This is a genomic window from Caballeronia zhejiangensis (assembly GCF_022879815.1).
In the GTDB taxonomy this organism is placed as follows: Bacteria; Pseudomonadota; Gammaproteobacteria; order Burkholderiales; family Burkholderiaceae; genus Caballeronia; species Caballeronia zhejiangensis.
This window is the reverse complement of record NZ_CP084283.1, coordinates 2,317,726-2,429,055: the sequence shown is the minus strand read 5'-3', so window position 1 is coordinate 2,429,055 and position 111,330 is coordinate 2,317,726. Positions and strand designations below refer to the sequence as shown.

General features: G+C 63.2%; 106 protein-coding genes, 1 tRNA gene, 6 pseudogenes and 1 riboswitch (1 of these 114 only partly in view). Of the genes and pseudogenes, 55 read left to right on the top strand and 58 right to left on the bottom strand.

The genetic code is table 11. The features are described 5' to 3' along the window. Window positions 1-5: 5 nt before the first annotated feature. From LDZ23_RS11605 to LDZ23_RS11590, 4 genes are all read left to right on the top strand, one after another. A complete protein-coding gene (locus tag LDZ23_RS11605; protein WP_404989936.1) occupies window positions 6-515 on the top strand; it encodes an LPS-assembly lipoprotein LptE in 510 nt (169 codons plus the stop codon). Between the two features lie 22 nt (window positions 516-537). Beyond that, window positions 538-1,629: a DNA polymerase III subunit delta gene (gene holA, locus LDZ23_RS11600; RefSeq protein WP_008342853.1), complete on the top strand. Its 1,092-nt coding sequence runs from the start codon at window positions 538-540 to the stop codon at window positions 1,627-1,629. An 88-nt stretch (window positions 1,630-1,717) separates the two neighbouring features. Continuing rightward, on the top strand, window positions 1,718-2,989 hold the full coding sequence (locus LDZ23_RS11595) for a glutamate-5-semialdehyde dehydrogenase (RefSeq protein WP_175982778.1): 1,272 nt from the start codon (window positions 1,718-1,720) through the stop codon (window positions 2,987-2,989). A gap of 12 nt (window positions 2,990-3,001) precedes the next feature. Continuing rightward, entirely contained in the window at window positions 3,002-3,418 is a 417-nt protein-coding gene (locus tag LDZ23_RS11590; RefSeq protein ID WP_008342849.1) for a CopD family protein, read from the top strand. Here LDZ23_RS11590 and LDZ23_RS11585 read toward each other — a convergent pair. Then, window positions 3,405-3,650 (bottom strand): hypothetical protein, encoded by a 246-nt coding sequence (locus LDZ23_RS11585; RefSeq protein WP_244807619.1) that lies wholly within the window; start codon window positions 3,648-3,650, stop codon window positions 3,405-3,407. The genes LDZ23_RS11590 and LDZ23_RS11585 overlap by 14 nt on opposite strands. A 438-nt stretch (window positions 3,651-4,088) precedes the next feature. After that, entirely contained in the window at window positions 4,089-4,928 is an 840-nt protein-coding gene (locus LDZ23_RS11580) for a MurR/RpiR family transcriptional regulator (protein WP_034471506.1), read from the bottom strand. A gap of 298 nt (window positions 4,929-5,226) precedes the next feature. On the opposite strand from LDZ23_RS11580, the gene edd reads away from it, so the two are divergent. The 7 genes and pseudogenes from edd (at window position 5,227) to LDZ23_RS11545 (ending at window position 13,892) form a co-directional block, all read left to right on the top strand. Next, window positions 5,227-7,179: a phosphogluconate dehydratase gene (edd, locus tag LDZ23_RS11575; protein ID WP_244807618.1), complete on the top strand. Its 1,953-nt coding sequence runs from the start codon at window positions 5,227-5,229 to the stop codon at window positions 7,177-7,179. Window positions 7,180-7,270: 91 nt separating this feature from the next. Further along, entirely contained in the window at window positions 7,271-7,903 is a 633-nt protein-coding gene (gene eda / locus LDZ23_RS11570; RefSeq protein WP_008342842.1) for a bifunctional 4-hydroxy-2-oxoglutarate aldolase/2-dehydro-3-deoxy-phosphogluconate aldolase, read from the top strand. A 471-nt stretch (window positions 7,904-8,374) separates the two neighbouring features. Beyond that, entirely contained in the window at window positions 8,375-9,535 is a 1,161-nt protein-coding gene (locus LDZ23_RS11565) for a DUF2827 domain-containing protein (protein ID WP_342346272.1), read from the top strand. Next, window positions 9,532-10,683, top strand: coding sequence for a DUF2827 domain-containing protein (locus LDZ23_RS11560; protein ID WP_008342838.1), 1,152 nt, complete (start codon window positions 9,532-9,534; stop codon window positions 10,681-10,683). Before LDZ23_RS11565 ends, LDZ23_RS11560 begins: the two co-directional genes overlap by 4 nt. Next, window positions 10,680-11,579: pseudogene (locus LDZ23_RS11555) on the top strand (DUF2827 family protein). Before LDZ23_RS11560 ends, LDZ23_RS11555 begins: the two are co-directional and overlap by 4 nt. A 440-nt stretch (window positions 11,580-12,019) precedes the next feature. Next, window positions 12,020-13,384, top strand: a complete 1,365-nt coding sequence (locus tag LDZ23_RS11550; protein ID WP_008342836.1) for a GntP family permease — start codon at window positions 12,020-12,022, stop codon at window positions 13,382-13,384. 10 nt (window positions 13,385-13,394) lie between these two features. After that, window positions 13,395-13,892 (top strand): gluconokinase, encoded by a 498-nt coding sequence (locus tag LDZ23_RS11545; RefSeq protein WP_008342835.1) that lies wholly within the window; start codon window positions 13,395-13,397, stop codon window positions 13,890-13,892. A gap of 60 nt (window positions 13,893-13,952) precedes the next feature. Here LDZ23_RS11545 and LDZ23_RS11540 read toward each other — a convergent pair. From LDZ23_RS11540 to LDZ23_RS11525, 4 genes are all read right to left on the bottom strand, one after another. Further along, window positions 13,953-15,316 (bottom strand): IS3 family transposase gene (locus tag LDZ23_RS11540; protein ID WP_409017632.1). Its coding sequence is split into 2 segments (ribosomal slippage): window positions 13,953-14,845 and window positions 14,845-15,316, totalling 1,365 coding nucleotides; the frame shifts between segments, so codons are not numbered across the junction. Window positions 15,317-15,394: 78 nt separating this feature from the next. Further along, window positions 15,395-16,783, bottom strand: coding sequence for an adenylosuccinate lyase (gene purB / locus LDZ23_RS11535; RefSeq protein WP_008342833.1), 1,389 nt, complete (start codon window positions 16,781-16,783; stop codon window positions 15,395-15,397). 76 nt (window positions 16,784-16,859) lie between these two features. Then, the gene (murU, locus tag LDZ23_RS11530; protein ID WP_244807616.1) at window positions 16,860-17,561 is read right to left on the bottom strand and encodes an N-acetylmuramate alpha-1-phosphate uridylyltransferase MurU; all 702 of its coding nucleotides are present in this window, start codon (window positions 17,559-17,561) and stop codon (window positions 16,860-16,862) included. 6 nt (window positions 17,562-17,567) lie between these two features. Further along, window positions 17,568-18,593, bottom strand: a complete 1,026-nt coding sequence (locus LDZ23_RS11525) for an aminoglycoside phosphotransferase family protein (protein WP_244807615.1) — start codon at window positions 18,591-18,593, stop codon at window positions 17,568-17,570. Between the two features lie 227 nt (window positions 18,594-18,820). Between LDZ23_RS11525 and LDZ23_RS11520 the strand changes: the two genes are divergently transcribed. The 4 genes from LDZ23_RS11520 (at window position 18,821) to rsmA (ending at window position 24,506) form a co-directional block, all read left to right on the top strand. Next, the gene (locus LDZ23_RS11520; RefSeq protein WP_244807614.1) at window positions 18,821-21,211 is read left to right on the top strand and encodes an LPS-assembly protein LptD; all 2,391 of its coding nucleotides are present in this window, start codon (window positions 18,821-18,823) and stop codon (window positions 21,209-21,211) included. 132 nt (window positions 21,212-21,343) lie between these two features. Beyond that, window positions 21,344-22,687, top strand: a complete 1,344-nt coding sequence (locus LDZ23_RS11515) for a peptidylprolyl isomerase (protein WP_008342825.1) — start codon at window positions 21,344-21,346, stop codon at window positions 22,685-22,687. Between the two features lie 4 nt (window positions 22,688-22,691). Next, entirely contained in the window at window positions 22,692-23,663 is a 972-nt protein-coding gene (gene pdxA / locus LDZ23_RS11510; protein WP_244807613.1) for a 4-hydroxythreonine-4-phosphate dehydrogenase PdxA, read from the top strand. Between the two features lie 27 nt (window positions 23,664-23,690). Then, complete coding sequence (gene rsmA / locus LDZ23_RS11505; protein WP_008342822.1) at window positions 23,691-24,506, top strand: 16S rRNA (adenine(1518)-N(6)/adenine(1519)-N(6))-dimethyltransferase RsmA; 816 nt, start codon at window positions 23,691-23,693, stop codon at window positions 24,504-24,506. On the opposite strand, the gene LDZ23_RS11500 is transcribed toward rsmA, so the two are convergent. Next, on the bottom strand, window positions 24,488-24,742 hold the full coding sequence (locus LDZ23_RS11500) for a hypothetical protein (RefSeq protein WP_175980481.1): 255 nt from the start codon (window positions 24,740-24,742) through the stop codon (window positions 24,488-24,490). The two genes, rsmA and LDZ23_RS11500, sit on opposite strands and share 19 nt — an antisense overlap. 150 nt (window positions 24,743-24,892) lie before the next feature. On the opposite strand from LDZ23_RS11500, the gene LDZ23_RS11495 reads away from it, so the two are divergent. Both LDZ23_RS11495 and LDZ23_RS11490 read left to right on the top strand, forming a co-directional pair. Continuing rightward, entirely contained in the window at window positions 24,893-26,149 is a 1,257-nt protein-coding gene (locus LDZ23_RS11495) for a metallophosphoesterase family protein (RefSeq protein WP_244807612.1), read from the top strand. A 3-nt stretch (window positions 26,150-26,152) separates the two neighbouring features. Further along, window positions 26,153-29,602: an ATP-binding protein gene (locus LDZ23_RS11490; protein WP_244807611.1), complete on the top strand. Its 3,450-nt coding sequence runs from the start codon at window positions 26,153-26,155 to the stop codon at window positions 29,600-29,602. A 4-nt stretch (window positions 29,603-29,606) separates the two neighbouring features. Here the strand turns inward: LDZ23_RS11490 and LDZ23_RS11485 are convergent, their stop codons facing one another. Continuing rightward, complete coding sequence (locus LDZ23_RS11485; RefSeq protein ID WP_008342813.1) at window positions 29,607-30,671, bottom strand: helix-turn-helix transcriptional regulator; 1,065 nt, start codon at window positions 30,669-30,671, stop codon at window positions 29,607-29,609. A gap of 176 nt (window positions 30,672-30,847) precedes the next feature. On the opposite strand from LDZ23_RS11485, the gene LDZ23_RS11480 reads away from it, so the two are divergent. Beyond that, window positions 30,848-31,441 carry a hypothetical protein gene (locus tag LDZ23_RS11480; protein ID WP_244807610.1) on the top strand — a complete coding sequence of 198 codons (594 nt, stop codon included), beginning with the start codon at window positions 30,848-30,850 and terminating at the stop codon, window positions 31,439-31,441. 65 nt (window positions 31,442-31,506) lie between these two features. On the opposite strand, the gene LDZ23_RS11475 is transcribed toward LDZ23_RS11480, so the two are convergent. The 9 genes from LDZ23_RS11475 to ydfG form a co-directional block, all read right to left on the bottom strand. After that, a tRNA-Lys gene (locus tag LDZ23_RS11475) sits at window positions 31,507-31,582 on the bottom strand. 145 nt (window positions 31,583-31,727) lie between these two features. Continuing rightward, entirely contained in the window at window positions 31,728-32,477 is a 750-nt protein-coding gene (gene ybgF / locus LDZ23_RS11470; RefSeq protein WP_008342809.1) for a tol-pal system protein YbgF, read from the bottom strand. A 36-nt stretch (window positions 32,478-32,513) separates the two neighbouring features. Further along, a complete protein-coding gene (gene pal / locus LDZ23_RS11465; protein WP_008342807.1) occupies window positions 32,514-33,020 on the bottom strand; it encodes a peptidoglycan-associated lipoprotein Pal in 507 nt (168 codons plus the stop codon). 55 nt (window positions 33,021-33,075) lie between these two features. After that, on the bottom strand, window positions 33,076-34,368 hold the full coding sequence (gene tolB, locus LDZ23_RS11460) for a Tol-Pal system beta propeller repeat protein TolB (protein WP_008342805.1): 1,293 nt from the start codon (window positions 34,366-34,368) through the stop codon (window positions 33,076-33,078). 126 nt (window positions 34,369-34,494) lie between these two features. Further along, window positions 34,495-35,604 (bottom strand): cell envelope integrity protein TolA, encoded by a 1,110-nt coding sequence (gene tolA / locus LDZ23_RS11455; protein ID WP_244807609.1) that lies wholly within the window; start codon window positions 35,602-35,604, stop codon window positions 34,495-34,497. Further along, complete coding sequence (tolR, locus tag LDZ23_RS11450; protein WP_008342802.1) at window positions 35,601-36,044, bottom strand: protein TolR; 444 nt, start codon at window positions 36,042-36,044, stop codon at window positions 35,601-35,603. The genes tolA and tolR overlap by 4 nt, the downstream gene beginning before the upstream one ends. Before the next feature lie 15 nt (window positions 36,045-36,059). After that, window positions 36,060-36,737 (bottom strand): protein TolQ, encoded by a 678-nt coding sequence (gene tolQ, locus LDZ23_RS11445; protein ID WP_008342801.1) that lies wholly within the window; start codon window positions 36,735-36,737, stop codon window positions 36,060-36,062. A gap of 159 nt (window positions 36,738-36,896) precedes the next feature. Next, entirely contained in the window at window positions 36,897-37,358 is a 462-nt protein-coding gene (gene ybgC, locus LDZ23_RS11440) for a tol-pal system-associated acyl-CoA thioesterase (RefSeq protein WP_175980474.1), read from the bottom strand. A 127-nt stretch (window positions 37,359-37,485) separates the two neighbouring features. Next, window positions 37,486-38,232, bottom strand: coding sequence for a bifunctional NADP-dependent 3-hydroxy acid dehydrogenase/3-hydroxypropionate dehydrogenase YdfG (gene ydfG, locus LDZ23_RS11435; protein ID WP_008342797.1), 747 nt, complete (start codon window positions 38,230-38,232; stop codon window positions 37,486-37,488). 206 nt (window positions 38,233-38,438) lie between these two features. Next, window positions 38,439-38,537, top strand: a riboswitch (ZMP/ZTP riboswitch). 166 nt (window positions 38,538-38,703) lie between these two features. Between ydfG and glyA the strand changes: the two genes are divergently transcribed. Together glyA and nrdR are read left to right on the top strand one after the other, a co-directional pair. Continuing rightward, window positions 38,704-39,951, top strand: a complete 1,248-nt coding sequence (gene glyA / locus LDZ23_RS11430) for a serine hydroxymethyltransferase (RefSeq protein WP_034471530.1) — start codon at window positions 38,704-38,706, stop codon at window positions 39,949-39,951. 18 nt (window positions 39,952-39,969) lie between these two features. After that, entirely contained in the window at window positions 39,970-40,452 is a 483-nt protein-coding gene (gene nrdR, locus LDZ23_RS11425; RefSeq protein WP_008342795.1) for a transcriptional regulator NrdR, read from the top strand. 383 nt (window positions 40,453-40,835) lie between these two features. On the opposite strand, the gene LDZ23_RS11420 is transcribed toward nrdR, so the two are convergent. Further along, window positions 40,836-41,966, bottom strand: coding sequence for an IS110 family RNA-guided transposase (locus LDZ23_RS11420; RefSeq protein ID WP_244807608.1), 1,131 nt, complete (start codon window positions 41,964-41,966; stop codon window positions 40,836-40,838). A 188-nt stretch (window positions 41,967-42,154) separates the two neighbouring features. On the opposite strand from LDZ23_RS11420, the gene LDZ23_RS11415 reads away from it, so the two are divergent. The 5 genes from LDZ23_RS11415 (at window position 42,155) to LDZ23_RS11395 (ending at window position 44,794) form a co-directional block, all read left to right on the top strand. Continuing rightward, complete coding sequence (locus LDZ23_RS11415; protein WP_244807607.1) at window positions 42,155-42,703, top strand: GspH/FimT family pseudopilin; 549 nt, start codon at window positions 42,155-42,157, stop codon at window positions 42,701-42,703. A gap of 108 nt (window positions 42,704-42,811) precedes the next feature. Continuing rightward, a complete protein-coding gene (locus tag LDZ23_RS11410; RefSeq protein WP_008342791.1) occupies window positions 42,812-43,072 on the top strand; it encodes a hypothetical protein in 261 nt (86 codons plus the stop codon). After that, window positions 43,069-43,857, top strand: coding sequence for a PilW family protein (locus LDZ23_RS11405; RefSeq protein ID WP_244807606.1), 789 nt, complete (start codon window positions 43,069-43,071; stop codon window positions 43,855-43,857). Before LDZ23_RS11410 ends, LDZ23_RS11405 begins: the two co-directional genes overlap by 4 nt. Beyond that, window positions 43,854-44,333 (top strand): pilus assembly PilX family protein, encoded by a 480-nt coding sequence (locus tag LDZ23_RS11400; protein ID WP_244807605.1) that lies wholly within the window; start codon window positions 43,854-43,856, stop codon window positions 44,331-44,333. Before LDZ23_RS11405 ends, LDZ23_RS11400 begins: the two co-directional genes overlap by 4 nt. A gap of 8 nt (window positions 44,334-44,341) precedes the next feature. Then, a complete protein-coding gene (locus LDZ23_RS11395; protein ID WP_244807604.1) occupies window positions 44,342-44,794 on the top strand; it encodes a type IV pilin protein in 453 nt (150 codons plus the stop codon). Between the two features lie 8 nt (window positions 44,795-44,802). Here the strand turns inward: LDZ23_RS11395 and LDZ23_RS11390 are convergent, their stop codons facing one another. The 4 genes from LDZ23_RS11390 to LDZ23_RS11375 all read right to left on the bottom strand — a co-directional run bounded on the left by LDZ23_RS11390 (window position 44,803) and on the right by LDZ23_RS11375 (window position 47,683). Continuing rightward, entirely contained in the window at window positions 44,803-45,309 is a 507-nt protein-coding gene (locus LDZ23_RS11390; protein ID WP_008342783.1) for a DUF3318 domain-containing protein, read from the bottom strand. Between the two features lie 21 nt (window positions 45,310-45,330). After that, a complete protein-coding gene (locus tag LDZ23_RS11385) occupies window positions 45,331-45,711 on the bottom strand; it encodes a phage holin family protein (RefSeq protein ID WP_244807603.1) in 381 nt (126 codons plus the stop codon). Window positions 45,712-45,893: 182 nt separating this feature from the next. Beyond that, the gene (locus tag LDZ23_RS11380) at window positions 45,894-46,196 is read right to left on the bottom strand and encodes an ElaB/YgaM/YqjD family protein (RefSeq protein WP_008342781.1); all 303 of its coding nucleotides are present in this window, start codon (window positions 46,194-46,196) and stop codon (window positions 45,894-45,896) included. A gap of 296 nt (window positions 46,197-46,492) precedes the next feature. Next, window positions 46,493-47,683, bottom strand: coding sequence for an acyl-CoA dehydrogenase (locus LDZ23_RS11375; RefSeq protein ID WP_008342779.1), 1,191 nt, complete (start codon window positions 47,681-47,683; stop codon window positions 46,493-46,495). A 134-nt stretch (window positions 47,684-47,817) separates the two neighbouring features. Here LDZ23_RS11375 and LDZ23_RS11370 point away from each other — a divergent pair, with 134 nt between their 5' ends. Beyond that, window positions 47,818-48,606 carry an IclR family transcriptional regulator gene (locus tag LDZ23_RS11370; RefSeq protein WP_244807602.1) on the top strand — a complete coding sequence of 263 codons (789 nt, stop codon included), beginning with the start codon at window positions 47,818-47,820 and terminating at the stop codon, window positions 48,604-48,606. A gap of 4 nt (window positions 48,607-48,610) precedes the next feature. On the opposite strand, the gene kynA is transcribed toward LDZ23_RS11370, so the two are convergent. From kynA to kynB, 3 genes are read right to left on the bottom strand one after another with little or no spacing between them, the layout of a single operon-like run. Continuing rightward, window positions 48,611-49,486 (bottom strand): tryptophan 2,3-dioxygenase, encoded by an 876-nt coding sequence (gene kynA / locus LDZ23_RS11365; RefSeq protein WP_175980471.1) that lies wholly within the window; start codon window positions 49,484-49,486, stop codon window positions 48,611-48,613. A gap of 13 nt (window positions 49,487-49,499) precedes the next feature. Further along, entirely contained in the window at window positions 49,500-50,750 is a 1,251-nt protein-coding gene (gene kynU, locus LDZ23_RS11360; protein WP_244807601.1) for a kynureninase, read from the bottom strand. 26 nt (window positions 50,751-50,776) lie between these two features. Beyond that, on the bottom strand, window positions 50,777-51,403 hold the full coding sequence (gene kynB / locus LDZ23_RS11355; protein ID WP_244807600.1) for an arylformamidase: 627 nt from the start codon (window positions 51,401-51,403) through the stop codon (window positions 50,777-50,779). 133 nt (window positions 51,404-51,536) lie between these two features. On the opposite strand from kynB, the gene LDZ23_RS11350 reads away from it, so the two are divergent. After that, a complete protein-coding gene (locus tag LDZ23_RS11350; protein ID WP_008342772.1) occupies window positions 51,537-52,040 on the top strand; it encodes an Lrp/AsnC family transcriptional regulator in 504 nt (167 codons plus the stop codon). A 1-nt stretch (window position 52,041) separates the two neighbouring features. On the opposite strand, the gene LDZ23_RS11345 is transcribed toward LDZ23_RS11350, so the two are convergent. Continuing rightward, window positions 52,042-52,554, bottom strand: coding sequence for a flavin reductase family protein (locus LDZ23_RS11345; protein WP_244807599.1), 513 nt, complete (start codon window positions 52,552-52,554; stop codon window positions 52,042-52,044). Between the two features lie 323 nt (window positions 52,555-52,877). Here LDZ23_RS11345 and msrA point away from each other — a divergent pair, with 323 nt between their 5' ends. Further along, a complete protein-coding gene (gene msrA, locus LDZ23_RS11340; protein ID WP_008342768.1) occupies window positions 52,878-53,426 on the top strand; it encodes a peptide-methionine (S)-S-oxide reductase MsrA in 549 nt (182 codons plus the stop codon). Between the two features lie 14 nt (window positions 53,427-53,440). Here msrA and LDZ23_RS11335 read toward each other — a convergent pair whose 3' ends face one another. Then, window positions 53,441-54,550 carry a DUF72 domain-containing protein gene (locus LDZ23_RS11335; protein ID WP_244807598.1) on the bottom strand — a complete coding sequence of 370 codons (1,110 nt, stop codon included), beginning with the start codon at window positions 54,548-54,550 and terminating at the stop codon, window positions 53,441-53,443. Between the two features lie 127 nt (window positions 54,551-54,677). Between LDZ23_RS11335 and LDZ23_RS11330 the strand changes: the two genes are divergently transcribed. Next, on the top strand, window positions 54,678-55,109 hold the full coding sequence (locus tag LDZ23_RS11330) for a DUF29 domain-containing protein (protein WP_244807597.1): 432 nt from the start codon (window positions 54,678-54,680) through the stop codon (window positions 55,107-55,109). A gap of 60 nt (window positions 55,110-55,169) precedes the next feature. On the opposite strand, the gene LDZ23_RS11325 is transcribed toward LDZ23_RS11330, so the two are convergent. Continuing rightward, a complete protein-coding gene (locus tag LDZ23_RS11325) occupies window positions 55,170-56,384 on the bottom strand; it encodes a class I SAM-dependent methyltransferase (protein ID WP_008342762.1) in 1,215 nt (404 codons plus the stop codon). Window positions 56,385-56,485: 101 nt separating this feature from the next. Then, a complete protein-coding gene (pdxH, locus tag LDZ23_RS11320; RefSeq protein WP_034471562.1) occupies window positions 56,486-57,127 on the bottom strand; it encodes a pyridoxamine 5'-phosphate oxidase in 642 nt (213 codons plus the stop codon). Window positions 57,128-57,414: 287 nt separating this feature from the next. Between pdxH and LDZ23_RS11315 the strand changes: the two genes are divergently transcribed. After that, window positions 57,415-58,260: a tRNA threonylcarbamoyladenosine dehydratase gene (locus LDZ23_RS11315; RefSeq protein ID WP_175980466.1), complete on the top strand. Its 846-nt coding sequence runs from the start codon at window positions 57,415-57,417 to the stop codon at window positions 58,258-58,260. A 64-nt stretch (window positions 58,261-58,324) separates the two neighbouring features. Here LDZ23_RS11315 and trxA read toward each other — a convergent pair whose 3' ends face one another. After that, window positions 58,325-59,173 (bottom strand): thioredoxin, encoded by an 849-nt coding sequence (trxA, locus tag LDZ23_RS11310; RefSeq protein ID WP_244807596.1) that lies wholly within the window; start codon window positions 59,171-59,173, stop codon window positions 58,325-58,327. 66 nt (window positions 59,174-59,239) lie between these two features. Then, window positions 59,240-60,139: a pirin family protein gene (locus LDZ23_RS11305; RefSeq protein WP_244807595.1), complete on the bottom strand. Its 900-nt coding sequence runs from the start codon at window positions 60,137-60,139 to the stop codon at window positions 59,240-59,242. A gap of 179 nt (window positions 60,140-60,318) precedes the next feature. Here LDZ23_RS11305 and LDZ23_RS11300 point away from each other — a divergent pair, with 179 nt between their 5' ends. Together LDZ23_RS11300 and LDZ23_RS11295 are read left to right on the top strand one after the other, a co-directional pair. Continuing rightward, window positions 60,319-60,585: a hypothetical protein gene (locus tag LDZ23_RS11300; protein ID WP_175980463.1), complete on the top strand. Its 267-nt coding sequence runs from the start codon at window positions 60,319-60,321 to the stop codon at window positions 60,583-60,585. Window positions 60,586-60,749: 164 nt separating this feature from the next. Continuing rightward, the gene (locus LDZ23_RS11295; RefSeq protein WP_244807594.1) at window positions 60,750-61,628 is read left to right on the top strand and encodes an EamA family transporter; all 879 of its coding nucleotides are present in this window, start codon (window positions 60,750-60,752) and stop codon (window positions 61,626-61,628) included. 19 nt (window positions 61,629-61,647) lie between these two features. On the opposite strand, the gene LDZ23_RS11290 is transcribed toward LDZ23_RS11295, so the two are convergent. Together LDZ23_RS11290 and tsaE are read right to left on the bottom strand one after the other, a co-directional pair. Then, entirely contained in the window at window positions 61,648-63,150 is a 1,503-nt protein-coding gene (locus LDZ23_RS11290) for an N-acetylmuramoyl-L-alanine amidase (RefSeq protein WP_175980461.1), read from the bottom strand. Continuing rightward, the gene (gene tsaE, locus LDZ23_RS11285; protein ID WP_244807593.1) at window positions 63,132-63,704 is read right to left on the bottom strand and encodes a tRNA (adenosine(37)-N6)-threonylcarbamoyltransferase complex ATPase subunit type 1 TsaE; all 573 of its coding nucleotides are present in this window, start codon (window positions 63,702-63,704) and stop codon (window positions 63,132-63,134) included. The genes LDZ23_RS11290 and tsaE overlap by 19 nt, the downstream gene beginning before the upstream one ends. Window positions 63,705-63,722: 18 nt before the next feature. Here tsaE and queG point away from each other — a divergent pair, with 18 nt between their 5' ends. The 5 genes from queG (at window position 63,723) to plsY (ending at window position 67,615) form a co-directional block, all read left to right on the top strand. Then, window positions 63,723-64,964, top strand: a complete 1,242-nt coding sequence (gene queG / locus LDZ23_RS11280) for a tRNA epoxyqueuosine(34) reductase QueG (protein ID WP_244807592.1) — start codon at window positions 63,723-63,725, stop codon at window positions 64,962-64,964. Continuing rightward, a complete protein-coding gene (locus LDZ23_RS11275; RefSeq protein ID WP_244807591.1) occupies window positions 64,961-65,437 on the top strand; it encodes a methylated-DNA--[protein]-cysteine S-methyltransferase in 477 nt (158 codons plus the stop codon). The genes queG and LDZ23_RS11275 overlap by 4 nt, the downstream gene beginning before the upstream one ends. Beyond that, window positions 65,434-66,363, top strand: a complete 930-nt coding sequence (xerD, locus tag LDZ23_RS11270) for a site-specific tyrosine recombinase XerD (protein WP_008342745.1) — start codon at window positions 65,434-65,436, stop codon at window positions 66,361-66,363. The genes LDZ23_RS11275 and xerD overlap by 4 nt, the downstream gene beginning before the upstream one ends. Before the next feature lie 97 nt (window positions 66,364-66,460). Further along, on the top strand, window positions 66,461-66,952 hold the full coding sequence (gene ybaK, locus LDZ23_RS11265) for a Cys-tRNA(Pro) deacylase (RefSeq protein ID WP_008342744.1): 492 nt from the start codon (window positions 66,461-66,463) through the stop codon (window positions 66,950-66,952). Between the two features lie 36 nt (window positions 66,953-66,988). Next, complete coding sequence (gene plsY, locus LDZ23_RS11260; RefSeq protein ID WP_008342743.1) at window positions 66,989-67,615, top strand: glycerol-3-phosphate 1-O-acyltransferase PlsY; 627 nt, start codon at window positions 66,989-66,991, stop codon at window positions 67,613-67,615. Between the two features lie 61 nt (window positions 67,616-67,676). Here plsY and LDZ23_RS11255 read toward each other — a convergent pair whose 3' ends face one another. Next, complete coding sequence (locus LDZ23_RS11255; protein ID WP_008342740.1) at window positions 67,677-68,162, bottom strand: YajQ family cyclic di-GMP-binding protein; 486 nt, start codon at window positions 68,160-68,162, stop codon at window positions 67,677-67,679. Between the two features lie 103 nt (window positions 68,163-68,265). On the opposite strand from LDZ23_RS11255, the gene murB reads away from it, so the two are divergent. Beyond that, window positions 68,266-69,282: a UDP-N-acetylmuramate dehydrogenase gene (gene murB / locus LDZ23_RS11250; protein ID WP_244807590.1), complete on the top strand. Its 1,017-nt coding sequence runs from the start codon at window positions 68,266-68,268 to the stop codon at window positions 69,280-69,282. A 55-nt stretch (window positions 69,283-69,337) separates the two neighbouring features. Here the strand turns inward: murB and LDZ23_RS11245 are convergent, their stop codons facing one another. After that, the gene (locus LDZ23_RS11245) at window positions 69,338-70,567 is read right to left on the bottom strand and encodes an argininosuccinate synthase (protein WP_008342738.1); all 1,230 of its coding nucleotides are present in this window, start codon (window positions 70,565-70,567) and stop codon (window positions 69,338-69,340) included. Between the two features lie 163 nt (window positions 70,568-70,730). Further along, window positions 70,731-71,660: an ornithine carbamoyltransferase gene (gene argF, locus LDZ23_RS11240; RefSeq protein ID WP_244807589.1), complete on the bottom strand. Its 930-nt coding sequence runs from the start codon at window positions 71,658-71,660 to the stop codon at window positions 70,731-70,733. Window positions 71,661-72,177: 517 nt separating this feature from the next. Here argF and LDZ23_RS11235 point away from each other — a divergent pair. After that, a complete protein-coding gene (locus LDZ23_RS11235) occupies window positions 72,178-72,516 on the top strand; it encodes a DUF3579 domain-containing protein (protein ID WP_008342735.1) in 339 nt (112 codons plus the stop codon). Between the two features lie 163 nt (window positions 72,517-72,679). On the opposite strand, the gene rpsT is transcribed toward LDZ23_RS11235, so the two are convergent. Then, window positions 72,680-72,958, bottom strand: a complete 279-nt coding sequence (gene rpsT / locus LDZ23_RS11230; RefSeq protein ID WP_008342733.1) for a 30S ribosomal protein S20 — start codon at window positions 72,956-72,958, stop codon at window positions 72,680-72,682. A gap of 369 nt (window positions 72,959-73,327) precedes the next feature. On the opposite strand from rpsT, the gene murJ reads away from it, so the two are divergent. Next, window positions 73,328-74,878 (top strand): murein biosynthesis integral membrane protein MurJ, encoded by a 1,551-nt coding sequence (murJ, locus tag LDZ23_RS11225; RefSeq protein WP_249798771.1) that lies wholly within the window; start codon window positions 73,328-73,330, stop codon window positions 74,876-74,878. Next, entirely contained in the window at window positions 74,878-75,720 is an 843-nt protein-coding gene (locus LDZ23_RS11220; protein WP_008342728.1) for a SirB1 family protein, read from the top strand. Before murJ ends, LDZ23_RS11220 begins: the two co-directional genes overlap by 1 nt. 27 nt (window positions 75,721-75,747) lie before the next feature. Here LDZ23_RS11220 and LDZ23_RS11215 read toward each other — a convergent pair whose 3' ends face one another. The 5 genes from LDZ23_RS11215 to lpxK all read right to left on the bottom strand — a co-directional run bounded on the left by LDZ23_RS11215 (window position 75,748) and on the right by lpxK (window position 79,674). Continuing rightward, a complete protein-coding gene (locus tag LDZ23_RS11215) occupies window positions 75,748-76,506 on the bottom strand; it encodes a 3-hydroxyacyl-CoA dehydrogenase (RefSeq protein ID WP_008342727.1) in 759 nt (252 codons plus the stop codon). A gap of 200 nt (window positions 76,507-76,706) precedes the next feature. Next, the gene (adk, locus tag LDZ23_RS11210) at window positions 76,707-77,372 is read right to left on the bottom strand and encodes an adenylate kinase (protein ID WP_008342724.1); all 666 of its coding nucleotides are present in this window, start codon (window positions 77,370-77,372) and stop codon (window positions 76,707-76,709) included. Between the two features lie 296 nt (window positions 77,373-77,668). After that, window positions 77,669-78,460, bottom strand: coding sequence for a 3-deoxy-manno-octulosonate cytidylyltransferase (gene kdsB / locus LDZ23_RS11205; protein ID WP_244807588.1), 792 nt, complete (start codon window positions 78,458-78,460; stop codon window positions 77,669-77,671). Between the two features lie 10 nt (window positions 78,461-78,470). Beyond that, on the bottom strand, window positions 78,471-78,677 hold the full coding sequence (locus LDZ23_RS11200; RefSeq protein WP_008342720.1) for a Trm112 family protein: 207 nt from the start codon (window positions 78,675-78,677) through the stop codon (window positions 78,471-78,473). Next, window positions 78,658-79,674: a tetraacyldisaccharide 4'-kinase gene (gene lpxK, locus LDZ23_RS11195; RefSeq protein ID WP_008342717.1), complete on the bottom strand. Its 1,017-nt coding sequence runs from the start codon at window positions 79,672-79,674 to the stop codon at window positions 78,658-78,660. Before lpxK ends, LDZ23_RS11200 begins: the two co-directional genes overlap by 20 nt. A 494-nt stretch (window positions 79,675-80,168) precedes the next feature. Here lpxK and xseA point away from each other — a divergent pair, with 494 nt between their 5' ends. The 4 genes from xseA to LDZ23_RS11175 all read left to right on the top strand — a co-directional run bounded on the left by xseA (window position 80,169) and on the right by LDZ23_RS11175 (window position 83,907). Continuing rightward, complete coding sequence (gene xseA / locus LDZ23_RS11190) at window positions 80,169-81,536, top strand: exodeoxyribonuclease VII large subunit (protein WP_034471594.1); 1,368 nt, start codon at window positions 80,169-80,171, stop codon at window positions 81,534-81,536. A gap of 209 nt (window positions 81,537-81,745) precedes the next feature. Next, entirely contained in the window at window positions 81,746-82,327 is a 582-nt protein-coding gene (gene sodB, locus LDZ23_RS11185; protein ID WP_008342714.1) for a superoxide dismutase [Fe], read from the top strand. Window positions 82,328-82,544: 217 nt separating this feature from the next. Beyond that, complete coding sequence (locus tag LDZ23_RS11180) at window positions 82,545-83,675, top strand: acyltransferase family protein (protein WP_008342712.1); 1,131 nt, start codon at window positions 82,545-82,547, stop codon at window positions 83,673-83,675. Between the two features lie 79 nt (window positions 83,676-83,754). After that, window positions 83,755-83,907, top strand: a complete 153-nt coding sequence (locus LDZ23_RS11175; RefSeq protein ID WP_033537310.1) for a hypothetical protein — start codon at window positions 83,755-83,757, stop codon at window positions 83,905-83,907. 1 nt (window position 83,908) lies between these two features. Here LDZ23_RS11175 and LDZ23_RS11170 read toward each other — a convergent pair whose 3' ends face one another. The 4 genes from LDZ23_RS11170 to LDZ23_RS11155 all read right to left on the bottom strand — a co-directional run bounded on the left by LDZ23_RS11170 (window position 83,909) and on the right by LDZ23_RS11155 (window position 89,035). After that, complete coding sequence (locus LDZ23_RS11170) at window positions 83,909-85,180, bottom strand: EAL domain-containing protein (RefSeq protein ID WP_244807587.1); 1,272 nt, start codon at window positions 85,178-85,180, stop codon at window positions 83,909-83,911. A gap of 227 nt (window positions 85,181-85,407) precedes the next feature. Then, window positions 85,408-86,841 carry a multidrug transporter subunit MdtD gene (gene mdtD, locus LDZ23_RS11165; protein ID WP_033537300.1) on the bottom strand — a complete coding sequence of 478 codons (1,434 nt, stop codon included), beginning with the start codon at window positions 86,839-86,841 and terminating at the stop codon, window positions 85,408-85,410. Between the two features lie 8 nt (window positions 86,842-86,849). Next, the gene (locus LDZ23_RS11160; RefSeq protein WP_008342704.1) at window positions 86,850-87,596 is read right to left on the bottom strand and encodes a GntR family transcriptional regulator; all 747 of its coding nucleotides are present in this window, start codon (window positions 87,594-87,596) and stop codon (window positions 86,850-86,852) included. Between the two features lie 224 nt (window positions 87,597-87,820). Further along, complete coding sequence (locus LDZ23_RS11155) at window positions 87,821-89,035, bottom strand: MFS transporter (protein WP_008342702.1); 1,215 nt, start codon at window positions 89,033-89,035, stop codon at window positions 87,821-87,823. 335 nt (window positions 89,036-89,370) lie between these two features. On the opposite strand from LDZ23_RS11155, the gene xdhA reads away from it, so the two are divergent. The 3 genes from xdhA to xdhC are packed head-to-tail and all read left to right on the top strand — an operon-like array spanning window position 89,371 to window position 93,779. Further along, entirely contained in the window at window positions 89,371-90,894 is a 1,524-nt protein-coding gene (gene xdhA, locus LDZ23_RS11150; protein WP_008342701.1) for a xanthine dehydrogenase small subunit, read from the top strand. Between the two features lie 18 nt (window positions 90,895-90,912). Next, the gene (gene xdhB / locus LDZ23_RS11145; RefSeq protein ID WP_244807586.1) at window positions 90,913-93,276 is read left to right on the top strand and encodes a xanthine dehydrogenase molybdopterin binding subunit; all 2,364 of its coding nucleotides are present in this window, start codon (window positions 90,913-90,915) and stop codon (window positions 93,274-93,276) included. Then, window positions 93,273-93,779 carry a xanthine dehydrogenase accessory protein XdhC gene (xdhC, locus tag LDZ23_RS11140; protein ID WP_008342699.1) on the top strand — a complete coding sequence of 169 codons (507 nt, stop codon included), beginning with the start codon at window positions 93,273-93,275 and terminating at the stop codon, window positions 93,777-93,779. Before xdhB ends, xdhC begins: the two co-directional genes overlap by 4 nt. 14 nt (window positions 93,780-93,793) lie before the next feature. Here xdhC and LDZ23_RS11135 read toward each other — a convergent pair whose 3' ends face one another. The 4 genes from LDZ23_RS11135 to LDZ23_RS11120 form a co-directional block, all read right to left on the bottom strand. After that, window positions 93,794-94,807: an AraC family transcriptional regulator gene (locus LDZ23_RS11135; RefSeq protein WP_244807585.1), complete on the bottom strand. Its 1,014-nt coding sequence runs from the start codon at window positions 94,805-94,807 to the stop codon at window positions 93,794-93,796. Continuing rightward, window positions 94,773-95,759: a LysR family transcriptional regulator gene (locus LDZ23_RS11130; protein WP_244807584.1), complete on the bottom strand. Its 987-nt coding sequence runs from the start codon at window positions 95,757-95,759 to the stop codon at window positions 94,773-94,775. The genes LDZ23_RS11135 and LDZ23_RS11130 overlap by 35 nt, the downstream gene beginning before the upstream one ends. Window positions 95,760-95,892: 133 nt before the next feature. After that, the gene (locus LDZ23_RS11125; RefSeq protein ID WP_244807583.1) at window positions 95,893-96,552 is read right to left on the bottom strand and encodes a 2-hydroxychromene-2-carboxylate isomerase; all 660 of its coding nucleotides are present in this window, start codon (window positions 96,550-96,552) and stop codon (window positions 95,893-95,895) included. 147 nt (window positions 96,553-96,699) lie between these two features. Beyond that, window positions 96,700-98,175 carry a TAXI family TRAP transporter solute-binding subunit gene (locus LDZ23_RS11120; protein WP_244807582.1) on the bottom strand — a complete coding sequence of 492 codons (1,476 nt, stop codon included), beginning with the start codon at window positions 98,173-98,175 and terminating at the stop codon, window positions 96,700-96,702. A 627-nt stretch (window positions 98,176-98,802) separates the two neighbouring features. Here LDZ23_RS11120 and LDZ23_RS11115 point away from each other — a divergent pair. Then, entirely contained in the window at window positions 98,803-99,174 is a 372-nt protein-coding gene (locus LDZ23_RS11115) for a BON domain-containing protein (RefSeq protein ID WP_244807581.1), read from the top strand. A gap of 225 nt (window positions 99,175-99,399) precedes the next feature. Then, window positions 99,400-101,544 (top strand): D-(-)-3-hydroxybutyrate oligomer hydrolase, encoded by a 2,145-nt coding sequence (locus LDZ23_RS11110; RefSeq protein WP_244807580.1) that lies wholly within the window; start codon window positions 99,400-99,402, stop codon window positions 101,542-101,544. Window positions 101,545-101,548: 4 nt separating this feature from the next. On the opposite strand, the gene LDZ23_RS11105 is transcribed toward LDZ23_RS11110, so the two are convergent. Next, window positions 101,549-102,307: a DUF2242 domain-containing protein gene (locus LDZ23_RS11105; protein ID WP_008342688.1), complete on the bottom strand. Its 759-nt coding sequence runs from the start codon at window positions 102,305-102,307 to the stop codon at window positions 101,549-101,551. A gap of 174 nt (window positions 102,308-102,481) precedes the next feature. Next, complete coding sequence (locus LDZ23_RS11100; RefSeq protein ID WP_244807579.1) at window positions 102,482-102,832, bottom strand: DUF4148 domain-containing protein; 351 nt, start codon at window positions 102,830-102,832, stop codon at window positions 102,482-102,484. A gap of 61 nt (window positions 102,833-102,893) precedes the next feature. Between LDZ23_RS11100 and LDZ23_RS11095 the strand changes: the two are divergent. Next, window positions 102,894-103,415, top strand: a pseudogene (locus tag LDZ23_RS11095) (FAD-dependent oxidoreductase); the annotation flags it as partial. Here the strand turns inward: LDZ23_RS11095 and LDZ23_RS34985 are convergent. Together LDZ23_RS34985 and LDZ23_RS11085 are read right to left on the bottom strand one after the other, a co-directional pair. After that, window positions 103,310-103,543: a DUF736 family protein gene (locus LDZ23_RS34985; RefSeq protein WP_244808138.1), complete on the bottom strand. Its 234-nt coding sequence runs from the start codon at window positions 103,541-103,543 to the stop codon at window positions 103,310-103,312. The pseudogene LDZ23_RS11095 and the gene LDZ23_RS34985 sit on opposite strands and share 106 nt — an antisense overlap. Before the next feature lie 146 nt (window positions 103,544-103,689). Continuing rightward, the gene (locus tag LDZ23_RS11085) at window positions 103,690-105,069 is read right to left on the bottom strand and encodes an IS4 family transposase (protein ID WP_244807578.1); all 1,380 of its coding nucleotides are present in this window, start codon (window positions 105,067-105,069) and stop codon (window positions 103,690-103,692) included. A gap of 146 nt (window positions 105,070-105,215) precedes the next feature. Between LDZ23_RS11085 and LDZ23_RS11080 the strand changes: the two genes are divergently transcribed. Beyond that, window positions 105,216-106,079 (top strand): class I SAM-dependent methyltransferase, encoded by an 864-nt coding sequence (locus tag LDZ23_RS11080; protein ID WP_244808137.1) that lies wholly within the window; start codon window positions 105,216-105,218, stop codon window positions 106,077-106,079. 351 nt (window positions 106,080-106,430) lie between these two features. On the opposite strand, the gene LDZ23_RS11075 is transcribed toward LDZ23_RS11080, so the two are convergent. After that, a complete protein-coding gene (locus LDZ23_RS11075; RefSeq protein ID WP_425306886.1) occupies window positions 106,431-106,733 on the bottom strand; it encodes a Cd(II)/Pb(II)-responsive transcriptional regulator in 303 nt (100 codons plus the stop codon). A gap of 144 nt (window positions 106,734-106,877) precedes the next feature. Between LDZ23_RS11075 and LDZ23_RS11070 the strand changes: the two genes are divergently transcribed. Beyond that, window positions 106,878-107,561 (top strand): cation efflux transmembrane domain-containing protein, encoded by a 684-nt coding sequence (locus LDZ23_RS11070; RefSeq protein WP_244807577.1) that lies wholly within the window; start codon window positions 106,878-106,880, stop codon window positions 107,559-107,561. 490 nt (window positions 107,562-108,051) lie between these two features. Here LDZ23_RS11070 and LDZ23_RS11065 read toward each other — a convergent pair. Then, a pseudogene (locus LDZ23_RS11065) lies at window positions 108,052-109,059 on the bottom strand (IS91 family transposase); the annotation flags it as partial. A 165-nt stretch (window positions 109,060-109,224) separates the two neighbouring features. Here LDZ23_RS11065 and LDZ23_RS11060 point away from each other — a divergent pair. Both LDZ23_RS11060 and LDZ23_RS34980 read left to right on the top strand, forming a co-directional pair. Continuing rightward, a pseudogene (locus tag LDZ23_RS11060) lies at window positions 109,225-110,094 on the top strand (IS110 family RNA-guided transposase); the annotation flags it as partial. 233 nt (window positions 110,095-110,327) lie between these two features. Further along, on the top strand, window positions 110,328-110,858 hold the full coding sequence (locus LDZ23_RS34980; protein ID WP_250524004.1) for a tyrosine-type recombinase/integrase: 531 nt from the start codon (window positions 110,328-110,330) through the stop codon (window positions 110,856-110,858). Window positions 110,859-111,038: 180 nt separating this feature from the next. Here the strand turns inward: LDZ23_RS34980 and LDZ23_RS11055 are convergent. Both LDZ23_RS11055 and LDZ23_RS11050 read right to left on the bottom strand, forming a co-directional pair. Continuing rightward, a pseudogene (locus tag LDZ23_RS11055) lies at window positions 111,039-111,229 on the bottom strand (transposase zinc-binding domain-containing protein); the annotation flags it as partial. An 8-nt stretch (window positions 111,230-111,237) separates the two neighbouring features. Continuing rightward, window positions 111,238-111,330 (bottom strand): annotated as a pseudogene (locus tag LDZ23_RS11050) (tyrosine-type recombinase/integrase) (it continues 782 nt past the right edge of the window).

Here is a 111,330-nt window from a genome sequence, read left to right as displayed (position 1 = left end):
CGGCGATGCTGTCCGCGTGCGGCTTCCAGCTTCGCGGCCAGCAGGACTACGCGTTCAAGCGGCTCGCGATCACCGGCGGCACGCCGCAGATGGTCGCGCGCCTCGAGCGCATGGTTCAGGGCGGCAGCGACACCGTGATCGTCAAACCGTTCGAGAAGCCGGACGCGACGCTCAATCTGAACGAAGGCCAGGGCATGCGCACGCTGAGCCTGAACGCGCAGGGCGTGATCCAGGAATACGAGCTCGTCTTCTCGCTGAACTACACACTGCTCGGCGCCGACGGCACGTTACTGATTCCGCCGAGCACCATCGCGCTGAATCGCTCGATGACATACAGCGATCAATACACGCTCGCGAAATCGCAGGAAGCGACGCTGCTCTACAACGACATGCGCAACGACGCCGTCGATCAGCTGACGCGCCGTCTCGCGACCGTGCGTTCGCTGCACCCGGCGCCGGGCGAGCAGACACCGGGCGTCGCGCCGCGCGCGCCGCTGCCGGTGCCGCCGCTTTGATCGGCCGGGTTCGCTTGGCATCATGCAACTGAAGCTCGACGCGCTCGAAGCGCATCTCGCCAAAGGCCTGAAAGGGCTGTACGTCGTCTACGGCGACGAGCATCTGCTTGCGCAGGAAGCGTGCGACCGCATTCGGGCAACGGCGCGCGCGGCGGGCTTCACGGATCGCACTGTGTTCACGGTCGAGCGTGGATTCGACTGGAGCGCGCTCATCGGCGCAACGCAGTCGATGTCGCTGTTCGGCGACCGTCAACTGATCGAACTGCGCATTCCGACTGGCAAGCCCGGCAAGGAAGGCGCCGAAGCGCTGAAGACGCTCGCCGATGCCGATAACCCGGACGTCGTGACACTCGTTACGCTGCCGCGTCTCGACGGCGCGACGCAGAAATCCGGCTGGTTCACGGCGTTGCTGGGCGCGGGCGTCGCGTTGAAGGTCGATCCGATCGAGCGCGCGCAGTTGCCCATGTGGGTCGGCCAGCGCCTCGCGCAGCAAGGCCAGCGTGTCGCGCCGGGCGAGGAAGGGCGGCGCGCGCTGTCGTTCATCGCGGAACGCGTGGAAGGCAATCTGCTCGCCGCGCATCAGGAAATCCAGAAGCTCGGGCTGCTGTATCCCGAGGGCGTGCTCACGTTCGAGCAGATTCACGACGCGGTGCTGAACGTCGCGCGCTACGACGTGTTCAAACTCAACGAAGCGATGCTGACGGGCGATGTCGGCCGTCTCGCGCGCATGCTCGATGGCCTCAAAGGCGAAGGCGAGGCGGCAGTGCTCGTGCTGTGGGCGCTCGTCGAGGAAGTTCGCACGCTGCTGCGCATCAAGCGCGGCGTCGCATCGGGCAAGCCGCTCGCGACGCTCATGCGCGAGAACCGCGTCTGGGGTCCGCGCGAACGGCTGATCGGCCCGGCGCTCTCGCGCGTGACGGACGAGGCGCTGGAAAAGGCGCTGTCGCTGGCGGCGCGGCTGGATCGGCAGGTGAAGGGACTGTCGGGCAGCACGGGCAAGCGCGGCAGCGAGCCGCCGCCGGATCCGTGGGCCGGCATGTTCGAATTGGCGATGGCCGTCGCGCACGGCGGCAAGACGGCGCAGCCCGCGCCAGCGCCACGACCGCGTCGCTAGAACGCTTCCGTCACGCGCTGTTGCAATCTGTGCAACAGCTTAGAATGAACTTTTCGACGCGCGCAGCGCCGACGCAACGAGACCCACGATGAACATCGATCAATACATGACCGACCTCGGCCGCCGCGCCCGCAAGGCGTCGCGCGCGATGGCGCGGGCGTCGACGGCGGCGAAGAACGCGGCGCTCATCAAGGTGGCCGACGCCATCGAGCGCGAGCGCGAAGCGCTCAAGGAAGCGAATGCGCGCGATCTCGCCCGCGCGCGCGAAAAGGGTCACGACGCGGCGTTCATCGACCGCCTGACGCTTTCGGACAAGGCGCTGAACACGATGGTCGAAGGCTTGCGTCAGGTCGCCGGGCTGGCCGATCCGATCGGCGAGATCAGCGGGCTCAAGTTCCGTCCGAGCGGCATTCAGGTCGGGCAGATGCGCGTGCCGCTCGGCGTGATCGGCATCATCTATGAATCGCGGCCCAACGTGACCATCGACGCCGCCGCGCTCTGTCTCAAATCCGGCAACGCGACCATTCTGCGCGGTGGCTCCGAGGCGCTCGAATGCAACACGGCGCTCGCGAAGCTGATCGGCGTCGGGCTCGAAGCGGCGGGCTTGCCGCAGGACGCGGTGCAGGTCGTCGAGACGGCGGATCGCGCGGCGGTCGGCAAGCTCATCACGATGACCGAATTCGTCGACGTTATCGTGCCGCGCGGCGGCAAAAGCCTGATCGCGCGCCTGATGGAAGAAGCGCGCGTGCCGATGATCAAGCATCTCGACGGCATCTGCCACGTCTACGTCGACGATCGCGCCGATCTCGCGAAAGCAGCGGCCATTTGCGACAACGCGAAGACGCATCGTTACGGCACCTGCAACACGATGGAAACGCTGCTCGTCGCGCGCGGCATCGCGAACGAGGCGCTGCCGCAACTCGCGCGCGCGTTCCAGGCGAAGGACGTCGAGTTGCGCGTCGATGGGCAAGCGCGCGCCGTGCTCGAAGCGGCGCAGGTCGGCTCGCTCGTCGACGCGACCGAAGAAGACTGGAGCACGGAATATCTGGCGCCGGTGCTGGCGATCAAGGTCGTCGGCGATCTCGACGAGGCGATCGAGCACATCAACACGTACGGCTCGCACCACACGGACGCCATCGTCACCGAAGACCACGACCGCGCGATGCGCTTCCTGCGCGAAGTCGATTCGGCGAGCGTGATGGTCAACGCATCGACGCGTTTCGCGGACGGCTTCGAATTCGGTCTGGGCGCGGAAATCGGCATCTCGAACGACAAGCTGCATGCGCGCGGACCGGTCGGTCTCGAAGGGCTCACGTCGCTCAAATATGTCGTGCTGGGGCGCGGCGAAGTCCGTCAATAAAAATCAGAACCGATGCTCTGGATCAAATCGCTGCATATCGTGCTCGTCGCTTCATGGTTCGCGGGGCTGTTCTATCTGCCGCGCATCTTCGTGAACCTTGCGATGGAGAAAGACCCCGCGGCCACCGCGCGCCTGCTGCTCATGGCGCGCAAGCTCTTTCGCTTCATGACGTTCATCGCCGTGCCCGCGCTCGCGTGCGGGCTGTGGCTGTGGCTCGTCGTGGGCATCGGCGCGGGGCAGGGCTGGCTGCACGCTAAGCTGACGATCGTCGTCCTGCTGATCGCCTATCACGCATATTGCGGGCGCTTGCTGCACACATTTCAGCGCGGCGAAAACAAGCGTTCGGACAAGTGGTATCGGATGTATAACGAGCTGCCGGTGCTCGGGCTGCTCGGCGCGACGCTGCTCGTCGTGATCAAGCCGTTCTGACGCGTTCCTGCTTCACCAGATCGAGGACCATTTCCCCGAACACTTCGGGACGGCTCTCGAAGAAACGCTGGACCACATTCTTCTCGAGCATGTAGCGGCGCAGCGATTCGCGTTCTTCGTGATTGTTCGCGAGCCTGACCGCCGCTTCGATATATTCCTCGACCGTGTCCGCGACCAGCCAGCCGGGCATGTACGCGCGCATGAACATAGCGCCGTCGATGCGCTCGAACACTTCCCTTCCTGATACCGATATTAATCTCTGCGGTTGGCTTCTTCGCCGGATAGTCGACTGGCTCCATCGCGGGCGACGGCCGATGGGGCTGGCCATCTTTCGGAAGTTTCAATAGCTTTTCGCTGAAACATGCCAGATCGCCGACGTAATCGGCGGGAGCCGCATGTTCGACACGTTGATCGCCAGCAACGACATGCCCACGCTCCGCATGTGGAGACGTCGGGGTGTATCGATCATGTCAGCGTGGAAGACCGCAGGTAATGATTGCATGCGCACAGCGGCGCGAGCGCTTCGTCCGGCTTTCCGCCATAAACACAGATTTCAAAGCGCTCGACAGTAAAGGAACAGTCCACGTTCCATGGTCCTGCAAGACATCGGGTTGGTGGGAGAATAGGCGATCCATCGCCCTTCATTCGACGTCGAAGCGAACTTCGCCGTCTACGCACCCACACGCCGCCCTTCGAGCACGTCCTTCGCTTCCGCGAGCTTTTCCGCCAGCGCGGGTCCGCGCGCCAGGGCAAGACCGACTGCCAAAATGTCGCCGATCGCGAGATGTGAAACGCGCGATGTCATCGGCGAAAATATGTCGGTATCTTCATCGACGTTTGCGAACAATCCGACTGTGGCGAGACGCGCGAGCGGCGAATTGCCGTGCGTGATCGCAATGACCTTCGCTCCGCCATTCAGCGCCGATCTGCACGCGTCGAGAATGTCCCGCGTGCGTCCCGTATTCGATATCGCGACGACTACATCGCCCGCACCAAGAAGCGCCGCCGAAGTGGTGTACGTGTGCGGGTCCGAGTATGCGACAGATGGCACGCCCAACCGAAAAAATTTGTGCTGCATGTCGAGCGCGGCGATGCCCGAGCCGCCCGCGCCGTAGAACTCGATGCGCCGTGCTTCCGCGAGCATCGCGATCGCGGCCGCGACACTGTCCGACGACAGGCTGTTGCGCACCGCGATCAATGCGCCGATGGTCCGGTCGAGCACCTTCGCCGCGACGCCGGCGGCCGGTTCATCTGTGCGGACGTCGCGATACACGGTAGGAACATCCGCTGCTACCCCTTGCGCCAAGCGAATCTTGAACTCGCGAAATCCCGAAAAGCCGAGCGCCTGACAGAAACGCGCAATCGTCGGCTGGCTGACGCCCGCGCGCGCGGCGAATTCGGTCATCGAAAGGTCGAGCACCTCGCGCGGCGCTTCCAGCACGTACTCAGCCAGCTTGCGCTCGGACGGACGCAGTTGCGCGCGCATCGCTTCGACTTGGGACAGCAACATCGGAATTCTCGCCTATTCTGAAAATTGCTACGGACTATAACGGATGATCAGTTTTGTACAAATACTACATAAGCCGCATGCGGAATCTTAGGGAAATCCCGTAAACGTCCGCGGGATAAGTGTCTTATTCATTTGACTGCTTGTCGTTTTGGCCAGGTTTTCGATTGTCATCGTGTAGTTTTTCTCCTAAACTCGCGAGACACGGCACCATCACAAGACAACGATCCAAACGCCGTCCCTCGCAATGTTCAACCCAATCTCAACGGCAGGCAGCCGGGAGTGAGACGAAGGAGCTTCGATGGTTTCCCCGCATCCGCAACTCAAGAACGTCACCGATCGCATCATCGAACGCAGCAAACCGACGCGCGCAGCCTATCTCGCGCGCATCGACGCGGCGCACGGCCTGTTCCCGGCGCGCGGTGCGCTGTCCTGCGCCAATCTCGCGCACGGCTTCGCCGGCCTCGAGGGCCAAGAAAAGTTCGCGATCAAGGCGGTGCGCGAGCCGAACATCGGTATCGTGTCGTCTTATAACGAGATGCTCTCCGCGCACGCGCCGTACAAGAGCTTTCCGGACATCATCAAGCAGGCGGCGCGCGCGCATGGCGGCATCGCGCAATTCGCGGGCGGCGTGCCGGCTATGTGCGACGGCATCACGCAAGGCAACGCGGGCATGGAGCTGTCGCTGTTCTCGCGGGAAGTCATCGCGATGAGCACGGCCGTCGCGCTGACGCACAACATGTTCGACGCGGCGCTGTGCCTTGGCGTGTGCGACAAGATCGTGCCCGGACTCGCGATCGGCGCGCTGCAGTTCGGCCATCTGCCGACCATTTTCGTCCCAGCCGGCCCGATGACGAGCGGCCTCACCAACGACGAAAAAGCCAAGGTGCGCCAGGAATTCGCGACCGGCAAGTGCGATCGCGGCGCGCTGCTCGAAGCCGAAGCGGCGGCGTATCACGGTCACGGCACCTGCACATTCTACGGCACCGCCAACAGCAACCAGATGCTGATGGAAGTGATGGGCCTGCATCTGCCGAGCGCGGCGTTCGTGCATCCGCATACGGAACTGCGCGACGCGCTCACCGCCGAGGCCGCGCGCCGCGTGCTCGATATCACGCTCGAACGCGGCAACTACACGCCGATCGGTCATGTCGTCGATGAAAAGGCGATCGTGAACGGCATCGTTGCGCTGCTCGCGACGGGCGGTTCGACCAATCACACGCTGCATCTCGTGGCGATCGCGCGGGCGGCGGGCATCGTGATCGACTGGAACGATTTCGACGAGCTGTCGCAGGTCGTACCGCTGCTCGCGAAGATCTACCCGAATGGCAAGGCCGACGTGAATCACTTCCACGCAGCAGGCGGCGTCGCGTTCCTCGTGCGCAATCTGCTCGAAGGCGGGCTGCTGCATGAGGACGTGCAGACGGTCGTCGGCAAAGGGCTGTCGCATTACACCAAGGAGCCGAAGCTCATCGACGGCAAACTGCAATGGGTCGACGGCGTGGCGGAGAGCCACGACACGAAGGTGCTGCGCGCGATCGGCGAGCCGTTCCAGCCGGACGGCGGACTGCGGCTGATGCAGGGCAAGCTCGGGCGCGGCGTCATCAAGATATCGGCGGTGGCGCCGGAGCATCGCGTGGTGAAGGCGCCGGCCATCGTCTTCAATTCGCAGGAAGAAGTGCAGGAAGCGTTCGACAAGGGCGAACTGAAGCGCAATTTCGTCGCCGTCGTGCGTTTCCAGGGCGCGCGCGCGAACGGCATGCCGGAGTTGCATCGATTGACGCCGCTTCTGGGCGTATTGCAGGATCAGGGCTTTCACGTCGCGCTAGTGACCGATGGACGCATGTCGGGCGCATCGGGCAAGGTCCCGGCGGTCATTCACGTATCGCCGGAAGCGCTGCTGCAAGGTCCGCTCGGCAAGGTCCGCACCGGAGATATGCTCGTGATCGACGCACCCGCGGGCGTGCTCGACATCGAAATCGATGCGAACGAGTGGGCATCACGCGAAGTCGAGGCTCCGCTGCATCAAGCGGAGAACGAAGCGGGCTTCGGCCGCGAGTTGTTCGGCGTGTTCCGCAGCGCGGCGTTGCCGGCGGAGCAGGGCGCGTCGGTCTTCGGCGCGTTGATCGGCGCGGCAGCAAGCCACGACGGACACGCCCATGCGACGGCCGCCGCGCCCGAACGAAACGCGCTTCGCGACAATGCGCGGGCGGCGGCGTCGGCGTTGAACAAGGCGCACGCCACGAATCACTGAACGGAACAACGAAGGGCGTATCGCCCGGGACCTGAGAGAAACCCGCGGACAGACCCCAATGGCGCCGCTCAAAAACCAGGAGTCGTATCAAATGAAAACGGTAAGCGAAATCGTGCGTCTGGGACCGGTGATCCCGGTTCTGGCTTTCGAAACGATCGAGCAAGGCGAGCACGTGTCGCGTGCGCTGCATGCGGGCGGCGTGAAGGTGCTGGAAATCACGCTGCGCACGCCGGCGGGCATCGGTGCGATCGAGCGCGCGAGCCAACTGGCAGACGATATCGTCGTCGGCGTGGGCACCATCACGAAGCCGGAGCATTGCGCGCAGGCGAAGAAGGCGGGCGCGCAGTTCGGCGTGTCGCCCGGTCTCACGAAGGACATGCACAAGGCCGCGCAGGACGCCGGATTGCCGCTCCTGCCGGGCGTGATGACGCCAAGCGATATCATCACGGCGATGGAACTCGGCTATGAAATCGTCAAGTTCTTTCCGGCGCAACAGGCGGGCGGCATTCCGATGCTTCAGGCGTTCTACGGACCGTTCCCGAACCTGAAATTCTGTCCGACGGGCGGCATCACGGCAGAAACCGCGTCGAGCTTCCTGGCGCAGCCGAATGTGGTGTGCGTCGGTGGGTCGTGGCTCACGCCGAAGGCCGCGCTCGCCGCGCAGAATTGGGAGGAAGTCACGCGCCTCGCGCGGGCGGCGAGCGAATTGGCGCCGCATAAGTAAATTGCTGCACTAATCGAAAACGCGTCGCGGCCGTGCGAGCGGCCGGGCGCGTTTTGTTTTTTCGCCTTTCGGTCAGGGCAATTCGCGCCCGACGATGCTCCTCTTCAGACATGCTTTCGCGTGCGCCGTCAGTCGAGCACGCGAACATCAAGCTTTTTCGTCAAGCGATTCGATCAATATTTGAATCGTATAAATCCAAATTTCGAAACGCATTGTGTTTAAGACGTTTTGCGCATTTTAAGACTCGCATAGGACTTGTCTCATTAATCCCTGGTTCACTGGGAATTCTAGAGATTTTTCTATATATTTAGCTTTCAGAAGTTCCCGATGTATTTAACCGCGGGAGCGAATCAGGACGGTTCGGCGCATGCTGCACCATGCCTCCGTACTTCCGCGCGATGCTGCTCGCACCAACGCTGATCCCGCCGCATCAGCGTTCAACAGTGTGCCGGCCGAAACGATGCCAATCCGATGACCATCCGAGTCGGAATATCAGTCGTCACACATCAAGGCCAAAGCATCTGGCAAAACGGCCTGGGCCAGAACGTGATCTTCTTGTCGGAAGCGCTTCAAAAGCTTACGTTCATCGCGAGTGTTTCGCTCATCGACGTGGGCGACCAGAACGCATTGCCGCCGCAGGTGGACGCCGCGTCGAAAGGCCTGCGCATCATGCGGACGCATGATGCGACCGACGCCGTCGACGTCATCTTCGAAATGGGCGGCGCGCTCGACACCGAATGGCTCGATCTCATGCGCGCGCGTGGCAAGAAAGTCGCGTACTACTGCTGCGGCCAGCCGTACGTCGGGCTCGTCGAAGCGCCGGTGTTCGACAAACCCGTGCACGTCATGCGCGCGGACCGTTACGACCAGGTCTGGCTGATGTTGAAGGATCGTGCTTTCGTCCCGATGATGCGTATGCTGCATCGCTGTCCCGTTCATATCATTCCGTTCATCTGGCATCCGCAGTTCATCGAGAGCCGTATCGTCGAAGTCGAGGAGCACGGTCTGCGCTTCGGCTACGAGCGCCGCGCGGACAAGTCGGCCCAACCGGCCATCCAGCCGCAAGGTTTCCGGGTCGCAATCTTCGAGCCGAATATTTCGGTGGTGAAAACGTCGAGCATTCCAATGCTCGTCTGCGAAGAGGCGTATCGCGCGGATCGTTCGAGCGTGTCCGCCATGCATGTGCTCAATTCCATGCACATGAAAGATCACCCGACGCTCATGTACATGGCCAACTCGCTCGACATTGTAAAAGCCTCGAAGGCGACGTTCCATGGCCGTAACGATATCGCTGGTTTCATGGCGCAATACGCCGATGCAGTCGTGTCGCATCAGTGGGGCAACGATCAGAATTACCTGTACCTGGATGTGCTTTATGGCGGCTATCCCCTCGTCCACAATTCGCCGTGGCTGAAGGACGCCGGTTACTACTATCCGGGTTTCGACGCGCAAGAGGGCGGACGTCAGTTGCTGCGCGCGTTCCGTGAGCATGACGACAATCTCAATGCATATCGCGCAGATGCACAGCGCGTCATCGACGCGGTCAGTCCTTTCAATCAAGCCAACCTGGATGCGTTCGCAGAACGGTTGATCATCCTTTGTGCGGGAAGCAAGCTCGAGGTAGGCGTATGAACATGCAAAGCAAATCCCGCATGCCGGAGCGGATCACCGTCGGCGTTTCCATTTTTATCCGCAAGGGCGAGCAGTCGCTGTGGGAAAACGGCATCTTCCAGAACTGCCTTTATCTCGTGATGTTGCTCATGCGCTCGCCGCGCGTGAAATCGACTTATCTCGTGACGGGCGGCGGCGACGGCGGCCCCGAAGACGCAAAGCGCTTCCTGTCTGATTCACCCGTGCCGCTCATCGACATGGAAACGGCCATGTCGAAACTCGACGTCATGATCGAAATGAGCGCGCAGCTCAGCAAGGAATGGGCGATCAAGTTCCGCGAGAAGGGCGGCAAGGTCATCACGATGCGTGTCGGTAACGACTATGTCATCGATATCGAACGCATGGTCTTCAATCTCCAGCACGCGCTGCTGATTTCGGGCGCGCCTTACGACGAAGTCTGGACGCTGCCCGAATACGAAGTCAGTTGCAAACCGTATTTCGAAACGCTCTTCCGCGCGCCGGTGAAGCTGATGCCACACCTGTGGAGCCCGGTCGTACTCGAACGTGAAGCGGCAAAGCTGCCCAACGGTCAGAAGTTCGGTTATCAGCCGGGGCGCCGCCGTTGGCGCGTGGGCATTTTCGAGCCGAACGTCTGCATGGTGAAAACGAGCTATATCCCAATGCTCGCCTGCGACGCGGCGCATCGCGAGAATCCGGACATGCTCGAACGCGTGTGGGCCTTCAACACGTTCAAGCTGAAGGATCACGCGGCGTTCGTCGGCTTTGCGCATAGCCTCGATTACGTGAGACACGGGCTTGGCAACTTCGAGGGACGCTTCCCCTTCGCGCATATCGTGCCGGCCTCCGTCGATGCGGTCGTGAGCCATCAGTGGGAAAACCCGCAGAACTACGTTTATTACGAAGCGCTCTACGGCGGCTATCCGCTGATTCACAACTCGCATCTTATCGGCGAGTGCGGCTATCGCTATCACGAATTTGATTGCGAAGAGGGTGGCCGCGCGTTGCTTCGCGCCTTCGCCGAGCACGATGCCAATCTCGAAAGCTATCGCGCGACCGCGAAGAAGTTCCTTCACACGCTCGACCCGGAAAACGAAGACAACGTGCGGATCTACACGCGGGCGATCGAGGCCGTGTACGCGAAGGCGTGAGTTCGGGATTCAAGCATCTGCCGCGAGGCAACGGCGTTAACGGGAATGAAGAAGTTGCGAACTGGCATACGATCGGCCTGTTTCACGAGGCCGAAACGTTGTGGAACAACGGTATCAAGCAGAACGCGGTGTTTCTCGCGGAAGCACTCAAGAACTGTCCGAACGTCGAGAGCGTCGTGCTCCTCAACACGACGCATGTGGCGAACACGAACCAATTGCCCTGGGATCTCGAGCGCTGGCTCACCGTCACATTCGATGATGCGAAGGACAAGGTCGATGTGTTGATCGAGCTTGGTGGCCAGATCGACGCGAACGCGACGGCTTATCTGAAGGAGCGGTGCGCGCGCCTCATCTCTTATTGTTGCGGTTTCGAATGCGTCCAAGCGATGGAGTCGATTCTGTTCAAAAGACCGACTTTCGGCGACAACCTTTTCGTCGATCAACGCTACGACGACATCTGAATTCCGCAAGTTGCGAACATCAGCGCGCCGTACTTTGAAGTCATGCGTCGTCAAACCGCGCGGATGGTGCAATTCATCTGGAGCCCCATTTTCCTGAAGGCGCGTACCGCTTCGTCTCCGCATTCCGGGCGAGCATCAGCCGCACGCGGGCCGCGTCGGCTGAGCGTGATGGAGCCGAATATCTGTCTTTATCCGGCGATGATCGCGGAATTGGCTTATCGCGAACGGCCTGACGACATTCAATTGCTTCAGGTGACCAACGCGCAGCATCTGGCCACGCAGTGCCGCGAATTCATTGCGCTGAAGAACCAGCTGGACATCGTGCGGAATCACAAGGCGGTGTTTCTCGGACGCTTCGACACCTCGACGTATCTTGCCAAGCATACCGATATCGTCGTGTCGCAGCATTGGGAAAATCCGCTGAATTACTTTTAACCGGGGGGGTGCTGAGTCGCCGAGATGCCATGGCGCGAGGCAAGAAGAGTTCTGGCGGCGCGGTATGCAACCTGGCAGACGGTCAGGGCGCCACGTTAGCGGCTTACCGGCAAGAAGCTAACGATCCGGACGACATGTCCGTGTGGCGGGACGCCGTCCGGATTGCAAGGATCGCCAAGTAATCGTGGTTCCGCGCCGACAATCCGCAGCTCAGGCCAAGCGGAAGCCGCGCGCGCCAATTGGATGTCCGGTGGGAAGCGGGGCCGCGTTTCGCACGCGCGCGCTTCTCGCTGCCATTTCTCGGCCGACTTCCTCGCTTACAAGTAAAATTCCGTTGCCCAGCGCCGTGTTTGCGCTTGCCGGATGTTGCCGCGTGTGCAGTGCAACGACGGCAAACGCATACATAGCGCAGAAAACCTCAACAAAATCAAGGAGGCGTTATGCCAGCCGTCCACGGGAGCATGCTACTGCTCTACGCGGTGATCGCGATCGCGGTTCTGATCCTGATGATCGCCCGCTATAAGGTTTACCCGTTCCTCGTTCTCATGATCGTGTCCGTATTGCTTGCCCTCGCGGTCGGCATGCCGATGGACAAAATCGTGAAGTCGTTCGAAACCGGCAACGGAAATACGCTCGGTCACATTGCTGTCGTCGTCGGCCTTGGCACGATGCTCGGCAAGATGATGGCCGAATCGGGCGGAGCCGAGCGCATCGCCAATACGCTGATTAATCTCTTCGGTGAGAAGAACATTCACTGGGCGATGATGGTCGTCGCGATCATCGTCGGCTTGCCGGTGTTCTTCGAAGTGGGCTTCGTGCTGCTGATTCCCATTGCGTTCAACGTCGCGAAGCGCACCGGCAAGTCGCTGCTGTTGATCGGTCTGCCGATGGTGGCGGGTCTCTCGGTCGTGCACGGTCTGATTCCGCCGCACCCGGCTGCGTTGCTCGCGGTGCAGGCGTATCACGCCGATATCGGAAAGACAATCGCCTACGGTCTGATCGTCGGCGTGCCGACTGCAATCGTCGCCGGTCCGCTGTTCGCGCTGTTGATCCACAAATACATCAAGCTGCCCGACGCCAACGCGCTCGCCGACCAGTTCACCCAGAAGCACGGCGATACCGAGAAGAAGCGCGATTTGCCGAGCTTCGGCATCACGTTGTTCACCATTCTGCTGCCAGTCATTCTGATGTTGATCGGGAGCTGGGCCGATCTGGTTTTCACGCCGAAAACGCTGCCGAACGATTTGCTGCGTTTCATCGGCCAGTCGGATATGGCGCTGTTGATCGCCGTGCTGGTCAGCTTCTGGACGTTCGGCGCGAAGCAGGGCTTCAACCGTGAGCAGATTCAGAAGTTCTGCGGCGAGTGCCTAGCGCCGATCGCGGGCATTACGCTGATCGTCGGCGCTGGCGGCGGCTTCGGCCAGGTTCTGCGCGATAGCGGCATTTCGCAGCAGATCGTCGCGACCGCGTCGTCGGCGAGCCTGTCGCCGCTGTTGCTTGGCTGGTTCGTCGCCGCGCTCATCCGTCTGGCGACAGGCTCGGCCACGGTCGCGATGACCACCGCCTGCGGCATCGTTGCGCCGATCGCCGCCGCGGCGGGCGGTCACACGAGCCCGGAACTGCTGGTGCTTGCCACCGGCTCCGGCTCGCTGATCTTCTCGCATGTGAACGACGGCGGCTTCTGGTTGATCAAAGAGTATTTCGGGATGACGGTCGGTCAGACGTTCAAGACGTGGTCGTTGCTCGAAACGATCATCTCTCTGATGGGCCTGGGCTTGACCTTCGTGCTCGCGATGTTCGTGTAAGGAGACTTCGATGATTTTGATCGCAATGGGCGTGTCGGGTGCCGGCAAGTCCCTCATCGGCGAGATGCTGGCGGAGCGGCTGCACTGCACTTTCACCGACGGCGACGCGTTCCACAGCGCCGCGAACAAGGAGAAGATGCACAAGGGCATCCCGCTGACCGACGAGGATCGCTGGCCGTGGCTCAAGACCATTCGTGCCGCGATCGAGGAAAAGCAACGTGCGGGCGAGACGGCGGTATTTACGTGCTCGTCGCTGAAACGCTCGTATCGCGACATCCTGCGCGACGGCGATCGCGACGTGTGCTTCATCTATCTGCACGGCACGATGGATGTGCTTCGCGAGCGTCTCGGTTCGCGCACCGGACACTTCTTCGATCCGTCGCTGTTGCAGAGCCAACTGGACACACTGGAAGAACCCGGCGAGGACGAGGCGATTACGGAAAGCATCGAGCTCACGCCCGAGCAGATCGTCGACAACGTGCTCGAGAAGTTGAAGACGCGCAAATGACGCGCCAATGAAAAAAGCCCCGGAATTTGAACTGACCCCGCAAAGTTGGACAGTTTTGGGCTAGGCCGCTAAGGGCTGAGTTCTGTACATCACAGGACTCAGCCCTTTCAGCTTCAGCTTGATGCGGTGGTGATTGTAGTAGTGAATGTAGCGTCTGATTCCGGCCTGAAGGGCTTCGATGCTCTCGAAGCGGTTGGGGTAGAAGAACTCCGACTTCAAAGTGCCGAAGAAGCTTTCCATGGTGGCGTTGTCGTGGCAGTTGCCCTTGCGCGACATGCTTTGCGTCAGGGCTCGTTGCGAGAGCAACGCCTGGTAAGCGCCCATCTGATAGTGCCAGCCTTGATCCGAGTGGACCAAGGGGCGATCATCGACTTCCAGCCTTCTGAACGCCTTTTTGATCATGTTGGCGACCATTGCGAATGCCGGACGAGTGGCCGTCTCGTAGGCGATGATCTCGCCGTTATACAGATCCAGCACCGGCGATAGATAAAGCTTTCGCTCGCCCACCCGGAATTCAGTGATATCGGTGACCCACTTCTGGTTCGGCCCCGCGGCATCGAACTGTCTTTGCAGCACGTTCGGCGCAACCCGTCCCACCGTCCCGCGGAAGGCTTGAAACTTCTTCGGGCGCACCAGCGACTTCAGTTTCATGAGGTGCATCAACCGCTGGACGGTCTTGTGATTCACAACAGTGCCCAAATGCCGGACTGCGTGAGTAATGCGTCGATAGCCATAACGCCCTTTGTGCTGCTCGAACACAGAACGAATACGCGCCTTGAGCTGCGCGTGTTTGTCCGCCTTGCGTGAAGCCTTGCATTGGTAGTAGAACGTGCTGCGCGCCAGGCCGGCCACTTTCAGCAGGCCGTCGAGCGCAAACTCATGCCTCAACCCGGCCACTACTTGCGCTTTTTGCGCTGCGCTGTAGGGCTTTCCGAGCGGATCAAGGCATCGAGTTTTTTTAGGTACGCATTCTCCATGCGCAGATAGTTCAGCTCCTTCAGGAGCTCTTCCTTCGTGCGGGCCTCGTCGGATTTGGACGAAACCGCTGGCGCAGATGACTTGGGTTGCTTCACGGAGCGTCCTCGGGGGCGCGGCTCAAGGGCCTGCATACCTCCCGAATCATACCGGCGCTTCCAGACATTAATCGCGCTCGGATTGCGGATATCGAAGATCGCGGCCGTCTCTCGGCACGACAGGGCCTTGGTGTGCATGAACTGCAGCACCTTCAGTTTGAATGGGCCGTCGTAGAAACTGTACTTCTTCTTAAACGCCGCCTCGCCATGCGCCCGCCACGCCGCCACCCATTTACGCACCGTGCCCTGGCCCACGCCATGTTGACGCCCCACCTCTCCGTAACCACCGCGCTCGCCTGATAAATAGTCTTGAACGACTCTGCTCTTGAGTCGTGCGCTGTACTTGCTCATGAAAAAACACCCCAAATCGTTGAACGGGTGTCCAACTTTTGGGGTGCAGTTCAAATTCCGGGGCTTTTGCCTTTTTGCCTAGCTGATCCGCTTCGCCAGCTCCACCGCCTTGCCGATATACGAGCCGGGTGTCATCTCAAGGAGCAGCTTCTTCGCGTCGGCCGGAATCGCCAGCCCGCCGATGAACGTCTGCAGCGCCTCGCGCGTGATGCCCTTGCCGCGCGTCAGTTCCTTCAATTGCTCATACGGGTTCTCGATGCCGTAGCGGCGCATCACCGTCTGCACCGGCTCGGCGAGCACTTCCCACGTATTGTCGAGATCTTCGTTCAGACGCGCCGCGTTCACTTCGAGCTTGTCGAGGCCACGGATCAGCGCGTCGTAAGCGAGCAGCGAGTACCCGAAGGCGACGCCGATATTGCGCAGCACCGTCGAATCGGTCAGATCGCGCTGCCAGCGCGAGACCGGCAGCTTGTCCGCGAGATGGCGCAGCGTCGCGTTCGCGAGGCCGAGATTGCCCTCCGAGTTCTCGAAGTCGATCGGATTGACCTTGTGCGGCATCGTCGACGAGCCGATTTCACCGGCCTTCGTCTTCTGCTTGAAATAGCCGAGCGAAATGTAGCCCCACACATCGCGATCGAGGTCGAGCAGAATCGTGTTCGCGCGCGCGACGGCGTCGAACAGTTCGGCCATGTAATCGTGCGGCTCGATCTGGATCGTGTACGGATTGAACGTGAGCTTCAGCCGATTTTCGACGACATCTTTCGAGAACGCTTCCCAGTCGAAGTCCGGATACGCCGACAGATGCGCGTTGAAGTTGCCGACCGCGCCGTTCATCTTGCCGAGCAGTTCGACCTTCTCGATACGCGTGATCGCGCGCGCAAGACGCGCCGCGACATTGGCGATTTCCTTGCCGAGCGTCGTTGGGCTGGCGGGCTGACCGTGCGTGCGCGAAAGCATGGGCTGCTCTGCGTGCATGTGCGCGAGCTTCACGAGACGTTCATGCACCGAGCGCAGCGCGGGCAAAATCACGCGTTCGCGCGCGCCGGCCAGCATCAGACCGTGCGATGTGTTGTTGATGTCTTCCGACGTGCACGCGAAGTGGATGAATTCGCTTGCGCGCTCCAGTTCCGGCTGACCCTTGACCGACTCCTTGAGCCAGTATTCGACGGCCTTCACGTCGTGATTCGTCACGCGTTCGATGTCCTTGATGCGCGCCGCATCGTGCGCGGTGAAGCGCTCGGCGAGGCCCAGCAGGAACTGTTCGGAAGCGTCGGAGAAGCGCGGCACTTCGGCCAAACCCGCGCGCGACAACGCGATCAGCCAGTGAATCTCAACCGTCACGCGATGGCGCATGAACGCGGCTTCGGAAAGCCAGTCGCGCAGGGCTTCGGTCTTGGCGGCATAGCGGCCGTCGAGCGGCGAGAGCGCGGTGAGCGCAAAGAGGGTATCGGGACGGGTATCGGACATGATTGCTTGTCGCAATGGAAGGAAAAGACGCGAGAACCGCGCATTTTACCATCGGATGCGTCCCAATCTCCGAAGCTCACCCCGCCCGCAGTTCCTCGTCGAGTGCGCGGAGCTGCGCGGGCGTGCCGACGTTTTCCCATCGGCCTTCGTAGAGCTCGCCGCTCGCGCGCCCGGCCGCGATGGTTTCGCGATAGTAAGGCGTGAGTGCGCGGCGCGTGCCGGGTGCGAGATCGTCGAACATGCGCGTGTCGTACAGACCGATGTTGCCGAACGTAAAGCGCGGCTCGCCTTCCAGCGCGAGCGTGCCGTCGTTCAGCGCGAAGTCGCCCTTCGGATGGAACGGCGGATTCGGCACCATCACGAGATGCATGCCGGGCGAGGGCATCGAAGCGAGCGTCGAGGCGCGCTCGCGCAAGGTCGCGTAATCGAAGTCGCAAAAGACGTCGCCGCTTACCGCGATGAACACGTCATCGCCGATCAGATGACGCGCCCGTGCGATGCCGCCCGCCGTCTCCAGCGCTTCGGTCTCGGCCGAATAGCGCAGCTCGACGCCCCTTTGAGAACCGTCGCCGAGCGCGCTTTCGATCTGATCGCCGAGCCACGCATGATTGATGACGATCGTTTCGACGCCCGCCGCCGCGAGACGCTCGATCTGCCACATGATCAAAGGCTTTCCGCCGACCGGCAGCAACGGCTTCGGACAGAGGTCGGTGAGCGGGCGCATGCGTTCGCCGCGTCCGGCGGCGAAGATCATCGCCGTTTTCAAAGCGTGCGTCATCGTGAATTAAAAGGTGTAGCCGACATCGACCGCGCGCCCTTCCAGCGAATCGAGCAGACGCGCGAACGGCCACAGCGGCGCGTAGCGTTCCGCGACCTTGCGCGCATAACCGATGAAGCGCGGCAGATCGGCGAGATAGCGCGGCTTGCCGTCGCGATAGTGAATCCGCGCGAAGAGGCCGAGCACCTTGATGTGGCGCTGCAGGCCCATCCATTCGAGCTGGCGATAGAACTCGCCGAAATCCTCATCGACGGGAAGTCCGGCCTTTTTTGCGCGCCCCCAGTAATACGCGACGCAGTCGAGCTGAAACTCTTCTTCCCAGCTGATGAACGCGTCGCGCATGAGCGAGGCCATGTCGTACGTGATCGGGCCGTACACCGCGTCCTGAAAGTCCAGCACGCCCGGATTCGGCTCGCACACCATCAGATTGCGCGGCATGAAGTCACGCAGCATGAAAGTCTGCGGCTGCGCGAGCGCGCTTTGCACCAGCAGCGTGAACGTGGCGTTGAGCGTCTTGCGTTCGTCGGCGGTGACTTCACGGCCCAGATGGCGTCCGATGAACCACTCGGGCATCAGCTCCATCTCGCGGCGCAGGAACGCCTCGTCGAACGGCGGCAGCACGCCTTCGCGCGCGGTTTGCTGAAAGCGGATCAGCGTGTCGATCGCGGCGCGCATCATCGGCCGCGCGTTCTTTTCGTCGAGCACCGACATGTAAGTCGTCGTGCCGAGATCGGTGAGCAGCATGAAACCGGCGTCGAAATCCGTTTCCAAAACTTTCGGCACATGCACGTTCGCGGCCTCGAGAAGCCCGGCGACCTGCACGAATTCGCGGCATTTTTCCGGCGGCGGCGCATCGACGGCGATGAGCGTTTTGCCGAACGCCGAATCGCTCTCGAGCCTGAAATAGCGGCGAAAGCTGGCATCGGCGGAGGCGGGAGCGAGGCTCGCGACGTTCAGCCGGTAGGGTCCGGCGACGTTTTCGAGCCACGAGCGAAGCTGGTTCAGGCGGGCGTCGGAAGGAATGTGCGTCATAAATTCGAGGGGCCAAACATCTTGCCATATAATACCCCACGACTTTTTTAAGCGATCCGTTTCACGCCTGGCACCAGGCTCCCGACGACTGTGAGCGTCACCGTTCGATCGAGTGTCGTCCCCGCTTAGCAACGGACCGTCAAGTTCGTGACTGCGGAAAGGCGCGGCCGCCTGCCCGGCGGCATCGGGCGCGTGGGACGCGAACGGGATCGAACCGCCACCCATACATGCCGCCACGACAGTTTCCCGTATCGAAAATCAAAGGCGACGACAAGCCACGCAGGCGGCGGCTCGTCGCTGCGCTTCTATCCGTTCCAGGCTTGATGCCCGCTCTTGCCCACGCGCAGCTCGTGGGCGACGCCGCCTATCCGCAGCCGCTCGACGGCCCGGGCAGCCTGCGCCTCGCGCCGGAGCTCCAGGAACGCCCGCTGCAAAACGGCCAGCAGCCCTCGACGTTCCTCCTCAGTGACAAGGCGACGGGCACGACCGACGAAGACATGGCGGCGAAGGGCTCGGCGGAGATCCGGCGCACGGTCACGGTCATCAAAGGCGACGCGCTCCACTACGACCAGGACACCGACATGGCCGATGCTTTCGGCAATGTCAGGCTGATCAACAACGGCGTGTCGTTCGTCGGTCCCGAAGCGCATCTGAAGGTAGAAGCGAACGAAGGGTTCATGACGAACCCGAAGTACCGTTTCAACCTCACGGGTGGATCCGGCAGCGCCGCCCGCGCCGACATGATCGACAACGAGCGGGCGCGCATCGACCACGGCACGTATACGGCCTGCCAGTGCGAGTCCGATCCGGCGTGGTACATCAAGGGCACTTCGTTCGATTTCGACACCGGCGCTGAAGAGGGCATCGCGCACAATGGCGTGCTGTTCTTCCAGGGCGTGCCGGTTTTCGGCAGCCCGTGGCTGTCGTTTCCGCTGACCGGCGACCGTCGCAGCGGCCTTCTGCCGCCGACCTTCACGCTCAGTTCGACGACCGGCTTCGAACTGACGGTCCCGTACTATTTCAATATCGCGCCCAATCGCGATCTGACCGTCACGCCGCGCATCATGACGAAGCGCGGCGTGTTGGGCGAGGCGACGTATCGCTACCTGTCGCCCACGTACTCAGGCTCGCTCGACGTCAACTACCTGCCCGACGATCGCGTGACGCACTCGAACCGCTATGCGATCTTCTGGCAGCACCGTCAGAACTTCGGTAGCGGCTTCGGCGGTTATATCAATTACAACAAGGTTTCGGACGACCAATATCCGGAAGACCTGGGCAACGCGTCGAATCAGTTCCTGAACGGCACGCAACTGCTGTATCAGCAGGAAGCGGGGCTCACGTACAACAACGGCCCGTGGTCGGTGCTCGCGCGCGAACAGCGCTGGCAGACGCTGCAACCCTCGACGCCGCCGTACGCCCGCGAGCCGCAGGTCAACGTTCAGTACAACAAGTACAACGTCGGCGGCTTCGACTACGGCGCGGAACTGGACGCCACGCGCTTCACGATCACGACCGACGGCGCCACCGACGGCAACCGACTGTACTTCAATCCGTACCTGAGCTACGGCGTCAATGCGCCCGGTTATTTCGTCACGCCGAAAGTGCAATGGCACTTCGCGTCGTACGATCTGAGCCATATCGCGACGACGCAGGTCGCGGGTTCGTCGCCGCCGGTCGCGGGACAGCCGAAGAATTTCACCGAGTCGATCCCGACGCTCAGCTTCGACACGGGCCTCGTGTTCGACCGCTCGGTGCGGCTTTTCGGGCAGGACTACATCCAGACACTGGAGCCACGGCTCTACTACGTCTACACGCCGTATCACAATCAGGACTTTGCGCCGATCTTCGATACCGCCGAAGCCGACTTCGGTCTCGCTGAGATCTACACGCCGAACACGTTTGTCGGCAACGACCGGATCGCGGACGCAAATCGCCTGACGGCCGGCCTGACCACGCGCTTCATCAACCCGGCGACGGGCGACGAGCGTGCGCGTTTCGTCATCGCGCAGCAGTATTATTTCCAGAGCCAGCGCGTCACGATCTCGCCGGATCAGCCGCCGGGGCAGGCAAAGCACTCCGACCTGATCGCCGGCGCGGCCATCAAGCTGGGTGCAGGTTTCGCTTCGGAAACTGCGTTCCAATATAATGTGGACAACAACCAGCTCGTGCGCTCGAGCATTGGTTTTGCGTTCAGTCCCGGCGCGCGCAAGGTGATCAACGTCGGCTATCGCTACACGCGTTCGAACCAGACAACGCTGGTGAACGAGCCGATCAACCAGATCCTGGTCTCGGGGGAATGGCCGCTCACGAACCGTCTCTATGCCGTCGGCCGCGTGAACTATGATCTCGCGAGCCATCGTCTCGTCGACGGGCTTCTGGGCTTCCAGTACGATGCCGACTGCTGGGCGTTCGGCTTCGGCATGCAGCGCTACGCCAACGGCGTGAACACGCTGGGCCAGCCGTCCTCGGGCACGCGCGTGCTCGCGCAGCTGACGTTCAAGGGCTTGTCGAACGTCGACAACGGGCTCGTCAGCGCGTTCCGCGCGAGCGTTCAGGGTTATCAGCCTCCGCCGGCGGCGGCGCCGCCGCTCTCCCGGTACAGCGATTACGAGTGAGGCCGGATCGGGCTCGCGGCGTCCACGGACGTGCAGCGAAGAGCGCGTCAGCGGCCGCGCAGGGCAGGACACACAAGCAGGACACGAACGGTGAAGTCCGTATTTGATGGAGTATCTGTGGCAAACGTGAATATGTTTCGATCGACGGCAATCGCAGCGGGCGTGCTGGTCGGCGCGCTGATCCTGAGTTCGCCGGCCGGTGCGCAGGCGTTGTCGAATCGCAATGTGCAGGTCGCGGATTCCGTCGTCGCGGTGGTGAACGACGGCGTCATTACGCAGCGCGAGCTGGAAGAGCGCACCGCCCTCATCGTCAAGCGTCTCCAGCAGCAAAACGCGCCGGTGCCGCCTGCGGATCAGATGCAGCGGCAAGTGCTCGATCAGATGGTGATCGAGCGCATTCAGCTCCAGAAGGCGAAGGAAGACGGCATTGTCATCGACGACGCCACCGTGAACCGCACGCTCGCGCGTCTCGCGCAGCAAAACCAGATGACGCTCGACGTCTACCGCTCGCGCATCGAGGCGCAGGGCGTGCCCTGGTCCACCTTCATGCGCGACGCGCGCACGGAGCTCACGCTCTCGAAGCTGCGCGAAAAGGAAGTGGATAGCAAAATCACCGTGTCCGACGGCGAAGTGGCGAACTACATCGCCAGCCAGCGCGGTCCGGGCGCGCGCAACGCGAGCGATCTGCGTTTGCAGCACATCATGTTCAAGCTGCCGTCGGACGCGCCGGAAAGCGAAGTCGCGAAGGTTCAGGCGCAGGCCGAAGCCGTGCTCAAGCAGGCGCAAGCCGGCGACGATTTCGCCAAGCTCGCAAAGCAGAATTCGCAGGACACGGACGCCGGCAAGGGCGGCGATCTCGGTTTTCGCGCGCCCGGCTCGCTGCCGGCGGGCATCGTGACTGCAGTGTCGACGCTGCGTCCGGGCCAGGTCGTGCCGACGCTGCTGCGCACCGACGGCGGTTTCGAAATCATCAAGCTGGTGGATCGCCGCGCGAGCCAGGGCACCGCCGGCGATGCGCCGAAACTCGTGCAGACGCACGTGCGCCACATCCTGCTGCGCGTGTCGGACGGCATGTCGGAACAGGCCGCGCGCCAGCGGCTGCTCGACATCAAGCAGCAGGTCGCGAACGGCGGCGATTTCGCCAACTTCGCGCGTACGTATTCGCAGGACGGTTCGGCGTCGCAAGGCGGCGATCTTGGCTGGATCAGCCCGGGCGAGACCGTGCCGGAATTCGAGCGCGCGATGAACAACCTGCAGGACGGCGCGGTCAGCGATCCGGTGCGCAGCGAGTACGGCTATCACCTGATTCAGGTGCTCGCTCGCCGGGATGCGGAAGGATCGGCGTCGCAGCAACTCGACATCGCGCGTCAGGCGATCGGCCAGCGCAAGGCCGAGCAGGCGTATTCCGACTGGCTGCGCGAACTGCGCGACACCGCGTACGTGCAGTACAAGGGCGTCGCTGCCCAAGCGCAGTAACAGCATGAATGCCGATGCCCGACCGCTCGCCATCGCCATTACGACCGGCGAGCCGGCCGGCGTCGGCCCGGAACTGACGGCGGCGGCGCTACGCGAGGCGCGCGAGCGCTGGCCATCGGCGCGCTTCACGGTGCTCGGCGATCGCGATCTGCTCACGTCCCGCGCGGGCGGCGCATGGCCCGACTCGGCCGACATCGAACATCACGCGCTCGCCGTTCCCGCCGAAGCGGGCAAACTGAATGCGGCGAACGGGCGCTACGTGCTCGCTCTGCTCGATGCCGCCATCGACAGCGCGGTCTCCGGCCGGTTCGACGGCATCGTCACCGCGCCGCTGCAAAAGAGCACCATCAACGATGCCGGCGTGCCTTTCACCGGCCACACCGAATACCTCGCCGAGCGCACGCATACGCCGCGCGTCGTGATGATGCTCGCGGGTTCCAGCGAACGTCCGTTGCGCGTCGCGCTCGCGACCACGCATCTGCCGCTGAAGGACGTGTCGGCGGCGCTCAGCATCGACGGTCTCGTCGAAACGCTCACCATCATCGATCACGATCTGCGCGCGCATTTCGGCTTGCCCGCGCCGCGCATTCTCGTCACCGGGCTCAATCCGCACGCGGGCGAAAACGGCTATCTGGGCCGCGAGGAAATCGACGTCATCACGCCTGCGCTCGAACGCGCCCGTGCACTCGGCATCGATGCGCCCGGTCCGTATCCCGCCGATACGCTGTTCCAGCCGCGCTATCTGAAAGACGCCGATTGCGTGCTCGCGATGTTCCACGACCAGGGCTTGCCGGTGCTGAAGTACGCGACCTTCGGCGAAGGCATCAACGTGACGCTCGGCTTGCCGATCATCCGCACGTCGGTGGATCACGGCACCGCGCTCGATCTCGCCGGCACGGGCCGCGCCGATCCGGGCAGCATGATCGCCGCCATCGATGCCGCCGTTACGATGGCGCGCCACAAGCGCAGCGCCTGAACTCGCGCGCATTCAATTCGAATCAGTATGTCGACCAAACACCAAGGCCATTTCGCGCGCAAGCGCTTCGGGCAAAACTTTCTCGTCGATCAGGGCGTGATCGATTCCATCGTCGATGTGATCGCGCCGAAGCGCGGCGAGCGCATGGTCGAAATCGGGCCGGGCCTCGCGGCGCTCACCGAGCCTCTGATCGAGCGTCTTGCCACGCCCGAGTCGCCGCTACACGCCGTCGAACTGGATCGCGATCTGATCGGCCGTCTGGAAAAGCGTTTCGGCGACAGGCTCGTCGTGCATTCCGCCGATGCGCTCGACTTCGATTTCGCTTCGCTCGCGCTCGAAAGTGAGAAGCCGACGCTGCGCATCGTCGGCAATCTGCCGTACAACATTTCGAGTCCGCTGCTGTTCCATTTGACGACGTTCGCGCACAAGGTCATCGACCAGCATTTCATGCTGCAGGACGAGGTGGTCGAGCGCATGATCGCCGAACCCGCGAGCAAGGACTACGGGCGTCTTTCGGTGATGCTGCAATACCGCTACGTGATGGACAAGCTGATCGACGTGCCGCCCGAATCGTTCAATCCGCCGCCGAAGGTGAATTCCGCGATCGTGCGGATGATTCCGCTCGCGCCGCACGAGTTGCCCGAAGTCGACGAAACCGTGCTGAGCGACGTCGTCAAAGCCGCGTTCGCGCAGCGCCGCAAGGTATTGCGCAACAACCTGAGCGCGTACCGCGACGCGATCGATTTCGACGCGCTCGGCTTCGATCTCACGCGCCGCGCCGAGGAAGTGCCGGTCGCGGAATTCGTCGCGCTGGCACAAGCCGTTCAGCGCTCGAAGGGCTGAACGCGGCCCGCATCCGACAGCAGTTTCATCAGCCGTTCCAGCCGCACGCGCTGCTCGTGAAGCAGGCCACGCGTCGCGCTCACCTGCTGCACGCGAGTGCGCCAATAAGTCTGGCCGAACAGCGAATTCGCGCCTTCCGCCGACAGCACGCGTTCCAGATGCCCGATTGCGGCATCGACGTTTCCCGGCGTGTAAGGGCTCGTGATCGTGGCGTCTCGTTCGAGTGTTGCGTTCATCGTCTGGTCCTTGTTTCGCGTTGAATCCGGACGAGTGATTCTGCGAGCGGGGCGGGACATATCGCGTCCCGAAGACGCATCGTCGATCGGGACACGATGTGTCTTGACCGGCTGCTATGATCGTCGGTCCCATTGAAAGGAGCGAGCGCCATGCGCTTCATACACGCGGCGGACATCCATCTCGACAGCCCGTTGCACGGCCTCTCCGCCTACGCGGACGCGCCCGCGGACATGCTGCGCAACGCCACGCGCGAGGCCTTCTCGAAGCTCGTGTCGGTGGCGGTCGACGAGCAAGTCGACTTCATGGTGATCGCCGGCGATCTATACGACGGCACTTGGCGCGATCACAACACGGGCATCTTCTTTTGCCGTGAAATGGGGCGGCTGCGTCGCGCGGGCATTCCGGTGTACGTGCTCTTCGGCAATCACGACGCCGAAAGCGAAATGACGAGCCAGCTTCAGTTGCCCGACAACGTCCACATCTTCTCGACGCGAAAGCCGCAGACCTTTCTCATCGAGGATCTAAAGGTCGCGCTTCACGGCCACAGCTTCAAGGAAAAAGCGGTCACGACGAATCTCGTCACCGCGTATCCGGCGCCGGTCGCGGGATATTTCAATATCGGCGTGCTGCATACCGCGCTCGAAGGCGGATCGATGCACGCGAGCTACGCGCCGTGCTCCGTCGCCGAACTGCACGCGAAGGAATATCACTACTGGGCGCTCGGCCATGTGCACGATTACGCGATCTGGCAGGACGCGTCGACCATCGTGTTTCCGGGCAATCTGCAAGGACGCAATATCCGCGAGACGGGACGGCGCGGCGCGGTCATCGTCAATGTTTCGGACGCGGAAGAGGTGAGCGTCGAGCGGCTTTTCATCGACGTGCTGCGTTGGGAAGCCGTGACGGTCGACGCATCGCAGGCGGGTACGCTCGATGAAGTCGCGCTCGCGGTCGGACGTGCGCTCGAAGCGCTCGTCGAATCGTCCGCGGCGCCCGTGCCGCACGCCGTGCGCGTGACGATCGCCGGCGCGACCGCGGCGCACGGCGAACTCTTCGGGCTGGAAGCGCAACTGCGCGCGGAAGTCCTCGCGCAGATCGCCGCGATCAGCCACGACCGGCTCTGGCTCGAAAAAGTGAGGATCGCGACCGAGCCGCTCGCGCACAGCGAGCCGGCCACCGGCCGCACCGATGCGCTCGCCGATCTTCACGGTCTTCTCATCGAAGCGGAATCCGACCCGGAGTTTCTGAGCATGTTGAAGGAAAGGCTGATCGCACTGGCGTCGCAGGCGCCGAGCGAGTTGCAGAAGTCCGTGCCGGAGCTCGAGCACGTGCGCAATGGCGAACTCGCTAAGCTCGTCGCCGAAGTGCGCTCGGGGCTGATCGCGCAGTTATCGGACGCGGAGTAAGGCATGCGTATCGGCAAGCTCGAACTCATCCGCTACGGCAAATTCACCGATCACGCGGTGGAGTTTCCGGCGGCGGAACACGATTTTCACTTTGTCGTCGGTCCGAACGAGGCGGGCAAATCCACCATCAAGAACGCGATTTCCGAGTTGCTCTTCGGCATGCCGCATAGCTCGCCGCTTGCGTTCGTGCATCCGCAAAGCGATCTGCGGCTCGGGGCGTCGATCGAAACGGGCGGCGACGCGTTCGCGTTCCATCGTACGAAGAGCCGCAAGTCGTCGCTCTGCACGCCGAACGGCGATGCGCTGCCCGCCGACGCGCTGGCGACGTTTCTGGGCGCATCCGATAAAGGCTTCTTCGAGCAGATGTACTGCCTGAATCACGAGGCGCTGCGGCGCGGCGGCGAAGCCATTCTCGATGCATCGAGCGATGTCGGGCAGGTGCTGTTTCAATCGGCGGCGGGCATCGCGAGTCTCGGCGACGTGCGCCAACGTCTCGCTGACGAGGCCGATCGACTGTGGGCGAAGCGCAAGTCGGGCGATCGCGCGTATTACATCGGCCTGAAGCAATACGACGAAGCCACCGCCGAGCTGAAGACGGCGAGCGTGAGAACGGCGCAGTGGCGTCGCGCGCACGGCGCCGTGGAAGAGGCGGAGGAGAAGCGTCGCGATGAAGACGCGCGCCGCACGGAGCTCGAAACGCAGCGCGCCAAGCTGGAGCGCGTGAGGCGCGTGGCGCCGTACTTGAACGTGTGGCGTGAGAAGGCCGCGGAATTGCGCGAACTGGGCGATGCCGTCGATCTGCCCGCGAACGCCGAGGCGACGCTGCAAAACGCGCTGAAGCGGCTCGCGGCGGCGCAAAGCGCGCTCGACGTCCACACAAGAGCCGCCGCGCAGTTGCAAGCCGATCTCGACGCGATCGTGATCGACGACGCGGTCCTCGCCGCGCAAGCGCGCATTCGTGCGCTCGACGCCACGCGACAGCGCTGTGCCGATCACGCGAACGAAATCGCGCGGCTCGAACAGGAAGTCGCGCTGCGGCTGCGCCAGATTGCGCAGGACGGCGCGCAGCTCGGCTGGCCGCTCGACGAAGCGGGCGTGCGCGGCGCGATGCCCGGCGCGCTCGCGCTTCAGACCGTCACGAGCCTGATGCTCGAACGCGGCGAACTCGAACTCGCCGCGCGCAATGCGGAGCAAGCCGCCGACGCATGCGCCGCGCAGATCGTCACGCTGCAAACGAAGCTCGCGGCGATCGCGAACGGCGATGTGTCGCCGGGTCTGCGCGCTGCATTGCGTGCCGCGCAGAAGTATCGCGATGCGAGCGCGACGCAGCAGCGCCTCGAAGATGCGAAGCGCGACGCGCAGCAGTTGCTCGAAGCGGGCATGGCGTCGCTCGGGCGATGGTCGCGTCCGATCGGCGAACTCAAGTCGATGACGCTGCCGGCGGCGGAGCGCATCGCCGCATTGCGCGCGCAGCGGCAGGATCTGTCGTCGCGGCTGACGCTCGCGGCCGATCGTGCGAAGGAAGCGCAGGACGCGCTGCACGCCGTGCGATCGGAACTCGACAGTCTGGTCGAGACGCACGATGTCGTGACGGGCGATCAGGTTCGGGACGCGCGTACGTCGCGCGATGCAGCGTGGCGCGCGATCCGGTCCGGCGACGTCGCGCTCGATCGAGGCGCTTCCGGTTTCGAAACGGCGATGCACGCGGCGGATGGTCTCGCCGATCGTCAGTTGGGTTCCGTGAATCACGCGACGCAACTCGCGGCCTTGAAGCGGCGCGTCGCGAACGAAGAATCGACGCTCGCGCGACGCGAGCAAAGCGTGCGCGAAGCAGAATCGGCGCTGACATCGTTCGACGAATCGTGGCGCGCGCTCGCCGCGCAGTCGCAGATCGCGGACATGTCGCTCGACGATGCGCCGTCGTGGATCGCATCGCGTGACAAGGCGCTGGCCGCGTCGCAGACGCTCGATGCGCGCGCCGAAGAACTCGCGCGCGAAGCCGCCGATTCCCGCGCGCGCCGCGACGAACTCGCGCGGCATCTGGACGACGCGGACGCACGCGCCGATCTCGACGCGCTCTGCGATCTGGCCGAGGCGAAGATCGCGGCCGTCGACGAAGCCGCGGTCACGCGCCGCAACGTATCCGCGCAACTCGACGAAGCGCAAGCCGAGCGCATCGCGCGGCAAGGCGCGGCGAAAGCGGCGCGCGAAGCGTTCGAACGCTGGCAATGCGAGTGGTCGGCGGCGATCGCGAAAGCGGGACTCGCGAACGCAGCGGATTCGCAGGCGGCGGCGGAAGCGGCCATCGACATGGTGAAGAAGATCGGCGCGCAACTGACGCACATCGAAACCGTACGCAACGGCCAGATCGACGCGATGCGCGCGGCGCTAACAGCGCTCGACGCCGAGGCATCGCACCTTGCGCGCGAACTCGACGAATCGCTCGCGGCGCTCGGCGCGAACGCGACTGCGACGGCGTTGTCGGCGCGTCTCGATCTCGCTTGCGCCGCGCATGGCGAGCGTGAGCGTTTGAAGAAGGAGCACGCGTCGGCGAGCGAGCACGTGCGTCACGCTCACGCCGATGTCGAGGAAGCGAAGGCGACGCTGCGTCCGCTCTACGATCTGGCGGGTGTCGATACGCCGGACGTGCTTCAGGCACGCATCGCGCAATCGCAGAAGAAGCGCGAACTGGCCGCCGCCGTCGACGACGCGCGCGCCGCGCTCATCAAGGGCGGCGATGGCCTGACGCTCGACGAACTCATCGCGGAAGTGGAGGGCGCGGACATGTCGAACGTGCAGGCGGAGTTGTCGCGCATCGGCGCGGCGCTGTCGGAATCGGTGAGAATCGCGAGCGAAACGGCGACGGCGCTCGACGCCGCGCGCCGCGAACTCAATGCCATTTCAGGCGAAGCGAACGCCGCGCGCGCCGAAGCGAAGCGCCAGGAAGCGCTCGCCACAATGTCCGATGCCGCCGAGCGCTTCGTCAAGGTCGAAACGGCGTCGACGCTGCTCAAGTGGGCGATCGACCGTTATCGCGAGCGCCGTCAGGGACCGATGCTGTCGCGCGCAAGCACGATTTTTTCGGCGCTCACGCTCGACACGTTCTCGCGGCTCGTCGTCGATTACGATCGTCAGCCTATGGCGCTGTCCGCGATTCGCGCGAGCGGCGAGCATGTGGATATCGCCGGCATGAGCGAGGGCACGCGCGATCAGCTGTATCTCGCGCTGCGGCTCGCGGCGCTGGAAGAGCATGGCGAGAAGGCGTCGGCGTTGCCGTTCGTCGCCGACGATCTCTTCATCAACTTCGACGATGGCCGCGCGCGCGCCGGCTTGCGCGTGCTCGCGCAGATCGCGAAACGCACGCAGGTGATCTTTCTGAGCCACCACGATCATCTCGTCGATATCGTGCGCGAGGTGTTCGGGCCGCAGGTGAACGTGCGTTATATGGGCTGATGCGTCAGCTCGTCCGATAGCGCTTCGCCAGCTTGGCGAAATCCTCGGCGAACTCGTCACGCAACGCTTGCGGCGCGAGAATCTCGACCCCCGCGCCGAGCGCGCGCAGCCACCAGCGCAGCTTGAGACTTGGCGTGACGGTGCCGGTGACTTTCATGCGGCCGTCGGGCAACGTGTCGATTTTTTGATCCTTCGACATCGGCGATTCGCGCAACTGATTGCCCGCGTTGCCTTCGAACGCAAGTTCGAGCAGCACCGGCGGCTCGGGCAGAAAGTCGAAGACCTGCTGCGTTTCGATGTATTTGCGCAGCTTGAAATCGTCCGGATACGTGAAAGATTCGCCCGACTCGGAAACCGAGCGAATCCGGTCCAGCCGATACAGCGCGCGCGTCCATTCCGTTTCGCCTTTCTCCGGACGCGGCGCGCGACTCGGATCTTGCGCGACCATATACATCACGCCCGCGGATTCGACCAGCGCGAGCGGCCACAGCTTTTTCGTGCGCGGTTCGTCGCTGCGTTCGCCCCTATATGCCGCGCGATACTGCACGAGCAGTTCGCGCTCGAAGAACGTAGCGGTCGCGACCGTCTGAAAGATTTCCGGACGCAGCTTCGGCCGAATCAGCGTAAAAGCGCCATCGACGGAATCGATCTTGTCGGCCCACGCGCGATAGATGCGGCTGTCCGCCGTTTCCTGCGACAGCCGCGATTCGGCGGCCTTGAACAGCGGATCGATGTCGCGCGTGACGGCATTCGGCAGCTTGTTGCCCGCAAAGCGCTGGAGGATGTGAAACGCCACCGCCTCCGATGCGCTCATCAAACCGCTCATGCCTTCCTGCAGGCCGTGCAGCCACGGCTTGCGCTGCCAGAGCAGCTCGCGGCCGTTGAGCATGGATACGACGCGCGCATCGGCTTCGAGCGCCGTCAGATGACGCTGCACCTTCTTCGTATAGCCGACGCGATGACCGCGCTCTTCGAGACGTCTGCGGACTTCGGGCGTCGATAGCCACGCGGTCGCGTCGCGCTCGGTAGGGAGCACGCGGAGGATGGCTTCGTCGAGGCTGGAGGTCATGATGCGCAGGCGAGGAAAGGTTGCTCCTGATTATAGAAACTATCGAGACAAATCGTGTCTTGATCGGACGGGGCGGCCATCAGGCTTTCGGATTTTTCGGGTGACGGTCTTCGACATAAGCGGAAAGAATAGCGGCGCCGGGGGATGAGGCCCCAGCATGTCGAGGAGCGAAAACAATGAGTAGAAGGGAACAGGCCAACGAGGAATTTCTCGCGGGACTCAAGAGCCGGACATCGCGCGCGATCCAGCAATATTTCTTTTCGCACGGGGTCTGCGTGGGGCGTTCGGACGTCCGCAAAGCGATGGCGCTTCCCGAGCATGAACAGACCGTCGCGTCGTTGGCGCCATCCTTCGCGCAAGTCAACGAATCGATCAGCTTGCTGACGGACATCGGTTCCTTGTCGCTTCCGTCGAAGGAGAAGACGATGCGCGCGGTCTATGAAATAGAAGGGCGGTTGCGGGAGCGCGGCGGTTGCGTCCAAGGACTGGAACGGGCGCTCGCCAGAATCGAGATGGCGCGCAATTCGATACCCGCCGAGCCGAAGCTCTGGCCCTACACGTTCTGGGGCGTGTTGTGCCTGCTCGCGGCGTACTTCGTCTGGCCGAGCGCGTTGGTCGGCGTGATGCTGCTGGGCGCCGGGTTCAACAGACATTCGAGCTACAAGAAGCGCAAGGCCGAAGCGGAACGTGCGTTGAGCGAAGCGAACGATATGTTCGAGGCCGTCGCCACGCTCGAGCTCACGCCGCGGCTAAGGCTGCTGGAACAGTGATGCGAAGGACCGAACGCCCAAAGCAAAAAGCCCAGTCGCAATGACTGGGCTTCTTACCTGATACTTGGTAGGCCGTACGGGATTCGAACCTGTGACCAACGGATTAAAAGTCCGCTGCTCTACCAGCTGAGCTAACGACCCGAAAGAGGCAAAATTATAAACTTCGATTCGCGAATCTGTCAACCCGTTCGGTTGAAGAATCATCAAATCATCGAAAGAAAAACGCCCGCGGCTCCATTGCCCGCGGGCATTCTCCTCGAGAGGCGCGAAACGCCAAACTCCGGCTTCACTTCACTTGCGACATCTTGCTCTGTGCGGTCTGCGCGACTTCCGTGCCGGCGTACTGCGAGATGATCTGCTGAAGCGTCTGCTTGGCAGCCGCTTTCTGACCTTGCTCGATCTGGTTGTTCGCGATTGCGAGCAACGCCTCGGGCGCTCGCGGATGCGTCGGATAACTCTTCACCAGGTCCTGCCAGATCGCAGTCGATCCCTTGTAGTCGCGCTGCGCATAGAGCGCATTGCCGAGCCAATACCGCGCCGTCGGCTGATACGGGCTCTGCGGATACTTCGCCACGAACGCCTTGAACGACGCCGCGGCGTTCTTGTAGTCACCGTTACGAAACTGAGTCGACGCTGCGTTGAACGCTTCCGTCTCGCCCGGCTGCACCGAACCCGTCACGCCATCGATCGTCTCTTGCTGCGGCTCGAATTTCTTCAAGCGCGAATCGAGATCGGCGTAATAGTCCTTCTGCTGCTTCTGCAGCGTGGCGACCTGGTTGGCCAGATCCTCGTTCTGGCCACGAACCGTCGCGACCTGCTGATTGAGCTGGTCGATACGATTCTGCTGATCGAGGATCGTGCGCTGCGCGGCCTGCAACTGACTGGACAGGCTGTCAGTCTTCGTGCGCAGATCGAGCACGGCTTTACGCGCTTCGTTGTCGTCGAAGACGCCGGCGTGCGCGGGCGCACTCAGCATCGTCGAACCGACTACACACGCGGCTGCGGCCGCGCGCAGCAAGGGAAAGCGATACAACATAGGGCGACTCACCCGTGACTGGTTACGTTAAGTAAATTACTGCTGGTACACGAGGTCCGCACGGCGGTTCTGTGCCCACGACGATTCGTCGTGACCCGTTGCCGTCGGCTTTTCCTTGCCGAGCGACACGGCTTCCATCTGCGAATCGGCGACGCCCATCAGCGACATTGCACGACGCACGGCTTCCGCACGCTTCTGGCCGAGCGCGAGGTTGTACTCGCTCGTGCCGCGTTCGTCGGTGTTGCCTTGAATCAGGACGTGACGCTCCGGATGGCTCTTCAGGTACGACGAGTGTTGTTGCAGCAGCGGCTGATAGTCGTCCTTCACGGCATAGCTGTCGAAGTCGAAATAGATGCTGCGCTTGGCGAGCGGGCTGTTCGGATCGTTCAGCGGGTCGATGTTGACCTGCTTCACGTCCGTCGGGTTCGGCTGCGTGCCGACTGCCCCCTTGTTCTGGCCTTCGTCGAGCTTCACGCCCGAGTGACACGCCGCCAATGCGCCGACCATCGCAACTGCCAGGCCGATACGAAGTTTCGACATCATGGTACCTCTCCTTGTGTTGTAGCTGAACGTTGTATGTGAAACGTTATTGCTGGACTTATTGCATGAACGGACCCCAGGACGGCTCGCGCACCACACCGCCCTGAACTGACAAGACTTGCCGCGTGCGACCGTCGGTCGAAACGGCTGCCAACACGCCACGTCCGTTCACTTGGGTGGCGTAGAGGATGTACTGACCATTCGCCGCGAAGCTCGGCGATTCGTCATGCGTCGTGTCGGTCAGCCCCGTCGCCGTGCCGGACGCGAGGTCCTGCAGATACAGCTTGAAGCCGCCGCCAGTGCGCGAAATGTACGCGAGTTGCTTGCCGTCCGGACTCACGCGCGGGCTGGTGTTGTACGCACCCGCAAACGTGACCCGCTGGGCCGCGCCGGCGCTTTCACCCGCCGCCGGCATCTTGTAGATCTGCGGTTGGCCGCCGCGATCGCTCGTGAAATAAATCCAGTTGCCATCAGGAGAGTAGAACGGCTCGGTGTCGATGGAACTGCCTTGTGTCAGACGGCGCAGGCCGGAGCCGTCTGCGTTGACTTCGAAAATCTGCGTGTTGCCCGTGCGCGAGAGCGCGACCGCGAGCTTGCGGCCATCAGGCGACCACGACGGGGCACTGTTGTTGCCCTTCTGATTCGACACGACTACGCGACGTCCCGTCGGCAGGTCGTGGATGTACACCACCGGCTTCTTTTTCTCGAACGACACGTATGCGACCTTCGTGCCGTCTGGCGACCACGCCGGCGAAATGATCGGTTCCGGGCTGGAGAGGGCGATCTTCGCGTCCTGACCGTCCGAATCCGAAATCTGCAATTGATAACGGCCGCCCGTCTGAATGACGTAGGACAGACGCGTTGCGAACACGCCGCGGCCGCCGAGCAACTTCGCGTAGATGTAGTCGGCGATCTTGTGCGCGCTCATGCGCAGGCCGCTCTCGGCGCTGACGAGCGACAGGCCGCCCAGGTTCTGCTGCTTGACGGTGTCATAGAGGCGGAAGCGCACTTCGTACTGGCCGTTCGGCAGCTTGTTCACGCTACCCGACACGAACGCGTCCGCGCCTTTTGCCTTCCACGCGCCGAGATCGACCGTATCGGATTCCGCGACCGGCGCGCTGCCGGCGTCGATATTCGTGAACTTGCCGCTGCGCTGCAGATCCTGGCGAATGATCGCGCTGACTTGCTGCGGCGAACTCGCTTCATTGGCGAAATTGGCCGTCGCGATCGGAAACTGGGTCGAACCGACGCCGGTCACGAGTACGTTCAACTGGGCGTGCGCAGCGGTGCCGGCTGCGATCAGGCAGGACGCGACCAGCGTTTTCAGGCCAAGCTTCGTCATCAAACTCATGCTGTATAGGTTCCAGATAAAAGCGTTTTCAAGTGTCCGCGGACTGCAGAACAGACCCGCGGTCGCACATTTCGTTCCCGCTGCTTAATGCGAGCTTTCAAGCGCGCTTCACTGCTGACTAGCGCGTTAACTGCCCGCCGGACGCAGCGTGATCGTGAAGCTCGAAGGCGCCTTGCCGTCGATATCCACCGGCATCGGATCCGAGCGCTGTACCGCGCGCAGTGCCGCCTGATCCCACTGCTCGTTGCCGCTCGAGCGCGTGATATTCGCCGACAGCAGCGTGCCCGACGGCGAGCAGCGCACCGACACGACCGTCTCGAGCCCGGCCGTTTCGCCGGCCCACACGATGTTCGGCCGCACGCGACGTTGCACCTTCTCGGCGTAGCCAGGTGAGGTCGCATTGCCGCCCGCGCCCTTGCCGGTGCCGCTCTTGGCCAGGCCTTCGCCGCTGCCCGCCGTGCCGCCGCCCAACTGCCCTTGCAGTTGCGAGAGACGCGCCTTGCGCTCGGCATCGAGCTTGGCTTTCGCTTCCGCGTCGGCCTTGGCTTTCGCTTGCGCCGCGGCCTTCGCTTTCGCGTCGGACTCAGCCTTGGCCTTGGCTTGCGCGTCGGCCTTCGCCTTGGCTTCCTGCTGTTCCTTCTCCTTCTCCTTCTCCTTCTGCTCCTTGAGCTGTTCCTGCTTCTGCGCTTCGGCTTGCTGCTGCTGACGCTGCTTGTCCTGCTGCGCCTTCTGTTGCTGCTTCTGCAGGTCGGCCTGACGCTGCTGCTCGATCTGCTTCTGCTTGTCCTGCATCGCCTTCTGCTGGGCGGCTTGCGCGGCGAGCTGCTGCTGACGCTTCGCTTCCGCTTCCTGCTTCGCCTCTTCCTGCTGACGGCGCTGCTCGGCGAGTTGCGCTTCGCGCGCGGCGGCTTCCTGCTGCTTGCGCTTCTTCTCCTGCAACGCGATGTCCGCGTCTTCGTCCTTCGCCGGCGGCGGCGCGGGCTGCACCTTCACCGGCGCGGGCGGCGGCGGGGCAGGGCGCGGCGTCGGCGCGGGCGTGTCCGGAATCTCGGTCCAGATTTCCGCTTCCGCGCCCGCCGGCGTGTTGTTCTGCCAGTTGATGCCGTGATACAGGAACCAGCCGAGCAGCAGATGCATCAACGCCGCGAGCGCGAACGCCTTACCCGTGCCGCGTTCACGCGGCGGGCGATTCGGTCGCGCGGACGATGCGCGTGTCGGCCTGTGCGAAAGGGTCATTGCGATTTGACGAGCAATCCGACGCGCTTCACGCCGCGCGCCTTCATATCGGACATCACGTTCATCACGACTTCGTACTTCACGGTTTTGTCCGCCGCGATCACGACGGGCTGATCCGGATGCGATTCCTGACGGTTGAGCACGAAGCTGTTGAGATCGTTCATCGTCATCTTCTGCTCTTGCGTCGCGCCGCCTTCTTCCTTGTAGCGCACGTTCATGCTGCCGTCCGCCTTGATGTTGATGACGAGCGGCGGCTGCTGCTCCTGCGGCTGCGCATTGCCGACGGTCGGCAGATTGATGATCGAGGGCGAAACGAGCGGCGCCGTCACCATGAAGATGACGAGCAGCACGAGCATCACGTCGATGTATGGCACGACGTTGATGTCGGCCATCGCGCGGCGCGAGCCGCCGCGCATGCTGGAACGAATGGGGCCTGCCATCGCGGACTCCTTCTGTTAGTGCGCCTGACGCTGCAGGATGTTCGAGAACTCTTCGATGAAGGTCTCGAAGCGGATCGCCAGACGGTCGATGTCGTGCGCGTAGCGGTTGTACGCGACCACTGCGGGAATCGCGGCGAAGAGGCCGATCGCGGTCGCGACGAGCGCTTCGGCGATGCCGGGCGCCACGTTCGCGAGCGTCGCCTGCTGCACATTGGCGAGACCGCGGAACGAATTCATGATCCCCCACACCGTGCCGAAGAGACCGATATAAGGACTCACGGAACCGACCGACGCGAGGAACGCGAGGTTCGCTTCGAGCACGTCCATTTCGCGCTGGAAGGCGGCGCGCATCGCGCGGCGGGAACCGTCGAGAATCGCGCCCGGATCGGTGATCCGGCGCTCCTTGCCCTTCAGGAATTCACGCATGCCGGATTCGAAGATACGCTCGAGCGCGCCGATCGTGTGACGGTTGTTCGCCGCGCTTTGATACAGCGCCTGCAGGTCGCCGCCCGACCAGAAATCGCGCTCGAAGCGCTCGGTCTGCGCGCGCGCGCGGCGAATGGCAAACCACTTGCGGAAAATGAAGGTCCACGACAGGAGCGACAGCAGCAACAGCAGCGCCATCACGGCCTGCGCGAGCAGGCTCGCGTGAACGACGAGGGAAATGATCGACAGGTCTTGTGTATTGTTCATAAAGGTCTGCTGTTACGTCCCGAAAGGGGCGTCCGGTCAAAGCGTCATGCTTTCGTGAAATGGATGTGAATCAAACGAAAGCCGTGCCGTGGCCGGCTCATGCTCGTTAATGCTTCCTCCGATGCCCTGTTTCGCTTCGGTGTGCGATGAGTTCATCGTTCAGGCTCGGTCTTGATCTGCGCCGCGCGATGCCGCGGCGAGCGTCGCGTGCGGGCCGCGCTTCAATCCTTCGATCACCGCATCCGGAATGGCGGCCGGACGAATCGACGCGCGATCCACCGAGGCAACGCGAATGTCGCCGCTCGCGAGCAGCACGCCGTCGCGCCACGCTTCCTGATGAAAATCCACCGATGCACGGCCGAGGCGCTCGATGCGACTTACAACGCGAATGACGTCATCCAGGCGCGCCGGCGACGAATATTCGACGGCCGTGCGTCTCACGACGAACAGGATGTCGTTCGAATCGGCGAGACGCTGCTGATCGATTCCGCACGCGCGCAGCCATTCGGTGCGCGCCCGTTCGAAGAACTTCAGGTAGTTCGCGTAGAAGACGATGCCGCCGGCGTCGGTGTCCTCGTAATACACCCGAATCGGCCACTCGAAAGTCAACGGATCACTCACCTTTGCGCCGCTCCGCTCGCGCAGAGGCTCATAAACACGATCTGGCTCGCATTTTGACAAATATTCATCGGCGGCATTTTACCGGAACCGGAAGCACCCCCGCCAAATCCTTAGGCAGATATCGGAATCAGCCGCGGTGAATTTGCAACGGTGCGAACGTCTGGGCGACCGGCATCATCTCGATCGCGTTGATGTTCACGTGTGCCGGGCGCGTGGCTATCCAGTAGATCGCGTCGGCGATGTCCTCGGGCGTGAGCGCCTGCACATCCTTATATACAGTCGCGGCTTTGCTGTCGTCGCCCTTGAAGCGCACGTTCGAAAACTCGGTGCCGCCGACGAGCCCCGGCTCGATGTCCGTCACGCGAAGGGCGGTGCCGGCGACGTCCGCGCGCAGGTTCAGGCTGAACTGCCGCACGAACGCCTTCGTCGCGCCGTACACGTTGCCTCCGGCGTACGGGTACGTGCCCGCCACCGATCCCATGTTGAACACATGTCCGCGATTGCGCTCGATCATGCCTGGCAAGATCGCGTGCGTGACCGTCACGAGACCCGTGCAGTTCGTGTCGATCATGTTCTTCCAGTCGTCGAGATTCGCGCGTTGCGCGGGTTCGAGGCCGAGCGCGAGTCCGGCGTTATTCACCAGCACGTCGATCTGCGCGAACGCCTCGGGCAGCGCCGCGACGGCGTTGCGGACGGCGTTTTCGTCGCGTACGTCGAGTTCGACTGGCAGAAGCGCGTCGCCGAGTTCGTTCGACAGCGCGACCAGGCGCTCCTTGCGACGCGCCGCGGCGATCACACGATGGCCGCCTTTGACGAACGTGCGGGCGATGGCGGCGCCAAATCCGGCCGACGCGCCGGTGACAAAAACGATCATGAGCGGACTCCGAAGGGACTGAGACGGGCAAAGCCGACGCGCGCACGGCGACGCGTCCAGCAACGGCGCAAAGCGTACTTCCATTGATGCGGCGCGGCAAGCAACCGTGGGTGCGAACGATCGTGCTTTAAGCGTGGCTGCGCGCCCCTCCGATTGCCCTGTAAGCCGGTTGCCTAAAGCATGGCCGGCCATTACACTACAACGCTCAAACCCCGCGTGACTGGCGATAGAATCTTTGGATTCAAGGTGGAGCGACCCACCAGGAAGCGCGGAGCGTCGTTTTGCCGTTCGCCTGGGCAGCTGAGATCCGCACGCCGTCGCTGCGTTGCTGGTGGCTGTCCGTTCCGCGAAACCGGATTCTTCCTCTATCCGCCGCGCCTGGACTCCATCGGTTTCCAGCGTCTTTTGCGTCTGCTTCGAACGTGGCGCACGCGCGATCCGGTCAACCTGTTTTGATCTCACGGAAAACGTATGTTTGACAGAGCCGAAAGTACCCTCGCCAATGTCGATCCCGAATTGCTCAAGGCGATCGAGCAGGAAAACCGCCGCCAGGAAGATCACATCGAGCTGATCGCGTCGGAAAACTACACCAGCCCGGCCGTAATGGCCGCGCAAGGCTCGCAGCTCACCAACAAGTACGCGGAAGGCTATCCCGGCAAGCGCTATTACGGCGGTTGCGAATATGTGGACATCGTCGAGCAGCTCGCGATCGACCGCGTGAAGCAGCTCTTCGGCGCCGAAGCCGCGAACGTGCAGCCGAACTCCGGCTCGCAGGCGAATCAGGGCGTGTTTTTCGCCGTGCTCAAGCCGGGCGACACGATCATGGGCATGAGCCTCGCCGAAGGCGGTCACCTCACGCACGGCTCGCCGGTCAACATGTCGGGCAAGTGGTTCAACGTCGTGAGCTACGGCCTGAACGAAGCCGAGGACATCGACTACGACAAGACCGAAGCGCTCGCCAAGGAACACAAGCCGAAGCTGATCGTCGCGGGCGCGTCGGCGTTCGCGCTGAAGATCGATTTCGAGCGTCTTTCGAAGATCGCGAAGAGCGTCGGCGCGTACTTCATGGTCGACATGGCGCACTACGCCGGTCTCGTCGCGGCTGGCGTGTATCCGAATCCGGTGCCGCACGCGGACTTCGTCACGACGACCACGCACAAGAGCCTGCGCGGCCCGCGCGGCGGCGTCATTCTGATGAAGGCCGAGTTCGAGAAGCAGATCAACTCGGCCATTTTCCCGGGCATTCAGGGCGGTCCGCTGATGCACGTGATCGCCGCGAAGGCCGTCGCGTTCAAGGAAGCGCTGTCGCCGGAATTCAAGGCGTATCAGCAAGCCGTGGTCGATAACGCGCGCGTCCTGGCCGAAACGCTCGTGAAGCGCGGTCTGCGTATCGTCTCGGGCCACACCGAAAGCCATGTGATGCTCGTCGATCTGCGCGCAAAGAAGATCACCGGCAAGGCAGCGGAAGCCGCGCTCGGCGCCGCGCACATCACGGTCAACAAGAACGCCATTCCGAACGATCCGGAAAAGCCGTTCGTCACGAGCGGCGTGCGCCTCGGCTCGCCCGCGATGACCACGCGCGGCTTCGGCACGAAGGAAGCGGAGATCGTGGGCAACCTGATCGCCGACGTGCTCGACAATCCGGAAGACCAGGCGAACCTCGAGCGCGTGCGCGCGCAAGTGGCCGATCTGACCAAGCGTTTCCCGGTCTACCGTTAATTCGCGAGCACACCGCCGATGCGCTGCCCATTTTGCCGACACGAAGATACCCAGGTCGTGGATTCTCGCGTGTCGGAGGATGGCGCGGCCATTCGGCGGCGGCGGCGCTGTCCTGCGTGCGACAAGCGTTTCACCACGTATGAACGCGTCGAACTGGCGCTGCCGAGCGTCGTCAAGAAAGACGGCAGCCGCACCGAGTTCGATCGACGCAAGATCGTCGCGAGCATGCAGCTTGCGCTGCGAAAGCGCCCGGTCGCCGCCGATGCGATCGATGCCGCCGCGTCGCGCATCGAGTATCAGTTGCTCGGCAGCGGCGAGCGCGAAGTGCAGAGCGAGCGTCTCGGCGAGCTCGTCATGAACGAGCTGCGACAGCTTGATACCATCGCTTACGTGCGTTTCGCCTCCGTCTACAAGCGTTTCGAAGACGTCTCCGAATTCGAAGACGTGCTCGATGAATTCCGGCGCACCGCTCCGAAGAAGTCGAGTTCGCGCAAGCGCTGATCTTTTCCGCTTCGTTTCCTTCCCAAGCCACGTTTCCTGACATTCGCTCGCGCAGTCTGCCCGGTATCGGAGAACGCGAACACTCGGCCATTCGGCTGATATGACTCCGCCTGTCAATAGCGATCGGTTTTGGGTTTGTTGATGTGCGCATCTTGCCGAATTTCCTGAGGGCGACGTAGCAGTAAGTCTCGACGGTGGATCATGCTGATATTCGCGGGTTGGGTACCGCATTACAGAAATCCGCCCAATGAGCCTGCCGCTATCTAATGTCGCAAGTCGGATAGAAATCGTTGCGTAGCCGAATCGCGGGTTACTCGTGTGCCGGGCTACGCCGCCTTCAGGAAACTCCTCCCCATTCGACTAAAAGTTACTCAACCGCAGCATCATGTTGTGAGCGGCTCGCAGGGTATGGCAAGTGACATCGCGAGTCGACTGATGTCCCAAATGAATCCGGCGAGCTCGCGGGCGACCGCGACCACCGCGATGTTCTTCTGCTTGCCGCGCGTGATTAGCTTCCGGAAGCGCCGGCACAGACGCAGTTGCGCGTCCCAGGCTCGGTCCACGATTGGCTTTGGAATACCATCGTGACGACGTTGGATCCCGGGACTCACGCGGGCCGGATGTTGATAGCTCCAGGCCGCTTCGACCAACAGTTTTCTTGCATAGCTGTTGCCGTTTTTGGTGATACTGCCCTGACGGCGTTTTTCTCCTGACGAGTGCTCGGAGGGCGTCACGCCCAGCCAGCCCATCAATTGGCGAGGGTGCGCGAAGCGTGACAGATCACCGAGCTCAGCGAGCATGCCCACTGCCGTGGTGAACTGCACGCCGCGCATCGTCTGCAGGCCCAGAACGGCAGGATAAAAGCGCCAGTTGACGACGGCATCGCGCAACGCGGCCTCCAGCCGGTCGCATTGCGCCAGGCGATCCTCAATGGTGCGTCGATACTCCTCGAACGCCAGTTGCTGCCACGAGCTCTCGAATGCATACGTGCTCACCCAGCGCCGGTGCGCCGGCCCCCAGTCGGCTCGGCCCGTATAGCGCACCCCATGCGAGAGCAGAAAGCCCTTCAACCGTTGTCTGGCGCGCTTCAGATCGTCCTTGGCGCTGACCCACGCGCGAGCCAGATCGCGGAATGCTTCGTCCTCCACGCTGGGGACGTACACCGCTGACAGATCCCCGGCGCGCAGCGACCTCACGAGCTTGACGGCGTCGCGCCGATCGGTCTTGACTCGCTCACCAGGCTTTTTGGGAATCAATGACGGCGCGCACACCATGCAGTCAAACCCCTTCTGCACGAGCTGACGGTAAAGTCCGTAGCCGCACGGACCCGCCTCGTAGACGATGACGATGTGCCGAGCCTTCGACTGAAGGCGCTTGCACAGGCGATCGATATCCGTCTTCGTCGTACCGATTTTGCCGAGAAGTTCGACCTCGCCTGTGCCCAGCGCATAGGCAACTGTAATCGAGTCCTTATGGACGTCGAGCCCTACGTACAGTGTGCTATCGTTTTCCACGCTGGCCTCCGTGATGGATATCGCCGGGTGTGGCCCTGTCCACACCGTGCGGCTCTGGCAGCGATGCTAACCCGCGTCTGATTCCGCGCGCCAGGCCAGCCCCTGCCTCGCGGAGTCATACTGACTAATGGTGGCGCGCCTGACTTATCGCTAGATTGAGCTTTTCGGCTCGATTCGATCGATAAGGCATGCAGACGATTCCCGCATCAAATCAAGATTTCACGCTCGTCGAACTTTGCGTGGTGCTCGCCGTCATGGCGATCCTCGCGACGTTCGCCGCGCCTTCGTTCGTCGCGTGGCAGACGCGCGATCAAGTCGATGCACGGGCGCGCGCGCTCTTTTCCACGCTGTCGCTTGCGCGCGCCGAAGCCGTGCGGCGCGGTGCACGCGTCACGCTTTGCAGGATCGATGCGTCTCGTCATTGCCTCGCATCGGGCCGAAGCTGCGAAAGCGGTGTCACCGACTGGTCGTGCGGATGGGGCTTGTTCGTCGAGCGCGACGGTGTTTCGACGCTTTTGCGCATGCAGCCGGCGATGACATCGGTTTCCATCGCCGGGACATCGACCGAGCTTTCGTTCACGCCGCCTTCGGGGCAGGTGATCGGCGGATTCCGCAGCTTCGAATTCGGTCCGCGCGGCGCCGATTCCGCCGCGAATCCGTCGTCACGTCGATGCATACGGCTCGCGGCAGGCGGCCGGGCGCGCATGACCTCAGGCGGCTGCGGAGCCTCGGCATGAAAGACGTTCAACGTGGAGATTCGCTGATCGAAGTGATGATCGCGCTTACGCTGATGGCCGTGACCGCGCTCGGACTCATCGCGACGCAAAGCGCGCTCGCGCGCGGCGTTGCTGCACGAACGGGCCGCGCTGATCGCAGATTCCGTCGCGGAAGGCATTCGCAGCGATGCGGACCGTGCGGCGATCGTGTCGCAATGGCAGGGGAGAGCGGCGTCGATGCTGCCTGCGGGCGACGTGGCAATATCCGATCGCGCCGATGGCGTGCGCATCGCGACCGTGAGCTGGCACGCGCAAGACCGCTCGAAGCCGTGCCCCGAACAGCAGGCTAAGCCGCTCACGTCGTGCATCGCTGTGGCGTTTGCGCGATGACTCCGCGCTTGCTCTCATCGCGCGGCCATACGCTGCTGGAGATGACGATTGCGCTCGCGCTCGGCATGCTGATCGTGACCGCTTCGCTGTCGCTCTATCGCGGGCAGCGCGCCGCTTTCGACCGCGCCGCCGATGCCGCGCGCATTCACGACGCCGCGTCCAGCGCTTTGGAAATGCTCGCCCAGCAGATCCAGATGGCCGCATTCGCATCGAGCGTGGATTCGCCGGTCGATGCGTCGATGTTCGGTTGCGCGCAAGGCCGCGTGATTGGAGCGGATACAACCGCATCGTGCGAATCGCTCGCAAGCCATTCGGACGGCCTGCAGGTTCGCTATTCAGCCGACGCCGTCTCGACCTGGCCGTCGACCGCAGGCGCGCCGACCGATTGCCTCGGCCAGGCGGTCTCCGCCGCCATCGTCACGAACCGGTTCTACGCGAAGCCGAGCAGTTCCACCGGAGAGCCCGAGTTGTACTGCGAAGGCGGCGGCAGACAGGCGCAGCCGATCGTCGAAGGCATCGAGCGAATGCGGGTGATGTATTGGCTCGCGGGGGCGCCGTCGGCATCGGATGCTTCGGCTATCGCGCGCGAACGCTGGCGCGATGTCCATGCTGCGGACGTATGCATCGTCGTGCGCGGTTTCATCGCACACGCCAAGCGGAAAACGGACTATGTGGATTGCAACGGCTTGCCCGTAACCGTCGAGGACGGCCGCGTTCGCCAGGTCTTCTGGCGGCGCGTCGCGATACGGAATTCGGTGGCGTCGCCGTCCGGAGGCGCGCAATGAAGCGACGTTCGCTGACACGCGCAAGCACGTTGCCGATCGTGCTGATCCTCGCCGCGATGATGTTGATCACGGCTGCCGCATGGCTGCAAACGTCGCTCGTAGCGGCGCGCGCGACCGTCGCGACGCGCGAGCGCGTCCACGCGTTTCATGCCGCGGACAGCGCGTTGATCCGATGCAGCCGAATGCTTTCCCTCGCGTTGCCAACGCCGAGTTCGAAGGACGAGCCGTCGCGATGGCGCGCGAAATCCTCGTTCGACGGACCGTCCGCTGCCGCGATCGCGCCGTTCGCTTCGTGGCCGTACGCGCGCCGCGCCCCGCAATGCCTGATCGAATCGCGGGCCAACGCATCGTATTTGATTACCGCGCGGGGCTTCGGCGCGAATGCCGATTTCGAGGCTTGGCTGCAACTTAGGATCGATACCGCCGATGGCGTGAGCACCCAATATTGGCGGCGCGTCGTCGCTAGGCCGTTTTGAGGATCGATATGAACGAAAAGGGCTTCAGTCTGCTTGAACTGATGATCGCGCTGGGCGTTGCCGCGATCATCGCGACTTTCTCGATCCCGGCGTATCGGGCGCACGTGGTGAAGGCGCATCGGCTCGACGCCGCGTCGGCCTTGCTGCGCGCGGTTCAGTTCGTGGAAACCGCGCGTCTTGCGCAAAAATCGGAAAGCGGCGAGGTGATCGCGCTCGCTTCCGGGCTCGATCGCGCGCCGTCGAGCGGGGCGGCCGTGTACAGCGTGGCCGTGCTGCCGGAAACGCCGACGAACGGCGGTTATGCGATCGAAGCCGTGCCGGTCGGGGCGGGCGCGATGCAGGACGATGTCTGCGGCGTGTTCGTCATCGACGCCACCGGGCTGCGCTGGAATCGCCCGCCTGACGCGACCACGCCGCTCGATGCGGCACAGTCGGCGTCATGCTGGGCGGGGAAGAGTTGATGCGGGTGTCAGAAAACGGTTGGATCGACGGCGTCGTTGGAGGTTTCGGGCGCGGCGTTCTTCATCTGCGTGTAGATGCGCCAGCCTTCCCATCCGGCGAGCGCGAGACCGCCCCATTTGAGCACCGGCTTCGCGCTGTGCAACAGCTTCGTCCGCACCGGCTTGGTGAGTACGAGCGAGGCGAGCGATCCGATGACCGGATACTGCTTGAACAGCAAGCCGACATTGCCCGAGCCGAGCAGCGAAGCGAGCATGCCGCCAATGCCGCCCGCCGAGCCGCCGCGGCCGCGCTTGCCCCAGCGGCGCGAGCCGCCGCTGCCAGGCATCAGGAAGCGCAGCACGCTGAAATGCGTGACCGACGTGCGCAGATCATAGGTGGCTTGCCGCAGCTCCATGCGCTCGACATCCGCGCGGGCGATCAGCAGTTCCTTGCGCAGCGCGCGCATGTGCGGCGTGCGCAGCTTCTGCATCTTGCCGCGCTTGGGAGGCTTGAAGGTGTCGTCGTGTTGGCTCATGGCTTGATTTGGGCGCGGGAATCAACGGAAGGTATCGCGGTCCTTGCGGAATTCGGCGAGCGTGTCGTCGAACATGTTCGGCGCATCGCGCAGATTGCTGCGCGCACGCAGGCCGCATCCGACCGCGATCAGCGCGTACAGAAGGGTGATGCCGCCGAGCGCCTGCCAGCGATACGTGTCCCAGAAAAAGATGGCGATGAGCACCGTCAGGGAGATGAGCGCCATCATCGCGAGCATCATGGCGGCGAGCCCGAGGAAAAGCACGCCGATGAGCCGCTCCTTTTCTTGCTGAAGCTCGATGCCGATGAGTTCAAGGCGCGTCTCGAAGATGGCGAAGGCGGAGCTCAGAATTCGTCGCAACGGTCCGGGAGACGATTGCTGCGTTGGCCGTTCTGTCGTCATGGCTTGAATGCGAGAGGCGCGTTTGGTGCCGCTGTTTGTGGGTCCGGTCGGCGCTCGAGGCAGCCGGCCGGTGCGAGTGTCGAACCGCGCGCCCGGGCGAGGCGCTCGCGGTTCAGTCCAGCGGGGACCGCGACAGAAAGCTGATTAGCAATCTGCGGGCCATTGAATCGAAGACGGGTGCTTTACTTCCGGTTGATCAGAAGTCCGATCACCATGCCGATGCCAGCCGCGATCCCAATGGACGCCCACGGATGCTCGTGCACGTAATCGTCGGTGGCGCGGGCGGCCTTCTTGCCTCGCTCGATCACGACGACTTGCGCGTCGGCGGCTTTTTCCTTGGCTTGCTTCAGACGGGTGAGTGCGGTCTCGCGCAGTTCGGAGGCGCGTTCGCCGGTGGCGGTAGCTGCTTGCTTCAAGAGATCTTCGGCGTCAGCGAGTACTGATTTGATATCCGACATGAATCGCTCCTTGTTGATTTCTGACATTAAAGGCTCCAATCGGTGAGGTTACGCGAATCGTAACCAAAGATGGGATCGCTGACGAGGAGACGTGCGCCCTGCCGCGCTGAATGTCGCAGTTTCCGTTCCAGTCGCATCGGGCCGTGCGCGACAGCCGACGCCTCGTGATTTCATCGACATCGTTTCTAATTGATACGATCTGGCCCGTAAAAGTTTCAGGCGTAGATCGAAAGTTACACACGCCGATGCGCAAATGCACGCGTGAAAACAAAAAGGACTGGCGCAACAAGCGCCAGCCCTTTTCGATTGTGAATGAAGCTTGTTTAGAAAAACGCCTGGATTCCGGTTTGGGCGCGTCCGAGAATCAACGCGTGAATATCGTGCGTGCCTTCGTACGTGTTCACCACTTCGAGGTTCACGAGATGACGCGCGACACCAAATTCATCGGAGATGCCGTTGCCGCCGAGCATGTCGCGCGCGAGCCGGGCGATGTCGAGCGCCTTGCCGCACGAATTGCGCTTCATGATCGACGTGATCTCGACGGCCGCCGTGCCTTCGTCCTTCATGCGGCCGAGGCGCAGCACGCCCTGCAGTCCGAGCGTGATTTCGGTCTGCATGTCGGCGAGCTTTTTCTGAATCAGTTGATTCGCGGCAAGCGGCCGACCGAATTGCTTGCGATCGAGCGTGTACTGTCGCGCCGTGTGCCAGCACGTTTCGGCCGCGCCGAGCGCGCCCCAGGAAATGCCGTAGCGCGCCGAGTTGAGGCAAGTGAACGGACCTTTGAGGCCGCGCACGTTCGGCAGCATGTTCTCTTCGGGGACGAACACTTCGTCCATTACGATCTCGCCGGTGATCGACGCGCGCAAGCCGACCTTGCCGTGAATCGCCGGCGCCGACAGACCCTTCCAGCCTTTCTCGAGGATAAAGCCGCGGATCTCGTCGCGCCCGTCTTCCTCCAGCTTCGCCCAGACGACGAACACATCCGCGATTGGCGAGTTCGAGATCCACATCTTCGTGCCCGACAGCGAGAAGCCGTTCTGCACTTTTTTCGCGCGCGTCGTCATGCTGGCCGGATCGGAACCCGCGTTCGGCTCGGTGAGGCCGAAGCAGCCGATCCACTCGCCGCGCGCGAGCTTCGGCAGATACTTTTCCTTTTGCGCGTCGCTGCCGAACGTGTTGATCGGCACCATCACGAGCGATGACTGCACCGACATCATCGAGCGATAACCCGAATCCACGCGCTCCACTTCACGCGCGATCAGCCCGTAGCACACGTAGTTCAGGCCCGGGCCGCCGTACTGTTCGGGAATCGTCGGTCCGAGCAGGCCCAGTTCGCCCATTTCGCGGAAGATCGCCGGATCGGTCTTCTCCTCGCGAAACGCCTGCATGACGCGCGGCTGCAGTTTGTCCTGCGCGTACGCGCGCGCGGCGTCGCGCACCATGCGTTCGTCTTCGGTCAGTTGCTGATCCAGCAGGAGCGGATCTTCCCAGTTGAAACGGGCGGCGTCGGCCATGTGCAATCTCCTGATTTCATCGTGAAGCGCCGTGCGCCGACCGGCTCGCGTGATCGGCCGAAGCGCGTGACGCTTGACGTGAGTTCCGCTACGCGGAACAATGTTTTGCAAATCAGCTTCGAGTCTATCACCCGATGTCGACAGATTCCAATCGAAATTCCGGGCGCCTCGTCTCGTCGGAGGATGTCGACGAGCGCAAGTTCGTCGTCGCGCTCGCTCGCGGGCTCGACCTGCTGCGCGCGTTTCGTCCCGGCGAGACGCTGCTCGGCAATCGCGATTTCGTCGACCGCACGGGATTGCCGAAGGCGACGGTCAATCGTCTCGCCTACACGCTGACGACGCTCGGCTATCTGCGTTTCGACGAACCCGCGGGCAAATACGCGCTCGATACCGGCGTGCTGTCGCTTGGCTTCACGCTGCTCGCGGGCGCGGACACGCTCGAACTCGCGCGTCCGCACATGCGCGCGCTGGCGCGGGAGATCGGCGCGGCGGTGTCGCTCGGCTGCCGCGACGGGCTCGACATGATCTACCTGGAAACCATCCGCAGCGAGACGGCGCTGACGCTCGGCCTCGCGCCCGGTTCGCGTCTGTCGATGCTCACGAGTTCGATGGGCCGCGCCTATCTCGCCGTGCAGGACGACGCGGCGCGCGAAGCTCTGTTTGAGGAACTCGGCAGGAACGAAGGCGAAGAGAAGGTCGAAGCGGCCCGCCGCTCGATCGAGGATTTCGCGCGCGACGGCTGCTGCTACTCGTTTCGCGAGTGGCACGACGATGTGAACGCCATCGCCGCGCCGGTCCGCGATCTGCGCAACGGACGCTGGCTCGTGCTGTCGAGCAGCGGGCCGGCGTCATCAATGGGCGAAGCGTATTTCCGCGAGACGATCGGCCCGAAGCTGAAGGCGCTTGCCGCGCGTCTCGCGTAACGACTCAGAGCACCGTTCGGACGTGCCAAAGCTCCGGGAACAGCACGACATCGAGCATCTTGCGCAGATACGACGCGCCTGCCGTGCCGCCCGTGCCGCCCTTGAAACCGATGATGCGCTCCACCGTCGTCACATGCCGGAAGCGCCATTGCCGGAACGCGTCTTCGAGATCGACGAGTTCCTCGGCCATCTCGTACAAATCCCAGTGTTGCGACGGATCGCGATACACCGCGAGCCACGCCGCTTCGACAGACGGATCGTGCGTCGTCGGCTGCGTCCAGTCGCGGTTCAGGCGCGCCGGATCGATCGCGAAGCCGCGTCGCGCGAGCAGGCGAATCACTTCGTCATAGAAAGAGGGCGCCTCGAGCGTTTCGCGGACCTGCGCGAGAATCTCCGGCCGATGCGCGTGCGGCTTCAGCATCTGCTCGTTCTTGTTGCCGAGCATGAACTCGATCTGCCGATATTGATGCGACTGAAAGCCCGACGACTGTCCGAGATACGGGCGCATCGCGGTGTATTCGGAGGGCGTCATCGTCGCGAGGACGTTCCACGCCTGCACCAGCTGCTCGAAGATGCGCGACACCCGCGCGAGCATTTTGAACGCGGGCGGCAATTCATCGCGATGCACCGCCGCGAGCGCCGCGCGCAGTTCGTATAGCGCGAGCTTCATCCACAGCTCGCTCGTCTGATGCTGCACGATGAACAGCATCTCGTTGTGATCCGGCGAGAGCGGATGCTGCGCGTTGAGGATCGAATCGAGGCCGAGGTAATCGCCGTAGCTCATCGAATCGGAGAAATCGAGCTTGGCGTCGTGCCAGCCTTTTTCTTGCGTCGCGTTCTGCGCGCCGTGGCCGAAAGGGCAGCCTTGTGTAGTGCTCATGTCGACGTTCCTCTCACGTCACCGATGCGCGCTCGGCGAACTCGGGCGCGCGCCAGCTTTCGGTCGCGAGCACGTCGCGCAGGATTTCGACGGCGTCCCATACATCGACGAAACGTGTATAGAGCGGCGTGAAGCCGAAGCGCAAGATGCGCGGTTCGCGATAATCGCCGATCACGCCGCGCGCGATCAGCGCCTGCATCACTTCATAGCCGTTCGGATGCTCGAAGCTCGCCTGCGAGCCGCGTTGCGCGTGATCGCGCGGCGTCGCGAGCGACAGCGGAAAGTCGCCGCAACGTTCCTCGACGAGCTTGATAAACAAGTCCGAAAGCGCGAGCGATTTGCGACGCAGAGCCTGCATGTCGGTTTGCAGGAAAACATCGAGCCCGCATTCGACGAGCGACATGGACACGATCGGCTGCGTGCCGCAAAGAAAACGGCCGATGCCTTCGTCCGGCCGATACACCGGGCTCATTTCGAACGGCTTCTTGTGCCCCCACCAGCCGGAAAGCGGCTGCGAAAACGCGTTCTGATGGCGCTTCGGCACCCAAACGAACGCGGGCGAACCCGGCCCGCCGTTCAAATACTTGTACGTGCAGCCAACGGCGTAATCCGCGCCCACACCGTTCAGATCGACCGGCACCGCGCCCGCCGAATGCGCGAGATCCCAGACCGCGAGCGCGCCCGCGCGATGAATCGTCTGCGTGAGCGCGGCCATGTCGTGCATGTAGCCGGTGCGATAGTTGACGTGCGTAATCATCGCGATGGCGGTGTTTTCGTCGATGGCCGTCGGCAATTCGGAAGGGTCATCGACGAGACGCAGCTCGTAGCCGCGATCCAGTTGCTCGATCAAGCCCTGCGCGATGTACAGATCGGTCGGAAAGTTCGAACGTTCGGAGACGATCATGCGCCGCTTCGGATCGCGCTCGTTCGCGAGCTTGAGCGCGGCCGACAGGATCTTGAAAAGATTCGCCGAAATCGTATCGGTGACGACGACTTCGTCCTCGCCCGCGCCGATCAGCGGCGCCAGCTTGTTGCCGAGGCGCTTGGGCAGCGCGAACCAGCCGGCCGTGTTCCAGCTCCGGATCAGGCCTTCGCCCCATTCGGCGGCGATCACATCGGCGGCGCGCGCGGCGGCGGCCTTGGGCGGCACGCCGAGCGAGTTGCCGTCGAGATAGATCACGCCGTCGGCGAGCGCGAACTGGTCGCGCAGCGCGCCGAGCGGATCGTCGCGGTCGAGCGCCGCGGCTTCGTCACGATGTTTCATCGAAAAGTCCATAAATTTGAAGATCATCAAGAAAGCGGACGCAGGACGGCGCGAACGGGACTCGCATCGAGCGTCGAGAATTTGAGCGGCAGGGCGATCAGTTCAAAATCGCCGGGCGCGGCGGCATCGAGCACGAGGCCTTCGAGAATCGCCATGCCGTGCGCGCGGATGCGCTTGTGGGCATCCATCGTCTTCGAGTCTTGCGGATCGAGCGACGGCGTATCGATGCCGATGAGCTTCACGCCTTTTTCTGCCAGCAAGTCGATGGTTTCGGGCGCGACGGCGGCGAACGCGCTGTCCCATGCGTCGAGCGGCGCGTTCGTGTAGGTGCGCAACAAAACGCGCGGCGGACAGTCGGCGAGATGCGCGGCGACGTGCGCGGGCGTCACGAGCGGCGACGCGCCGATGCAGTGCACGACGCGGCACGCACCGATGTACGTGTCGAGCGCGACTTCGCCGATCGGCGCGCCGTGTTCGTCGTAGTGAAGCGGGGCATCGGCATGAGAGCCGGTGTGCGGCGAAAGCGTAAGCCGCGCGACGTTGACGGGCGAGCCCGCCTCCATGCGCCACACGCGCTCGATGCCGACCGGCGTATCGCCCGGCCAGACGGGCGTGGCGGGATTGATCGGTGGAGAAATGTCCAGAAGCGTCATGACGCGCCCTAGCAGAAAGCGTGGAGATGCGTCAAATCATAGTCGTGTCATCTCGAAAAGTGCTTGCGAAATAACCACCCAAAACTGTCGCGCTTAGAACATAATTCGATGAAACGGGCTAGGGGACTCAAAAATGACCGGATTCACGCTCGATGCAACGGATTGCCGAATTCTGGCGGTACTGCAGGAAGATGGACGGATCAGTAACCTGGACCTGGCGGAGCGCATCTCGCTCTCGCCGTCGGCGTGTCTTCGCCGAATGCGGCTGCTGGAAGAGGAAGGGGTGATCGCGAGCTATCGCGCGTGCCTCGACCGCGAGCGGCTTGGCATCGAACTGGAGGCGTTCGTCCACGTTTCGATGCGCAATGACCAGGAAAATTGGCACGAGAAGTTCGCCGCGGCTGTGCGCGAATGGCCCGAAGTGGTCGGCGCGTTCGTCGTCACGGGCGACACGCATTACGTGCTGCGCGTGCTTGCGCATAACCTCAAACACTACTCCGACTTCATTCTCTCGAAGCTCTACAAGGCGCCTGGCGTGATCGACATTCGCTCGAACATCGTGTTGCAGACGATGAAGGACGACGCGGGCGTGCCGGTCGCGCTGATCGAGCAGCCGGGGCGCGGCCACACCGCGTAAGTTATTCGAGCGGTCCGAGCGTGTGAAAAGCGCCCGCCTGGAAGACGAGCGGCGCGACGTCGCCTGCGTCTTCGCGCACGCCGCATCGCTCCACTTCGCCGACGAAGATCACGTGATCGCCTTCGTCGTAGCGGCTGCGATTGTGGCATTCGAACCACGCGAGCGCGCCGTCGAGCACGGGCATGCCGGTATCGCCGGCGGCGTGCGAGACGCCCGCGAAGCGGTCGCCCTTGACGGTCGCGAAGCGCTTGCACAGGTCGATCTGCGACGCCGCGAGCACATTCACCACGTAGTGGCTATTGGCGCGGAACACCGGCATCGACGCCGATTTCGTCGCGAGACTCCACAGCACGAGCGGCGGATTCAGCGACACCGAGTTGAACGAACTCGCGGTGATACCGATCAACTGGCCGGATTCGGTGCGCGTCGTGATGACCGTGACGCCGGTCGCAAACTGGCCGAGCGCGGCGCGAAACGCGGTCGGATCGAAATTCGGGGTTTTGGCGCGTGTCATTCGGCAGATCGGCAGGCAAATGGGCGGTCGAGTGTGTCGTGTGCTACCGAGCCGGCCGCGCGTCGCGCTTCAGTCGGAAGAACCTTTTCAGAAGCCATGTAAAAGCTGGAGATTTGTGTCGATTCTATCGGAATCGGCTGCCGCCGGCCGTCGAATGACCGTACTGCGGCAGCAAGTTCTCTGCCGCACGAGGGCTTTCTGCGCGGCGTGCGCAAACCTAGTAAGCTCGATTCATCGCGCCCGGGCGATTGAATAACCGGACGGACGCATCCATATGCATGATCCGCGGCGTGGCCGCATGCACTTGATGAGGAGCTTGCCTTATGACTCAACCCGGACTTGAGACCGCGACACTCGGCGGCGGATGTTTCTGGTGCACCGAAGCCGTGTTTCTCGCGGTGCAGGGCGTGGAGTCGGTCGAATCGGGCTATGCGGGCGGCAAGGTGGTGAATCCGTCGTACGAGCAGGTTTGCAGCGGCGACACCGGTCACGCGGAAGTGGTGAAGGTCGTGTTCGATCCGTCGGTCATCACGTATCGCGAAGTGCTCGAGATCTTCTTCGCGACGCACGATCCGACGCAGCTCAACCGACAAGGCAACGATGTGGGCACGCAGTATCGCTCGGCCGTTTTCACGCATTCGGACGAACAGCGCAAGACGGCGCTCGAAGTCATCGACGAGTTGCAGCGCGAGGATGTCTACGGCGGCAAGATCGTCACGCAAGTCGTGCCGCTCGACGACGATTACTATCCGGCCGAGGCGTATCACCAAAACTACTTCGCGCAGCATCCGAATCAGGGATATTGCGCGGCGGTCGTCGGGCCGAAGGTCGCGAAGTTTCGCAAGAAGTTCGTGCATCGCCTGAAGGCGTGATGCGCGTCTAGCCGCTAGTCGATCCGCGCGCGCTCGCATGCCTGCGCGATGCCGCGCGCGAGTTCGAAGCAGGTCAGCGGCGCGGAGCCTTCCGCCTTGTTGTTCGCCGCGATCACGACCGGCTGGCCCGCGATCGCATATCGCGCGGCCAGTTCGGCGAGCGCTTGGCGCGTGTCGAGGTCTTCGTCGACGATCTTGTCGAACGGCTCGTACTTCGCTTTCGCCTGCTCGTATTTGAAGCCGCTGTGCAGACTCCAGCGCACGATGAGCGGTCCCATTTTTTCTTCATCGAGCAGCGCGAGCGCTTTCGCCTGACGGCGCACGTCCGGCATGCGCGCATGAACGCCGATGCAATACCGCACGTTCGCGTCACGCAATGCGCGGATAAAGCGCGGCGTGAGCATCGCGGCGTCGCGGATCTCGACGGCGTAGCACGCGTCGCCTTCGAGCGGCGGCAGCGCTTGCAGAAACGCCGACAGCCGTTCGATGAAGCGCGCCGGCTCGACGATCATCGCGTCGGGCAGCGGCGAGAACTGGAACACGAGCGCGCCCGCTTTTTCGCCGAGACCGCCGATGCACGGCGTCACGAACTCGTCGATGGCGATCTGCGCATTCAGGAACGCGGGATTTTCCGCGTCCGGCGTGCCGCGCTCGCCGCGGATGAAGGCATCGGTGACGGATGCGGGCGCTTTCACGATGAAGCGGAAATGCGCGGGCACTTGCGACGCGTGACGCGCGTAATCGGCGAGCGACAGCGGCGCGTAAAACGACCGGTCGATGGAGACGCTCTTCAGGAGCGGATGCGCGCCATAAGCGGTGAGGCCGTCGCGGGAGAGTTTGGTGTTCGAGTAGTCATCGCCATAAACGATGCCGCGCCAGCCGGGAAACGACCACGTCGATGTGCCGAGATGGATCGCGTCCGGAAGACGCTTCGCGAGGGCTTCGAGTTCGGGTTGCAAGGGCGCGGGAAGGACGCCGCGCGGTTTGGGTTGTCTCGGCGGTTTGGCTGCTTCGATAGAAGCTGGCGCGGACTCGCCGAAAAGATCCAACGCTTGATCCGTCGTGATGGTGACTTCGTGCTTTCGAGGTTCGGCTTCGTTGTTCACACGGTTGTGAGTGTTCATGAGTGGCAAGCCGAAATTCAGAAGAATCGACGCGACTTGAGCGACGATGCGCGAAAGAAGTCGCAGTGTAGCGGATAGAATATCCGAGTGTCCGGGCAGGGGATCCGGGATGAGACAGGAGTATGAGATGGGAACGCGCTACGAACAGGACGTCGTGCTCTGGGCGAAAGAGCAAGCGGCATTGCTGCGCTCGGGGCAGCTCTCGGCTCTGGACATCGAGCATATCGCGGAGGAGATCGAGGACGTGGGTAAGAGTGAACAGCGAGAACTGGTGAGTCGTCTCACTGTTTTGTTAGCCCATTTGCTCAAATGGCAGTATCAGCCAGGGCGGCGTGGCAATAGCTGGAGGCGCACGATCGCAGTGCAACGCAAGGACGTGGCCCTGGTGCTCGATGAAGCGCCCAGCTTGAAAGGCAAGTTCAGCGATTCGGAGTGGTTCGCGTTCGTATGGGAAAAAGCGGTCGTGGCAGCCTCGAACGAAACCGGTCTGGAAGATTTTCCGGAACGCTGTCCCTGGTCGGTCGAGCAGATCATGGACGGCGAATTCTTGCCCGGATAGTCGAAAAAACAGGCGCGGCACCGGAAAGCGCTGCGCCTGATTCAAGCATCAGCCCCCGTCTCAGAGCGCCTTCTCATAGATATACCGCCGCGACCACGGCAGCGTCGTCGCGCTGCGTCCCGCCTTGCGGCAGATCACCTGATAGATCGACACGTCGTCGTTCTCGAACGCATACGCGCAGCCCGCGAGATACACGCGCCAGATGCGGAAATGCTCATCGTCGACGAGCTTCTTCGCTTGCTCCGCGTTGGCCTCGAACCGCTCGGCCCAGATGTCGAGCGTGCGCGCGTAATGCCGCCGCAGGCTTTCGACGTCGATCGCCTCCAGCCCGCCGCGCTGCATGCATTCGAGCGCGAGGCTGATGTGCGGCAGTTCGCCGTCCGGAAACACATACTTGTCGATGAACTCGCCGCCGCCGAGCGATGTCTCGCCGCTGTCGGCATCGGAAGACGTGATGCCGTGGTTCATCGCGACGCCGTCATCGACAAGCAGATCGCGAATCCTCGAGAAGTATTCCGGCAGATTCTTGCGTCCGACGTGCTCGAACATCCCGACGCTCGTGATGCGGTCGAACTGCCCCGGAATATCGCGATAGTCTTGAAGGCGAATTTCGATCCGGTCGGCGAGGCCCGCGGCTTTCACGCGCTCGGTCGCGAGCTTGAACTGATTCTCCGAAAGCGTGACGCCGACGCAATTCGCGCCGAACTTCTGCGCCGCGCGGATCACGAGCGCGCCCCAGCCGCAGCCGATATCGAGCAGGCGCTGGCCCGGCTGCAACTGGATCTTCGTGAGAATGTGGTCGATCTTCTTCAACTGCGCGGTGTCGATGTCTTCGTCGCCATTCTCGAAGTAGGCGCAGGAATACACCATGTTCTTGTCGAGCCAGAGCTGATAAAACTCGTTCGACACATCGTAGTGGTACTGAATGGCTTTCTTGTCCGACGTCTTCGAATGATTGAAGTAGCGTCGCACGCGGGCGAGCTTGCTCGCGCTCGTCACCGTGCTTTTCGCGAGCGAGTAGCCGATGTTGATGATGTCGGACAGCTTGCCTTCGATGTCGATCTTGCCCTTCACGTAAGCTTCGCCGAGATTGTCGAGACTCGGTTCGAGCAGATAGGGCAGCGCGGTCGCGCTCTTTACGTGCAACGTCACCTGAGGCGCGGCGAACTGGCCGAAATCGTGCTGCTGGCCATCCCACAGCACGAGACGCGCGGGCAAATTGGCCCGCGCGCGCACTTCCTCAACCCACTGCGTCAGCTTCTTCTCCCAGAACATGCTTGTTTCTCCGCGCTAAAGAAAATCAAGGTGAAGGCTCGCGCCTTCATGTTCGTTGCCGTTGCGATCTCGGTTGCTGCCAATGCCCGCGTTTTATTGACTTACGGCGCGAGTCTCATGATTTGCCACGGATCGCCCGCGCCGTCCCGCGTGTACACGATGCGGTCGTGCAGGCGCGACGGGCGTCCCTGCCAGAATTCGACGGTGTCCGGCACCAGACGATATCCGCCCCAGTGCGGCGGGCGCGGCGGCGCGTCGCCGTACTTCGCGATCATCTCGCGCTCGCGCGCTTCCAGCGCCTCGCGGCTTTCGAGCGGCTGACTCTGATCCGATGCCCACGCGCCGATGCGCGAGCCGAGCGGACGCGACGCGTAATACACATCGCTCTCCTCATCGCTCGTCTTTTCGACGCGGCCCTCGATGCGCACCTGACGCTCGAGCTCGATCCAGTGGAACAGCAGGCTCGCGGCCGGATTCGCGGCGAGTTCGCGGCCCTTGCGGCTATCGTAATTGGTAAAAAAAACAAATCCGCGTTCGTCGACGCCCTTGATGAGCACGATGCGCGCGGACGGACGGCCTTGGCCATCGACGGTCGCAAGCGTCATCGCATTCGGTTCGGGCAGCTTCGCATCGAGCGCCTGGGCGAACCAGGTTTGAAACTGGCTTATCGGATTCGGGTCGACGTCGGATACATCGAGCGCGCCGCGCGAATAGTTTTTGCGAAGGTCTGCGAGGGTCGTCATTTTTTATGCAAGCGCTACAGTCGCGTCAGTATAGCCAAGGTGAAACGATCTTGCCCTGATTACCCATGGCCCGCACCGCGTGCCGGGAGCGCGGCAGTCGCGGCTATCACGTTCATGGTTTCGATAAGGCAGAATACGCAATTCGACCGCATTTTGCATGATCGAACTACCACGTTCGCGAACTCGATAGCCGTCTGTAAGCGTTGCTTGACGCCGCACAACGTGCGGTGCACTTCGGCAGCTTTTAGTTTGCTTTCAATGCATCCGATTTCATCCATCCGCACGACATGAACGCTTCATCCGAAACCACTGCGACGCCCAGCGTCCACGAACTCGCCGATCGCGACCGGCGCTTCGGCGGCATCGCGCGCCTCTACGGCGCGCCTGCGCTCGCCGCGTTCGAGCGGGCGCATGTCGCCGTGATCGGCATCGGCGGAGTGGGTTCGTGGGTTGCCGAGGCGCTTGCGCGCAGTGCTGTCGGCCGGCTTACGCTGATCGATCTCGATAACGTCGCCGAAAGCAATACGAATCGTCAGATTCACGCGCTCGACGGCAACTACGGCAAGGCGAAAGTCACGGCGATGGCCGAGCGCATCAAACTGATCGATCCGGCGTGCGACGTGCGGCAGATCGAAGACTTCGCGGAGCCGGGCAATTTCGATGAAACGCTCGGCGGCGGTTTCGACTATGTGATCGACGCGATCGACAGCGTGCGTACGAAAACGGCGCTCATCGCGTGGTGCGTGGCGCGCAAGCAGGCGCTCATCACGGTCGGCGGCGCGGGCGGGCAGCTCGATCCGACGCGCATTCGCATCGACGATCTCGCGCTCACGATTCAGGATCCGCTGCTCTCGAAAGTGCGCGGCCAGTTGCGCAAGCTGCACGGTTTTCCGCGCGGACCGAAGGCGCGATTCAAGGTGAGCGCGGTGTATTCGGATGAGCCGCTGATCTATCCCGAAGCGCCCGCGTGCGACATCAGCGAAGGCGCCGAACATCTCGAAACCGGCGCGAATTACGCGGGGCCCGTCGGGCTGAATTGCGCGGGCTTCGGTTCGAGCGTGTGCGTGACGGCGAGCTTCGGCTTCGCGGCGGCCGCGCATGTCTTGCGCGAATTGGCGAAGCGCGCCGCCTGAAACGAAAATGGCCAGCTTCGATAGCTGTCCATTTTTTCATCCAAAGCCGGCGATCGATCGACGATCAGTTGATCGCCGCGCTTAACTTGCGCCGCCACTGCGAAACGAGATCCGGCTGATTCGCGGCGAGTTCGAACACCGACAGCATCGTCTTGCGGCCGACGTCGTCCATGAAGGCGCGGTCGCGCACGACGATCGCAAGCAGATGTTCGAGCGCGCCAGCATAATCGCGGCCCGCGATCAGCCGATTGGCCAGGGCGAAGCGCGCATCGAGATCGTCGGGATTCGCGTTCACGGCGTCGATGAGCGCGTCGGCGGGCGGCAGATCGGCGGCTGCATCGGCGGCGTCGAGCTCGGTCTTCAACGCGTTGTAGCGCGCGTCGATGCCTTGCGTCGTCTTCGGCGACAACAGCTTGACCTCTTCCTTCGCTTCGTCGATGCGGCGTTCCGCGATCAGCCATTCGATCAGATCGAGACGCGCGTCCTCGTAACCCGGATCGAGCGCGAGCGCGGCCTTGATGGTGTCGATCGCGAGCTGGCGATCGCCCGCGGCCCACGCGCTCTGCGCGGCGCGGCGCTCGGCATCGGCGCCGGCGGGCACGAGACGGTCGATGAACTCGCGCAACTGGCCTTCCGGCAGCACGCCGATGAACTGATCGACCGGCCGTCCTTCCGCGAACGCAATGACGTGCGGAATGCTGCGCACCTGGAAATGCGCGGCGAGTTCCTGATTCTCGTCGACGTTCACCTTGACGAGATTCCAGGCGCCCGCCGCTTCGACTTCGAGCTTCTCGAGCATCGGGCCGAGCGTCTTGCACGGGCCGCACCAGGGCGCCCAGAAATCGACGAGCACGGGCGCGAGCATCGACGCGTTGATGACATCTTTCTCGAATGTGGCGAGGGTCGTATCCATGCGTTTTCTCCTAATGCTTTCGGTCGCTCCCGATTACGTGGGGACGACACAGCCGGTTCTCAAGCGTCAGGCTTCGGGCGCGCGATTCTCGCGGCGCTGCGGCGGCAGCGGAATGAACTCGGTCTCGCCGGGCACGTGGCCCATGCGCTGTTCGCTCCAGGCGATCTTGGCCGCGTCGATCTTCTCGCGCGAACTCGACACGAAATTCCATTCGATGAAGCGCGCGCCGTCGAGCGGCGCGCCGCCGAGCAGCATCGTGACCGCGCCGTTCGCGCTCGTCAGCTTCGCGTCGGCGCCGGGCGCGAGCACGGCCATCTGCTGTTCGGGCAGCGGTTCGCCGTCGATCGACAAATCGCCGCTCACGAGATACACGCCGCGCTCCTCGTGCTCCGTATCGAGCGTGATCGCGCTGCCGGGCGTGAACTGCGCGGCGACATAAAGCGTCGGCGAAAACGTGCGCGTGGGCGCTTTCGCGCCGAACGCCGTGCCCGCGATGATGCGCAGCGTGACGCCGTCGCGCTCGATCTGCGGCAACGCCGCCGCTGCGTGATGCTCGAATGCCGGCTCGATGTCCTCGCTCGCGGCGGGCATCGCGACCCACGTCTGGATGCCGTGCATCGTCTGGCCGGATGCGCGTTCCTCGTCGGGCGTGCGCTCGGAATGGACGATGCCGCGGCCCGCGGTCATCCAGTTGACGTCGCCGGGAACGATCTTCTGCACGGAGCCGACGCTATCGCGATGCATGATCGCGCCGTCGAACAGATACGTGACCGTCGCGAGCCCGATATGCGGATGCGGACGCACGTCGAGGCCGGTTCCGGGCACGAGCGTTGCGGGACCGATATGGTCGAAAAAGATGAAGGGTCCGACGGTGCGCGCCGCGGGGGCGGGTAGCACGCGCCGCACCATGAGGCCGCCGACGTCATGGTGGTGTGGCTTCAGCAATGCGCGGATCGTCGAAGGCATGGCGGTTCCGGAAGGAAGATCGCGCGCCGGAATGGCGCGTGGATCAGCCGATTCTACCGGCCGATGCCGCGCGGCGCAGGCGTTGCCGCCGAGACTTTCGTTTTTTTGGTGCCGCGTGGGTTCCAGGCACGCGGCTTCGCGCAACTTTCGCAACGTGACAATTTGGATAGGGAGTCGAAATGAGCAAGAACAAGCTTTTGATCGCCATCACCGCTGGCCTTTTCACCGCCACCGCCGCAACGGGCGCGTTCGCGCAGACCTCGTCGGGCAATTCGTCTGCGGCGATGGGCAACGACACCGCCGGCGCCACCACCGATAATTCGGCCGCGACCACGCCGAAGAAGCACAAGACGCACAAGCACACGACGAAATCGACGGCGACCAAGAAGACGCCGGCCGTCGAAACCGGCAACGATGCGGGCACGGAATCCGGCCAGACGAAGTAAGCGCCGTTTCGCATCGCCGCAGCGAAAGCGCTCGCGCCTTTCACGAGGCGCGGGCGCTTTTTGCGTGCATCGTCATGCCGCGCAGGATTTGACAAGCCTGCCGCCGCGCCCTCGGCTACACTTTACGGCTCGCCAACGACGCACATGACACAAGGAAGAGGGCGATGTCGCCAAAGGATTTGCTGATCGCATCGGTGGTCATTCTCGCGTGGGGCGTGAATTTCGTCGTCATCAAGCTGGGACTGCACGGTGTTCCGCCGATGCTGCTCGGCGCGCTGCGCTTCGCGCTCGCCGCCGTGCCCGCGATCTTCGTCAAGCGCCCGCAGATACCGCTGCGCTGGCTCTTTGCCTACGGCCTCACCATTTCTCTCGGGCAGTTCGCGCTGCTTTTCTACGGCATGTACGTGGGCATGCCCGCCGGTCTCGCGTCGCTCGTGCTGCAGGCGCAAGCATTCTTCACGCTCATCTTCGCGTCGATGTTCCTCGGCGAGCGCATCCGCGCGGCGAACGTCGCCGGCCTGCTGATCGCGGCGGCGGGACTTGCGCTCATCGGCATGCGCGGCGGTCACGCGATGACCGTCACCGGCTTTCTCTTCACGCTCGCCGCCGCCGCGATGTGGGCGCTCGGCAATATCGTGACGAAGCGCATGGGCAAGGTCGATCTGCTTTCGCTCGTGGTGTGGGGCAGCCTGATTCCGCCGCTGCCGTTCCTCGCGCTCTCGCTCATCTTCGAAGGCCCGGCGCGCATCGAATACAGTCTCGCGACGGTTCCGCTCATCTCGATCTTCGCGATTCTCTATCTTTCGTTCATCGCGACGATCGTCGGCTATAGCTTGTGGGGAAAGTTGCTCGCGCGCTATCCGGCGGGAAGCGTCGCGCCGTTCTCGCTGCTCGTCCCGGTGATCGGGCTGGCGTCGGCGGCGCTGTTTCTCGGCGAGGGTTTGAATTCGGCGCAGGTGGCGGGCGCGGCGCTCGTGATGGCGGGACTCGCGGTGAACGTATTCGGCGCGCGGCTCGTTCAGCGCATCCTGCCGGCGCGCTGAACGAAAGCCGGCCGGATTTTTACGTCATGCGGCTCTTCGCGAGCGGCGGATTCGCCGCGAAGTAGCGCTTGATGCCCTTCATGATCGCGTTGGCCATCTTGTCACGATAGGCGTCGTCGTTCAGGCGCGTTTCCTCGTCCGGATTGCTGATGAACGCGGTCTCAACGAGAATCGACGGAATGTCCGGCGCCTTCAGCACCGCGAAACCCGCCTGTTCGACCGAACCTTTGTGCAGCTTGTTGATGCCGCCGATTTCGTTCAGCACGAAGCTGCCGTAGCGCATCGAATCGCGGATCTGCGCGGTCGTCGACATGTCGAAGAGCGCGCGGTTCACGCTCGCGTCCTGCGACTTCACGTTGATGCCGCCGACCTGATCCGACGAGTTTTCCTTGTTCGCCATCCAGCGCGCAGCCGCGCTCGACGCGCCATGCTCCGACAGCGCGAACACCGACGATCCACGCGCTTCGGGCGACGTGAAGGCATCGGCGTGAATCGACACGAAAAGATCGGCGGAGACGCGCTGCGCCTTTTGCACGCGCACGTTGAGCGGCACGAAGAAGTCGGCGTCGCGGGTCATCATCGCGCGCATGTTGGGCTGGGCGTCGATCTTCGCGCGCAGCTTCTTCGCGATGTCGAGCGCGATGTGCTTCTCGTACGTGCCCTGGCCGCCGATCGCGCCCGGATCTTCGCCGCCGTGACCGGGATCGATCGCGACGGTGAGCAGGCGCGTCGTGCCGGCGCCTTGCTTGGGCGTGGAGAACGCGTAGGCGTCGTTGTCGTCGTCCTTCTTCGCGATGACGGGCGGCGGCGCCGGCACGCGCGGCTTGACCGCCGGTTTCGGCGGCGTTTCGGCGGGCGTTTCGTTCTGCGCGTACTTTTGGAAGAACTCGTCGGTCGAATCGGGCGTCGTCGGTTTCTGCGCGGTCGCCGGCCCGGAAAGCGTCGCGGGCGGCGGCGCGGACGGATTCGGATTGGCGCGGTCGAGCGCTTCCTGCTTGCGCTCGGTCTGCGCGAGCAGTTCCATCAGCGGATCGGGTGCGACGGCCGGATACAGATCGAACACGAGCCGATATTTGTAGCTGCCGATCGGCCCAAGCGTGAACACCTGCGGCTTCACCGATCCTTTCAGATCGAACACCATGCGCACGACATGCGGCTGATATTGCCCGATGCGCACCGCCTGAATCTGCGGATCGTTCGGCGTGATCTTCGAGACGAGATCGCGCAGCGCCTGATCGAGATCGATGCCGGAGAGATCGACCACGAGCCGGTCCGGCCCCTGCAATAGCTGATTGGCGTTCTGAAGCGGCTGGTCCGATTCGATCGTCACGCGGGTGTAGTCGCGCGCGGGCCACACGCGCACGCCGAGCACGCTGCTCGCATGCGCGAGCTTCGGTCCGACGAGCGCGAGCACGAGCGTCGAAGCGCCTGCGCGCAACACCTGACGGCGACGCCAGTTGTGCGGCGCTTGGGCAGCCGATTCGATCGAATGAAATGGCTTGATCAACATCTTTCGAGACATGACTTTCCTGTTTCGCTAAATGCCCGCGCGGTCAGCACGCGGCCTTCATCGTTCGACGTTCCTTCGTCCGGCAGGGACAGCGCAAACACGAGATCCGGCACGCCGAGCAGGCCGCCCGCCTGTTGCGGCCATTCGACGAGGCACACCGCGCCCGCATCGAAATATTCGCGAAAGCCGGCATCGGCCCATTCGGCCGGATCGGCGAAGCGATAGAGATCGAAGTGATAAACGTCGAGCGGACCGCTTTCGGTGACGAGCGAATACGGCTCGACGAGCGTGTAGGACGGGCTCTTCACGCGGCCGACGTGGCCGAGCGCGCGCAAGGTCGCGCGCACGAGCGTGGTCTTGCCCGCGCCGAGATTACCGATCAACTGGACTTGCAGACCGTGAAAACGTTCAGACGAAGCGTGCGATATGGACAGACGCGTAGCGTCGATGGCGCGCGCGAAGCGTTCTCCGAAAGCGAGCGTCGCGGCTTCGTCGCGCAGGTCGAAGCGGCGTTCGAGAAGCGCGGCGGATAAGTCTTGCGTCGTTCGTGCGGGGCTTTCGGGCATTGCTCGTAAAATGTCGTGATGAACCGATTGCCGGAACATTCCGTTGAAATCACGACAGCGTCCAGCGACGCCGCCGCTGAATCCGATTCAGAGTCTCGCGTCTTCGATCTCGATGAAAACGCGCTGGCAGAACTCGCGCAGCGCATCAAGACATGGGGGCGCGAGTTGGGGTTCGGTGCGGTCGGCATCAGCGATATCGACCTGACGGATGCCGAGAAGGGCCTGACTGATTGGCTCGAAGCAGGCTATCACGGCGAAATGGATTATATGGCCAAACATGGGATGAAACGCGCAAGACCGGCCGAGCTTGTGGCCGGCACGCGACGTGTCATCACCGCGCGCATGGCCTATCTTCCTGCGGAAACGCTCGCGAAAAAGGGCGATGAAAGTGTCGCGACAGCCGACGGTCAGAAGAACGACTGGCGCGCGATCGAATGGTCGCGGCTCGCGAAGCCGTCGCAGGCGATGGTCTCCATCTACGCACGCGGGCGCGATTATCACAAGGTCATGCGCAATCGCCTGCAGCAGCTGGCGGAGCGCATCGAGCGCGAGATCGGGCCGTTCGGGCATCGCGCGTTCACGGATTCAGCGCCGGTGCTCGAAGTCGAGCTCGCGCAGAAAGCGGGCGCCGGCTGGCGCGGCAAGCATACGTTGCTGCTCGATCGCGACGCCGGATCGCTCTTCTTCCTCGGCGAAATTTTCGTCGATGTCCCGTTGCCCGTCGATCCGCATCCCGAGCACGAAGGCGCGCATTGCGGGCAGTGCACGCGCTGCATCGGCGCGTGTCCGACGGGCGCGATCGTGGCGCCGTATCGCGTCGACGCGCGGCGCTGCATCTCGTATCTGACGATCGAACTGCACGGCAGCATTCCCGAGGAGATGCGTCCGCTGATCGGCAATCGCGTGTATGGATGCGACGATTGTCAGCTCGTCTGTCCGTGGAACAAGTTCGCGCAGGCCGCGCCGGTCGCGGATTTCGATGTGCGCCACGGACTCGATCGCGCGACACTCGTCGAGCTGTTCGCATGGAGCGCGGCGGATTTCGACACGCGCATGCAGGGCAGCGCGATCCGGCGCATTGGGCATGAGCGCTGGCTGCGCAATATCGCGGTCGCGATGGGCAATGCGTTGCGCGATCCGTCGCTCGATGCGGAAGAACGCGAAGCGATCGCCGATGCATTGCGCGCGCGTGCGGACGATTCCTCGGCGTTGGTGCGCGAGCATGTGCTGTGGGCGCTCGATCAAGGGACAAGAACGTGAAGGCATTCGATGCTGTGATCGACGCGCCGTTCGGCAAGGTCGGCATTCGCGCCGATGCGCAATGCGTGCGCGAGATCGTCTATTTGCCGGACGATGTCGGCAGCATTGAGCCTGAAACCCCGCTCGCGAAGGAAGCCGCCGCGCAGATCCGCGCGTATTTCCAGACGCCTTTGATGCGCTTCGACCTGCCGCTCGCGCTTCGCGGCACCGCGTTTCAGCAGCGCGTATGGCGCGGCATCTCGGGCATCGCGGCGGGCCAAGTCTGGACCTATGGCCAGCTCGCGCGCGAGATCGGCAGCGTGCCGCGCGCGGTCGGGCAGGCGTGCGGCTCCAATCCGCTGCCGATCGTGATACCGTGCCACCGGGTAGTGGCCTCGGGCGGGATCGGCGGTTTCGCGCATCATCCCGGCGAAGGTTTTTATCGCAACGTGAAGCGCTGGCTGCTGGCGCATGAAGGTGTATCGATCGCATGACGAGCGCAACGACTGAAGCAATACAAGCACCGGGACTCGTCGCGAGTCAGGACGCGATCGATCTCTTTTGCGATGCGCTCTGGCTCGAACACGGCCTCGCCAAGAACTCGCTCGAAGCGTACCGGCGCGACCTCAAACTCTTCGCGGAATGGCTCGGCAAGACGCGCGGCGCGTCGATCGATGCCGCCGTCGAAGCCGACATGAACGGCTACATGGCCGCGCGCCGCGGCGACAAGGCGACGTCCGCGAACCGGCGTCTGTCGGTCTTTCGGCGCTATTACGCGTGGGCGTTGCGCGAGCATCGCGTGTCCGCCGATCCGACGCTCAAGCTGCGCTCGGCCAAGCAGCCGCCGCGCTTTCCGTCGACGCTCAACGAGTCGCAAGTCGAAGCGCTGCTCGGCGCACCCGACATCGAGACGCCGCTCGGCTTGCGCGACCGCACGATGCTCGAACTGATGTATGCGAGCGGCCTGCGCGTGACCGAGCTCGTCACGCTGAAGACGGTCGAAGTCGGCCTGAACGAAGGCGTCGTGCGCGTGATGGGCAAAGGCTCGAAAGAACGCCTGATTCCGTTCGGCGAAACGGCGCACGACTGGCTCGAACGCTATCTGCGCGATGCGCGTCAGGTGCTGCTCGGCGCGCGCTCCGCCGATGCGCTCTTCGTCACCGCGCGCGGCGAAGGCATGACGCGCCAGCAGTTCTGGAACATCATCAAGCGTCATGCGCTGAACGGCGGCGTGCACGCGCCGCTCTCGCCGCACACGCTGCGGCACGCGTTCGCGACGCATCTGCTCAATCACGGCGCGGACCTGCGCGTCGTGCAATTGCTGCTCGGCCACTCGGACATCTCCACGACGCAGATCTACACGCACGTCGCGCGCGAGCGGCTGCAGAAGCTGCATCGGGAGCATCATCCGCGAGGATAGCGTCATCTGCGAACGATCGTGCCACGGCCGCGTTGCGCTGCATACTCGGCCGAATGGCCGATGGTGAGCGCCACGGCGCGCCGCTACAATGCGTGGCATGTCGAAAGCCAAACACGTGTCCGAAACGCCCGCGACGCAATTCCTGCGTCGTCACAAGGTTGAATTCGGCGAGCATCCTTACGATTACGTCGAGCACGGCGGCACGGAGGAATCCGCGCGTCAGCTCGGCGTGGACGAACATATCGTAGTCAAGACGCTCGTCATGGAAGACGAGCACGCCAAGCCGCTGATCGTCCTCATGCACGGCGACCGCACGGTATCCACGAAGAATCTCGCGCGTCAGATTGGCGCGAAGCGCGTCGAACCCTGCAAGCCCGAAGTGGCGAACCGGCATTCGGGGTTTCTCGTGGGCGGCACGTCGCCGTTCGGCACGAAAAAAGCGATGCCGGTGTACGTCGAATCGAGCATTCTCGAACTCGATCGCATCTATCTGAACGGCGGGCGGCGGGGGTATCTCGTGAGCATCGATCCGAACGTGCTGACCGAGTTGCTGGGCGCGAAACCCGTGCAGTGCGCGAGCGTCGATTAGAATGCGTTCCGCTCTCGCCATAACCGAAAAGACACCATGATTTTTCTGCTCGTCGCCGTCGCGTCCTATCTGATCGGATCGATTTCGTTTGCCGTCGTCGTGAGTCACGCGATGGGACTGGCCGATCCGCGCTCGTACGGCTCGGGCAATCCCGGCGCGACGAACGTGCTGCGCACCGGCAACAAGAAGGCTGCGATCCTGACGCTGATCGGCGATGCGTTCAAGGGCTGGCTGCCCGTGTGGATCGTCGCGCACTTCGGCGCGAGCTTCGGCTGGGATCAAACGGGCATCAACACGGCGACGGCGCTCGCGGCCATCGCCGTGTTCCTCGGGCATCTGTACCCGGTTTTCTTCAAGTTCCAGGGCGGCAAGGGCGTCGCGACGGCGGCGGGCGTGCTGCTCGCGATTCATCCGGCGCTCGGTATCGCGACGCTGCTCACGTGGCTCATCATCGCGTTCTTCTTCCGCTATTCGTCGCTCGCGGCGCTCGTCGCGGCCGTGTTCGCACCGTTCTTTCAGGTGTTTCTGTTCGGGCCGAGCCGCATCTCGCTCGCCGTGCTGGCGATGAGCCTGCTGCTCATCTGGCGGCATCGCGCGAATATTTCGAAGCTGCTGGCGGGCAAGGAAAGCCGCATCGGCGAGAAAAAGAAGGTCGCCGAATAATGCAAAAAAGCCGTTCCGGCGCAAACCGGAACGGCTTTTTCGCTTCTGAAGCAATCAGGAATCAGTCGCGGAAGTTGTTGAAGTCGAGCGGCGTGTCCGTGACTTCCTTCTTGAGCAGCGCGATGGCGCTTTGCAGGTCGTCACGCTTCGCGCCTTGCACGCGCACAGCGTCGCCCTGAATGCTCGCCTGAACCTTGATCTTGCTGTCCTTCACGATCTTGACGATCTTCTTCGCCAGATCGCCCGACACGCCTTTTTTCACCGTGACGACTTGCTTCAATTTGTCGCCGCCGATTTTCTCCTGCTTGCCGTAGTCGAGGAAACGCACGTCGACGCCGCGCTTGGCCATCTTGTTCAGCAGAACGTCCTTCACCTGGCCGAGCTTGAAGTCGTCGTCGGCGTAGAGCGTGAGTTCGCGCTCCTTCTGCTCGACGCGTGAATCCGAACCCTTGAAGTCGAAGCGCGTCGAGATTTCCTTGTTCGATTGCTCGATCGCGTTCTTCACTTCGATCATGTTTGCTTCGCTGACGACGTCAAACGATGGCATCTGTCTTTCTCCTTCATTGAGGCGACGAGCGCGCCGGGCAGGCGTGGCTCGCGCAATCGCTATAATCACGGACCTGTCGTCATTCTACCGACGCGCTTCGTTCATGTCGCTCCAGCTCCTCTCCGATTTCTCTCTGCTCGCCCACAACACGTTCGGCTTCGACGCGCGCGCGCGTCACGCGATGCGTATCGATTCCGTCGATGCGGCCGCCGCGCTCGCCACCGATGCGCGCATCGCAAACATGCCGCAACTCGTGCTCGGCGGCGGCAGCAATATCGTGCTGACGCGCGATTTCGACGGCGTCGCGCTGATCGTCGGCATTCGCGGCAAACGCGTGATCGGCGAAGACGACGATGCGTGGCTCGTCGAAGCCGGCGCGGGCGAGAACTGGCACGATTTCGTCGCGTGGACGCTCGCGCAGGGCATGCCGGGGCTCGAAAACCTCGCGCTGATTCCCGGCACGGTCGGCGCGGCGCCGATTCAGAACATCGGCGCGTACGGGCTGGAAATGGGCGAGCGCTTCGAGCGGCTGACGGCGGTAGAACTCGCGACCGGCGCACGCGCGAAATTCGATCGCGCCGCGTGCGCCTTCGGTTATCGCGACAGCTTCTTCAAGCGGGCAGGGCGCGGGCGCTTCATGATTACGTCGGTCACGTTCCGGCTGCCGAAAGCGTGGACGCCGCGCGCGGATTACGCCGACGTCGCCCGCGCGCTCGACGGCGCCACGACGCCGGATGCGCAAGCCATTTTCGATGCGGTCGTCGCCGTGCGCCGCGCCAAGCTGCCCGACTGGACCGCGCTCGGCAACGCGGGCAGCTTCTTCAAGAATCCGGTCGTGAGTGCGCAGGCGTTCGAGGCGCTCAAGCAGCGCGAACCGGGCGTCGTTTCGTACCCGCAAGCCGACGGGCAAGTGAAGCTCGCGGCGGGCTGGCTGATCGACCAGTGCGGATGGAAAGGGCGCGGCATCGGCGGCGCGGCGGTGCACGATCGTCAGGCGCTCGTGCTCGTGAATCGCGGCGGCGCGACGGGCGCGCAGGTGCTCGAGCTCGCCGAAGCCATCAGGCGCGACGTGCTAGCACGTTTCCATGTCGAACTGGAGATGGAGCCGGTGCGCGTCTGAAAACGAAAAAACCCGCCGCGGCGGGTTTTTTCTCGAGCCTGATTCCAACGAAAGATCAGTCCCCGCGCTGACGGCGCGCGTTCTCCGCGATACGCATGCGCAGTGCGTTCAGCTTGATGAAGCCGCCGGCATCGGCCTGGTTGTAGGCGCCGCCGTCGTCATCGAACGTCGCGATGGTCTTGTCGAACAGCGTTTCCTTCGAATCGCGAGCGACGACCGACACGCCGCCCTTGTAGAGCTTCACGCGCACCCAGCCGTTGACCTTCTCCTGCGTGTGGTCGATCAGCACCTGCAGCGCGCGGCGCTCCGGGCTCCACCAGTAGCCGTTGTAGATCAGCGATGCGTAACGCGGCATCAGATCGTCCTTGAGGTGCGCCACTTCGCGGTCGAGCGTGATCGACTCGATACCCCGATGCGCCTTCAGCATGATCGTGCCGCCCGGCGTTTCATAGCAGCCGCGCGACTTCATGCCGACGTAACGGTTCTCGACCAGATCCAGACGGCCGATGCCATGCTTGCCGCCGAGACGGTTCAGCTCGGTCAGCATCTCGGCGGGCGACAGGGGCTTGCCGTTCAGCGCGACCGGATCGCCCTTCTCGAATTCGATATCGACATATTCCGCCTGATCCGGCGCCTCTTCCGGCGACACGGTCCAGCGCCACATTTCGGCTTCGGCCTCGGCCTTCGGGTCTTCCAGATGGCGGCCTTCGAACGAGATGTGCAGCAGGTTCGCGTCCATCGAGTAGGGCGCGCCGCCTTGCTTGTGCTTCATTTCGATCGGAATGCCGGCCTTTTCCGCATACGCGAGCAGCTTTTCGCGCGAGAGGAGGTCCCATTCGCGCCACGGCGCGATCACCTTGATGCCGGGTTCGAGCGAGTAGTAACCGAGCTCGAAGCGCACCTGATCGTTGCCCTTGCCGGTCGCGCCGTGCGAGACGGCCTGCGCGCCGGTCGCGCGCGCGATCTCGATCTGGCGCTTCGCGATCAGCGGACGCGCGATCGACGTGCCGAGCAGATACTCGCCTTCGTAGATGGTGTTCGCGCGGAACATCGGGAACACGAAATCGCGGACGAACTCTTCACGCAGGTCTTCGATGAAGATGTTTTCCTGCTTGATGCCGAGCTGGAGCGCCTTCTTGCGCGCGGGCTCCAGCTCCTCGCCCTGACCGATGTCGGCGGTGAAGGTCACGACTTCGGCGTCGTAGTTGTCCTGCAACCATTTCAGGATGACGGAGGTGTCGAGACCGCCCGAATAGGCGAGCACGACTTTCTTGATATCGCTCATGGTGAACTCGTGTGCGGAAAAGCCGGTGCGGCGGTTGTGCGCCGCTTCGCGTCCGCCGGGCGCGCGACGGGCATGAAGTGCGCGGAAAAACTACTATTCTGACATTAAAAAGCCGCGCCTTCGCAAATTTGGGATGCGCGGCGAATCGGCAGCGCAGATTCGCTCAGTGATTCAGCTTGCCGAGCAGGAGATACTCCATCAGCGCCTTCTGCACGTGCAGACGGTTCTCCGCCTCGTCCCATACGACGCTTTGCGGACCGTCGATGACTTCCGCGCTCACTTCCTCGCCGCGATGCGCGGGCAGGCAGTGCATGAAGAGCGCATCGGGATGGGCGCGCGCCATCATCTCGGCATCGACGCAGTAGTCGGCGAACGCCTTCATGCGCGCTTCGTTCTCGGCTTCGTAGCCCATGCTGGTCCAGACGTCCGTCGTGACGAGATCGGCGCCGGCGCAGGCTTCGTTCGGATCGTCGAATTCTTGAAAAAACGGCTTGCTTTCCTCGGCAACCAGCGCGGGATCGAGCTTGTAGCCGAGCGGCGTGGAAAGACGCAGTCTGAAGCCGAGAATCTGCGCCGCTTCGATCCACGTGTACAGCATGTTGTTCGCGTCCCCGACCCACGCGACGGTCTTGCCGGAAATCGGACCGCGATGCTCGTAGAACGTGAAGATGTCCGCGAGCACCTGACACGGGTGATATTCGTTGGTCAGCCCGTTGATGACCGGCACGCGCGAGCTTTCCGCAAAGCGCCGGATGATGTCCTGGCCGAACGTGCGGATCATGATGATGTCAACCATGCGCGAGATGACTTGCGCCGAATCCTCGATCGGCTCGCCGCGGCCGAGTTGCGTATCACGCGTGTTCATGAACACCGCATGGCCGCCGAGCTGGAAAATGCCCGCTTCGAACGAAAGGCGCGTGCGCGTCGAGCTCTTCTCGAAGATCATCGCGAGCGTGCGATCGTGCAGCGGATGATAAGTCTCGTAGTTCTTGAACTTGCGCTTCAGGATGCGCGCGCGTTCGAGCACGTACTCATAGTCGTCGAGGGAAAAATCCTTGAACTGAAGATAGTGGCGAATTTTCTTGGCGGTCATGAAACGCAAGCGGCGGCTTCGAACCGGCCGCCGCGCGTGAGCGTCGAGGCCGGACGGCGCCGCCGTCGGGAGTGGGTATCGCTTTTGAGCATAAAGGATTTTGCGATGTTTGACGAGGCTGGCCAAAAGGACGAGGATGCGCGCGCAGGCCCGTCTCACGGCCTCGGGCTGTCCCTGATGGACGCATCCCATGTCTGTGTGCGCTGCGGAAAACAGGCCGCTGCGGTATAATCACGCTCGCTCGTTTCAACAGTTCTGCAACATTCAGCACCGTTTCACGCGCTTCTGCGGCGAAGGGTTCGCAAGAATCCGGTCGGCGTGACTTTGCGCGTTCCGATTTCGCGGTGGATTGCCCAGTGCTGTCGAGTCCGCCATTTCCTGTCGCGGGCGCGGACGATTCCGCCAGAATCGACCCGCGCAAGACCGCCCGGCGCTTTTCGCTAGCCGGCTCCTGCGGTTCCTGCGTCAGGCATGTGCGTTCCGGTGCGCGTCACCGGCCGTCAAAAGGTATTGCTACATGGCTGAATCATCCCCTACCGAGTACTTCATTCAAGGCATCACCAAGAGCGGGAGGAAATTTCGGCCGAGCGACTGGTCCGAGCGTCTCGCCGGCGTGATGTCGGGCTTCGGCCCAAAGGCGAAAGGGCCTAACGCCCGCCTGCAATATTCCATCTACGTGCGTCCGACGATGATCGGCGACATCAAGGTCGTGATTGTCGATTCCCGCCTGCGCGACATCGAACCGATGGCGTTCGACTTCGTTCTGAACTTCGCAAAAGACAATGATCTGGTCGTGACCGAGGCGTGCGAATTGCCGCCGCATCACGGCACGCAGACGCAGCAGCCTCAGTCCTGACCTCCGCGCGACGAAAGCCACAGACGAAAAGCGACAGACGCAAAAAAGCCCGCCGAAGCGGGCTTTTTCGTTACTGCGCAGCGGAAACAGGAAGCTGCTTCGGCGAACGCCCCGAACGCGAAACTCGCGAAACCGGAAAGCGCCCGCCGGAAGCGAGCCGGAATTACTGGGCAGCGGGGGCTTGCAGGCCCTTGATGGCTGCAGCCAGGCGGCTCTTGTGACGAGCTGCCTTGTTCTTGTGGACGATCTTCTTGTCCGCGATGATGTCGAGCGTCTTGACCGACGTCTTGAACACTTCGGCGGCCTTGGCCTGATCGCCGGCTTCGATAGCCTTGCGAACTGCCTTGATGGCCGTGCGGAACTTCGAGCGCAGCGCCGAGTTGTGCGAGTTGGCTTTGGCGGCCTGACGGGCGCGCTTGCGAGCTTGTGCGGAATTTGCCATGACGGTTTCCCTTTTCCTGTTTCGCTGTTACTTGTCCGGAGCGCGCGGGGCCGGCGAAGGCCATGAAAGCCCTGACGCGGGCGATCGAGCGCGCTGCCTTTGATCTGAAATCCCGGGAACGATTGCCCGAGAACCTCTAAAACATCGCCGGCCGGGGCCGGAAAAGACGCGAAGCCGCAAAATCGGAGCGATTTTTGGAGCTTCGAAACCCGCGATTATAGCAAGGGAATATGAGACATGACAAGCGCGGCGTCGATCGCGCCGGCGCGGGGCGGCTGCCTTGTCATCGGTCAAACGTGCGGCATTGGCCGCCAGCATTGCCCCGAGTCTCGTGGGCGCGCCGCTCGCGGCCCGTATAATAAGCGCCCCATGAATCTATTCCGAGCCCTGCTGACGGTCAGCGGCTTCACGCTGCTGTCGCGCGTGACCGGCCTGATCCGCGAAACGCTGATCGCCCGAGCCTTCGGCGCCAGTATCTATACCGACGCGTTCTACGTCGCGTTCCGAATCCCCAACCTGCTGCGGCGTCTCTCCGCGGAAGGCGCGTTCGCGCAGGCGTTCGTGCCGATCCTCGCCGAGTTCAAGAACAGCAAGGGCCACGATCCGACCAAGGCGCTCGTCGACGCGATGTCGACGGTCCTCACCTGGTTCCTCGTCGTGCTGTCGCTTCTCGGCATGCTGGGCGCGAGCTGGGTCGTGTACGCGGTCGCGTCGGGGTTGTCGCACGAGGGCGCGGCGTACGGCCTCGCCGTCTCGATGACGCGCATCATGTTCCCGTACATCGTCCTCATTTCGATGACGACGCTCGCCTCGGGCGTGCTCAACACGTACAAGCAGTTCTCGCTGCCCGCGTTCGCGCCCGTGCTGCTGAACGTGTCGTTCATTGCCGCGGCGGTGTTCGTCGCGCCGCATCTGAAGATTCCGGTTTATGCGCTCGCGTATGCGGTGATCGTCGGCGGCGTGCTGCAATTGCTCGTGCAACTGCCCGGCCTGAAGAAGATCGACATGACGCCGCGCATCGGGCTGAACTTCCGCGCCGCGCTCGCGCATCCCGGCGTCAAGCGCGTGCTGCTGAAAATGGTCCCGGCGATGTTCGCAGTGTCGGTCGGGCAACTGAGCCTCATCATCAACACGAATATCGCGTCGAACATCGGGGCGGGCGCGGTGTCGTGGATCAACTACGCCGACCGGCTGATGGAATTCCCGACCGCGCTGCTCGGCGCGGCGCTCGGCACGATCCTGCTGCCGAGCCTCTCGAAAGCGCACGTCGACGCCAATCACGACGAATACTCCGCGCTGCTCGACTGGGGCCTGCGCATCACGTTCCTGCTGGCCGCGCCGAGCGCGATCGCGCTGTTTTTCTTCGCCGAGCCGCTCACCGCGACGCTCTTTCACTACGGCAAGTTCGACAATCATTCGGTCGTGATGGTCGGCCGCGCGCTGTCGGCATACGGGATCGGGCTGATCGGCCTCATCCTCATCAAGATTCTCGCGCCGGGCTTCTACGCGAAGCAGGACATCAAGACGCCGGTGAAGATCGCGATCTTCGTGCTCGTCATGACTCAGGTGAGCAACTACATCTTCGTGCCGATTTTTTCTCACGCGGGCCTGACGCTCTCGATCGGCCTCGGCGCGCTCGCCAACGCGCTGCTGCTGTTCGCGGGGCTGCGCCGCCGCAAGATCTATGAGCCTTCGGCGGGCTGGCTGCGCTTTTTCGTGCAACTGATCGGCGCGTGCCTGATTCTTGCGGGGACGATGCATTGGGTGGCGATCAACTTCGACTGGATCGGCATGCGCGCGACGCCGGTCCTGCGCATCGCGCTTCTCGGTGCAAGTCTCGTCGTGTTCGCCGCGTTATATTTCGGTATTCTTGCCGCGATGGGCTTCAAGTACGCCTATTTCAAGAGACGCACGCTTTGATGACGACAACGCGTATCCTCGACTACTTCTCCTCGCTGATGGCGGACGACGACAGTCTTCCGCTCACGGAAGCCGCCTTGTCGCTCGCGCAGGACGCGTATCCCGATCTCGACATGCAGGCCGCGCTCGCGGAGATCGACGAACTCGTCGTGCGCGCCCGTCGCCGCATGCCCGACGACGCGGACGCGAAGCAGAAAGTCGATGCGCTGAATCGCTACTTTTTCCGCGAGCTGGGCTTCTCCAGCAATCTCAACGATTACTACGATCCGGATAACAGCCATCTGAATGTGGTGCTGCGTCGCCGGCGCGGCATTCCGATCTCGCTTGCCGTCATCTATTTGGAAATGGCCGAGCAACTCGGCCTGCCGGTGCGCGGGGTATCGTTTCCGGGGCATTTCCTTTTGCGCGTCGCGACGCCCGGCCACGATCTGATGCTCGATCCGACGACCGGCCAGACGCTCTCCGAAGCGCAGATGGTCGAGATGCTGGAGCCGTATGTGCAGCGCGTGGGCGAGTCGATCGGCAGCGCATTGCGCGTGCTGTTGCAACCCGCGACGCGGCGCGAAATCGTCGCGCGCATGCTGCGCAATCTGAAGGGTATCTATCTGCAAACGGAGCGGTGGCAGCGTCTGCTCGCCGTTCAGCAGCGGCTGGTGATCGCGTTGCCGAACAGCATCGAGGAAGTGCGCGATCGCGGTTTCGCTTATGCGCGGCTCGATTATCTGCGACCGGCGCTGGAAGATTTGCAGCGATACATCGAGATTCGTCCGGATGCCGAGGACGCGACCGTCGTCGAGACCGAGCTGCACGAGTTGCGGCAGCGCACGCAGCAAGGCGACTGAACCAAGCCGCGCGCGCCGTGCAGAGCGTTACTTAGGCTGCATGCGGATCGCGCCGTCGAGGCGGATCACTTCGCCGTTGAGCATCGGGTTATCGAAAATCGACTTGACGAGCAGAGCGTACTCGTCGGGCTTGCCGAGGCGCGGCGGGAACGGCACCATCGCGCCGAGCGCGTCCTGCACTTCCTTCGGCATGCCGAGCAGCATCGGCGTTTCGAAGAGGCCCGGCGCGATCGTCATCACACGGATGCCGCTCTTGCTCAGATCGCGCGCGATCGGCAGCGTCATGCCCGCGACGCCGCTCTTCGATGCCGCATAGGCCGCCTGGCCGATCTGTCCGTCATAAGCCGCCACCGACGCCGTGTTCACGATCACGCCACGTTCGCCCGCCGCGTTCGCTTCGTTCTTCGACATCGCGTGCGCCGCGAGCCGGATCATGTTGAACGTGCCGATGAGATTCACCGACACCACCTTCGAGAAGAGATCGAGCGCGTGCGGACCGTCGCGGCCGACCGTCTTCGCCGCCGGCGCGATGCCCGCGCAATTCACGAGGCCGCGCAATGTGCCGAGACTCAACGCGGCATCGACGGCGCGTTGGCCATCGCTTTCCTGGCTCACGTCGCATTTGACGAACGCGCCCGACAGCTCTTTCGCGAGCGCTTCGCCTGCCGCGTCGTTCATGTCGGCGAGCACGACCTTGCCGCCTTGCGCCGCGATGAGCCGCGCGGTCGCCGCGCCGAGGCCCGACGCACCGCCCGTAATCAGAAAGGTGTTGCCTTGCATCTCCATGTCTCTTCTCCTTTTTTGTGCGATTCGTGCGCGCGAGAGCAGGGTTGAGCCGCTCGCGCCGATGTCATTCCTTTTGGGAAACGCGTCGATTGTAGCGAAGCCGCATGCTGCAAATTCGCACGACGGTCATGCGATTTCACGGACACAAAAAACCCGCTCACAGGGAGCGGGTTTTCGTCGAACGCGAATCAGGCAGCGCGTTACTTGAGCGCGTCGAACACGCGCGTGCGGATTTCATCGACGGCGCCGAGGCCCGAAATCTTGCGATATTCCGGCGCCTTCAGGCCGTTCGGCGCTGCGCCGCTCTTCGCCCAGTCGTTGTAATACGCGATCAGCGGCTTGGTCTGCGCGACGTACACGTCGAGACGCTTCTTCACGGTCTCTTCCTTGTCGTCGTCGCGCTGGATCAACGGCTCGCCGGTGACGTCGTCGGTCATGTCGACCTTCGGCGGATTGAACTTGACGTGATACGTGCGGCCCGATGCCGCATGCACGCGACGACCGCTCATGCGCGTGATGATTTCGTCGAAGGGCACATCGATTTCGAGCACGTAGTCGATCGCCACGCCGGCGTCTTTCATGGCTTCGGCTTGCGGCAGCGTGCGCGGGAAGCCGTCGAAGAGATAGCCGTTCTTGCAGTCGTCGGCCTGCAGGCGTTCCTTCACGAGATTGATGATGAGCGAATCCGGCACCAGCTCGCCCGCATCCATGAAGCGCTTCGCCTCGACGCCGAGCGGCGAGCCTGCCTTGACGGCCGCGCGCAGCATGTCGCCGGTCGAAATCTGCGGAATGCCGAATTTCTCCTTGATGAAGTTTGCCTGGGTGCCCTTGCCCGCACCGGGTGCGCCCAACAGGATCAAACGCATGGTGATCTCTCCGAATCGTCTATAAACCGCTTCAAGCCGCGAGGCTGATTTGACATCCGGTGGCCAGGCTCGTGCGGCGTCGACGACAGGGCGCGCAGCCGAAAAGGAGACGGCGGGCACCTGCGGACAGCGGCGCAACGTTGAGCGTGGCGCTGACCGGAAGGCTCGCGCAATCGCTTGATTATGCCACGCCGCTTTACGATTGCGACCGTAATAACGCGGATAGAAAACGCCAGAAACCCCGCCGAATGGGCCATCCGGCGGGGTTTACACGGGTTGTCGAACAGAGATAGAGATCAGTCCGCTTCCGGGAAGAGCGCCTGAACGCGCGTGAGATCGGCGGGCGTGTCGACACCGGGCGGCGGTGCGTCTTGCGTCACGCGCACCGCGATGCGTTCGCCGTGCCACAGCGCGCGCAGTTGTTCGAGCGCTTCGGCTTCTTCGATCGGCGCTTGCGCGAGGTTCGGGAAGTCGCGCAGGAATTTCGCGCGATAGGCATAGAGGCCGATATGCCGCAGCACGTTCTTCGGCACGGACGGCAGTGCCCCAAGCGCGGCGACGTCCGGCCAGTGCGGTTGCCAGAGATCGCGCGTCCACGGAATCGGCGCGCGCGAGAAGTAGAGCGCGCGGCTCTGCGCATCGAGCACGGCCTTCACGACGTTCGGATTGAACACGTCGGCGGGATCGTGAATCGGATGCGCGGCCGTCGCGATCGCGCATTCGGGATGCGCCGCGAGGTGATCGGCGACATCGCGCACGAGCTGCGGATCGATTAGCGGCTCGTCGCCCTGAACGTTGACGACGATGGCTTCGTCGGCCCAGTTCAGACGCGTCGCGACCTCGGCGAGCCGATCCGTGCCTGTGGGGTGATCCGAGCGCGTCAACATGACTTCGACGCCGTGATCGCGCGCGGCCTCGACCACGCGGTCGGAGTCGGTCGCGACGAGCACTTGCGAAGCGCCCGATTCGCGCGCGCGCTCGGCGACGCGCACGACCATCGGCTTGCCGCCGATATCGGCGAGCGGCTTGTTCGGCAGGCGCGTGGAAGCGAGGCGCGCGGGAATGACCGCGATGAACGGAACGGACATTTCAGCGTGCTCAGGCGTCGCCGACGGGTTTGAGCGGCTCGACGGGCGTGCCCTCGACGGTCTGACGCGCTTCGTCGACGAGCATCACGGGAATGCCGTCGCGGATCGGATAGGCGAGTTTGTCCGCGCTGCAGACGAGTTCCTGCGCGGCGCGATCGTAACTGAGCGGGCCTTTGCAAATCGGGCAAACGAGGATTTCAAGCAGACGTGCGTCCACGGAGTTTCTCCACAACAAGAGCGATGAGGCGCGGCCGCAGCACGGCTTGCACCGGAACGACCCAGATGCGTGCATCGCGCCAGGCGCCCAATTTTACTGCATCCTTTTCGGTGATCAGGATGGCATCGGCGTCGACGCCGGCGAACGGATTCTCGCGATACGCGTAGTGATCGGGAAAAGCGCGCGTCGCCGGCGCGATGCCCGCCGCGCGCAGCGTCGCGAAGAAGCGTTCAGGCGAGCCGATGCCCGCCGCCGCGACCACTTTCTCGCCGGCGAACTGATCGAGCGGGCGGCGCTGATGCGGATCGTCGAGCAGCCACGCGTCGCCGGATTCGAGTTCGAGCGCGAACGTGTTCGGCCACGGCGGCAGCGTGCGCTCGTAGGGACTGTTGATGAGCGTCGCGTCGCGGCGGCGCGACATCGGCTCGCGCAACGGACCCGCGGGCAGCAGAAAGCCGTTGCCGCCGAGACGGTCGTCGAACACGACGAGCTCGAACGCGCGCGCGAGGCGATAGTGCTGCAGGCCGTCGTCGGAAACGAGGACATCGACGTTCGGATGCGCTTCGATCAGCGCCTTCGCCGCCGCGACGCGGTCCGGGCAGACGAATACCGGCGCGTGCGTGCGCCGCGCGATCAACAGCGGTTCGTCGCCGACCTGCTCGGCGGCGAAGCTTGCCGTGACGCTCGTCGGCTTGGCGATCTTCGCGCCGTAACCGCGCGAGATCACGCCGGGCTGGAATCCGGCGGCGCGCAACGCCTCGACGAGCGCGATGACGGTCGGCGTCTTGCCCGTTCCGCCGACGGTCACGTTGCCCACGACGACCACCGGCGCGCCCACTTCGACGCGCTTCATCCAGCCGAGGTCGTAGAAGGCGCGCCGCGTGGCAGCGATCGCGCCGAAGATGCACGCGAAAGGCGTCAGCGCCCACGCGACGGGGCCGCGCCGGCGCCATTCGCGGGCGAGGAAGTTTTCGAGCGGCGGTTTGAAATCAGACATGGACCGCCTTCGCGATGAACGCTGGCGGGCGGCAAGTCGGGTACGGCATGGCGTGCAACGGCAGCTCCTTGGATGACGGTCGGCGTTGGACGATGCCCGGCTTTTCGCGGCCCGGGACAAGCAGGGTTCGGCCGCGCCAGCCGGTGCTGGAACCCGGCACTCTAGCGCGCGCGGGGCGTGGGCGCCAGTCAGGAGCGCGGGAGAAAGGGCGACGCCATCCGATCCGCACGCCTGTGGATAACTCTGTGAAGAACTTCCCGCCGCCACACCGCGATCGCGCGTCAGGAAAGAGTTGCTCCGGGGCTGACAGTATCCATAAAAATTTAACGTCGAAAAATCAATGGGTTGAGACGAACTCACCAGCCTCCGGCGATGCCGCTCCGCACGCGGCGGTAAGTCTTTCTGTGTGGACACTTGTTACACTTGCGTACCTCGTTCAGCGGCGTTTGTCCATCGCGCACAGCGCCGCGCCTGAAGATTTTTCTCGTCCAGCCATGACTCCCGATTCACTGCAGTCGCAAAGCGGCGATGCCGTCATCCCCGTTTCCGCGCTCAATCGCGCGATCAGTTCGATGCTCGAACGGTCATTTCCGCTCGTGTGGGTATCGGGCGAAGTGTCGAATTTCACGCGCGCGGCGAGCGGCCATTGGTACTTCTCGATCAAGGACGCGAACGCGCAAATGCGCTGCGTGATGTTCCGCGGCCGCGCGCAATACGCCGAGTTCACGCCGCGCGAGGGCGACAAGATCGAAGTGCGCGCGCTCGTCACGATGTACGAGCCGCGCGGCGAACTGCAGCTCAACGTGGAAGCGGTGCGGCGCACGGGGCAGGGCCGGCTCTACGAAGCGTTTCTGCGGCTGAAGGCGCAGCTCGAAAGCGAAGGGCTCTTCGCGGCCGAGCGAAAGCGCGCGTTGCCTTCGCATCCGCGCGGCATCGGGATCGTGACGTCGTTGCAGGCGGCCGCATTGCGCGATGTCCTCACGACGCTCGCGCGCCGCGCGCCGCATGTGCCGATCGTCGTGTATCCGGCGCCGGTGCAGGGGGCGGGCGTCGGCGCGAAGCTGGCGGCGATGGTCGAAGCCGCGAACGCGCGCCGCGAGGTCGATGTGCTGATCGTGTGCCGCGGCGGCGGCTCGATCGAGGATCTCTGGGCGTTCAACGAGGAAGTGCTCGCACGCGCGATCGCGGCGAGCGCGGTGCCGGTGGTGAGCGGCGTCGGGCATGAGACGGATTTCACCATCGCCGATTTCGCCGCCGACGTGCGCGCGCCGACGCCGACCGCCGCCGCTGAGCTCGTCAGTCCGCAGCGCGTGCTGCTGTTGCGCGAGCTCGATCATCGACATGCGGCGCTCGCGCGCGGCTTCGGCCGGATGATGGAGCGCCGCGCGCAGCAGCTCGACTGGCTCGCGCGCCGGCTCGTGAGCCCCGCGGAACGGCTGGCGCGGCAGCGCGCGCATCTGCGGCAACTGGCAAGCCGGCTCGCCGCGGCGGGCGCGCGGCCCGTGCGCGATGCGCGCGCGCACTTCGCGCTGGTGCACTACCGCTGGCAGCGCAGACGTCCGAATGTGGCCGCCGAGCGCGAGCATCTGTTGCGGCTCGCGCAGCGCATCGGCAGCGCGCATGAGCGGCGCGCCGACCGTGAGAAAGCGTGCATTTCGGAACTGGCAGCGCGCTTGCAGGTGCTGAGCCCGCAGCGCACACTCGAACGCGGTTATGCCGCATTGATCGACGCGCAGACGGGCCGCGCCGTGCGTGCACCGAACGCATTGAAACCGAAGCGGCCGCTGACGGTGCATCTCGCGGAAGGATCGGCGGATGTGCTGCTCGCCGATGTCCAGGCGCGTCTGTCCGACGAATTCTGAGCCCGGCGCGGCGCGCGGAATCGGCGTACATTTGACGTGCCTGACGAGGCTCCTCAGAGCACTTTTTACGCCGCGTGAGGCGATTGGAAAGCAATCTTGCTCATAAAGAGCACACGGTTTGCTGGGTTATCCCAACTCGCCTACAATCCAGTGCTCCACTGCTGGACGCCACACAATCCCACAATCCACATAGAAAGGAAGCTCGCATCATGGAACATACGCTCCCGCCGCTGCCGTTCGACAAGAACGCGCTCGCTCCGCACATGTCGGAAGAAACGCTCGAGTATCACTATGGCAAGCACCACCAGACCTATGTGACGAACCTGAACAAGCTGATCCCCGGCACCGAGTTCGAAAACCTGCCGCTGGAAGAAATCGTCAAGAAGTCGTCGGGCGGCGTGTTCAACAACTCGGCGCAAGTATGGAATCACACGTTCTTCTGGAACAGCCTGTCCCCGAACGGCGGCGGCGCTCCGACCGGCGCGCTGGCTGACGCGATCAACGCAAAGTACGGTTCCTACGACAAGTTCAAGGAAGAATTCGCCAAGGTCGCGACCGGCACGTTCGGCTCGGGCTGGACGTGGCTCGTGAAGAAGACCGACGGCACCGTCGATATCGTGTCGACGAGCAACGCCGCCACGCCGCTCACGACGGACGCGAAGGCGCTCCTGACCATCGACGTGTGGGAGCATGCGTATTACATCGACTATCGCAATGCGCGTCCGAAGTTCATTGAGGCTTACTGGAATATCGTCAATTGGGATTTCGCGTCGAAGAATTTCGGTGCGTAAGTAAGCGCGCGTGAAACTGGATTGCCGCATTTCGAAATGAGTTCCGAATGCCGCAATCAGAATGAAAGCCCTCGCGAGAGGGCTTTTTTCGTTGAAGCGTCCGGCGTGAGCTATTTTTGGGGAACGTCGAAGTCTCACTTGGTCTAACGGGATTCTGGTCGCCCAATCGGCTTCCGATTTCCATGTTGGCGTTGCCAACACAGACGCGAGCTGAATAATGACGACACGCTATCATCAACTGGATTCGCTGCGCGGCATTGCCGCTTTGACAGTCGTATTCAGTCACTATTCACAGATCACCCTTACGCATTGGCTGCAGCACGTTCCATGGCGCGCAATCGCCGAAGGGCATTCCGCCGTGATCCTGTTCTTTGCGCTGAGCGGTTTCGCCTTGGCCATGCAGGTTACCGGCGATAGTAAACCCGGCTTCGCCGAGTTCATCGTGAAGCGCGTGTGCCGTATCTACATCCCATATCTCATCGCGGTTCTGGCCGCTTATACCGCGTATTGCTTGCTTTACCGGTCGAATCTCTCTTGGACCGGCGAATGGGTCAATCAGGCATGGCACGCGGGCATCGATCGGCGTGATTTGCTGGATCACCTCTACTTTGTGATTCCGTTCAGCAACAGCACGCTCGATCCGGTGCTCTGGTCGCTCGTCTACGAGATGCGTATCTCGCTGATCTTCCCGATTCTCGTCGTCGTGGTATTTGCCACGCCCGTCTGGTTTTCCGTAGCACTAAGCATGTGTTTCTCTCTTGCTGCATTCGGCTATTACCATCATTTGCAGCGGACCCTCCTGGACGCGAGCATTCAGGGCGAATGGATGCCGACCATCCATTACATGTCGATGTTCGTTCTCGGCGCGTTGATTGCGCGGTATCGCGAAGCCATTTCGTCGAAACTCGGCGCCTATTCCGCGCGAACGCTTTTCGGCGCATTGCTGATTTGTCTCGCCCTTTACGTCCTCGTCGGTTCGATCACTCGCCATTCGATATCCAACGACGTGCTGCGCAGTTTCGCCGACGACTGGATCATTCTTCCAGCCGTGACCGGCATTCTCGTTCTGGCGATTGCGCTCAGGCCGTTCGCCGCGTTTCTGACCGCGCGGCCATTGATTTTCCTCGGCGAGATTTCATTCAGCCTGTATCTGCTGCATTGCATCGTGTTGCTGGGCGTGCTGCATTATTTTGGCGAAACCTATCAAGGCATGTCGCTGATCATTGCCGCCGTGCTGATTCTTCCCGTCAGCATCGCGGGATATTACGCGGTCGAAAAGCCGTCGATTCGACTGGGACGATATCTGACGCGCGGAAAACAGCGGAGCAGAGTGACGCAGCGTGCGTGACGATAAGCCGTCGCTGCGCGCATCGGAGCGCGAGCCTAAAATATCGGCTCGCCGCAACGATCGAAATCGCATCGCCATCATGAAACGCTTCGCAGGCCTGTGCCTCGCGGCCTGGTCGGCCGCCGCATTGCTCTACTTCGGCCGCCATTCCGCCGCGCTCATCGTGCTCTCCGGCGTGCTCGTGCTTGCCGGCTTCGATCTGCTCCGTCCGGAATCCGAAAACAGCGCGTAGCCTACCGCTGCTTCGCGCCTTCCCAGTTGATATCGACGCACAGCACCTGTAAGCCATAAGGCGTCTGCGCGGCGATCGACGCCGTCACGCAAAGGTGCGCCTCGTTGATCGACAGATATGGCGCCGTCAGATGCATGCGCCCCGGCGCGCGCAGCGCCTCGATGAAGTACGGCCGGCGCTCCCAGCTTGCGCCCTCCGAATGCAGCAGCGGACTGAAGCGCTTCGCGCGCTGCGATGTACGCACGATCGGCACGACGTTGTCGCCGATCTGCCGCCCGGCCTGATCGAGCAGGAAGCAGCGCGCGGTGTCGGCGAGTTGTAGCAGTTCGCTCGTCGCGGCCGTGAGCGTCTCGCCTTCCATCAGCTTGACCGACGCGCGCTCCAGCCCGCTTACATACGGCTTGAGGCGCGCGACTTGCGCCCGTTCGCGGCCCGCGACGCGTTCGCGCGATGCTGCCGACAACGCATCCATCACGCCAGCGGCGACTTCGCTGTGCACCGCCTCGACGCTCGGCTGCGCGAAGTACGCGCCCTGCACGAAATCGACATTGCACTCCAGCGCGATGAGCGCGTCGCGTTCGGTCGCGAGGCCGCCCATCAAGACGAGCTGGCCGGACTCATGGAGCAGCGAGACGAGGCGCGGCAGCACGCGCTCGATATGCGAATGCTCGGTCGCCTGCTGAAGGATGCAGCGGTCGAGCGTCACGATATCCGGCCGCAGATGCCACACGCGATCGATGTTCGAATGCTTCACGCCGAAGCCGTCGAGCGCGATCAGAAAGCCCGACTTGCGCAGCGAATCGATGATTTCAGCGAAACGTGTCGTCTCGCCGCCCGCCTGCTCGGGCACTTCGAGCACGACGCGCTGCGGCGACAGACCGATGTCCTTCAGCGACGCGAGCAGCGCATCGCCGTAGCTCGTGTCCATCAGCGCGGCGGGGTGCAGGCTCAGGAAGAGCCATTCGTCGTGGCTGTCGAACGCATTGAAGTTGCCCAGATGCAGCGATTCCGCGAGCCGGCCGAGTTCGAGCAGATCGCCGCGCCGCGCGGCCTGCGTGAATACCTCGTGCGACGGCACGTGACGATGTGAGTCGTCGCGCGCGCGCAAGGACGCGTGATAGCCGATCGCGCGCCGGTGCGACACCGAAAACACGGGCTGGAACACGCTGAAAACGGTGTACTCGCCGTACAACACGGTGCGACGCGATCCATCGTCACCGGCGACGGGGCGCGGCGGCTGGAAGCGGGGTGGGTCGAGATCAACCATGCTCATGGTGTCGGGGCGCAGGGCAAGTAACTTTATCGAGATAGTTTACCGGATCGGCACTCGAGCGTTCGAGCAAAAAGCGTGCAAATTCAATATCCAAGCGGCGCTCGCCGGGTATCGCGCGCTTCGTTGCGCCTATTCGTGTGCGGATTTGACGCCGCATGCCGCAGACGCGGGAGCGCGCGCCGTCCAAACGTGCGTGCGGGCACCGGCGCGGTGCGTCGGCCGGGTTCTTAGTTCGATTCGGACGGATCGGGCTTTCTCGCGACCGCGCGCACTTCCGGCGCGAGCTGTCCGAAGATCCACGCCGTCGCGGCCGTGATGATGCCGACGCATAGGAACGTCGCGTGGAAGGCGGGCAGCGAGTTCGTCTCCGTGACCTGCGGCAGCAGTCCTGTAAACGTCGACAGGATCGCGCCCGCGACGGTCACGCCGAGGCTCATCGACAGCATTTGCACGAGCGAGAACAGGCTGTTGCCGCTGCTCGCGCCGCCGGTGCCGAGGTCCTTCAGCGTGAGCGTGTTCATCGCGGTGAACTGCATCGAATTGAAGGCGCCGAAGATCGCGAGCTGCACGAGCCGCAGCCAGAGCGGCTGATGCGCGCTCACAAGCGCGAAGCTCGCCATCATCAGCCCGACGAGCACCGTGTTCACGACCAGCACGCGCCGATAACCGTGCTGTTCGATGAGCCGCGTGACGACGCGCTTGGACGCCATGCCCGCGGCCGCGACGGGCAGCATCATCATGCCGGCCTGAAACGGCGTGTAGCCGAGGCTCACTTGCAGCAGGAGCGGGATCAGATAAGGCATGGCGCCGCTGCCGATACGCGCGAAGAGATTGCCCAGCAAGCCGACGCTGAAGGTGTGGATCTTGAAGAGATCGAGGGAAAAGATCGGCTGGGCGGCGCGCGTCGCGTGCAGACCGTAGGCGACGAAGCAGCCGAACGAAAGCACGAGCAGCACGATCACGATCGCGTGCGCGAGGCCGAGATCGGCGAGTCCGTCGAGCGAAATCGTGAGCGCGACCATGCCGATCGCGAGCAGCAGGTAGCCCGCCAGATCGAAGCGCGCGGTCGCCGGATTGCGGCTGTCGGGCATGTACAGGTTCGTCGCGATGCAGCCGATCACGCCGACCGGCACGTTGATCAGAAAAATCCAGTGCCATGACGCGATCTGCACGAGCCAGCCGCCGAGCGTCGGGCCGATGAGCGGGCCGATCAGCCCCGGAATCGCGACGAACGCGAGCGCGGAAAGATAGCGCTCCGCCGGGAACACGCGCAGCACGGCGAGGCGTCCGACCGGCAGGAGCATCGCGCCTCCGACGCCCTGCACGACGCGATACGCGACGAGCGCCGTCAGCGATTGCGCGTTCGCGCAGAGCAGCGAGCCGATCGTGAACACGAGGATCGCGCTGAAGAACACGCGCTTCGTGCCGAGCTTGTCGGCGAGCCAGCCGGAGACGGGGATCATCATCGCCATCGTCAGCGAGTAGGCGATCACGACGCCCTGCATGCGCAGCGGCGCCTCGCCCAGACTTCGCGCCATCGCGGGGAGCGCGGTGTTGACGATCGTCGAGTCGAGCGTCTGCATGAAGAAGCCCGTGGCGACGAGCCACAGCATGATGGAGAGCGATCGGTCGGACGTCTGGGCTGTGGGCGTGTCGGTCATTGGGCGGGTTACTTTCGCAGCTCGGCGACGAAGTCGTAGTAGTCGTTGCGGCAGTAGGTATCGGTGAGCTCGATGGCGCGCTGATCGGCCGTGTAGCCGACGCGCGTGATGAGCAGCAGCGCGTCGTGCGGCGCGATGCCCATCTGCTCGGCAATCTCCGGGCTCGCGTTCACCGCGCGGAAATGCTGAAGCGCGCGCACGATCGAAAGCCCGCGTGCATCGAGATAGCTGTAGAGCGAATCGCCGATGGTCTGCGGATCGGGAATGCACGACGCCGGAAAGGTGGAATTCTCGACGGCCATGACGATGTCATCGGCGAGACGCAGGCGTTTGAGGCGCGTGACGGTCGCGGCGGGCGAGAGGCCGAGCTGGATGACTTCCTCGCGATTGGCCGGCTCGATGCTGCGCGAGAGCCATTTGGAACTCGGTTTGAAGCCGCGGCGCCGGAGCATTTCGGAGAAGCTCGACAGACGCGAGAGCGGGTCTTCGTAGCGCGGCGTGATGAAGCTGCCCGCGCCTTGTTCGCGGCGGATGAGCCCTTGTTCGACGAGCAGCGCGATCGCTTTTCGCGAGGTGATCCGCGAGACGCCGAGTGCTTCCGACAGCACGCGCTCGGAGGGCAGCGCTTCGCCTGCGTTCCAGCGATTGTCGTGGATCGCGTTGGCGAGCTTGCGGGCGAGTTGAAGGTAGAGCGGAGTGTCGCTGTCCGGGTCCGGGCGCAAATCGCGCCAGCGGTCTTCCGAGGTCGGGTTCATAAAGCGGACGCTAATGGGCCAAGCGGGGATTTTAAGACAAACGCTGAAGGGGGGCGCTCCGTGTTTCGCTTTGAGGCGGGTTTTGGTTGCATGGCCTTTTCTCGTCGGATCCCGTTTTCTTGGTGGTCCATTAGCGTAGCCCCGACAGGAGCAGTGCTGATAGACCGACACGAAAACGGGACCCGGTAAAACGCGCCCGACGCGATGCTACGAAAGCGCTGAGTTCAAGCCGTAGCCGCCCCACCCACCCCACGTCCACCGCGCATATATAGCGCCACCGACAACGCCACCGCCGCCGCTGCGGCCAGCGCGGCAAACAGAAACACTGACCCGTACCCCAGCTCCCCCGCGACATATCCAGCGAGCGGCCCGGTCAACCCGAGCGACAAATCCAGAAACACCGAATACGCCGACAAAGCCGCGCCCCGGCTGGCCGGCGGCACGAGCCCGACCGCCTCGACGCCGAGCGCCGGAAACACGAGCGCGAATCCGAAGCCGGTCAGCGCCGCGCCCGCGAGCGCGAAAGTCGGCTCGGCGGCGAGCCACAGCATCAGCAGACCCGCGCATTCGAACGCAAACGACACGATCGCCACGCGAAACCCGCCATACGCCTTGATCGTGTTGGCGAACAGAAGCCGCGCGCCGATGAACATCGTGCCGAACACCGTGAGCGAAAGCGCCGCATTCGGCCAGTTGTGCGCGGCATAGTAAAGCGTGATGAACGTCGCGATGGAGCCGAATCCCGCCGACCCGAGCGCGAGTCCCAGTCCATGCGGCAACACGCGGAAGAACACGCTCCGATACGACATGCGCTCGCCGTGCACGATCGGCACGCTCGCCATGCGCGTCGCGAGCCAGTAGCCGAAGCCGCCGAGCGCGATCACGATCAGCCCGAGTGACGCGAATCCCAGCGAATGATCGATCGCGACGCCGAGCGGCGCGCCGATCGCGAGCGCGCCGTAAGTGGCGATGCCGTTCCACGAAATCACCTTCGCGTTGTTGTTCACGCCGACGCGCCCGATGCCCCATGTGATCGATCCCGTGCCGACCCAGCTCTCGCCGAAGCCGAGCACGAGCCGCGCGATCACCAGCAGCACGAGACTCACCGCGTGCCACTGCGCGGCGAGCGCCGAGGCGAGCAGCAGCACGCCGCTTGCCGCGCACGCCGCGAGACCGTAGAGCACGGTTTTCTTGGGGCCGAGCGTATCGGCGGTGCGGCCCGCCAGCGGCCGCGACACGAGCGTCGCGAAGTACTGGACGCTGATCGCCGCGCCCGCCATCACCGAGCCGTAGCCGAGATCCGTATGCACGAAGCCCGGCAGCACCGCGAGCGGAATGCCGATCGTCAGGTAGCAAAGGAACGTGTACAGCACGACGGGCAGAATCCGCAGCGTGACGGCGAAGTCGCTTTGCGGCTTGATGCGGGACTCGGTGGACATAGGGAAATTGCGGGGTTGAATTCGGCGCGAAGGCGTGATTGTCCCATATGTTGCGGCGCAACGTCGCAGTCGTTTTGTAATCAGCTAGGACAAATCGCCTGTCCGAGTCATCGGGCGCCGCCGAGGGAACCCTTGCTGGATAAGGCTCTCAGCACATATCGGACGAAGAATATGTCGTTCATGCAATGCCGCCTATGGGTTATCGATTTTGGCGGTGATAGCTTTTGAACCATCGAAGCGACAGGACTAATCTGAAAAGGTCCGAAATCGCGAATGCCACCGGCTGCGCATCCCGCGCAACCAGCGAAAAAGCATCGAAGAGCCCCGAGACATCCATGACTGAGCCGATCCGCTTCTATCACCGCAACGCGATCCAGGAAGTGAGCGGCGCGTCGACGACGCGCACCGTCCTGCAATATCTGCGCGAAGACGCGCGCTGCACCGGCACCAAGGAAGGCTGCGCGGAAGGCGACTGCGGCGCGTGCACGGTCGTCATCGGCGAGCCGGACGGCGCGGGCGGCGTCGCGTTCAAGGCCGTCAACGCGTGCGTGCAGTTTCTGCCGACGCTCGACGGCCGCGCGCTCTTCACCGTCGAAGACCTGCGCCAGCCGGACGGCACGCTGCATCCGGTGCAGCAGGCGCTCGTCGATTGTCACGGCTCGCAATGCGGCTTCTGCACGCCCGGCTTCGCGATGTCGATGTTCGCGCTCTACGAAAAGCACGGTCATGCGACGACCGGCTGCCCGGGAACGTGCGAGAAGACGAAGCCCTCGCGCCAGGAGATCAGCGATGCGCTGACGGGCAATCTGTGCCGCTGCACGGGTTATCGGCCGATCATCGACGCTGCCGAGCAGATGTTCGACCGCGCGCCGCTCGCGCCCGTCAACGTGCCGGCGCTCACGCGCACGCTCGAAAGCCTGAAGCGCGACGACACGTTCCACTACGAGCACGCCGGCCGCCAGTTCGACGCGCCGCGCACGACCGAAGCGCTCGCCGCGATCAAGGACAAAAACCCGAACGTGCGGATTCTCGCAGGCAGCACGGACGTCGGTTTGTGGGTGACGAAGCAGTTGCGCGATCTGGGCGATATCGTCTATGTCGGGCAGATCGACTCGTTCAAGCACGTCGAGACGACGGACGAATGGATCGAGATCGGCGCGGGCGTGTCGGTCGAGCGCGCGTACGACGAACTCGTGAAGCTCTATCCCGAACTCGAAGAGACGCGTCTGCGTTTCGCGTCGCTGCCGATCCGCAACGCCGGCACGCTCGGCGGCAACGTCGCGAACGGCTCGCCGATCGGCGATTCGATGCCCGGCCTCATCGCGCTGAATGCGCGCGTCGTCCTGCAAAGCGTCGATGGTCTGCGCGAGATGCCGCTAGAGGATCTGTACATCGCGTATCAGAAGAAGGACATGCGCGAGAACGAGTTCGTCGCCGCGATCCGCGTGCCGACGCGCACGGGCAAACGCGCGAACCTTAAGTTCCGCGCGTACAAGCTGTCGAAGCGTTTCGACTCCGATATTTCCGCCGTCTACGCCGCGTTCAGTTTCATCGCCGATGGCGACACGATCCGCGAGCCGCGCCTCGCTTACGGCGGCATGGCCGCGACGCCGAAGCGCGCGGAACACGCCGAAGCCATTCTCAACGATGCGCTTTGGCACGAAGCCACCGCGCAGGCCGCGATGATCGCGCTTTCCAAGGATTACCAGCCGCTCACCGACATGCGCGCGAGCAGCGACTATCGCCTCGACACCGCAAAGAGCCTCTTGTATCGCTTCTGGCTGGAGACGCGCCCGCACGATCCGCTGGACAAATCGAAGCTGGATGTGCGCGCAATCGAACTCGTCGAAGCGAAGTAAGCGAAGGAGCAAAAGAACATGAATCAGCAAGCAGAAGCATTCATCGCCGACGCTCAGTCGCTCGCGAACGAAATCGACGCTTTCAAGCAGGTCCACGTATCGCGTCCGCATGAGTCGGCGCATCTGCACGTGAGCGGGCGCGCGAGCTATACCGACGACATTCCGCTCGTCGCGGGCACGCTGCACGCCGCGCTCGGCACAAGCCCAAAGGCGCATGCGAAGATCGTGTCGATGAACTTCGACGCCGTGCGCGCGACGCCAGGCGTGGTCGCCGTCTTCACCGCCGAGGACATTCCCGGCGTGAACGATTGCGGCCCGATCATCCACGACGATCCGGTGCTGGCTCAGGGCATCGTGCAGTTCGTCGGCCAGCCGATGTTCATCGTCGTCGCGACGTCGCACGATACGGCGCGCTTGGCCGCGCGTCGCGCGGCCATCGAATTCGAAGACCTCGTGCCGATTCTCACGCCCGAAGACGCGCGCAAAGCGGAATCGTACGTGCTCAATCCGCTGAAGCTCTCGCGCGGCGACGCCGAAAGCCGCATGTCGAAAGCCGCGCATCAGGAGCGCGGCGCGATGAAGCTCGGCGGCCAGGAACAGTTCTATCTCGAAGGCCAAATCGCCTATGCCGTGCCGAAGGAGGATGACGGCATGCACGTCTACTGCTCGACGCAGCATCCGACGGAAATGCAGCATCTCGTCGCGCACGTGCTGAATGTGCATTCGCATAACGTGCTGGTCGAATGCCGTCGTATGGGCGGCGGATTCGGCGGCAAGGAATCGCAGTCGGGCATTTTCGCGTGCTGCGCGGCGCTCGCCGCATGGAAGTTGCTGTGCCCGGTCAAGCTGCGTCCGGACCGCGACGACGACATGATGATCACCGGCAAGCGTCACGACTTCGTGTACGACTTCGAAGTCGGCTACGACGATGACGGCAAGATCGAAGGCGTGTCCGTCGACATGACGTCGCGCTGCGGTTTCTCCGCGGATTTGTCGGGCCCGGTCATGACGCGCGCCGTATGCCATTTCGACAACGCGTACTGGCTCTCGGATGTGAAGATCGCAGGCTATTGCGGCAAGACCAACACGCAGTCGAACACCGCGTTTCGCGGCTTCGGCGGGCCGCAGGGCGCGTTCGCGATCGAATACATTCTGGATAACGTCGCGCGTGCGGTCGGGAAGGATTCGCTCGACGTGCGCCGCGCGAATCTCTACGGCAAGACGGAGAACAACAAGACGCCTTACGGCCAGACGGTCGAGGACAACGTCATCCACGAACTGATCGCCGAACTCGAAGAGACGAGCGAGTATCGCAAGCGCCGCGCGGCCATCGACGAATTCAACGCGAACAACGCAATTCTGAAGAAGGGCCTCGCACTGACGCCGGTGAAGTTCGGCATCGCGTTCAACGTGACGCACTTCAACCAGGCGGGTGCGCTGGTTCACATCTACACCGACGGCTCGATGCTCGTGAATCACGGCGGCACCGAAATGGGCCAGGGCCTGAACACGAAGGTCGCGCAAGTGGTTGCGCACGAACTCGGCGTGAACTTCGAGCGCGTGCGCGTGACGGCGACGGATACGAGCAAGGTCGCGAATACATCGGCGACGGCGGCATCGACCGGCACCGATCTCAACGGCAAGGCCGCGCAGGACGCCGCGCGCCAGTTGCGCGAGCGGCTCGCGAAGTTCGCGGCGGAGAAGTTCGGCGGCGGCAAGGTCACGCCGGCGCAAGTGCGCTTCGCGAACGACCGCGTGATCGTCGGCGACGATGCCATTCCGTTCGGCGAAGTCGTCCAGAAGGCATATCTCGCGCGCGTGCAGTTGTGGTCCGACGGCTTCTACGCGACGCCCAAGCTCCACTGGGATGCCGCGACAATGCAAGGCCGTCCGTTCTACTACTACTCGTATGGCGCGGCAGTGTCGGAAGTAGTGATCGACACGCTCACCGGCGAAATGCGCGTGCTGCGCGCGGATGCGTTGCATGACGTGGGCGCGTCGCTGAATCCGGCGCTCGACAAGGGTCAGGTGGAAGGCGCCTTCGTGCAGGGCATGGGCTGGCTGACGACGGAAGAGCTGTGGTGGGACGACAACGGCAAGCTGATGACGCACGCGCCGTCGACCTACAAGATTCCGACGACCAACGACATGCCCGCCGATTTCCGCGTCGATCTCTTCAAGAATCGCAACGTGGAGGACAGCATCCATCGTTCGAAGGCCGTCGGCGAACCGCCGTTGCTGCTGCCGTTCTCGGTGTTCTTCGCGATCCGCGATGCCGTTTCCGCTGTCGGCGATCACAAGATCAATCCGCCGCTCAACGCGCCCGCGACGGCCGAAGAAATCCTGAAGGCGGTGAATGCGGTGCGGAGCGCGCGCTCATGATGCACGTCGTCCTGTTCGGCGCGGGCCACGTCGGCCATGCGCTCGTGAAGGTGCTCGGCACGTTGCCGTGCGTCGTGCAATGGGTCGATGCGCGCGACGAACTTTTCCCCGACGAAGTGCCGCCGAACGTGCAGATCGAAGCGACCGATCTGCCCGACGCGATCGTCGACGAAGCGCCGCCGGGCGCGTATTTCATCGTGATGACGCACGATCATTCGCTCGACTTTTCGCTGACGCAACGCATCATGCGGCGCGACGACTTCGCTTACTTCGGGCTGATCGGCTCGAAGACGAAGCGCGTCAAGTTCGAGCGGCGATTGATGGAGCGTGGTGTGGCGGCGGATCGGCTGCCGGAGATCACGTGTCCGATCGGCGTGGAAGGGATCGTCGACAAGGCGCCGTGGTCGATCGGGCTCGCCGTTGCCGCGCAACTGCTGCGCGTGCGGGAGGTGACGGCGAGGTTCGGAACGCCGGCGGTGAACGCAGCGCATCTTTCCGCCTGAGCCACAATGACGCTTCAAGCGATGCCGTTGGTCTGCCTGAAGCGTCCCGGCGCGACGCCATAAAGCTCCTTGAACCGCTTCGAAAACGCCGCTTCGGACTGATACCCCACATCGGCCGCGACATCCGCGATGCTCTTTTTCGTATGCGTGAGCATCGTGCTGGCGAGCTGCATCCGCACGTGACTCAGCAACGCGAGCGGCGAGCTGTCCGAATGCGCCGAGAACGCGCGCATGAACGTGGCGCGCGACATCGCCGCTTCCTTGGCGAGCATCTCCAGCGTCCACGGTTCGGCAGGGCGCTCTAGCATCGCGATGATCGATGCGCCCAGCCGCCGGTTCGCCAGCAAGCCAAGCACGCCCGCCAATGACGGCTGTCCGTCGAGCCACGCGCGCAGCACCATCGTGAATAGCGCGGTCGATAGCGCCGTGACGATCGACGGCGCGCCCAGTTGCGCATCTTCCGCTTCGCGGCGCATCGTCTGGACGAGCGGCGCGAGATAGGACGCCGACGCGTTCGAGAACGATACGTGCACGACATCCGGCAGGACGTCGATCAGAAGCGCGCGCGGCGCGTAGAGAAAGCGCCCGCACAGCAAGTCCACGCCCGGCGGCTGCCCGCCGCAATTGCTTCTTACCGTGACCGCGCCGTTGTCGCGCGCTTCCATCTCGACTTTGGACGAGCCGCCTTCGCGCGCCTTAATGCTCAGCACATGCGCGTCTCCGCGCGGCAAAAAGAATATGTCGCCCGCCGTCAGTTCGAGCGGCGCGTGACCTTTGCGCACGACGGTGCACGCGCCGTCGAGCACGACGTGATACACCGCTTCGCCGGCGGGCGCGGGCGCGTGATCCAGTTCCAGCGGGCCGCTCAGCAGGCAGCGCAGATCGAGCGCGCCGGCAAGGCTCGCAAGCTGAATCAGTTTGTCGAGAGCATCCATGTGAGCGGGCGGGCAGAAGGTGTCGTTCGGATAGTACCGAAGTCCCGCCGCGCGTGCGTTACTTCGCGGCTTCGCCCAGTTCGGCGATTTCATCGCCCGATGCCGCCGCCGCGACTTGCTTCCGGCCCGTGAGCGAGTCGGATACGGTCGACATAAGCGTGCGCAGCCAGGCGATGTCCGTCGGCTGATCGGGCTGCGGCACCGAAAGCTGGTAGCACTTGATGCGCGGAAACGGCACCGGCGAGTCGAGCACGGCGAGCGGCAGCATCGCCGCATAGTGCTGCGCGAAGCGGCGCGGCGCGGTGAAGATGAGGTCCGACTGCAACAGCACCTGCGGCACGAGGCCGAAGTAGGGAATCGTCGTGACGATGCGCCTTTCGATGCCCGCGCGCGCGAGGCCGATGTCGATCGGATGACGCCGGCCGCCGCTATACGGCGTCGGCGCGAGGTGCGCGGCGAGCGCGTAGCGTTCCGCCGTCAGCGGTTCGCGCGCGAGCGGATGATTCGCACGCATCAGGCAGACGAATACGTCGCTGAAAAGATCCTGGCGTTCGAAGCGCGGCTCGGGCTTCGTCCAGTTCGCGACCATCAGATCGATTTCGCCTTCGTCGAGCATGCGCTCGTGATCACGCATCGGATTCAGCGACTCGATCTCCAGACGCGCATTGGGCGCGGCGTCGCGAAAAGCGGCGACGAGCGTCGGCATGAAGAAATCGTTCAGATAATCAGGCGCGGCCACGCGGAACGTGCGGCGCGAGCTTTGCGGATCGAAATCCCCGTGCGGCGTCGCGACGAATTCCACTTCGCGCAATGCGCGTTGCGCGGGCGCGAGCAGCGATTCGCCGTATTCGGTCGGCACCATGCCCTGTTTGCCGCGCACGAGAATCGGGTCGTTCAAGATCTCGCGCAGACGGCGCAGCGCGGTGCTGATCGCCGGTTGCGTCTGGTTCAGCCGCTGCGCGGTCTGCGTCACGCTGCGCTCCAGCAGCAAGGTGCGCAGCACGCGGATGAGCCAGATGTCGAGTGAGTCGGCGGGATCGTTCATGGCAAGCAAGTGAATTCAGGACGCGCGGGCGCGAACTCGCGAGCCCTAAAGCCGAAGTAAACCGCTTATCCAACTTTGACGCCATAGCAGGCGCGCTATGCACGGCATAGGCGCGTCCGCCATCCGGCCGCCGTCAGCTGAAATCGGCGTCTTTCGGCGCGATCGGCAGCGCGCTGATGCGTTTCACTTCCGCGCCGTCGAGCCAGTTCGGCGAACGCGCGACGTAGAGCACCATCGGCAGCGTGTCCTCGCCCCAGAAGATCTGATCGTTGACGAGGAAAGTTGGCACGCCGAACACGCCCATCGCTACGGCGCGGTCGTTGTTGTCGCGCAGCTTCGCCTTGACGTCCTCATCCTCGATGCGCGTCACGGCCTCCGGCATGCCGACGTGCTCGCACAACGCCTTGAAGCCTTCGGGCGTCGCGGGATCGCGCCCTTCGCGCCAGATGTAGCGGAAGATTTCGCGCACGCGGGCGATGTCGCCGTCGGCCAGCACGGCAAGACGCAGCGCCTTGCTCGTATCGAACGGATGCGCGGGCGGCATCTTGAACGGAATGCCGAGCTGCTCGGCGCGGAAGAGCGCGTGCCGATAGGTGAAGATGCGCTTGGACGGAATCGTCGCGGCGTGCGGCTGGCCCCAGCGGTCGAGCAGCTTCATCAACTGGACGGGTACCAGTTCGAAAGGCATGTCGGGCCACTTTTCATGCTGCTCCAGCAGCAAGTACGAAAACGGCGATATGAAGTCGAAGAAAAAGTACGGATGACCGGTGCTGGTCGAATGCGGGGCACTCATGTTCCCTTCTCCCTGAGATTCCGTGGCTTTGCTCGCGCGGCGGCGCGCTCTGAGCCGCATCTGTTCGTTTTTTGTCGTGTCCTGCATGACGGATGCGGCGCGCGGCGCGCGGCGTCGCATCCTTTTCTAACGTTTCTCCAACAGATATTACGTGCTGCCTTGCTCCGTGTCTGCTTGGCGAACGACACCGGGCGCATGGTGTTGCGCCATGTCGTGGGCGCTGGTCTGGTCGGCCGGGGCGACCGGTGCATGCGCGAGGCGCTCCCGAACGAAACCGATGTGCTCGCGCAGCACGTAGAATTGATCGGCGAACGCGAGCGGCATCTTCATGCGGTTGACGGCCGCTTCAATCGCGTCGATGCGGTCGAGCAGGGCGTCGCGTTGCGCGGTGTCGGGGCCGCTGATCGCTTCCCGCTCTATCGCAATCAGCGCGCCATACCAGCGATAAATGCGCGATTTCACGCGCCAACGATACAGCCCCGGCACGAGCCGCAAGCCCGGAATCAGGACGACGATCAGCGGCACCAGCACGACCAGCACGCGATCCGCGAGACTCGCGACCCAGAACGGCAGCGAACGGTACAGAAAGCTCTTGCCCGATTTGTAGTAACGCTCGGCGTTGTCGCTGATGCGGAATTCGTGGACGAGCGGCGCCGGAAATTCGTTCGCCCGCTGCAGCAGATTCGCGCGCCCGTGCACCTCGCGTGCGGCTTCGATCAGCAGATCGGAGAGCGCCGGATGCAGGCTGTCGCGCGCGACCAGTTCGGCGGTCGGCGCGATCATGTGGACCGCGCGCGGCGGCAGGTTGCGGGCGAAATCGAAGGCGCCCATCGGCAAGTCGATTTCAGTCAGATACGGAAAGCGGCGCGCGTAGGCGTCGGCCTGGGCGAAATCCATGAAGCGGATGCCGGACGTGCGCAGGAGCTTCGCCATCGTCGGCGGCTGCGCGGAGTCGCCGGTCAGAAAGGCTGCGTCGATCTGGCCGTCTTCGAGCGCTTTCGCGGCTTCGTCGCCGGCGAGCGGCAGCAGTTCCGTGTCGCCGCCCGGCTCGATGCCGTTCGCCTTCAGCAGATTCAGCGCGAGCACGCGCGTGCCGCTGCCCTCCGCGCCGATCGCGAGCCGCTTGCCCTTCAGCTCCGACAATCGGCTGACGACCGTCGCGCCGCGATAGAACACCGCGAGCGGCACGTAGGACACGCTGCCGAGCGATTCCAGATTGTCGTGCGTCGCGCCCGGCTTGGTCAGGCCGCCCTGCACGAAGCCGACGTCGACGTTCGATTTCGGGTCTTCGAGGCGCGTCAGGTTATCGAGCGAGCCTTGCGTCTCGAGGATGTTCAGCGTCACGCGGTTGCGCGCGAGGATCGTCTTGTATTTCTGCGCGCTCGTCCAGAATGAGCTGCCTTTCGGGCCGGCGGCGATGGTCAGCGTGCTCGGCGGCGCGGGCTGGATCAGCCGCACGGCGGCATAGAGCGCAGCCGCGCACACGAGCAGAATCGGGCCGAAGGTGAGCGCGAGATCGCGCCATGAGATCGCGACGAAGCGCGCGCCGATTCTCGGCAGGGGTTTGCGTTTGGGCGGGACGTCCGGATCGTGGCCCGGATTGTTTCCTGAAGGGTGGGTCATCTCGTCGGTGATTTTAAAACTTCGTGCGTGCGAGCTTACCCGATCGCGATGCGCGGACATCTGCCCGAACGTGTTCGTCGAGGCGCGCGAGCGGCGCGTCCGGGCGGCCGGCATGGCGTCGATGGTACATGAGATCGCGCGTCGCCCGGATCACCGCAGCCCCCGCGCGCCGTGTGACAGGCGTATGTAGAAAGCGTCCGCGCTGTTGCTTGCGAACGGCGTCGCGTACGGCCGCATTGTTAAATGCTTTGCGCTAATGGCCGCGCTGGGCTAAATTGACGTTCGCCGCCGCACGCAAGGCTCCTCGCGCGCCGCAGCCCGGAATGTGGGTTCGCGGACCGCAAAGCAGGCGCCATGCGGCAGGTCATATTCGAGCCGGCGGGCGTCATCGCCCGAAAAAACCGGCCGTGATTTGTTTCGATCGCCAGTCTCTCGCAGCACCGTGAGCCGCATCCGCCGGCTTGCCGCCGCTATTCCCCGCGTCAGTTTCAGGCGCCGGGCGCGCGCGGTCACGGTCAGCCGCTCGATGTCGTTGCCCAGCCGCTGGGAATGCGGCCCGCTTTTGAAGTGCAAAACGAGCGAAGTAGCAACTGTGCGAAGTTAACAAGCGAAACAAAAGGAGAAATCATGAAAGCAGTCGATCTGTTGAAGGCGCTGGGCGTGGTGGTGTGCGTGGCCGTGGCATCGAGCGCCTATGCGCAATCGAGCGACGCGGCGGCCACGAGCACCGACTCGGCAGCGTCGGCCAAGGCTCAGAAATCCGCGACCAAGAAAACCGATCGCAAGCTCGGCTACGACGTGCGCCGCGCGCTGTCGAAGGCGCAGGGCTTCGACGTGTCGAACGTGTTCGTGCGCGCGCGCAGCGGCGCGGTCACGCTGACCGGCACGGTGCCGGAAGGCGGCCAGATCGCCCAGGCCGAAGAAGTGGCGAAGGGCGTGCCGGGCGTCAAGTCGGTTTCCAACAAGCTCACGCTCGGCGTTCAAGGCGGCGGGCAATAAAACGCGTCACAGGCAGTGGGCGGCATCTCGTGATGCCGCAAGCTTCGCTCGTCTGGCGGGCGTTTGAACGGGCTCCGGCGTCTCCGCCGGGGCCCGTTGTCGTTTGGTGCTTTTCTCGCCGGCGCGCATGAAATCAGCTGTAACTGGCGTTCGATCGGCGCGATACTCGCATTGTCGATCGCTGAACATCGCATCACTCAATCGGAACGGATGGCGGAGATTCCAATGAAAAGACTCGCGCGTTTCCCGAGGTTGCAGACTTTGCAGGATGTGCCGCGAACGGCCGCGCTCGGCGCGCTGGCGTTGCTGGCGGCGGCGACACTAGCCGCATGCCACGGCGGCGATGACGACAACGGCGGCGGCCAGCCGGCCAACAGCTTGCCGAGCTTCATCTCGGGCTCGGTCAACACCCAGACTTACGACGGCGTCTCCGACGATTTGCTCACGGCCGGTCTCGGCAAGACGGGGCTCGCGTCGGCGAGCGCGCCGACGTTCGCGAAGCCCGCCGCGCCGACTGCAGCCGAATTACGCCGTCTGGCGATCTATTCGAACTACCGCGCGCTCGTCGACATGTCGGCGAACGGCGGCTACGGCCGCTTCTGGGGGCCGAATATCGATCTGAACGGCAACGACTCGCTCGGCGAAGGCAAGATCGCGGGCAAGGAATACATCGCCTATGCGGACGATGGCAGCGGTAGGCAGAACGTGAGCTTGCTCGTGCAGATCCCGACGAGCTTCAATCCGGATGAGCCGTGCATCGTCACGGCGACGTCATCGGGATCGCGCGGCGTCTACGGTGCAATTTCGGCCGCGGGCGACTGGGGCCTCAAGCGCGGCTGCGCGGTCGCCTACACGGACAAGGGCAGCGGCAACGGCGCGCAGGAAATTTCGACGACGCTCGTGACGCTCATCGACGGCACGCTCGCCAGTGCGGACATCGCCGGGACCAAGGCGATCTTCAAGGCGAACGTGAGCGCGTCGGCGCTGTCGTCGTTCAATTCTGCGTTCCCGAATCGCTACGCGTACAAGCACGCGCATTCGCAGCAAAACCCGGAGCAGGACTGGGGCAAGAACACGCTGCAGGCGATCCAGTTCGCGTACTGGGCGCTCAACGACATGTTCGGGCCGGTCAGCGGATCGACGCATCAGGTGCGCTACAGCAAGGGCAGCATCACGACGATCGCGGCATCGGTGAGCAACGGCGGCGGCGCATCGCTGGCGGCGGCGGAACAGGACACCGATGGCTGGATCACGGCGGTCGTCGTCGGCGAGCCGCAGATCAATCTGAATTTGCCGTCGCAGGTTTCGGTGCTGCAGGGCGGCGTGCCGGTCGGCTCGTTCGGCAGGCCGCTCGCGGATTACATGACGCTCGCGAACCTGCTGCAGCCGTGCGCGGCGCTCGCGCCCGCTGCGGCAGGCGCGCCGTATCTGACGACGCTTCTGCCCGCCACGACCAACGCGATCCGCACGGCGCGCTGTGCGACGCTTGCCGCCAACGGCTTCGTCTCGGGCGGCACGACGACGGAGCAGGCGACCGATGCGCTGAACCATCTGCATCAGGCCGGCTACGAGAGCGATTCCGACACGCTGCACGCGCCGATGTGGGATTCGCAGGCGGTGCCGGCCGTCGCTGCGACTTACGCCGATGCGTACATGAAAGCGAGCGTGCTCGACAATCTCTGCGAGTTCAGCTTCGGCACGACCAGCGCGGCGACGGGCGCGGCCGGCGTCACGCCGCTCGTCTCGCCGATGCCGACGATCTTCGGCAACGGCAACGGCGTGCCGCCGACCAACGGCATCAACCTGGTCTACAACGCGGGAACGACGGGCGCGGCGGATCATCGGCTGGCGACGCCCGATGCGAGCTACGCGGGCGCCGCCTGCCTGCGCGCGTTATGGACGAACGGCAACGCGACGATGGCGGGCAGCGTCAATGCGATCCGCGTGAACGCGAATCTGCGCGGCAAGCCCGCGATCATCGTGCAGGGCCGGGCGGATGCGCTCGTGCCGATCAATCATGCGTCGCGGCCGTATCTGGGTGCGAATCGCGTGGCGGAGGGAAGCAAGAGCCAGCTTTCGCTGTATGAGATCACGAACGGTCAGCACTTCGACGCGTTCCTGAGCGTGGCAGGCTTCGACACGCGCTTCATTCCGGTCCACTACTACGACATTCAGGCGCTCAACCTGATGTGGAACCACCTGAAGAACAACGCGCCGCTGCCGCCGTCGCAGGTGGTGCGGACGGTCGCGCGCGGCGGCAAGGCGGGTTCGGCGCCCGCCCTCACGACGTCGAATCTGCCGCCCATCGCGACCGATCCCGGCGCGAACGCGATCTCGGTGGCGGGCGGCATCGTCAACGTGCCGAACTGACGGTTCAGTGCGTCACGGTGGCCGCGGGCACTGCGGCCGCCGACGCCGCCGGGACTTCAGATGCGCCAGCCGCAGCCGCATCGGCATTCGGCCTCTGGATCGCGGTCGCGGCGGCGGGCGCCTGCACGACGATGGGCGTCGGCGTCAACTCGGGCGAGCTCACGATGATCGACGGCGCGAGCGGCTTGCTTTTCACTTCGTCGCCGGCGACGGGCGCGCTGCGCGGCACCGTGTTCAGATAGTGGCCCATCAGACCGAAGAAGCGGTCATAGAACTTGCCCGCGGGCACGGTCTCGCTGGAAATCTTGACCATCGCGTCGCTGTTCGAGCGGATCGGCAGCGACAGCGAGCCGAGCACGCTCAAGCCCACGCTCGCGGACGTGTCGCTCTTCTTGAGCGCATAGCCGTCCTGCACGGCGTTCACGTACGCGATGCTTTGGTTCGTCGCGTTTTCGCCGGGCGTGCATACGACATGAAACGACACGACGACGTGCGTTTCCGCGCTCGGCTGGAAATTCTTGGTCGCGTCGACGGTGTCGGGCTGGCCCATCGTCGTGAGAAAGCCTTGCGACAGCAGCGCACGCCGCGCGGCCTCGCAGGTTTCGTTGACGGTGGCGTCGAAATTGTGCGCGAACGGGCTCACGCCGGTGCTGAACAGCTCCTGCTGATAGCTCGGCGTGGTGGCGGCGCGGCCGCCGCACCCGACAAGGGCGGTCAGCGCGAGCGACACGAACACGAGACGCGACGATGCGAGAGATGACATGAGCGGCTTAAGACGGAGAGCGAGAGGAACCAAGAGAGGCAGGTGAAGATTGTAGTGCCAGCGGTATCACCGACGAAAAAGCATAGGTCTTAGTTCCTTCAGCAAGCGAAAAAAGCCCGGCACGCGAGGCCGGGCTTAGTCGGATGCGGCGTCGCGCGCCGCTTTGCGTTTCGCTTACGGACGATTGAAGTCGACCGGATTGGCATCGGCGGCGGGACGGACGATACGGCTCAAAAACCCGACGCGCGCCGGTTTCCCCGCTGCCGACGCGCCATCGCTCACGCCGCCAAACGACGGGTTCGATGCACTTTGTCGCGCGGCCACGCGCGCTTCGGCAGCCTGAATCTCGGCGGGATAAGTGGCTTGATCGGCCATCGGCTTGTAGCCGGCGCGTTCGAGCTGGACGAGCTCGGCGCGCACTTGCGCACGGGTGGCAGGGCCGTCTTCGCGCGCTTGCGCGAAAGCCGGCGCGGCGAGTACGGCTGCAATGGCGATGACGGGAACGATCGATTTGAACTTGAACATGATGGGCCGCAGCCGTCCACGGACGAAGGGCAGTAATCGAAACTTAAGACCGATTGACAGAACGTCCATCGTGCCCTGTCCCTATTGCGACGGCTTTGAAGTCGCCGGCCGGCATTGGGGCCTCGTCTGGTCCGGCCCGCAGTCGCACCAGTCTGTCAGGCTGTTCCGCGATTGGACGGACAAGCTGACTGTCTTCGCCGATGGCCATAACATTGCGCCCGATATCCTGGCCGATCTGGCGCGCCGCAACATACCTGTCGTCGATGGCCGGATCGTCGAGATCGCCCATCACAACGGCCATATCGCCACCGTCAATCTCGATACTCGCCGCAATATTGCGGTCGACATCCTGTTCGCCCATCCGCGCAATAGGCCGTCCGCAAAGCTGCATGAATCGCTGGGCCTCGCCACGGTCGATACGCCCACCGGCGTCGTCCTCAAGGTCGACGAGTGCCGCCAAACCAGCATGACCGGCATCTACGCCGCCGGCGACCTCGCCACGCCCTTCTTGCCCTCGGTCACCCAGGCATCATCGCAGGGCGCGATGGCGGGTATTTTCGCCCAGCAGTCGATGCTGGTTTGAGAGCACGGATTCCCTTCTCCCGTTGCGTCGTCGCTGTCGAAAAGATCGGCGTAGATCGGCGCGGTGAAGGACGGATCGTCGAGTTTGACGGAATGGCAGGAGCGGTGTCCTTCGAGGTCCGGCGCCAGGCGGCAACGGTCTCGAACCTTGAGACGATCACACGCAGGTGTTGCGCCTTATCGCAGGTGGAGGCGGGTTTGTTCGAGACGATACGCACCTTGACATCGGTTCGGCTCCCCCTTGCCTCGAACCTGGTCTTTACCCACAAGTAAGGTCATTCGTTCTGCCTGAAGATGCGGTACATCTCCGTAATCTCGTGCAGAGCGAGAAAGCCGCGCCACATAACGGTTGGCCCAGGTGGACGATCATGCTTGCGCGCGAGGTAACCGCCGAGTTTTGCGATCCATAGCACGACCTGCGTCAGCGTTGGAAGCCGAGCAGGCAACGTCGTCGTGTTGTGTACGCGGCAATACAACGCGCGCCATTCAAGTTGTTGAAGCAGCACATCGCATGGCAGATCGCCGTCTATTCGGGCCAGCAAGGTCGCGTACAAGATGCGCCAACTGATTACGGCAAATAAGGCGGTGGCACGCACGAATCGATCGAGATTGCCGAATTGCCGTGCCTCGACGCGACAACCGCTCTTGAGTATGCGATGCCACGACTCGATCGTCCAACGCCGCTCATACCATTCCAGGCGCTCCAGTGCTTCTTCGCGAGTATTCGTGGGCACCGAAGTGAGTAGCATCCATTCAAGGGGTTCATGACCTTCGGCAACATCCGCTTCTATGGCGTGAATCGCGAACACCTCGACGTTGGGTAATCTTCTGGGGCGTCGATAGCGCGGTGGGCGCAAGCTCACCGGCGCGCATCGCAACGTTAGGCGTGCGGTGCGTGCGATCGTGCTACCCGAACCTGGAATCTTCAATTCAGTGAAGCCCAGCACCGGCGCTGCGACGATCGTCTCCCACAGATACTTCTGCGGATGCGCCACCCTGCGATTCCAGCTCGCACGAACTAGCCAGTCGACGCCAGCAGGGCGATCGGCCCTGAATACGTCGTAAATGTCTCCCTCACGATCGCATACGCCAATGCAATGCGTCTGCGGACAATGCGCTTTGAGCGCGCTCAGGTGTTCCAGTCCTTCAAGCCATTTCGCGCTTTCCTTCTCCCGGATCGTGCGCCGCCTGCGCAACTCGCCCTTACCGCGCTCCTCGGGTGTACGCGTCCAGGTCTTCATGCCCAGCACACCCAACGGCAACCCTTCTGGGGTTACCGCCAGCATGCTATGCATCATAAAACCGCGATGATTATGGCCTGCGCAATGGCCTAGACCTTCCGTCGCATGCAGATGCGTAAGATTGAATTCGGTCGTGTCCTGTACAGCCAACACGACCGACGCCTCCCGCATGCGTTCGAGCGTTCGACCAATATGCGAACCAAGCACGCCGTCGGGATCTACCTTCGGATTATCAAAAAACCGGTACGCAGCTTTAAGGTCCGCGCCTTTAAGCGACTGGGGAAAAGAACATTGTGGAGCGCCCGACAATCTACCTGCAAGTGCGATCAAGCGCTGAGTTAGGCGAGCGTCACCCAGTTGCGCCGCGCCGAACTCAACACTTGCCCAGTCATCGGGATCGCTCGCATCAGACAATGTTGAACATCGCCCACAAATGTCGTATGGGCGGAAGTTAACATCACGCGTCGCAGTTTACAAGTCAACCCGCCAAAGATGTGGGTAAAGACCAGGCCTCGAACAAAGGGTAGCTAGTTAAGAACGAATCAGAACAAGGAGATGACATCGCAAAGGAAAATGCCTATCAGGTGGCCGACTGGAATGGTCAAAGCGGAGAGCGCTGGGTCGCCAACCAGGCCCGGCTCGACGCTATGGTGTCGGTGTTCGGCCAGGCCGCGATAGAAGCCGCCGCGCCCATGACGGGCGAGCGCGTGCTGGACGTCGGCTGCGGCGCTGGCGCGTCGAGTCGGTCTCTGGCCGCCTGCGTCGGCGCAGGGGGCCAGGTGCTCGGCGTGGACCTATCCGAACCGCTGATCAGCCGGGCGCGCGCGCTTGCGCCACCGGATACGCCGGTCCTGTTCCAGGTGGCCGACGCCAGCAGCGCAGAGCTGCCCGAGGGCGCGTTCGACATCCTGTTCTCGCGTTTCGGGGTGATGTTCTTCGACGATCCGACAGCGGCGTTCGCCCATATGCGACGCGCGCTACGGCCGGGCGGGCGAGTCGCTTTCGTCTGCTGGCGCAGCGCGGCCGAGAACGATTGGGTGCGCCTGCCGATGGGCGCGCTCAAGGGCATCCTCGCGCCGAGCGCGCCGCCCGATCCCGAAGCGCCCGGCCCATTTTCGTTCGGCGACCGGGGGCGGGTGTCGCGCATCCTGACGGCAGCCGGCTTCGCCGATATCGATATCGCGCCTTTTGATGCTTCCGTCCCGTTCGGCGAGGGCGGGACGCGGGACGCTGCGATCGACGACGCGGTGAAGATGACGCTCGAGGTCGGCCCACTGTCGCGCGCGCTCGCTGATCAGCCCGGCGACATCCGCGCCCGCGCGTCGGCCGCGGTTCGCGCCGCCTTCGCGCGCCTCCCCGGCGAGCGGTCGGTGATGATCGACGGCGCGGCGTGGATCGTCATGGCACGCAACCCGGCACGCTGACAGGGATTAACAGGGGAGACGCCCCCGCTCGGTAGAGCTGAGCGTCGTTGGCCGCTCAGATTGATGTCCCGTCTGGGGTGCCGCCGAGATCCGGACTTTTTCGTACGTTTAGCGGCGAGATCGTCAGGTTAGGGTCTAGGACGCCGAGGCGACCATGTCAGGCAATGAGGAAATCAGCCCTAATCTGACGTGCTTTGCTTGTAGGCCTGACGTCACGGTGAAGCATGGCTCAACTGGACATACCCTCCACTCGGACTGATCGCTAAAGAGCGGTGAGCACTTGAAGAATCGCGCATTCCTCGACAGACCGGCGTTCGCCGCAGGATTGCCGCAACTCTCGCAATTGCGCCTCTAGCCGCTGCAGTTGGCAATGCGCTCGGCCACTTGGTCGATATGCTCGTCGAGCAAAGCGTCGACCTCGCCGCAGTCCTGTCCACCGCCATCCTTGAAGCCTAGCAACGCACGGATTTCGCCGAGCGACATATCGAGTGCGCGGCAGTTGCGGATAAACGTCAATCGCTCGACGTGAGGTTCCCCGTAAAGTCGGTAATTGCATTCGCTACGGGCCGGTTCCGGCAGCAGCCCCTCGCTCTCATAATAGCGGACGGTTTGGACCTTGCAGCCTGCCCGTGTCGCCAGATCACCGATCTTCATTGTCTGGTTCCCTAAAAGCTTCTTGACTCTATAGTAGCCATAGGGTGGGGAATTGTCATAAAACCGTACGGCTTCCTGAAGTGTTACGACTCCTGGACCGACATCTGCGGCAGCTACGGCAAGCTGCAACCCACGAGAGACGTCATGACAAATTGCTGCGAAGATAAAAGTTGTGAGGTGAATACCCTCCGGGAAAGCCATAGCCGTGTGCTATGGCTTGTGCTTGGCATAAATGCCGTGATGTTCCTCGCAGAAGGCACGGCAGGGCTTCTGGTGCATTCAACTTCGCTGCTGGCGGATGCCTTGGACATGTTGGGCGACGCCCTAGTGTACGGCTTCACCCTCTTTATGCTGGCGCGCTCAACGCGTTGGCACGCAGGCGCTGCTTTGGCGAAAGGAGGTTTCATGCTGCTGTTTGGCCTTGGAGTGCTGGCAGACGCCATCTACAAGGTGTTACACCCCGTTATGCCAAGTGCGAGGGCGATGGGGATCGTAGGTGGGTTGGCGCTGGCCGCCAACCTCATCTGTTTCAGTCTGCTTTACCGGCACCGCAGCGATAACCTCAACATGAGTTCCACTTGGTTGTGTTCGCGAAATGACCTGATTGCCAATGTCGGAGTATTAATAGCCGCCGGCAGCAGCTACATACTTGTCTCACGCTGGCCGGACATCATTGTCGGGACCATCATCGCGGGAGTCTTCCTCAGCTCGGCGCTAGGAGTCGTGCGGCAGTCCGTTCGGGTGTGGCAGGCGCCGGCTGCTAGGTCTCCATTGCCTGCGGGACCAGCGATCATCCGTGTTTTCAAAAAAAAGTCCCGCAATCCTTAGGAAGAAGTCCCTTTTTTGAGGGCACCCCCTTCTGGCCGATGAACGAGCGCTCGCCTTGTGACAGTCAGATGGCCGGTTGCGAAGCAGAGCCGACGCGTGAGCGGCCTGCCGGCTGCGCATGTGACCGGCAGTTTGTGTTTAGGGTTGTAGGACGCCTGCCCTGATCCATCGGCAGATCAACGCGCCCAGGCGTCAGCGGGCAGGCGTCCTACAAGTCCCAAGGGAGGAAACCGCGGAGTGCCCCGACGTGGTCTGAACCTTTCACCGCTATGGCGATTTGTTCAACCTCATTGAAGGCACGGCGTATATGAACGGGGATAAATGTGAGTCAGGGCAACCACGATTGCAGCAGCGACGCTGCTGGGCGTTGCTATCGGCCGGACCGGCCAGCAACAGACTGCCCGTATGGAGTCGTAGGCGCAAGCGTCTCCTATGCGCTCTCTTTGCCGAAGAGCCGACAGTTGATGTGTGAATCCTGACGCGATGGCATTCATGCGTGTTCTCGCTCAACCGGTGGTGCCCGAATAGGTCTGCTGCGCTGGAGTATGTCGATGATGATCATCGGCGAACCACAGTGCCGGCAAACGAAGGTCGGCGACGCTTCGACTGTAGCGATGTCGTTGGCACTGCTGCCGATAGCGGAAGACGCTGCGCCCAGCAACTCGCGTATCTTCGCGAGATTCGCGCGCCGCGATGGGTTCGCGAGCAGGCCGTAATGGCGGATGCGGTGGAAACCGCCAGGCAGCACATGCAAAAGGAAGCGACGCGTGAACTCATCTGTTTCGAGGGTCATAGTCTTGTTGCGGGTGCGTCCATTCACGCGGTAGTCCTTCCAGCGGAAGGTAACGCCGTGTTCGTCGAGCGCGACTAGGCGCTGGTTGGAGATCGCGACGCGGTGGGTGTAACGCGACAGGTAGGCGAGCACTGCTTTGGGTCCCGCAAATGGGCGTTTGGCATACACGACCCACTCGGATGCGTACATTGGTGCGAGCCACCTGGCAAAGGCTGCGACATCGTTGAGCCCGGCGTATTCGCCGAAGAACCGCAACTGCCCCCGGCGATAGGTCACTTCAAGTTCTTCAAGGAAGCGCCGGCGAAACAGGCGCGAGAGTACGCGCACCGGGAGGAAGAAGCCCGGCCTGCACGCTATCCACCGGCTTTGGTCCGGCGATAATCCGCCACCGGGAACGATGCCGTGCACATGAGGATGATGAGTGACCGCCGCGCCCCACGTATGCAGGACGAGCGTGGCGCCGATCTGCGCTCCAAGATGCTTCGGATCAGCGGCAATGGTGCGCAACGTTTCGGCCGCGAGATCGAACAGCAGCCCGTAGATGACGGCCTTGTTGTAATACGCAATCGCGCTGATCGCAGCGGGCAGTGTGAAGACCACGTGGTAGTACTCGACGGGCAGGAGATCGGCCTCGCGCGCTTCCAGCCAGCGGCGCGCCGCGCCAGCCTGGCACCGTGGGCAGTGTCTGTTGCGACATGTAATGGAGTGCACCCCATTACGTGCCTTATGGGAAGTTCTGTCGTAAGCAATGATATGAACGCGTCCCACCCGTGACTATGGGAACAGAGGATAGTGGATCCTCACGGGCCAACGGCATCGATGTGCCCAAGTGGAAAATGCTCGCATTTCCCGGCAACCGGAGGATCCAAAATGAATGTTACGCCAGTTGGAATTGACATTGCGAAGAGCGTGTTTCAGGTGCATTACGTCGACCCGGAAACGGGCGAGGTATTGAACAAAGCTGTCAAACGCGCGCAGCTTCTTGCGCATTTTGCAAACCGTTCGCCATGTCTGATCGGGATGGAGGCGTGCAGCAGTGCTCATCACTGGGCCCGGCAGCTTGTACAGATGGGTCATCAGGTCAGGCTGATGCCGGCACAGTTTGTAAAGGCGTTCAACATCCGCAACAAAAGCGACGCGGCCGACGCGAAGGCGATCTGGCTTGCGGTGCAGCAGCCGTGCAAGGCCGTAGCGGTGAAAACCGAAATGCGACAGGCGGTGCTGATGATGCACCGGCAACGGGAGCAACTGGTGAAGTTCCGCACTATGCAGATCAACGGTCTGCGGGGAATGCTAGCTGAGTTCGGGGAAGCGATGGGAAAAGGCCGGTTTGCACTGACGAAGGCAATCGCCGACGCGTTCATTCGCATCGAGGAGCGACTGCCGAAGGTGTTGATCGATTCACTGCGTGAGCAGTGGGCGCGAATCGAAAAGCTCGACGAAGAAATCGCGAGAATCGAAAGACGGTTGCGCGAATGGAAGAAGGAAGACAAGGCCGTGAAGGCGATCAGCGAAATTCCAGGCGTGGGCTTGCTGACAGCAACAGCGGCTGTCGCAATGATTGGCGATCCGAAAGCGTTCAGCTCTGGGCGTGAATTTGCAGCTTGGGTCGGACTTGTACCAAAGCAGACGGGATCAGGCGGCAAGGTGAATCTTCATGGGATAAGCAAGAGAGGCGACGCCTATCTGCGCAAATTGGTCGGCCTCGCAACGCAGCCGGTGATCAACCTGATGCGCGACGCGCTGCTTGAGTCAGCGGTGATCCTCGCTGACGAGACGACCGGATGGCGTGATCACGGATATCGCGACGACTATATCTCGAAGATACGCGCCACAATTCGCCTGAGACGCGTAATGTCCGGCTGGCTGCAATCAGGTCATTCTTCCACTTCCTTGAGTATCGCGAGCCCGCGATTCTTGAGCAGGCGCGACGAATCCTGGGTATCCCATACAAGAAAACTGATTCCCGTTTAATGCCGTATCTGGTCGAGGATGAGGTTCGGGCCTTGCTCGTTACGCCCGACCCGTCAACCCGTGAGGGTATTCGGGACAGGGCGATGCTGCACCTGGCCATCTGCGGCGGCCTGCGTGTATCGGAGCTGACGGGATTGCAAATCGCCGATGTTGTACTCCCGTCGATGAGCATCCGTGTTCACGGCAAAGGTCGGCGGGAGCGCGCGTTGCCCCTGTGGAAAACGACCGCTAGCGCGTTGCGTGCCTGGATGGTGGTACGGGGAACTGTCGCAGTACCGGAACTGCTCGTTAATGCACGGGGCGAAGCGATGAGCCGTTGGGGTTTCGCGTATGTCCTTAAATGCCACACTGCAACGGCCAGTCATAAGCGCCCCTCGCTGTCGAAAAAGCAGGTATCACCGCACGTCCTGAGACATACCTGTGCAATGATAGTACTACGAAGCACACAAGACATCAGAAAGGTGTCCCTGGGGCTCGGGCATAGCGATCTGGCGACCACTGAAATCTACACTCGCGCAGATACCAACTGAGAAGCTCGAAGCCCTCAACGCGATCGTCCCGCCGCATTTGCGCAGGGGTTCGTTCCGGCCGTCCGATAAGGTAATCGCCATGCTCAGGGCCAAGCTTTAATGGAGAGATGAACGGGCGCGGAGTTCGCTCCGTGCTCGCTCAGGGGGTGCATTCTCCCATAGGAAAACACTTCCCATAAGGCACGAGTTATAGGCACTTCGATCGCCGTGCATCCTTCGCAGCGCAGCAGGTGCCCTCCCAGCGCCGCGGTGCGGCGCTGTTCAATTGCGGACATGACCTTCAGCTGCCCGAGGCTCAGATTAGCGGTTCGATGCCACGCTGGACCAAGAGAGCGGAAGACGTCTGCGACCTCAAGCGCGCAATGCGCCACGATGAGAGTTACTCGGTAGGCAAACTCTCAAGAGGGCTGACCACCTCGCGCAGAATATCGGTGGCACGTGCGCATAAAGCGCTGTGGTCTCAAGCTTCTTG

Excerpts from the sequence above, each read along its gene's own strand:
- ybgF (WP_008342809.1), bottom strand. The coding sequence starts at position 32,477 with ATGTTGTATCGCTTTCCCTTGCTGCGCGCGGCCGCAGCCGCGTGTGTA.
- LDZ23_RS11380 (WP_008342781.1), bottom strand. The coding sequence starts at position 46,196 with ATGTCAGAAATCAACAAGGAGCGATTCATGTCGGATATCAAATCAGTA.
- trxA (WP_244807596.1), bottom strand. The coding sequence starts at position 59,173 with ATGGATACGACCCTCGCCACATTCGAGAAAGATGTCATCAACGCGTCG.
- LDZ23_RS11595 (WP_175982778.1), top strand. The coding sequence starts at position 1,718 with ATGAACATCGATCAATACATGACCGACCTCGGCCGCCGCGCCCGCAAG.
- xerD (WP_008342745.1), top strand. The coding sequence starts at position 65,434 with ATGACGAGCGCAACGACTGAAGCAATACAAGCACCGGGACTCGTCGCG.
- LDZ23_RS11170 (WP_244807587.1), bottom strand. The coding sequence starts at position 85,180 with ATGAGCATGGTTGATCTCGACCCACCCCGCTTCCAGCCGCCGCGCCCC.
- LDZ23_RS11605 (WP_404989936.1), top strand. The coding sequence starts at position 6 with ATGCTGTCCGCGTGCGGCTTCCAGCTTCGCGGCCAGCAGGACTACGCG.
- LDZ23_RS11415 (WP_244807607.1), top strand. The coding sequence starts at position 42,155 with ATGCAGACGATTCCCGCATCAAATCAAGATTTCACGCTCGTCGAACTT.
- LDZ23_RS11390 (WP_008342783.1), bottom strand. The coding sequence starts at position 45,309 with ATGAGCCAACACGACGACACCTTCAAGCCTCCCAAGCGCGGCAAGATG.
- msrA (WP_008342768.1), top strand. The coding sequence starts at position 52,878 with ATGACTCAACCCGGACTTGAGACCGCGACACTCGGCGGCGGATGTTTC.
- murB (WP_244807590.1), top strand. The coding sequence starts at position 68,266 with ATGTCGCTCCAGCTCCTCTCCGATTTCTCTCTGCTCGCCCACAACACG.
- LDZ23_RS11495 (WP_244807612.1), top strand. The coding sequence starts at position 24,893 with ATGCGCTTCATACACGCGGCGGACATCCATCTCGACAGCCCGTTGCAC.
- LDZ23_RS11395 (WP_244807604.1), top strand. The coding sequence starts at position 44,342 with ATGAACGAAAAGGGCTTCAGTCTGCTTGAACTGATGATCGCGCTGGGC.
- LDZ23_RS11545 (WP_008342835.1), top strand. The coding sequence starts at position 13,395 with ATGATTTTGATCGCAATGGGCGTGTCGGGTGCCGGCAAGTCCCTCATC.
- LDZ23_RS11175 (WP_033537310.1), top strand. The coding sequence starts at position 83,755 with ATGAAACGCTTCGCAGGCCTGTGCCTCGCGGCCTGGTCGGCCGCCGCA.
- LDZ23_RS11485 (WP_008342813.1), bottom strand. The coding sequence starts at position 30,671 with ATGACCTCCAGCCTCGACGAAGCCATCCTCCGCGTGCTCCCTACCGAG.
- LDZ23_RS11385 (WP_244807603.1), bottom strand. The coding sequence starts at position 45,711 with ATGACGACAGAACGGCCAACGCAGCAATCGTCTCCCGGACCGTTGCGA.
- LDZ23_RS11070 (WP_244807577.1), top strand. The coding sequence starts at position 106,878 with ATGACAAATTGCTGCGAAGATAAAAGTTGTGAGGTGAATACCCTCCGG.
- LDZ23_RS11520 (WP_244807614.1), top strand. The coding sequence starts at position 18,821 with ATGCCGCCACGACAGTTTCCCGTATCGAAAATCAAAGGCGACGACAAG.
- LDZ23_RS11350 (WP_008342772.1), top strand. The coding sequence starts at position 51,537 with ATGACCGGATTCACGCTCGATGCAACGGATTGCCGAATTCTGGCGGTA.
- LDZ23_RS11375 (WP_008342779.1), bottom strand. The coding sequence starts at position 47,683 with ATGGCCGACGCCGCCCGTTTCAACTGGGAAGATCCGCTCCTGCTGGAT.
- LDZ23_RS11370 (WP_244807602.1), top strand. The coding sequence starts at position 47,818 with ATGTCGACAGATTCCAATCGAAATTCCGGGCGCCTCGTCTCGTCGGAG.
- LDZ23_RS11400 (WP_244807605.1), top strand. The coding sequence starts at position 43,854 with ATGAAGCGACGTTCGCTGACACGCGCAAGCACGTTGCCGATCGTGCTG.
- LDZ23_RS11480 (WP_244807610.1), top strand. The coding sequence starts at position 30,848 with ATGAGTAGAAGGGAACAGGCCAACGAGGAATTTCTCGCGGGACTCAAG.
- kynA (WP_175980471.1), bottom strand. The coding sequence starts at position 49,486 with ATGAGCACTACACAAGGCTGCCCTTTCGGCCACGGCGCGCAGAACGCG.
- rsmA (WP_008342822.1), top strand. The coding sequence starts at position 23,691 with ATGTCGACCAAACACCAAGGCCATTTCGCGCGCAAGCGCTTCGGGCAA.
- edd (WP_244807618.1), top strand. The coding sequence starts at position 5,227 with ATGGTTTCCCCGCATCCGCAACTCAAGAACGTCACCGATCGCATCATC.
- LDZ23_RS11550 (WP_008342836.1), top strand. The coding sequence starts at position 12,020 with ATGCCAGCCGTCCACGGGAGCATGCTACTGCTCTACGCGGTGATCGCG.
- LDZ23_RS11075 (WP_425306886.1), bottom strand. The coding sequence starts at position 106,733 with ATGAAGATCGGTGATCTGGCGACACGGGCAGGCTGCAAGGTCCAAACC.
- LDZ23_RS11115 (WP_244807581.1), top strand. The coding sequence starts at position 98,803 with ATGAAAGCAGTCGATCTGTTGAAGGCGCTGGGCGTGGTGGTGTGCGTG.
- xdhA (WP_008342701.1), top strand. The coding sequence starts at position 89,371 with ATGACTGAGCCGATCCGCTTCTATCACCGCAACGCGATCCAGGAAGTG.
- LDZ23_RS11405 (WP_244807606.1), top strand. The coding sequence starts at position 43,069 with ATGACTCCGCGCTTGCTCTCATCGCGCGGCCATACGCTGCTGGAGATG.
- purB (WP_008342833.1), bottom strand. The coding sequence starts at position 16,783 with ATGTCCGATACCCGTCCCGATACCCTCTTTGCGCTCACCGCGCTCTCG.
- LDZ23_RS11490 (WP_244807611.1), top strand. The coding sequence starts at position 26,153 with ATGCGTATCGGCAAGCTCGAACTCATCCGCTACGGCAAATTCACCGAT.
- rpsT (WP_008342733.1), bottom strand. The coding sequence starts at position 72,958 with ATGGCAAATTCCGCACAAGCTCGCAAGCGCGCCCGTCAGGCCGCCAAA.
- pdxH (WP_034471562.1), bottom strand. The coding sequence starts at position 57,127 with ATGACGACCCTCGCAGACCTTCGCAAAAACTATTCGCGCGGCGCGCTC.
- kynB (WP_244807600.1), bottom strand. The coding sequence starts at position 51,403 with ATGACGCTTCTGGACATTTCTCCACCGATCAATCCCGCCACGCCCGTC.
- murU (WP_244807616.1), bottom strand. The coding sequence starts at position 17,561 with ATGACGCACGCTTTGAAAACGGCGATGATCTTCGCCGCCGGACGCGGC.
- plsY (WP_008342743.1), top strand. The coding sequence starts at position 66,989 with ATGATTTTTCTGCTCGTCGCCGTCGCGTCCTATCTGATCGGATCGATT.
- glyA (WP_034471530.1), top strand. The coding sequence starts at position 38,704 with ATGTTTGACAGAGCCGAAAGTACCCTCGCCAATGTCGATCCCGAATTG.
- murJ (WP_249798771.1), top strand. The coding sequence starts at position 73,328 with ATGAATCTATTCCGAGCCCTGCTGACGGTCAGCGGCTTCACGCTGCTG.
- LDZ23_RS11245 (WP_008342738.1), bottom strand. The coding sequence starts at position 70,567 with ATGAGCGATATCAAGAAAGTCGTGCTCGCCTATTCGGGCGGTCTCGAC.
- LDZ23_RS11515 (WP_008342825.1), top strand. The coding sequence starts at position 21,344 with ATGTTTCGATCGACGGCAATCGCAGCGGGCGTGCTGGTCGGCGCGCTG.
- LDZ23_RS11525 (WP_244807615.1), bottom strand. The coding sequence starts at position 18,593 with ATGACGCACATTCCTTCCGACGCCCGCCTGAACCAGCTTCGCTCGTGG.
- LDZ23_RS11220 (WP_008342728.1), top strand. The coding sequence starts at position 74,878 with ATGACGACAACGCGTATCCTCGACTACTTCTCCTCGCTGATGGCGGAC.
- LDZ23_RS11300 (WP_175980463.1), top strand. The coding sequence starts at position 60,319 with ATGAGCAAGAACAAGCTTTTGATCGCCATCACCGCTGGCCTTTTCACC.
- LDZ23_RS11235 (WP_008342735.1), top strand. The coding sequence starts at position 72,178 with ATGGCTGAATCATCCCCTACCGAGTACTTCATTCAAGGCATCACCAAG.
- LDZ23_RS11500 (WP_175980481.1), bottom strand. The coding sequence starts at position 24,742 with ATGAACGCAACACTCGAACGAGACGCCACGATCACGAGCCCTTACACG.
- tolA (WP_244807609.1), bottom strand. The coding sequence starts at position 35,604 with ATGACCCTTTCGCACAGGCCGACACGCGCATCGTCCGCGCGACCGAAT.
- LDZ23_RS11580 (WP_034471506.1), bottom strand. The coding sequence starts at position 4,928 with ATGTTGCTGTCCCAAGTCGAAGCGATGCGCGCGCAACTGCGTCCGTCC.
- tolR (WP_008342802.1), bottom strand. The coding sequence starts at position 36,044 with ATGGCAGGCCCCATTCGTTCCAGCATGCGCGGCGGCTCGCGCCGCGCG.
- sodB (WP_008342714.1), top strand. The coding sequence starts at position 81,746 with ATGGAACATACGCTCCCGCCGCTGCCGTTCGACAAGAACGCGCTCGCT.
- xdhB (WP_244807586.1), top strand. The coding sequence starts at position 90,913 with ATGAATCAGCAAGCAGAAGCATTCATCGCCGACGCTCAGTCGCTCGCG.
- LDZ23_RS11335 (WP_244807598.1), bottom strand. The coding sequence starts at position 54,550 with ATGAACACTCACAACCGTGTGAACAACGAAGCCGAACCTCGAAAGCAC.
- nrdR (WP_008342795.1), top strand. The coding sequence starts at position 39,970 with ATGCGCTGCCCATTTTGCCGACACGAAGATACCCAGGTCGTGGATTCT.
- LDZ23_RS11105 (WP_008342688.1), bottom strand. The coding sequence starts at position 102,307 with ATGTCATCTCTCGCATCGTCGCGTCTCGTGTTCGTGTCGCTCGCGCTG.
- LDZ23_RS11330 (WP_244807597.1), top strand. The coding sequence starts at position 54,678 with ATGGGAACGCGCTACGAACAGGACGTCGTGCTCTGGGCGAAAGAGCAA.
- LDZ23_RS11290 (WP_175980461.1), bottom strand. The coding sequence starts at position 63,150 with ATGTCTCGAAAGATGTTGATCAAGCCATTTCATTCGATCGAATCGGCT.
- xseA (WP_034471594.1), top strand. The coding sequence starts at position 80,169 with ATGACTCCCGATTCACTGCAGTCGCAAAGCGGCGATGCCGTCATCCCC.
- pdxA (WP_244807613.1), top strand. The coding sequence starts at position 22,692 with ATGAATGCCGATGCCCGACCGCTCGCCATCGCCATTACGACCGGCGAG.
- LDZ23_RS11215 (WP_008342727.1), bottom strand. The coding sequence starts at position 76,506 with ATGGAGATGCAAGGCAACACCTTTCTGATTACGGGCGGTGCGTCGGGC.
- LDZ23_RS11590 (WP_008342849.1), top strand. The coding sequence starts at position 3,002 with ATGCTCTGGATCAAATCGCTGCATATCGTGCTCGTCGCTTCATGGTTC.
- eda (WP_008342842.1), top strand. The coding sequence starts at position 7,271 with ATGAAAACGGTAAGCGAAATCGTGCGTCTGGGACCGGTGATCCCGGTT.
- tolQ (WP_008342801.1), bottom strand. The coding sequence starts at position 36,737 with ATGAACAATACACAAGACCTGTCGATCATTTCCCTCGTCGTTCACGCG.
- LDZ23_RS11305 (WP_244807595.1), bottom strand. The coding sequence starts at position 60,139 with ATGCCTTCGACGATCCGCGCATTGCTGAAGCCACACCACCATGACGTC.
- LDZ23_RS11325 (WP_008342762.1), bottom strand. The coding sequence starts at position 56,384 with ATGTTCTGGGAGAAGAAGCTGACGCAGTGGGTTGAGGAAGTGCGCGCG.
- LDZ23_RS11100 (WP_244807579.1), bottom strand. The coding sequence starts at position 102,832 with ATGTTCAAGTTCAAATCGATCGTTCCCGTCATCGCCATTGCAGCCGTA.
- mdtD (WP_033537300.1), bottom strand. The coding sequence starts at position 86,841 with ATGACCGACACGCCCACAGCCCAGACGTCCGACCGATCGCTCTCCATC.
- LDZ23_RS11110 (WP_244807580.1), top strand. The coding sequence starts at position 99,400 with ATGAAAAGACTCGCGCGTTTCCCGAGGTTGCAGACTTTGCAGGATGTG.
- LDZ23_RS11295 (WP_244807594.1), top strand. The coding sequence starts at position 60,750 with ATGTCGCCAAAGGATTTGCTGATCGCATCGGTGGTCATTCTCGCGTGG.
- kdsB (WP_244807588.1), bottom strand. The coding sequence starts at position 78,460 with ATGTCCGTTCCGTTCATCGCGGTCATTCCCGCGCGCCTCGCTTCCACG.
- LDZ23_RS11315 (WP_175980466.1), top strand. The coding sequence starts at position 57,415 with ATGAACGCTTCATCCGAAACCACTGCGACGCCCAGCGTCCACGAACTC.
- pal (WP_008342807.1), bottom strand. The coding sequence starts at position 33,020 with ATGATGTCGAAACTTCGTATCGGCCTGGCAGTTGCGATGGTCGGCGCA.
- lpxK (WP_008342717.1), bottom strand. The coding sequence starts at position 79,674 with ATGTCTGATTTCAAACCGCCGCTCGAAAACTTCCTCGCCCGCGAATGG.
- LDZ23_RS11255 (WP_008342740.1), bottom strand. The coding sequence starts at position 68,162 with ATGCCATCGTTTGACGTCGTCAGCGAAGCAAACATGATCGAAGTGAAG.
- queG (WP_244807592.1), top strand. The coding sequence starts at position 63,723 with ATGAACCGATTGCCGGAACATTCCGTTGAAATCACGACAGCGTCCAGC.
- adk (WP_008342724.1), bottom strand. The coding sequence starts at position 77,372 with ATGCGTTTGATCCTGTTGGGCGCACCCGGTGCGGGCAAGGGCACCCAG.
- ybaK (WP_008342744.1), top strand. The coding sequence starts at position 66,461 with ATGTCGAAAGCCAAACACGTGTCCGAAACGCCCGCGACGCAATTCCTG.
- LDZ23_RS11155 (WP_008342702.1), bottom strand. The coding sequence starts at position 89,035 with ATGTCCACCGAGTCCCGCATCAAGCCGCAAAGCGACTTCGCCGTCACG.
- LDZ23_RS11565 (WP_342346272.1), top strand. The coding sequence starts at position 8,375 with ATGACCATCCGAGTCGGAATATCAGTCGTCACACATCAAGGCCAAAGC.
- LDZ23_RS34980 (WP_250524004.1), top strand. The coding sequence starts at position 110,328 with ATGCCGTATCTGGTCGAGGATGAGGTTCGGGCCTTGCTCGTTACGCCC.
- LDZ23_RS11130 (WP_244807584.1), bottom strand. The coding sequence starts at position 95,759 with ATGAACGATCCCGCCGACTCACTCGACATCTGGCTCATCCGCGTGCTG.
- LDZ23_RS11560 (WP_008342838.1), top strand. The coding sequence starts at position 9,532 with ATGAACATGCAAAGCAAATCCCGCATGCCGGAGCGGATCACCGTCGGC.
- tolB (WP_008342805.1), bottom strand. The coding sequence starts at position 34,368 with ATGAGTTTGATGACGAAGCTTGGCCTGAAAACGCTGGTCGCGTCCTGC.
- LDZ23_RS11180 (WP_008342712.1), top strand. The coding sequence starts at position 82,545 with ATGACGACACGCTATCATCAACTGGATTCGCTGCGCGGCATTGCCGCT.
- LDZ23_RS11135 (WP_244807585.1), bottom strand. The coding sequence starts at position 94,807 with ATGAAATCGCCGAACTGGGCGAAGCCGCGAAGTAACGCACGCGCGGCG.
- argF (WP_244807589.1), bottom strand. The coding sequence starts at position 71,660 with ATGACCGCCAAGAAAATTCGCCACTATCTTCAGTTCAAGGATTTTTCC.
- holA (WP_008342853.1), top strand. The coding sequence starts at position 538 with ATGCAACTGAAGCTCGACGCGCTCGAAGCGCATCTCGCCAAAGGCCTG.
- ydfG (WP_008342797.1), bottom strand. The coding sequence starts at position 38,232 with ATGATCGTTTTTGTCACCGGCGCGTCGGCCGGATTTGGCGCCGCCATC.
- LDZ23_RS11345 (WP_244807599.1), bottom strand. The coding sequence starts at position 52,554 with ATGACACGCGCCAAAACCCCGAATTTCGATCCGACCGCGTTTCGCGCC.
- tsaE (WP_244807593.1), bottom strand. The coding sequence starts at position 63,704 with ATGCCCGAAAGCCCCGCACGAACGACGCAAGACTTATCCGCCGCGCTT.
- LDZ23_RS11120 (WP_244807582.1), bottom strand. The coding sequence starts at position 98,175 with ATGACCCACCCTTCAGGAAACAATCCGGGCCACGATCCGGACGTCCCG.
- xdhC (WP_008342699.1), top strand. The coding sequence starts at position 93,273 with ATGATGCACGTCGTCCTGTTCGGCGCGGGCCACGTCGGCCATGCGCTC.
- LDZ23_RS11125 (WP_244807583.1), bottom strand. The coding sequence starts at position 96,552 with ATGAGTGCCCCGCATTCGACCAGCACCGGTCATCCGTACTTTTTCTTC.
- kynU (WP_244807601.1), bottom strand. The coding sequence starts at position 50,750 with ATGAAACATCGTGACGAAGCCGCGGCGCTCGACCGCGACGATCCGCTC.
- LDZ23_RS11160 (WP_008342704.1), bottom strand. The coding sequence starts at position 87,596 with ATGAACCCGACCTCGGAAGACCGCTGGCGCGATTTGCGCCCGGACCCG.